The 114,086-nt window shown below is 64.0% G+C and carries 99 protein-coding genes and 1 pseudogene (2 of these 100 running past the window's edge); 65 read left to right on the forward strand and 35 right to left on the reverse strand.

The annotated features are described in order from the left end of the window. Positions 1-148, reverse strand: partial view of a BON domain-containing protein gene (locus tag AB3X99_RS15835; protein WP_069262430.1) — the 5' portion only. 146 nt of this gene lie to the left of the window's left edge; only the first 148 of its 294 coding nucleotides appear in the window; the start codon lies at positions 146-148; its stop codon lies beyond the left edge, outside the window. Between the two features lie 859 nt (positions 149-1,007). On the opposite strand from AB3X99_RS15835, the gene AB3X99_RS15840 reads away from it, so the two are divergent. The 10 genes from AB3X99_RS15840 (at position 1,008) to AB3X99_RS15885 (ending at position 10,747) form a co-directional block, all read left to right on the forward strand. After that, a complete protein-coding gene (locus tag AB3X99_RS15840; RefSeq protein ID WP_368617454.1) occupies positions 1,008-2,162 on the forward strand; it encodes a porin in 1,155 nt (384 codons plus the stop codon). Between the two features lie 207 nt (positions 2,163-2,369). After that, the gene (locus tag AB3X99_RS15845) at positions 2,370-3,461 is read left to right on the forward strand and encodes a LacI family DNA-binding transcriptional regulator (RefSeq protein ID WP_368617455.1); all 1,092 of its coding nucleotides are present in this window, start codon (positions 2,370-2,372) and stop codon (positions 3,459-3,461) included. Positions 3,462-3,635: 174 nt separating this feature from the next. Continuing rightward, positions 3,636-4,883 carry an ABC transporter substrate-binding protein gene (locus tag AB3X99_RS15850; protein ID WP_069262212.1) on the forward strand — a complete coding sequence of 416 codons (1,248 nt, stop codon included), beginning with the start codon at positions 3,636-3,638 and terminating at the stop codon, positions 4,881-4,883. A gap of 106 nt (positions 4,884-4,989) precedes the next feature. Continuing rightward, a complete protein-coding gene (locus tag AB3X99_RS15855; RefSeq protein ID WP_069262211.1) occupies positions 4,990-6,015 on the forward strand; it encodes a carbohydrate ABC transporter permease in 1,026 nt (341 codons plus the stop codon). Next, on the forward strand, positions 6,012-6,842 hold the full coding sequence (locus AB3X99_RS15860) for a carbohydrate ABC transporter permease (protein WP_368617456.1): 831 nt from the start codon (positions 6,012-6,014) through the stop codon (positions 6,840-6,842). Before AB3X99_RS15855 ends, AB3X99_RS15860 begins: the two co-directional genes overlap by 4 nt. Before the next feature lie 67 nt (positions 6,843-6,909). Next, complete coding sequence (locus tag AB3X99_RS15865) at positions 6,910-8,247, forward strand: GH1 family beta-glucosidase (RefSeq protein WP_342948220.1); 1,338 nt, start codon at positions 6,910-6,912, stop codon at positions 8,245-8,247. Between the two features lie 13 nt (positions 8,248-8,260). Then, complete coding sequence (locus tag AB3X99_RS15870; RefSeq protein WP_342948219.1) at positions 8,261-9,391, forward strand: sn-glycerol-3-phosphate ABC transporter ATP-binding protein UgpC; 1,131 nt, start codon at positions 8,261-8,263, stop codon at positions 9,389-9,391. Between the two features lie 28 nt (positions 9,392-9,419). Continuing rightward, positions 9,420-9,632, forward strand: a complete 213-nt coding sequence (locus AB3X99_RS15875) for a hypothetical protein (protein ID WP_368617457.1) — start codon at positions 9,420-9,422, stop codon at positions 9,630-9,632. A 495-nt stretch (positions 9,633-10,127) separates the two neighbouring features. After that, positions 10,128-10,358 (forward strand): type II toxin-antitoxin system Phd/YefM family antitoxin, encoded by a 231-nt coding sequence (locus tag AB3X99_RS15880; RefSeq protein WP_069262207.1) that lies wholly within the window; start codon positions 10,128-10,130, stop codon positions 10,356-10,358. After that, positions 10,358-10,747 carry a type II toxin-antitoxin system VapC family toxin gene (locus AB3X99_RS15885; protein ID WP_133183964.1) on the forward strand — a complete coding sequence of 130 codons (390 nt, stop codon included), beginning with the start codon at positions 10,358-10,360 and terminating at the stop codon, positions 10,745-10,747. The genes AB3X99_RS15880 and AB3X99_RS15885 overlap by 1 nt, the downstream gene beginning before the upstream one ends. Here AB3X99_RS15885 and AB3X99_RS15890 read toward each other — a convergent pair. After that, the gene (locus tag AB3X99_RS15890; RefSeq protein WP_368603224.1) at positions 10,726-11,802 is read right to left on the reverse strand and encodes a LacI family DNA-binding transcriptional regulator; all 1,077 of its coding nucleotides are present in this window, start codon (positions 11,800-11,802) and stop codon (positions 10,726-10,728) included. The genes AB3X99_RS15885 and AB3X99_RS15890 overlap by 22 nt on opposite strands. A gap of 285 nt (positions 11,803-12,087) precedes the next feature. Between AB3X99_RS15890 and AB3X99_RS15895 the strand changes: the two genes are divergently transcribed. From AB3X99_RS15895 to AB3X99_RS15935, 9 genes are all read left to right on the forward strand, one after another. Beyond that, positions 12,088-13,383 carry an extracellular solute-binding protein gene (locus tag AB3X99_RS15895; RefSeq protein ID WP_368617458.1) on the forward strand — a complete coding sequence of 432 codons (1,296 nt, stop codon included), beginning with the start codon at positions 12,088-12,090 and terminating at the stop codon, positions 13,381-13,383. 60 nt (positions 13,384-13,443) lie between these two features. After that, complete coding sequence (locus AB3X99_RS15900) at positions 13,444-14,361, forward strand: carbohydrate ABC transporter permease (protein ID WP_256094494.1); 918 nt, start codon at positions 13,444-13,446, stop codon at positions 14,359-14,361. 3 nt (positions 14,362-14,364) lie between these two features. Then, positions 14,365-15,195 (forward strand): carbohydrate ABC transporter permease, encoded by an 831-nt coding sequence (locus AB3X99_RS15905; RefSeq protein ID WP_069262203.1) that lies wholly within the window; start codon positions 14,365-14,367, stop codon positions 15,193-15,195. Positions 15,196-15,240: 45 nt separating this feature from the next. After that, positions 15,241-16,371 carry a sn-glycerol-3-phosphate ABC transporter ATP-binding protein UgpC gene (locus tag AB3X99_RS15910; protein WP_342948217.1) on the forward strand — a complete coding sequence of 377 codons (1,131 nt, stop codon included), beginning with the start codon at positions 15,241-15,243 and terminating at the stop codon, positions 16,369-16,371. A 108-nt stretch (positions 16,372-16,479) separates the two neighbouring features. Further along, entirely contained in the window at positions 16,480-18,888 is a 2,409-nt protein-coding gene (locus AB3X99_RS15915) for a glycoside hydrolase family 3 N-terminal domain-containing protein (RefSeq protein WP_368617459.1), read from the forward strand. An 88-nt stretch (positions 18,889-18,976) separates the two neighbouring features. Continuing rightward, entirely contained in the window at positions 18,977-19,744 is a 768-nt protein-coding gene (locus tag AB3X99_RS15920) for an SDR family NAD(P)-dependent oxidoreductase (RefSeq protein WP_368603222.1), read from the forward strand. Next, positions 19,741-20,625, forward strand: a complete 885-nt coding sequence (locus AB3X99_RS15925) for an SMP-30/gluconolactonase/LRE family protein (protein ID WP_368617460.1) — start codon at positions 19,741-19,743, stop codon at positions 20,623-20,625. The genes AB3X99_RS15920 and AB3X99_RS15925 overlap by 4 nt, the downstream gene beginning before the upstream one ends. Before the next feature lie 153 nt (positions 20,626-20,778). Further along, positions 20,779-21,405 carry a hypothetical protein gene (locus tag AB3X99_RS15930; protein ID WP_368617461.1) on the forward strand — a complete coding sequence of 209 codons (627 nt, stop codon included), beginning with the start codon at positions 20,779-20,781 and terminating at the stop codon, positions 21,403-21,405. A 180-nt stretch (positions 21,406-21,585) separates the two neighbouring features. After that, complete coding sequence (locus AB3X99_RS15935) at positions 21,586-21,924, forward strand: type II toxin-antitoxin system RelE/ParE family toxin (RefSeq protein ID WP_368617462.1); 339 nt, start codon at positions 21,586-21,588, stop codon at positions 21,922-21,924. Positions 21,925-21,984: 60 nt separating this feature from the next. On the opposite strand, the gene AB3X99_RS15940 is transcribed toward AB3X99_RS15935, so the two are convergent. Beyond that, positions 21,985-22,869, reverse strand: coding sequence for an amidohydrolase family protein (locus AB3X99_RS15940; protein WP_069262197.1), 885 nt, complete (start codon positions 22,867-22,869; stop codon positions 21,985-21,987). Positions 22,870-22,907: 38 nt separating this feature from the next. Further along, entirely contained in the window at positions 22,908-23,405 is a 498-nt protein-coding gene (locus AB3X99_RS15945; RefSeq protein WP_069262196.1) for a MarR family winged helix-turn-helix transcriptional regulator, read from the reverse strand. A 111-nt stretch (positions 23,406-23,516) separates the two neighbouring features. Between AB3X99_RS15945 and AB3X99_RS15950 the strand changes: the two genes are divergently transcribed. The 5 genes from AB3X99_RS15950 to mhpT all read left to right on the forward strand — a co-directional run bounded on the left by AB3X99_RS15950 (position 23,517) and on the right by mhpT (position 30,938). After that, a complete protein-coding gene (locus AB3X99_RS15950; RefSeq protein WP_368617463.1) occupies positions 23,517-24,344 on the forward strand; it encodes a p-hydroxycinnamoyl CoA hydratase/lyase in 828 nt (275 codons plus the stop codon). A gap of 35 nt (positions 24,345-24,379) precedes the next feature. After that, on the forward strand, positions 24,380-25,831 hold the full coding sequence (locus tag AB3X99_RS15955; protein WP_368617464.1) for an aldehyde dehydrogenase: 1,452 nt from the start codon (positions 24,380-24,382) through the stop codon (positions 25,829-25,831). 85 nt (positions 25,832-25,916) lie between these two features. Continuing rightward, positions 25,917-27,821: a feruloyl-CoA synthase gene (locus AB3X99_RS15960; RefSeq protein ID WP_368617465.1), complete on the forward strand. Its 1,905-nt coding sequence runs from the start codon at positions 25,917-25,919 to the stop codon at positions 27,819-27,821. Between the two features lie 12 nt (positions 27,822-27,833). After that, positions 27,834-29,621 (forward strand): acyl-CoA dehydrogenase family protein, encoded by a 1,788-nt coding sequence (locus AB3X99_RS15965; protein ID WP_368617466.1) that lies wholly within the window; start codon positions 27,834-27,836, stop codon positions 29,619-29,621. 87 nt (positions 29,622-29,708) lie between these two features. Continuing rightward, positions 29,709-30,938 (forward strand): 3-(3-hydroxy-phenyl)propionate transporter MhpT, encoded by a 1,230-nt coding sequence (mhpT, locus tag AB3X99_RS15970; RefSeq protein WP_368617467.1) that lies wholly within the window; start codon positions 29,709-29,711, stop codon positions 30,936-30,938. A gap of 19 nt (positions 30,939-30,957) precedes the next feature. Here the strand turns inward: mhpT and AB3X99_RS15975 are convergent, their stop codons facing one another. The 3 genes from AB3X99_RS15975 to AB3X99_RS15985 form a co-directional block, all read right to left on the reverse strand. Beyond that, positions 30,958-31,920, reverse strand: coding sequence for a 2Fe-2S iron-sulfur cluster-binding protein (locus AB3X99_RS15975; RefSeq protein ID WP_368617468.1), 963 nt, complete (start codon positions 31,918-31,920; stop codon positions 30,958-30,960). A gap of 64 nt (positions 31,921-31,984) precedes the next feature. Continuing rightward, complete coding sequence (locus tag AB3X99_RS15980; RefSeq protein WP_368617469.1) at positions 31,985-33,037, reverse strand: Rieske 2Fe-2S domain-containing protein; 1,053 nt, start codon at positions 33,035-33,037, stop codon at positions 31,985-31,987. A 105-nt stretch (positions 33,038-33,142) separates the two neighbouring features. Further along, positions 33,143-33,913, reverse strand: coding sequence for a GntR family transcriptional regulator (locus AB3X99_RS15985; protein WP_368617470.1), 771 nt, complete (start codon positions 33,911-33,913; stop codon positions 33,143-33,145). A gap of 274 nt (positions 33,914-34,187) precedes the next feature. Here AB3X99_RS15985 and AB3X99_RS15990 point away from each other — a divergent pair, with 274 nt between their 5' ends. The 5 genes and pseudogenes from AB3X99_RS15990 (at position 34,188) to AB3X99_RS16010 (ending at position 42,872) form a co-directional block, all read left to right on the forward strand. Beyond that, positions 34,188-35,465 (forward strand): MFS transporter, encoded by a 1,278-nt coding sequence (locus AB3X99_RS15990; RefSeq protein ID WP_342948205.1) that lies wholly within the window; start codon positions 34,188-34,190, stop codon positions 35,463-35,465. Positions 35,466-35,624: 159 nt separating this feature from the next. Next, positions 35,625-36,697 (forward strand): annotated as a pseudogene (locus AB3X99_RS15995) (porin). A 398-nt stretch (positions 36,698-37,095) separates the two neighbouring features. Further along, complete coding sequence (locus tag AB3X99_RS16000) at positions 37,096-38,331, forward strand: MFS transporter (protein WP_368617471.1); 1,236 nt, start codon at positions 37,096-37,098, stop codon at positions 38,329-38,331. A gap of 336 nt (positions 38,332-38,667) precedes the next feature. Continuing rightward, complete coding sequence (locus AB3X99_RS16005; RefSeq protein WP_368603263.1) at positions 38,668-39,912, forward strand: ABC transporter substrate-binding protein; 1,245 nt, start codon at positions 38,668-38,670, stop codon at positions 39,910-39,912. Continuing rightward, on the forward strand, positions 39,909-42,872 hold the full coding sequence (locus tag AB3X99_RS16010) for an EAL domain-containing protein (RefSeq protein ID WP_368603208.1): 2,964 nt from the start codon (positions 39,909-39,911) through the stop codon (positions 42,870-42,872). The genes AB3X99_RS16005 and AB3X99_RS16010 overlap by 4 nt, the downstream gene beginning before the upstream one ends. 177 nt (positions 42,873-43,049) lie before the next feature. On the opposite strand, the gene AB3X99_RS16015 is transcribed toward AB3X99_RS16010, so the two are convergent. Beyond that, the gene (locus AB3X99_RS16015; protein WP_368617472.1) at positions 43,050-43,841 is read right to left on the reverse strand and encodes a 3-hydroxybutyrate dehydrogenase; all 792 of its coding nucleotides are present in this window, start codon (positions 43,839-43,841) and stop codon (positions 43,050-43,052) included. A 24-nt stretch (positions 43,842-43,865) separates the two neighbouring features. Further along, positions 43,866-45,266, reverse strand: a complete 1,401-nt coding sequence (locus AB3X99_RS16020; RefSeq protein WP_368617473.1) for a GntP family permease — start codon at positions 45,264-45,266, stop codon at positions 43,866-43,868. Between the two features lie 358 nt (positions 45,267-45,624). Between AB3X99_RS16020 and AB3X99_RS16025 the strand changes: the two genes are divergently transcribed. The 10 genes from AB3X99_RS16025 (at position 45,625) to AB3X99_RS16070 (ending at position 59,864) form a co-directional block, all read left to right on the forward strand. Next, positions 45,625-47,082, forward strand: coding sequence for a sigma-54 interaction domain-containing protein (locus tag AB3X99_RS16025; protein WP_368617474.1), 1,458 nt, complete (start codon positions 45,625-45,627; stop codon positions 47,080-47,082). A gap of 227 nt (positions 47,083-47,309) precedes the next feature. Then, complete coding sequence (gene rbsK / locus AB3X99_RS16030) at positions 47,310-48,212, forward strand: ribokinase (protein WP_368617475.1); 903 nt, start codon at positions 47,310-47,312, stop codon at positions 48,210-48,212. Beyond that, on the forward strand, positions 48,209-48,607 hold the full coding sequence (rbsD, locus tag AB3X99_RS16035; protein ID WP_368617476.1) for a D-ribose pyranase: 399 nt from the start codon (positions 48,209-48,211) through the stop codon (positions 48,605-48,607). The genes rbsK and rbsD overlap by 4 nt, the downstream gene beginning before the upstream one ends. Positions 48,608-48,626: 19 nt before the next feature. After that, positions 48,627-50,126: a sugar ABC transporter ATP-binding protein gene (locus AB3X99_RS16040; protein ID WP_368617477.1), complete on the forward strand. Its 1,500-nt coding sequence runs from the start codon at positions 48,627-48,629 to the stop codon at positions 50,124-50,126. Positions 50,127-50,171: 45 nt separating this feature from the next. Then, on the forward strand, positions 50,172-51,131 hold the full coding sequence (locus AB3X99_RS16045) for an ABC transporter permease (protein WP_368617478.1): 960 nt from the start codon (positions 50,172-50,174) through the stop codon (positions 51,129-51,131). Positions 51,132-51,237: 106 nt separating this feature from the next. Continuing rightward, complete coding sequence (gene rbsB / locus AB3X99_RS16050) at positions 51,238-52,200, forward strand: ribose ABC transporter substrate-binding protein RbsB (protein WP_368617479.1); 963 nt, start codon at positions 51,238-51,240, stop codon at positions 52,198-52,200. A 196-nt stretch (positions 52,201-52,396) separates the two neighbouring features. Continuing rightward, entirely contained in the window at positions 52,397-53,428 is a 1,032-nt protein-coding gene (locus AB3X99_RS16055) for a substrate-binding domain-containing protein (protein WP_368617480.1), read from the forward strand. Positions 53,429-53,551: 123 nt separating this feature from the next. Beyond that, positions 53,552-55,513: an amylo-alpha-1,6-glucosidase gene (locus AB3X99_RS16060; RefSeq protein WP_368617481.1), complete on the forward strand. Its 1,962-nt coding sequence runs from the start codon at positions 53,552-53,554 to the stop codon at positions 55,511-55,513. A 100-nt stretch (positions 55,514-55,613) separates the two neighbouring features. Beyond that, positions 55,614-58,343 (forward strand): glucosidase, encoded by a 2,730-nt coding sequence (locus AB3X99_RS16065; RefSeq protein WP_069262172.1) that lies wholly within the window; start codon positions 55,614-55,616, stop codon positions 58,341-58,343. Positions 58,344-58,544: 201 nt separating this feature from the next. Then, positions 58,545-59,864, forward strand: coding sequence for a tetratricopeptide repeat protein (locus AB3X99_RS16070; RefSeq protein WP_368617482.1), 1,320 nt, complete (start codon positions 58,545-58,547; stop codon positions 59,862-59,864). Here AB3X99_RS16070 and AB3X99_RS16075 read toward each other — a convergent pair. Further along, positions 59,855-60,013, reverse strand: a complete 159-nt coding sequence (locus AB3X99_RS16075; protein WP_368617483.1) for a hypothetical protein — start codon at positions 60,011-60,013, stop codon at positions 59,855-59,857. The genes AB3X99_RS16070 and AB3X99_RS16075 overlap by 10 nt on opposite strands. Here AB3X99_RS16075 and AB3X99_RS16080 point away from each other — a divergent pair. Together AB3X99_RS16080 and AB3X99_RS16085 are read left to right on the forward strand one after the other, a co-directional pair. Continuing rightward, the gene (locus AB3X99_RS16080) at positions 60,012-61,196 is read left to right on the forward strand and encodes a TIGR03118 family protein (protein WP_368617484.1); all 1,185 of its coding nucleotides are present in this window, start codon (positions 60,012-60,014) and stop codon (positions 61,194-61,196) included. The genes AB3X99_RS16075 and AB3X99_RS16080 overlap by 2 nt on opposite strands. A gap of 158 nt (positions 61,197-61,354) precedes the next feature. Next, complete coding sequence (locus AB3X99_RS16085; RefSeq protein ID WP_368617485.1) at positions 61,355-62,560, forward strand: NAD(P)/FAD-dependent oxidoreductase; 1,206 nt, start codon at positions 61,355-61,357, stop codon at positions 62,558-62,560. Between the two features lie 96 nt (positions 62,561-62,656). On the opposite strand, the gene AB3X99_RS16090 is transcribed toward AB3X99_RS16085, so the two are convergent. Next, the gene (locus tag AB3X99_RS16090) at positions 62,657-63,172 is read right to left on the reverse strand and encodes an Rrf2 family transcriptional regulator (RefSeq protein WP_069262168.1); all 516 of its coding nucleotides are present in this window, start codon (positions 63,170-63,172) and stop codon (positions 62,657-62,659) included. A 234-nt stretch (positions 63,173-63,406) separates the two neighbouring features. Here AB3X99_RS16090 and AB3X99_RS16095 point away from each other — a divergent pair, with 234 nt between their 5' ends. Continuing rightward, entirely contained in the window at positions 63,407-63,859 is a 453-nt protein-coding gene (locus AB3X99_RS16095) for a BON domain-containing protein (RefSeq protein WP_368617587.1), read from the forward strand. Between the two features lie 63 nt (positions 63,860-63,922). Here the strand turns inward: AB3X99_RS16095 and AB3X99_RS16100 are convergent, their stop codons facing one another. Continuing rightward, a complete protein-coding gene (locus AB3X99_RS16100; protein ID WP_368603195.1) occupies positions 63,923-64,195 on the reverse strand; it encodes a hypothetical protein in 273 nt (90 codons plus the stop codon). A gap of 423 nt (positions 64,196-64,618) precedes the next feature. Between AB3X99_RS16100 and AB3X99_RS16105 the strand changes: the two genes are divergently transcribed. Then, a complete protein-coding gene (locus tag AB3X99_RS16105; protein ID WP_368603194.1) occupies positions 64,619-64,912 on the forward strand; it encodes a phasin family protein in 294 nt (97 codons plus the stop codon). A 54-nt stretch (positions 64,913-64,966) separates the two neighbouring features. Further along, positions 64,967-65,164 carry a hypothetical protein gene (locus AB3X99_RS16110; protein WP_028204658.1) on the forward strand — a complete coding sequence of 66 codons (198 nt, stop codon included), beginning with the start codon at positions 64,967-64,969 and terminating at the stop codon, positions 65,162-65,164. A gap of 58 nt (positions 65,165-65,222) precedes the next feature. Here AB3X99_RS16110 and AB3X99_RS16115 read toward each other — a convergent pair whose 3' ends face one another. After that, on the reverse strand, positions 65,223-65,390 hold the full coding sequence (locus AB3X99_RS16115) for a hypothetical protein (protein ID WP_176732827.1): 168 nt from the start codon (positions 65,388-65,390) through the stop codon (positions 65,223-65,225). Between the two features lie 198 nt (positions 65,391-65,588). Here AB3X99_RS16115 and AB3X99_RS16120 point away from each other — a divergent pair, with 198 nt between their 5' ends. The 3 genes from AB3X99_RS16120 (at position 65,589) to AB3X99_RS16130 (ending at position 67,010) form a co-directional block, all read left to right on the forward strand. Beyond that, positions 65,589-66,182: a DnaJ domain-containing protein gene (locus AB3X99_RS16120; RefSeq protein WP_368617486.1), complete on the forward strand. Its 594-nt coding sequence runs from the start codon at positions 65,589-65,591 to the stop codon at positions 66,180-66,182. Positions 66,183-66,265: 83 nt separating this feature from the next. After that, positions 66,266-66,595 (forward strand): hypothetical protein, encoded by a 330-nt coding sequence (locus AB3X99_RS16125; protein ID WP_069262163.1) that lies wholly within the window; start codon positions 66,266-66,268, stop codon positions 66,593-66,595. A gap of 118 nt (positions 66,596-66,713) precedes the next feature. Next, positions 66,714-67,010 carry an H-NS histone family protein gene (locus tag AB3X99_RS16130; protein ID WP_069262162.1) on the forward strand — a complete coding sequence of 99 codons (297 nt, stop codon included), beginning with the start codon at positions 66,714-66,716 and terminating at the stop codon, positions 67,008-67,010. Positions 67,011-67,047: 37 nt separating this feature from the next. Here AB3X99_RS16130 and AB3X99_RS16135 read toward each other — a convergent pair whose 3' ends face one another. The 3 genes from AB3X99_RS16135 to AB3X99_RS16145 all read right to left on the reverse strand — a co-directional run bounded on the left by AB3X99_RS16135 (position 67,048) and on the right by AB3X99_RS16145 (position 72,833). Then, positions 67,048-67,809, reverse strand: a complete 762-nt coding sequence (locus tag AB3X99_RS16135) for a YoaK family protein (protein WP_069262161.1) — start codon at positions 67,807-67,809, stop codon at positions 67,048-67,050. Positions 67,810-70,024: 2,215 nt separating this feature from the next. After that, positions 70,025-71,941 carry an SMP-30/gluconolactonase/LRE family protein gene (locus tag AB3X99_RS16140; protein ID WP_368617487.1) on the reverse strand — a complete coding sequence of 639 codons (1,917 nt, stop codon included), beginning with the start codon at positions 71,939-71,941 and terminating at the stop codon, positions 70,025-70,027. Positions 71,942-72,155: 214 nt separating this feature from the next. Continuing rightward, positions 72,156-72,833, reverse strand: coding sequence for a TetR/AcrR family transcriptional regulator (locus AB3X99_RS16145; protein WP_256094511.1), 678 nt, complete (start codon positions 72,831-72,833; stop codon positions 72,156-72,158). 389 nt (positions 72,834-73,222) lie between these two features. On the opposite strand from AB3X99_RS16145, the gene AB3X99_RS16150 reads away from it, so the two are divergent. From AB3X99_RS16150 to hydA, 5 genes are all read left to right on the forward strand, one after another. Continuing rightward, a complete protein-coding gene (locus AB3X99_RS16150) occupies positions 73,223-74,488 on the forward strand; it encodes a Zn-dependent hydrolase (RefSeq protein WP_069262157.1) in 1,266 nt (421 codons plus the stop codon). A 121-nt stretch (positions 74,489-74,609) separates the two neighbouring features. Next, entirely contained in the window at positions 74,610-76,004 is a 1,395-nt protein-coding gene (locus AB3X99_RS16155) for an NAD(P)-dependent oxidoreductase (RefSeq protein ID WP_368617488.1), read from the forward strand. Positions 76,005-76,066: 62 nt separating this feature from the next. Continuing rightward, positions 76,067-77,344 carry an NAD-dependent dihydropyrimidine dehydrogenase subunit PreA gene (gene preA, locus AB3X99_RS16160; protein ID WP_368603189.1) on the forward strand — a complete coding sequence of 426 codons (1,278 nt, stop codon included), beginning with the start codon at positions 76,067-76,069 and terminating at the stop codon, positions 77,342-77,344. Between the two features lie 59 nt (positions 77,345-77,403). Then, a complete protein-coding gene (locus AB3X99_RS16165; RefSeq protein WP_069262154.1) occupies positions 77,404-78,906 on the forward strand; it encodes an NCS1 family nucleobase:cation symporter-1 in 1,503 nt (500 codons plus the stop codon). Positions 78,907-78,950: 44 nt separating this feature from the next. Next, positions 78,951-80,408, forward strand: a complete 1,458-nt coding sequence (gene hydA, locus AB3X99_RS16170) for a dihydropyrimidinase (protein ID WP_368617489.1) — start codon at positions 78,951-78,953, stop codon at positions 80,406-80,408. A 42-nt stretch (positions 80,409-80,450) separates the two neighbouring features. On the opposite strand, the gene AB3X99_RS16175 is transcribed toward hydA, so the two are convergent. The 4 genes from AB3X99_RS16175 to AB3X99_RS16190 all read right to left on the reverse strand — a co-directional run bounded on the left by AB3X99_RS16175 (position 80,451) and on the right by AB3X99_RS16190 (position 83,905). Beyond that, positions 80,451-81,305 carry a lipase family protein gene (locus AB3X99_RS16175; protein WP_368617490.1) on the reverse strand — a complete coding sequence of 285 codons (855 nt, stop codon included), beginning with the start codon at positions 81,303-81,305 and terminating at the stop codon, positions 80,451-80,453. A 21-nt stretch (positions 81,306-81,326) separates the two neighbouring features. Beyond that, the gene (locus tag AB3X99_RS16180) at positions 81,327-82,106 is read right to left on the reverse strand and encodes a phosphoribosyltransferase (RefSeq protein WP_368617491.1); all 780 of its coding nucleotides are present in this window, start codon (positions 82,104-82,106) and stop codon (positions 81,327-81,329) included. Positions 82,107-82,147: 41 nt separating this feature from the next. Next, entirely contained in the window at positions 82,148-83,266 is a 1,119-nt protein-coding gene (locus tag AB3X99_RS16185) for a patatin-like phospholipase family protein (protein ID WP_368617492.1), read from the reverse strand. A 75-nt stretch (positions 83,267-83,341) separates the two neighbouring features. Beyond that, positions 83,342-83,905 (reverse strand): TetR/AcrR family transcriptional regulator, encoded by a 564-nt coding sequence (locus tag AB3X99_RS16190; protein ID WP_368617493.1) that lies wholly within the window; start codon positions 83,903-83,905, stop codon positions 83,342-83,344. 61 nt (positions 83,906-83,966) lie between these two features. Between AB3X99_RS16190 and AB3X99_RS16195 the strand changes: the two genes are divergently transcribed. Continuing rightward, complete coding sequence (locus AB3X99_RS16195; RefSeq protein WP_069262148.1) at positions 83,967-84,419, forward strand: DUF4188 domain-containing protein; 453 nt, start codon at positions 83,967-83,969, stop codon at positions 84,417-84,419. A gap of 13 nt (positions 84,420-84,432) precedes the next feature. Here AB3X99_RS16195 and AB3X99_RS16200 read toward each other — a convergent pair whose 3' ends face one another. Beyond that, positions 84,433-86,511, reverse strand: a complete 2,079-nt coding sequence (locus tag AB3X99_RS16200) for an esterase/lipase family protein (protein WP_368617494.1) — start codon at positions 86,509-86,511, stop codon at positions 84,433-84,435. Positions 86,512-86,722: 211 nt separating this feature from the next. On the opposite strand from AB3X99_RS16200, the gene AB3X99_RS16205 reads away from it, so the two are divergent. Further along, positions 86,723-88,339, forward strand: coding sequence for an MFS transporter (locus AB3X99_RS16205; RefSeq protein ID WP_368617495.1), 1,617 nt, complete (start codon positions 86,723-86,725; stop codon positions 88,337-88,339). A 93-nt stretch (positions 88,340-88,432) separates the two neighbouring features. Next, on the forward strand, positions 88,433-88,561 hold the full coding sequence (locus AB3X99_RS16210; RefSeq protein WP_368617496.1) for a hypothetical protein: 129 nt from the start codon (positions 88,433-88,435) through the stop codon (positions 88,559-88,561). 40 nt (positions 88,562-88,601) lie between these two features. On the opposite strand, the gene AB3X99_RS16215 is transcribed toward AB3X99_RS16210, so the two are convergent. The 4 genes from AB3X99_RS16215 to AB3X99_RS16230 form a co-directional block, all read right to left on the reverse strand. Continuing rightward, positions 88,602-88,979: a hypothetical protein gene (locus AB3X99_RS16215; RefSeq protein ID WP_368617497.1), complete on the reverse strand. Its 378-nt coding sequence runs from the start codon at positions 88,977-88,979 to the stop codon at positions 88,602-88,604. A gap of 132 nt (positions 88,980-89,111) precedes the next feature. Continuing rightward, entirely contained in the window at positions 89,112-90,374 is a 1,263-nt protein-coding gene (locus AB3X99_RS16220; RefSeq protein WP_368617498.1) for a DUF3734 domain-containing protein, read from the reverse strand. 27 nt (positions 90,375-90,401) lie between these two features. After that, the gene (locus AB3X99_RS16225; protein WP_028204627.1) at positions 90,402-91,184 is read right to left on the reverse strand and encodes a 3-hydroxybutyrate dehydrogenase; all 783 of its coding nucleotides are present in this window, start codon (positions 91,182-91,184) and stop codon (positions 90,402-90,404) included. Positions 91,185-91,219: 35 nt separating this feature from the next. Beyond that, positions 91,220-92,017, reverse strand: a complete 798-nt coding sequence (locus tag AB3X99_RS16230; RefSeq protein ID WP_069262144.1) for an acetoacetate decarboxylase — start codon at positions 92,015-92,017, stop codon at positions 91,220-91,222. A gap of 575 nt (positions 92,018-92,592) precedes the next feature. On the opposite strand from AB3X99_RS16230, the gene AB3X99_RS16235 reads away from it, so the two are divergent. After that, on the forward strand, positions 92,593-94,605 hold the full coding sequence (locus AB3X99_RS16235) for a hybrid sensor histidine kinase/response regulator (RefSeq protein WP_368617499.1): 2,013 nt from the start codon (positions 92,593-92,595) through the stop codon (positions 94,603-94,605). On the opposite strand, the gene AB3X99_RS16240 is transcribed toward AB3X99_RS16235, so the two are convergent. Next, the gene (locus AB3X99_RS16240) at positions 94,602-95,297 is read right to left on the reverse strand and encodes a response regulator transcription factor (protein ID WP_028204625.1); all 696 of its coding nucleotides are present in this window, start codon (positions 95,295-95,297) and stop codon (positions 94,602-94,604) included. The genes AB3X99_RS16235 and AB3X99_RS16240 overlap by 4 nt on opposite strands. Before the next feature lie 182 nt (positions 95,298-95,479). Between AB3X99_RS16240 and AB3X99_RS16245 the strand changes: the two genes are divergently transcribed. After that, positions 95,480-95,911, forward strand: a complete 432-nt coding sequence (locus AB3X99_RS16245) for a hypothetical protein (protein WP_368603180.1) — start codon at positions 95,480-95,482, stop codon at positions 95,909-95,911. Between the two features lie 26 nt (positions 95,912-95,937). Further along, positions 95,938-96,303 carry a hypothetical protein gene (locus AB3X99_RS16250; RefSeq protein ID WP_368617500.1) on the forward strand — a complete coding sequence of 122 codons (366 nt, stop codon included), beginning with the start codon at positions 95,938-95,940 and terminating at the stop codon, positions 96,301-96,303. A gap of 143 nt (positions 96,304-96,446) precedes the next feature. On the opposite strand, the gene AB3X99_RS16255 is transcribed toward AB3X99_RS16250, so the two are convergent. Further along, complete coding sequence (locus AB3X99_RS16255) at positions 96,447-97,928, reverse strand: HD domain-containing phosphohydrolase (RefSeq protein WP_368617501.1); 1,482 nt, start codon at positions 97,926-97,928, stop codon at positions 96,447-96,449. A 151-nt stretch (positions 97,929-98,079) separates the two neighbouring features. Between AB3X99_RS16255 and AB3X99_RS16260 the strand changes: the two genes are divergently transcribed. Next, positions 98,080-98,664, forward strand: coding sequence for a DUF308 domain-containing protein (locus AB3X99_RS16260; RefSeq protein WP_368617502.1), 585 nt, complete (start codon positions 98,080-98,082; stop codon positions 98,662-98,664). 29 nt (positions 98,665-98,693) lie between these two features. On the opposite strand, the gene AB3X99_RS16265 is transcribed toward AB3X99_RS16260, so the two are convergent. After that, positions 98,694-99,587, reverse strand: coding sequence for a LysR family transcriptional regulator (locus tag AB3X99_RS16265; protein WP_368617503.1), 894 nt, complete (start codon positions 99,585-99,587; stop codon positions 98,694-98,696). A gap of 144 nt (positions 99,588-99,731) precedes the next feature. Between AB3X99_RS16265 and AB3X99_RS16270 the strand changes: the two genes are divergently transcribed. Beyond that, on the forward strand, positions 99,732-100,532 hold the full coding sequence (locus AB3X99_RS16270) for an alpha/beta fold hydrolase (protein ID WP_342948166.1): 801 nt from the start codon (positions 99,732-99,734) through the stop codon (positions 100,530-100,532). A 30-nt stretch (positions 100,533-100,562) separates the two neighbouring features. Here AB3X99_RS16270 and AB3X99_RS16275 read toward each other — a convergent pair whose 3' ends face one another. Both AB3X99_RS16275 and AB3X99_RS16280 read right to left on the reverse strand, forming a co-directional pair. Further along, entirely contained in the window at positions 100,563-102,602 is a 2,040-nt protein-coding gene (locus tag AB3X99_RS16275; RefSeq protein ID WP_342948165.1) for a pyridoxamine 5'-phosphate oxidase family protein, read from the reverse strand. Between the two features lie 33 nt (positions 102,603-102,635). Beyond that, positions 102,636-103,277: a glutathione S-transferase family protein gene (locus tag AB3X99_RS16280; RefSeq protein WP_069262425.1), complete on the reverse strand. Its 642-nt coding sequence runs from the start codon at positions 103,275-103,277 to the stop codon at positions 102,636-102,638. Positions 103,278-103,403: 126 nt separating this feature from the next. Between AB3X99_RS16280 and AB3X99_RS16285 the strand changes: the two genes are divergently transcribed. Continuing rightward, positions 103,404-104,348, forward strand: coding sequence for a LysR family transcriptional regulator (locus AB3X99_RS16285; RefSeq protein WP_368617504.1), 945 nt, complete (start codon positions 103,404-103,406; stop codon positions 104,346-104,348). Positions 104,349-104,395: 47 nt separating this feature from the next. Here AB3X99_RS16285 and AB3X99_RS16290 read toward each other — a convergent pair whose 3' ends face one another. The 5 genes from AB3X99_RS16290 to AB3X99_RS16310 all read right to left on the reverse strand — a co-directional run bounded on the left by AB3X99_RS16290 (position 104,396) and on the right by AB3X99_RS16310 (position 109,602). Beyond that, entirely contained in the window at positions 104,396-105,634 is a 1,239-nt protein-coding gene (locus AB3X99_RS16290; protein WP_069262136.1) for an NAD(P)/FAD-dependent oxidoreductase, read from the reverse strand. 199 nt (positions 105,635-105,833) lie between these two features. Continuing rightward, positions 105,834-107,108, reverse strand: coding sequence for a DUF2252 family protein (locus AB3X99_RS16295; protein ID WP_368617505.1), 1,275 nt, complete (start codon positions 107,106-107,108; stop codon positions 105,834-105,836). A gap of 122 nt (positions 107,109-107,230) precedes the next feature. After that, entirely contained in the window at positions 107,231-107,599 is a 369-nt protein-coding gene (locus tag AB3X99_RS16300; RefSeq protein WP_368603170.1) for a DUF2784 domain-containing protein, read from the reverse strand. Positions 107,600-107,651: 52 nt separating this feature from the next. Next, positions 107,652-108,707 carry a hypothetical protein gene (locus AB3X99_RS16305; RefSeq protein ID WP_368617506.1) on the reverse strand — a complete coding sequence of 352 codons (1,056 nt, stop codon included), beginning with the start codon at positions 108,705-108,707 and terminating at the stop codon, positions 107,652-107,654. A 298-nt stretch (positions 108,708-109,005) separates the two neighbouring features. Further along, positions 109,006-109,602: a hypothetical protein gene (locus AB3X99_RS16310; RefSeq protein WP_069262133.1), complete on the reverse strand. Its 597-nt coding sequence runs from the start codon at positions 109,600-109,602 to the stop codon at positions 109,006-109,008. Between the two features lie 104 nt (positions 109,603-109,706). Here AB3X99_RS16310 and AB3X99_RS16315 point away from each other — a divergent pair, with 104 nt between their 5' ends. From AB3X99_RS16315 to AB3X99_RS16330, 4 genes are all read left to right on the forward strand, one after another. Further along, the gene (locus tag AB3X99_RS16315) at positions 109,707-110,198 is read left to right on the forward strand and encodes an SRPBCC family protein (protein WP_069262132.1); all 492 of its coding nucleotides are present in this window, start codon (positions 109,707-109,709) and stop codon (positions 110,196-110,198) included. A 112-nt stretch (positions 110,199-110,310) separates the two neighbouring features. Then, a complete protein-coding gene (locus tag AB3X99_RS16320; protein ID WP_069262423.1) occupies positions 110,311-110,784 on the forward strand; it encodes a bacterioferritin in 474 nt (157 codons plus the stop codon). Positions 110,785-110,809: 25 nt separating this feature from the next. After that, positions 110,810-111,496 carry an ABC transporter ATP-binding protein gene (locus AB3X99_RS16325; protein ID WP_069262422.1) on the forward strand — a complete coding sequence of 229 codons (687 nt, stop codon included), beginning with the start codon at positions 110,810-110,812 and terminating at the stop codon, positions 111,494-111,496. Between the two features lie 3 nt (positions 111,497-111,499). Continuing rightward, on the forward strand, positions 111,500-114,086 hold the 5' portion of the coding sequence (locus AB3X99_RS16330) for an FtsX-like permease family protein (RefSeq protein WP_368617507.1). 56 nt of this gene lie beyond the right edge of the window; the window shows 2,587 of its 2,643 coding nt (coding positions 1-2,587); it begins with the start codon at positions 111,500-111,502; its stop codon lies off the right edge, out of view.

Consider the following 114,086-nt stretch of genomic DNA (forward strand, 5'->3'; position numbering starts at 1 on the left):
AAGTGTTGACGCCATTACGCGCAAAAGCGACCCGCACGTTGTGCGCGAGTTGCGGGTTGCTCGCGCCTGAGTCGGTTTGAGCCTGTGCGGCCGGCACCATGGCGCTGGAAATCAGCAATGCGAGCGTGGAAGTGATGATGGCTTTCACGATACCTCCTTGCAGTGTGGCAAAAATGCCGGTCACATCCGGCAGCAAGTCTTCCGGTCCTTCTTCAACGCAGGGCCGCGGAAGTCAGAGGGCAAATCAGCCCGCGCAGTGCGCGGTGCAATGGTCACCGCAAGGACGCGTCAGGGGTTCCGCCAGCCGGGCATGGAACGGCAGCGCCGTCGCCCGGCGAAAGTTGCGCTGGTGCGTGCTGGTGCATTGCGTTCGGACGGGACGTCGCGCGCGACGTGGCGGGGAACAGCGGGAGTCGAGGCGCGGGGAATTGCGTGGCGCGATGGTCTAAAGCCGGAAAGCCCGCGGGATTGATTCAACGCCCGCGCTGAATGTGCTTACCGGAGAATCTCGACTCGTTGCCCGGCAGGGTATACCTTGATCATAGTCGCTATTGCCCAGGCCTGCTGGTGACAGCGCTATCAGCAGATTTGCAACGCTGCGGACGCAACAGGCAAGAAACTCTCGTGTCGCCGTTGCAACTTCACAACGTCAGAGCGTCGCTTTTGAAAGCGCTGTCAAGCGCGATTTGGCCGAAGTAGCACGGCTGTTCGGTACATTTCCCTCGCTGCGCATATTTTCCCTCACGACCGCAAACGGAGTTGCGAGCTTTATGACCATAACGGAATGGTCACAAAGCAGGGGCCTACTCCGGGGCCGCGCGTCGCGCAACTGTTATCGGTAACAGCGTTTTCCCTAGCCCGCCGGTTCGATACACGGGGCAGGGGCGTCCCTATAATCGCCTCGAAATGTGATTCGGAACATTTCAGTGAGGCAGCCTGGTAGGGAACGTGTAGAGCGCACGCGACCTGCGCGGTTTGGAGACGCCAAAATATATATAGGATAGCTAATGAAAAAGAAGCTTATTGCATTGTCGGTGATGGCAGCTGCGACGACGATGGCGCACGCGCAAAGCAGCGTCACACTGTATGGCCGTATCGACAACGGCGTGCAGTACGAAACCGGCCTGCCGGGCGGTAACAGGTTCTCGGCACAGAGCGGCGACTGGGGTTGCTCCTGGTTCGGCTTGCTGGGTTCGGAAGATCTCGGCGGCGGCACGAAGGCGGTGTTCCAGTTGGAAGGCCAGCTCAATACGATGACGGGCGCCTCGGCAGGCAACCTGTTCGGTCGTCACGCCACGGTGGGCTTCAGCAACGACCGCTTCGGTCTGTTCAAGATGGGTAATCTCGGCGCCGGCGAACTTTCGCAGGACAGCTGGGGCGCGGACCCGCAGTTGATGCAGCGTTACGCCATCTCGACGCTGGTGCGCGGCCGCAACTGGGCGAGCACGAGCAACGGCGCCGAATATGATTCGCCCACGCTGTTCGGCGGTCTCGTGTTCAAGGGCCAGTATTCGCTGACCAACAACACGAGCTGGAACTCGGCGCCGGTCAACGCGAAGGGCGTCCCGACGGGCCAGGGCCGTACGAACGCGATCGAAGGCATCTATACCTGGGGCAGTGGCGATTTCCGTGTGATCTATGACGAAGTCCGCGGCGCGGACGGTTCGTTCAACAACGTGTATTCGGCTTCGCGCTCGATTCTCGCTGGCGGCACGTACGTGATCGGTCCGGTGAAGATCTACGCTGGCTACCAGCATTTGAGCGCACCGAGCGCCACCAACGCAAGCATGGGCGTGACCGACGCGTCGCAGCCGGCTGGCGTGCGCGCACCGACGGCGGTGGACCACGAGTGGATCGGCGCTGGCTGGCAGGTGAACGACGCTTCGGCGATCACGGCTGCGGTGTTCCACGCGAACGCGAACAACGGCAACGGCAACGCCACGCTGTTCACGCTCGGTACGACCTACAACCTGTCGAAGCGTACGTTCCTGTACGCGGAAGCCGGCTACGTGCACAACAGCTCGACGTCGAACATCAACCTTGGCAACGGTTCGTACGGCAACAACAACTTCGACGCGACGACGGGCACGTCTTCGAACGACAACCCGAACTACGGCCACAGCCAGACCGGCGTGTTCGCGGGCATCATGCACATGTTCTGATTTGACTTCGTTTGACCTGTAGTTGTTGTGATCTCTTTGTGTTAGGTACTGCTTAATTCTCTACATAGAGAGGCCGGTGCGATCTCTCCTCCACCCTGGTCGCACCGGCTGCTTTTTCTGCGTTCTTTTAGCCCCTTCGAATTCGTATCCGGGAGCGCTTTTTTTAGTGTTTGAAAGCGCTTTCATGCAAATGTTCAGGCGGAACTCATGACCGACGGCACCAACGAAGCACCCGGCGCGCCCAGTGTCCAGAGCGGACCCACTCCGGGTCCCAACGTGACGCTGGAAGAAATTGCGCGCGCAGCCGGCGTGTCTCCGAGCACGGTGTCGCGCATCCTGAACGGCACCGCGCGTGTTCTCCCCGAAAAGCAGCGCGCGGTGGAAGAGGCGATCGCGCGGTTTAACTATCGTCCGAATGTGCTGGCGCGCAGTCTTGCGAGCGGCCGCACCGAAACTATCGGTGTCCTGACACAAGCCGTGTCGAGCCCGTTTTACGCCGAGTGGCTGCGCGGTATCGAAGAGGCGCTTTCCGAGCCGGGCTTCACGCCGATTTTCGTGAGCAGCCGCTGGAATGTCGTCGACGAAAAGGCGCGCCTCGAAGAATTCATCGCGCGCCGCGTGGACGGCATCATTCTGTTGCATGCACAACTCGACGAATCGACGCTCACCGAATACTCGCGCTACGCGCCCATGCTCGTACTTGGGCGCTCGGTGCAAAACGGCACGGCGCTCGCTGGCCTGCCGATCGACAACCTGCAGGGCGCACGCGACGCGACCCGTCATCTGATCGAGCAGGGCCACCGCGAGATCGCGTTCATTGCCGGCCCGAGCAGTCACGAGGACGCGATCGAACGTCTCGACGGTTACCGCATCGCCCTGGAAGAAGCGGGTATCGGCTTCGACGCCGATCTGGTCGAGCAGGGCGATTACCTCGAAACGGGCGGGCTCGCCGCCATGGAGCGGCTGCTGATGCGCCGGCAGTCGTTGAGCGCGGTGTTCTGCGCGAACGACCAGACCGCGTACGGCGCGCGTCTCGCGATGTTCCGCCGCGGCGTACGCGTGCCCGAAGATGTGTCGCTGGTCGGCTTCGACGATCTGCCGACTTCTTCGTACATGACGCCGCCTCTGACGACAGTGCGCCAGCCGACCTATGAAATCGGCCGTCTCGCCGCGCAAGGCATCGTGCAGATGATCCGCAAGCAGCCCATCACACTGAGCCCCATTCCGCTCACGCTGGTGACGCGCGAGACGACGCGTCGCATCGGGCCGTCGCCGAGCCCGGGAGAGACGGGTGCATAAGGTTCGAATCCAGATCGGGCCGTTTTTTTAGTTTTGCGGTGAAAGCGCTTTCAAACAGATGAGCGCGGCAAGCAGGGCGTCAGGCACTGCGAATGAATACAACAGGGGAAGTAGTTCGTAGCAGCAGGGGAGCAATTGAACGTCACTCACAAACGTTTCACCAGGAGACATGTAATGAATTTCCGTTTTTCAGGCACTGCCGCTGCAGTTTTGCTCAGCCTGGCTACCGTGGCTGCGCATGCCAGCACCACGCTGACCGTCGCGGTGTTTCCGAAGCTCGACCAGGAAATCAAGGACGCGATTCCCGCGTGGAAGAAGCTGCATCCGGACGTCGACATCAAGGTGTCGTCGCTGGCGATCGCCGATCACCACAACGCCATGACCACCGCGCTCGCAACGAGCTCGGACCTGCCCGACGTGATGGCCGTCGAAGTCGGCTTCATTGGCCGTTTCGCAGCGGGCGGCGGTCTCGAGAACCTGGCGAAGCCGCCCTATAACGCAGGCCAGTACAAGAGCCAGTTCATCAACTACACGTTCGCGCAGGCTACGACGCAGGACGGACAGATTGTCGGCATGCCGGGCGATATCGGCCCGGGCACGCTGTTCTACCGCAAGGACATTCTCGACAAGGCAGGCGTGACCGAAGCCGACTTGACCAAGTCGTGGGAGTCGTATCTGGCGGCCGGGCAGAAGATCAAGAAGGCGACCGGCGCGTACCTGATGGCGTCGTCGCGCGATATCGAAGACATCTATATTCGCGCCGACCTGAAGGAAGGCGATGGCGTGTACTTCGACAAGGCCGGTAATCCGGTCGTGACCTCGCCGCGTTTCGTGAAGGCATTCGAGCTGGCGAAGAAGGCGCGTGATCTCGGCCTCGACGCGAAGATCACGCCGTGGTCGAACGAATGGGCCGAAAGCTTCAAGCGCGGCACGGTCGCCACGCAAATGATGGGCGCATGGCTCGGCGGCCACCTCTCCTCGTGGATCGCGCCGGATACGAAGGGCCTGTGGCGCGCAACGAATCTGCCCGACGGCGCTTATGCATCGTTCGGCGGCACGTTCTGGTCGATTCCGGTGAAGGCCACGCAAAAGCAGCTGTCGTGGGAATTCATCAAGTTCCTGACGACGCGCCCGGACGAGCAGCTCGCTTCGTTCCGCTCGATCGACGCCTTCCCGGCGCTGCTGTCGGCGCAGCACGACGACTTCTTCGCGCAGCCGGTGGCGTTCCTCGGCAACGAGAAGGCACGCCTGATCTGGCGCGATGCGGCCGCGCATATCCCGGCGATCCAGCGCAGCAAGTATGACCAGGTTGCCGAAGAGGCGGTCCACTCGGCGCTCGACAAGGTGGTCGACAGCAACGAGGACATCCACCAGGCGCTGCAGGAAGCACAGGCTGAAATCACGCATCGTGTCCGCCGTTAAGCGGCTCTGATGAAACGGCGCGGCACGCATCGCCGCGCTTTGAAGCCCGCTGCAACAGCGTGGCCGGTCGCCCCGGCCGGCCACGCCCGAATGGACGGAATTATTGATGAACTCTCCTCTGCCCACAACTGAACAGGTTTCCCGGGAAGGGCTCGTGCCCGATACGCACGCGCCGCTCGCCCACGCTCGTGGCAAGCCGCGGTTCAATCCGGTCAAGATTGCGCCGTACCTCTTTCTCGCGCCGTTTTTTCTGCTGTTCGCCGTGTTTCTGGCCTTTCCGCTGCTGTTTTCGCTGTATCTCTCGTTCCAGAGTTGGGACGCGACAGCGGGGCTGGCGAGCATGAAGTGGGTGGGCCTGTCGAACTTCACCTTCACGCTGACGGACCCGTGGTACTGGAAATCGCTCTACAACACGGCTTCGATGGCGGTCATGTCCGGCGTGCCGCAGCACCTCATTGCGCTGCCGCTGGCGTTCTTTCTGCAAACCGCATTTCGCCGCTGGCGCAATTTCGTGGTCGGGCTGTATTTCCTGCCTTTCATCACGTCGAGCGTGGCGATCGCGCTGATCTTCTCGTCGCTGTATTCGACCGACTTCGGCATGATCAATCTCGCGATCGCCGAGATCGGCAAGATTCCGGGGCTGCACTGGATCGTGCCTTCGAAACCGATCGAGTGGCTGTATAACCCCGCGAACGTGAAGCCGGCGGTTTCCGTCGTCGTCTTCTGGCGCTACGTGGGCTGGAATACGGTGCTTTATCTGTCCGCGCTGCAAACCATTCCGAAGGATCTCTACGAAGCGGCGCGCATCGACGGCGCCAATGGCTGGCAACAGTTCACGCGCATCACGATTCCGCTTCTCAAGCCGATGATCTTCTTCGCGGTCACGCTTTCGATCATCGGTGGGCTGCAACTGTTCGAAGAGCCGTTCATCCTGCTCCCGAACGAAGGCATGGGCACAAGCCAGTCCGGCCTGACGACGGCGGTCTACATGTATCGCACGGCATTCCACGACGGCGACTTCGGCACGGCCAGTTCGATTGCCTGGCTGCTCTTTATCACGATCTCCGCGCTGATGTGGCTCAACACGCGCATTTTCCACCGCAGCGGCATGAAAGAAGAGGCACAGCGATGAAACTGTCGAAAAACAAGGCGCGTCATACGGGCTACGCAGTCGTGCTGGCGGGCGCGGTGCTGATGTTCTCGCCGTTCTGGTTCATGTTCGTCTTCGCTACACATACGAGTTCCGAAATTTTCTCGATGCCGCCGCCGCTGTGGTTCGGCAACGCGTTTCTCGACAACATGGCGTCGCTCATGCGTCACATTCCGTTCTGGCGCAATCTGGGCTGGAGTTTTTATACGGCCACGATCCAGACCGTGCTGACCCTGCTCGTCACCTCGATGGCCGGTTACGCGTTTGCGATGTATGAGTTCCGCTTCAAGAAGACGCTCTTTGCCGTCGCGCTCACGGCCATGCTGGTGCCGCCGTTCCTCAGCATGATTCCGACCTTTATGACGATGAATCTGCTCGGCTGGATCAATCAGCCGCGCGCGCTCTACGTGCCCGGCGCGGCTGCCGCGCTCGGCGTGTTCCTCATGCGCCAGTACATCGCGTCGGCCATTCCGTCCGACCTGATCGAGGCGGCGCGCATCGACGGCTGCGGCGAGTTCCGCATCTACTGGAGCATCGTGCTGCCGCTGCTTGGGCCGGCACTGGGCACGCTCGGGCTCATCAGTTTCATTCAGGCCTGGAATAACTTCCTCTCGGCGCTCGTGGTGCTGCGTTCGCCCTCGATGTACACGCTGCCCCTCGCGCTGCGCATTTTGCAAAGCCCGACCAATTCGGACTGGGGCGCGGTAATGGCAGGCTCGGCGGTCGCCGTGGTGCCGTTGCTGGTGCTGTTCGCTTTCACCTCGCGGCGCTTGATCGACGGTTTGACGACCGGCGCGGTCAAGGCTTGAGTTTCGCTTCGTTCATTTCATGCCGCTCGAGCAAGAGCGGACACGACTATTCAGGATACCTACCGTTATGTCGACGTTTCAATTCAAGGAAAATTTCGTCTGGGGTGTGGCCACCAGCTCGTATCAGATAGAAGGCGCAGCCCGTGAGGACGGCCGTGGCGAATCGATCTGGGACACGTTCTGCCGCGTGCCCGGCAAGGTCGTGAAAGGCGAAAGCGGCGACGTGGCCTGCGATCACTACCATCGCCTCGAGGAAGATCTCGATCTGATGGCGCAAATGGGCGTCAACGCCTATCGCTTTTCGATTGCATGGCCGCGCGTGCAGCCGGATGGCCGCGGCGCGTACAACGAAAAGGGCCTCGCGTTCTACGAGCGTCTGGTCGACGGCTTGCTCGAGCGCGGCATCCAGCCGTTCGCGACGCTGTATCACTGGGACTTGCCGCAAGCATTGCAGACGGAGCAAAACGGCTGGGAAAGCCGCGATACGGCTTATCGTTTCGCCGACTACGCCCGCAAGATCGGCAGTGTGCTGGGCGACCGCGTGGCGTCGATCGCCACGCACAACGAGCCCTGGTGTACCGCATGGCTCGGCAACGCAACGGGCTACTTCGCGCCGGGCAATGCCGACCTGAAGAAGGCTGCGCACGTGGCGCATCATCTGCTGCTTTCGCACGGCCTGGCCGTTCAGGCCATGCGCGCCGATGGTGTGAAGGCGCCGCTCGGCATCGTGCTCAACCAGTCGCCGGCACACGGCGCGACCGACGCGCCTGAAGACCTCGCAGCCGCATCGCTCGAATACGCGAAGTTCGTCCGCTGGTACATGGACCCGATCTTCAAGGGCGAATATCCGGCCGAAGCGCTGCAATGGTATGGCGCGAACGGCCCGCAAGAGGTGATCCGCGAAGGCGACTTCGACATCATCGGCACGCCGCTCGACTTCCTCGGCATCAACTACTACACGCGTATCTTCGCGAGCGCTTCGGGCAACAAGCGTCCACCGGGCGTGCACGGCTTCACGGACATGGACTGGGAAGTCTATCCGGAAGGTCTGACCGAACTGCTCACGAAGCTCAATGCCGAGTACAAGCTGCCGCCGATCTTCATCACCGAGAACGGCTGCGCGTCGAAAGACGTGCTCGAAAACGGCCGCGTGCAGGACACCGACCGCATCCGTTTCCTCGATCTGCACCTCGCCGCATTGTCCGAAGCCGCACGACAAGGCGTGGACGTGGCCGGCTATTTTGCATGGAGCATGCTGGACAACTTCGAATGGGCGTCCGGTTACGACAAGCGCTTCGGCATGGTGTACGTCGACTACGAGACCCAGAAGCGGACGCTGAAGGACAGCGCGCACTGGTATGGCAAGGTCATCGCGGAACATGCCGCCGCCGATCAAGCGTACTAAGGAGGACATAACAATGGGCGAACTCGTATTGCGCAACGTCGTGAAGACGTATGGCGAAGGTCCGCAGATCATTCAGGGCATCGATCTTCATATTCCTGATGGACAGTTCACGGTATTCGTCGGGCCGTCGGGTTGCGGGAAGTCGACCATGCTGCGCATGATCGCCGGGCTCGAGGAAGTGAGCGGCGGCGACATTCTGATCGACGGCCTACGCGTGAACGATCTGCAGCCTGTGGACCGCGGCGTGTCGATGGTGTTCCAGAGCTACGCGCTCTACCCGCATATGACGGTTGCGGAGAACATGGGCTTTTCGCTGAAGCTCTCGGGCAAATCGAAGCGCGAAGTACGCGAGGTCGTGGGCCGCGCTGCCGAAATCCTGCAGATCACGCACCTGCTCGAGCGCAAGCCGAAGGCGCTCTCGGGCGGCCAGCGGCAGCGCGTCGCGATTGGCCGCGCGATCGTGCGCAAGCCGCGCGTCTTTCTGTTCGACGAGCCGCTGTCGAATCTCGACGCGGCGCTGCGCGTGCAGATGCGCATCGAACTCGCGAAGCTGCACCGCGAACTCGGCACGACGATGATTTACGTCACGCACGATCAGGTCGAGGCGATGACGCTCGGCGAGCAGATCGTGGTGTTCAACAAGGGGAACATCGAGCAGACGGGCGCGCCGCTCGATCTGTACGACCGGCCCGCGAACCGTTTTGTCGGCGGCTTCATCGGTTCGCCGCAGATGAACATGCTCGGCGCGACGGTCGTGTCGCAAAACGGCGTGCAGACCGTCCTCGCGCTTGCGGGAGCGAGCCACCGTATCGCGTTGTCGGGCCGCCCGGATCGCGCACTCAATGGCGAATTGACCCTGGGCGTGCGCGCCGAACACTTGAGCATCGGCTTCGCGGACGAAGGCATCGCCGCTCGCGTGGAGCTGGTCGAACATCTGGGCGATGTCTCGATCCTGCACGCGCGTCTCGACGGCATGGCGCACGCCGTCGCGCTCAAGCTCGACAAGAAGGACGCGCAATACGAGGCGGGCGCGCGCGTGGCCATCAAGGTGGCCTCGTCCGCGGTCACGCTGTTCGATGCGAAAGGCGACGCGGTGGCGTTCGAGCGTCCCCAGGTGGGAGAGCACGTTCAAGCCGTCGTTTGACGTGCCGGTTTGGTCGGGGAAGAGTGCCATGACGAACAAAGGGTCGAAGGACGATTTCGCGTCCGCTGTCAATGCGCGCAGCGGGCAGGCCGCGACGTCCGATGAAACGCGCGATGTGACGGAGAGGGAGCGCGAGTCGCAACGCGACCGCCAGGAGAAACGGCGCGAGCCGCTTTCCTTACTGGGCCGGGATCCGGCGCGGTTTACGCGGACTCCGCGTCGATTCGCCAAGCCCAGGTAAAACACGCATGGCGGCGCCGGAAGCGGGCATTTAACATGAATTAACGTTAAGGGTAACGTTATTATGTTTCTGCTTAATCGATGGTCTGCAGCAAAGGTAATCACCTCCCCCAACGCTCCGCTTTCCTGCGGCAGCGTCCGTATCGGCAAGCGAAGCGTACACCGCTACTCGCGCATATCCGCCGGCAAGCAACACACCCTGTTGTCGTGCCTCGCGGGTCGCTCGATCACAACTCGGGCTGCTTGACGGGCATCCATCAGACAGACCGATTATATGAAAGCGCAAGGGCCGCGGGGCGGATTCGGGCGAAACATGTTACCGGTAAAAACCCGCAGTTCGTTGGTGCGAGATATACCGGTGCAGGGCGTAGTTCAGGCAGGAAACGGTTGGGCAACGCCGATAAAGAGCCATTGGGGTGCGAAGCGCAATTTCGTTGCGTGCGCAACGACCCGATGCAATAAAAATCCGATAGAATTTTGATGGGTGGAGAGCGTCATGGAAAAGCGAGTATCCAAAGCCATTTTCAAGTCCCGCGCCTGCGAGCTGTTCCGCCAGGTCGAAACGCTGGGCGAAACCGTCGTCGTGACGGACCGGGGACAACCCACCATTGAAATCCGGCCGTATCGCAGCAAGACGGAGAATCCGCTCGAGCTGCTGCGCGCGTCGATCACGCATTTCAATCTCAAGCACGCGCTTGCACCGGTTCCCGCCGAGCAGGAAGAGTAATGATCACGCTCGACACGCTTGCGCTCGTGTGCTGGCTCGGCAAACAGAAAGCGCTGAGTCAGGCCGCGCACGATGCGATCGACCGTGAACTCGACGGCGGCGAGATCCTCATTTCAGCCATCAGCGCGCTGGAAATCGCGGAGTTCGTGAAGGCGGGCAGCCTGGGGCTTTCCATGGATGCCCGTAGCTGGCTCTCGACGTTTCTGAAGCTGGATGGCGTGCGCCTGATTCCGGTCGATTCGGAAATTGCGTTCCGGGCGGCGACGCTGCCGCCCGCGCTCACTTCGCATCAGAGGCTGATCGTTGCGACCGCCCGCACGCATGGCGGCGCGCTCGTGACCTCCGATGCGAAGGTGCGCGCCTCGACTTACGTCGAAACGATCTGGTGACGCGAGCGGCGGTGGCGCGCTCGCACCGGTCCGGTCGAGTCGCGCACCACCAGCTCGGCAGGCAGCGTGATGCGCTGCGAAGCGGCGTCGATGCCGGCGATCTGCGCGAGCAGCGTATTGACCGCCGAACGCGCCATTTGCTGAAACGGCTGGCGAATCGTAGTGAGGGCAGGATGAAACTGCTCGGACATGGGAATGTCGTCGAACCCGATCACGGAAATGTCGTCGGGCACGCGCAGGCCGGCTTCCCTGACTGCGGCGATCACGCCGAACGCGCTCTGGTCGTTGGCCGTGAAGATCGCGGTGGGTGGATCGGGGAGATTGAGCAGGTCGAACGTGACGTCGAACGCCATCATTTGCGAGAGGTCGCCCGCGGCGACCAGCGCGTCTTCACGTGGCAGGCCGAGCTTGGCGAGGGTGTCGCGATAGCCGCGCTGGCGGTCGCGCACGCCTTCGATGGTTTCGTCGCCGGCGAGAAACGCAATGCGCTTGTGGCCGAGTTCCGCGAGATGCTCGACCGCGAGACAGGCGCCGCCGTAATTGTCGACGGACACCGAAGGAAAGCCCGTGAGCGTGCCGCGCTGATCGACGACCACTACGGGCACTTTGGCCGTGGCGAGTGCTTCGAGGCAGAGCGATTCGCGCGGCAGGATGGCGAGAATGCCGTCGGAAAATTGCTGGATCAACCCGAGCAGGTCGTGATGCGTATGGCGGTCTTCGTCGAACACGGTGTACACGAGCATTTCCATGCCCGCGCCGCGTGCCGCGCGGCCCGCGCCGAGCACCAGTTCGCTCGAGAACTGCGTGTCGAGCGTGGGCGTAATGATGCCGATGATGCCGTTGCGGCCGCCGGAGAGTTTCTGGGCGGTGCGGTTCACGACATAGCCGATGTCCGAAGCGATTCTCAGTACTTCGTCGCGCGTTTCGCGCGACACGCCCGGGCGTCCATTGAGCGCGCGCGACGCGGTCATCTGCGACACCCCGGCAAGCTTGGCGACGTGCTCAAGCGTTGGAGTTTGCCTTGCCATGCGTGGTGTGGGCTTACGAGAGGTCATGTCTGCGAAGACTCGCTCGTGACTCGCTGGTTACTCCGCGGATGGGCCGCTCGTCACGTTAGCGATACCGTTTGTGTGCTGGTTATTCTATCAGATGCGCGCTTGTGCAACCGTCCCCGTGCGTACCACCCTTGCGCAGGGCGCAAGCTCCCACGGGGGCTCACCAGGAAAATCCCGCATAGCCGTAGTTTGAGTCTCGGCTTAACATCCACTAACGTTAAGGCTAACGTTAAACCCGCAGATAACTCAGGTAGCTCTCAAAATTCCTAAAGAGGGGACACAAACATGGCGTACCCAGGTTTCTCCACGGCGCGGGCCATTGCCGGCGCCACGGCACTGCTGTTTTCACTGTCTGCAGTCGTTTCGAACGCCGTTGCGGCGGAATCCAAAACCATCACGGTGTGGGATCAGCAGACCAATGCGTCGTCGAGCAAGATCATCCGTGACGCGTCGGACCGCTTCGAAAGGGCCGATCCGGGCTACAAGGTCGAGAATTCGCACGTCCTGAACGAGGCGTACAAGACGAAGCTGAAGGTGGCGTTCGGTGCGAACCAGCCGCCGTGCGTGTTCGAGAACTGGGGCGGCGGCGGCCTGCAGGAATATGTGAAATCCGGTCAGATCGTCGACCTCACGCCGTACCTGAACAAGGACCCGGCGTATCGCAACCGCTTCATGCAGTCGTCGTGGAGCGTCACGACGTTCGGCGGCAAGACCTACGGTGTCGCTGCCGAAAACGCCGCGGCCGCCGTGATCTTCTACAACAAGGAAGTCTTCAAGAAGTACGGCATTACGCCGCCCAAGACGTGGGATGAACTGATGCACGTCGTGGATGTGCTGAAGCAGCACAACGTGGCAGCGTTCTCGCTTGCGAACAAGAACAAGTGGACGGGCTCGATGTACTACATGTACCTCGTCGACCGTATCGGCGGTCCGCAAGTCGTGAGCGACGCGATCGCAGGAAAGGGTAAGGGCTTCGAAGATCCGGCGTTCATCGAAGCCGGCAAGCGCATTCAGGAGCTCGTGAAGGCGGGCGCGTTCGCGCCGGGCATCAACGGCCTCGACTATGACTCGGGTGCATCGCGCCGTCTGCTGTATACGGGCAAGGCCGCGATGGAGCTGATGGGCGCCTGGGAAGCTTCGACGATCGCCAACGAAAATCCGACGTTCTCGAAGGATCTCGACTTCTTCCCGTTCCCGAGCGTGCCGGGCGGCAAGGGCGACCCGCGCGACCTGATCGGCACGGTGGGCGATGGCTTCCTGAGCATCTCGACCGAGTGCAAGACGCCGGAAGCCGCATTCAAGCTGATCCAGTCGCTGACCGACGACCAGGCGATGCAGGCGCGCGCGTCGGATGACCACAAGCTTCCGCCGGTCAACAACGTCAAGATCGACGATCCGTTCACGCAGCGTCTGCAGCAACTGCTTGCCGCGGCGCCGAGCGTGCAGCTCTGGTACGACCAGGCTCTGCCGCCGGCGTTGGGCGAACTGCACAAGGACACGACGCAGGCGCTGTTCGGTCTGTCGGTGACGCCTGAGGCGGCCGCGCAGCAAATGGAAGCCGCTTCGAAGAAGGGCGGTTGATCTCCAGCACTCAGGAAAAGTCCGGCTGGCGCCGCAAGGCGCCGGCCGGCAGAAAAGCTCGTGAATATTGCACTTTCCGCTACACCCGAACGCCGGCTGAAGCTCTCCTCGCAAACGCTCGTCACGGTCGTGTTTCTCGCGCCGGCGCTGCTGCTGCTGGCCGTGTTCCTGCTTTATCCGCTCGTTTCCAGCTTGCGGCTGTCGCTGCTCGACTGGAATGGTCTCGGCAATACGGCCCGCTATACGGGGCTCGCGAACTGGGCGCGGCTCGCCCATGACACGGTGTTCTGGCAATCGCTCAAGAACAACGTGATTCTCGCGCTCGCCTCGATTGTCATTCAGCTTCCTGTCGCGCTGGCGCTCGCCGTGCTGCTGGAAAAGGCCGGCCGTGGCTCGCGCGTACTCAAGGTTCTCTATTTTTTGCCGCTGCTCATGTCGAGCGTGGCGATCGGCGTGCTGTTCAAGCAGATCTACGATCCGAATTTCGGACCCCTGAATGTCGCGCTGCAGGCATTCGGGCTCGATGGTCTCGCGAAGGACTGGCTGGGCGACCCGCACTTCTCGCTGGGCGCGACCATCGCCGTGATCATCTGGCAGAACGCGCCTTTCTACATGATTCTGTTCCTCGCCGGCCTCTCGTCGATGCCGGCCGAGGTTAACGAGGCAGCGCTGCTCGACGGGGCTTCCGAGTGGACCATCTTCTGGCGCATCAAGCTGCCGCACCTGCAGGGCACGGTGCGCACGGCCGTGATCCTTTCCGTGCTCGGCTCGCTGCGTTACTTCGATCTCGTCTTCGTCATGACCGGCGGCGGCCCCGAGGGCTCGTCCGAGGTGATGGCCACCTACATGTATCGCACGGTGTTCAGTTCGTTCCAGCTCGGCTACGGCAGCACCATCGGCTCGGCGATGTTCCTGATCGTCATCGCAGTGGCGGCGGTGTCGATGTACTTCACGCGCCGCTATGCAACCGAGGTCTGAAGCATGATCAAGAAATTCCGCTTTCCCCGTGTGACGATTCCGATCCTCGCGCTGATCTGGCTGGCCGTCACCACGGTGCCGTTCATCTTCATGGTGGTGTCGAGCGTCAAGAGCCAGGAAGAGACCTTCACGACTTCCGTGTGGGCGCCGCCGAGCCACCTTTACTGGGGCAATTACGCGGCCGTGCTGAAGGGGCCGTTCTTCACATATTTCCGCAACAGCCTGTTCACGGTGGGCGTGTCGGTCGCGCTGATCGTCGTCATCAGCGCGATGGCGGCCTATGTGTTTGCGCGCATGCGCTTCAGGCTGAACAAGCTTCTCTTCGGTCTCGTGGTGGCGGGCATGATCGTGCCGCTGCATGCGACGCTGGTGCCGATCTACCTGCTTACGCGCAACCTCGGTCTTTACGATACGCAGTTCGCGCTGCTCGGCCCCTATGTGGCGCTCAGCCTGCCGGTGTCGATCTTCATCCTGACCGAGTTCATGCGGCAGATTCCGCGCGAGCTCGAAGAAGCCGCGCAGCTCGACGGCTGTAGCCCGTTCCGCATTTTCTGGCGCATTTTCTTCCCGCTTTCGGGACCGGGGCTCGCCACGGTGGCGATCTTCAACGGCATTGGTCTCTGGAACGAGTTCATCTTCGCATACATGCTCACGTCGACGTCCGAGCACCGTACGCTGCCCCTCGCGATCTGGGACTTCATGGGGCAATACGCGTCGAACATACCCTCGATGCTTTCCGTTCTCGTGCTCACGTCGTTGCCGTTGATCGTCGCTTACGCGTTCGGTCAGGAGCGCGTGATCAAGGGGATGATGGCCGGCTCGCTGAAGGGCTGATTCAGGTCTGATTCGCACCGCTAACCGAACTTCGCATAAAACGATATGGCAAGCATTTCCCTCAACAACGTACAGAAGGCCTACGCGAGCGGCAACGCGGTGATCCGCGACGCCAACCTCGAAGTCGGCAAGAACGAATTCTGCGTGTTCCTCGGCCCGTCGGGCTGCGGCAAGTCCACGCTGCTGCGCATGATCGCCGGACTCGAATCGATCACCGACGGCGAACTGCGCATCGACGGTGAACGCATGAACGAGGTCGAACCCGCGAAGCGCAAGGTCGCGATGGTGTTCCAGAACTACGCGCTTTATCCGCATATGAGCGTGTACGAGAACATGGCATTCGGTCTGCGTCAGGCGAAAATCGACAAGGCCGTCATCGACAAGAAGGTGCGCAGCGCGGCTGCCGCACTGCAGCTCGATAGCTATCTCGAACGCCGCCCCGCAGCGCTTTCGGGCGGCCAGCGCCAGCGCGTGGCGATCGGGCGCGCAATCGTGCGCGAGCCGGGCGTGTTCCTGTTCGACGAGCCGCTTTCGAACCTCGATGCGGCGCTGCGCGTGCAGACGCGTACCGAAATCGCGCGTCTGCATCGCGAGTTCAGCGAGGCGAGCGCCGTGTATGTGACGCACGATCAGGTGGAAGCCATGGCGCTGGCCGATCGCATCGTGCTCCTGCAGGCCGGCGATCACATGGAGCGCCACGGCAGCGTCGCGCAGGTGGGGGCGCCCCTCGATCTGTATCACCATCCGAAGAGCCGGTTCGTCGCGGGCTTCATCGGCTCGCCGAAGATGAACTTCTTCGCAGGCACGGTGGTGGGTGGCGACGATGGCGGCGTGGACATCGACCTGCAAAGCGGCGAGCGCGTGCGTGCGCGCGTGGACGGCTCGCGTGCGCGCGCCGGCATGAAGGTGACGCTCGGTGTGCGTCCGGAGCATCTGCGTGTGGCCGGCGATGCACGCAACGAACAGACGCTGGCGTGCCGCGTGAAGCTCGTCGAGCACATGGGCGAGCACAGCTACATCCACGCAACGCAGACCGGCTCGGGCGCGGCGACACTGATCGCCAAGGTGCCCGGCGACAGCGCGTTGACGCACGATGAAGTGGTCAAGCTTGCGCTGCCCGCCGAAGCATGCCACGTGTTCGACGATCACGATATGGCGCTGCGTCGTCTCATCTAAGCCGGGCACCGCTTTCGCCGCGCGCCCGCGCAACGCCATTTTCAAAAGCACAACTAAACGGACGGCGAAACATCAGCGCCGTCTCGTGCAATACCAGGGAGTGAAGCAATGTCGCTTGAACACACCACAGAGATTCCGCTTTACCGCCGCTCCGACGCACCGACCGCGCAGCGCGTGGCGGATCTGCTCGCGCGCATGACGCTCGATGAAAAAATTGCCCAGCTTCACGCCGCGTGGCTGGTGCTTTCGGCCGACGGCGAGCACAAGGCGCGCAGTATCGACTTCGCGCAAAGCGCCAACAGCCTCACGGTGAACCAGATTCTCGAACACGGTCTTGGACAGATCACGCGTCCGCTCGGCACCCACACGGTCGATCCCAAAGAGGGCGTGCGCGCGCTCAACGAACTGCAGCGCAAGATGGTCGAAGATACGCGCCTGGGTATTCCCGTCATGTCGCACGAGGAATGTCTCGTGGGCCTGATGATCAAGGACGCCACGCTGTTTCCCTCGCCGCTGAACTACGCGGCGACGTGGAACCCGGATCTCGTGGGCGAAGTGGGGCGCATCATCGGCGAGCAGGCGCGCTCGATCGGCTGCCACCAGGGCCTGGCGCCCGTACTCGACGTGTCGCGCGATCCGCGCTGGGGCCGCACCGAGGAAACGCTCGGCGAAGATCCGTATCTGGTGGGCGTGCTCGCGTGTCACTACGTGAACGGTCTGCAAGGCGAGCGCCGCGACGTGCTCGCCACGCTCAAGCATTTCGTCGGCCACTCCGCGAGCGAAGGCGCTCGCAATCATGCGCCCGTGCACGTCGGACCGCGCGAGTTGAACGACGTCTTTCTGCTGCCGTTCGAAATGGCGGTCAAACTCGCGCACGCGGGCTCGATCATGCCGGCGTACCACGATATCGACGGCGTGCCCTGCCATGCGGACCGCACGCTGCTGCACGATACGCTGCGCGAAAAGTGGGGCTTCGAGGGGCTCGTCGTTGCGGACTATGCTGCCGTCGACCTGCTCTACAGCCATCACGCGGTGGCGCACGACAGCGCGTCGGCGGCGGCGCTCGCGTTCAATTCGGGACTCGACGTCGAGTTGCCGGGGCACGAGTGTGCGGTCCATCTGAAAGAAGCGCTCGATCGCGGCGAGATCACCGAAGCGACGATCGACACCGCGGTGTCGCGCGTGCTGAGCACCAAGTTCCGCCTTGGCCTGTTCGAGAATCCGTATGTGGATGCCGAGCGCGTGGATGTGAAGGGCACGGCGGCGGCCGATACGGCGTATCAGGTCGCGCTCGAATCGGCGGTGCTGCTGCGTAATGAAGGCGGCGTGCTGCCGTTGAACGCCAATGGCGCGCAAACAATCGCGGTGATCGGCCCGACCGCCGACGACCCGCTCGCGCTGCTCGCCGGCTACAGCTTTCCGGTGCACCTCATCAACTCGGGCGAGCAGTCTGTCGCGTCGATCGCCACGCCGCTGGGCGCACTGCGCGCGCTGCTGGGCGATTCGCGCGTGCTGCATGCCAAGGGTTGCGACATCATCAAGACCCGCCGTGCGGGTGCGCCGGTTTTCCCGGGCGACGTGTCGCTCGACCTGAGCGCCGCCGCCAACCGCGACGAACTGATCAGCAAGGACACCGATGCGATTCCCGCTGCGGTCGAAGCCGCGCGCAAAGCGGAGGTGGCCGTCGTGTTCGTTGGCGATCTGGCGGGCTTGTTCCAGTCGGGTACGGTGGGCGAAGGCTCCGATACGGACAGCCTGGAACTCCCGGGCGTGCAGTTGCAATTGCTCAAGGCCGTGGTCGAGAGCGGCACGCCGACGGTCGTCGTGATGACGGGCGGCCGCCCGTACAACCTCGGCGGCCTCGAAGATCGCATTGCCGCGCAGATCATGGCATTTGCGCCGGGCGAGCGCGGCGCCGAGGCGCTTGCCGATCTGCTGGTGGGTCGCGCCGGGTTCAGCGGCCGTCTGCCGCTCTCCGTGCCGAAGAGCGCAGGGGCGGTGCCGTATGTGTACAACCATCGCCTCAAGAGCGCGGGCACGCCGATCGCCTACCACTTCGGCAGCCGCTATCCGTTTGGTTTCGGACTCGGCTACACGCAGTTCCGTTACGGCAGTCTCGCGGTGGCGCAACACGAAGTCCCGCTCGAAGACGGCACCGTCGAACTGAGCTTCACGGTCGAGAACACCGGCTCGCGCGACGGCACGGAGATCGTGCAGATCTACGTGCGCGACCAGCATGCTTCGACGGCGCGACCGGTACGCGAACTCAAGGCGTTCGCTCGTGTGCCGCTCGCGGCAGGCGCGCTCACTCGCGTGAACGTGAAGCTGCCCGTCGATATGTTCAATTTCACCGACGCACGCGGCGAGCGCATCGTCGAGCCGGGCAAATTCGATCTGATGGTGGGCAGTTCGAGCCGCGATATCCATCTGAGCGGCACGGTCACGGTGGTGGGCAATGCCACGCGCACGCTCCCGCGCGACTGGCGCATGCTGAGCGCCGTCGAAGTCGTCTCGTAAGCGAAAGGGAAGCGGCAGGTCAGGGCGGCGAGCCATTTGCGGCTCGCCGCCCTGTTTGGGTTCTGACAAGTCAACACTGGAATATTTGATGTCGTACGCAATCTATCCGAGCCTGGCGGACAAAACCGTCGTTATCACCGGCGGCGGCAGCGGGATCGGCGCCGCGGTCGTGGAGGCATTCGCGCAGCAGGGCGCGCGCGTGTTTTTCCTCGATGTGGCCGAAGACGATTCGCTCGCGCTTCAGGAAAAGCTTCGCGGTGCGAAGCATCCGCCGCTATTCAAGCGCTGCGATCTGTGCAGCGTGGACGCGATCGAAAGCGTGTTCGCGTCGATCGTCGATGCCGCGGGCCCGATCGACGTGCTCGTGAACAACGCGGGCAACGACGACCGCCATGATGTTGGCGAGCTGACCGCGAGTTACTGGGACGGGCGCATCGCCGTCAACCTGCGCCATCAGTTCTTCTGCGCGCAGGCCGCCGCGCGGGGAATGCGCCAGGCGGGGCGCGGCGTGATCCTGAACTTCGGTTCGGTGTCGTGGCACGTCGCGTTGCCGAACCTGCCGATCTACCTGACCGCCAAGGCCGGCATCGAAGGTTTGACGCGCGGCCTCGCGCGCGACCTGGGCGGCGCGGGTATTCGCGTGAACTGCATCATCCCGGGCGCCGTGAAAACGCCGCGGCAGATGAACCTGTGGCAAACGCCGGAGAGCGAGGCGAAAGTCGTCGCGGGGCAGTGTCTGCAGCTGCGCATCGAGCCCGAGCACGTGGCCCGCATGGCCTTGTTCCTCGCATCCGACGACGCCTCGCGCTGCTCCGGGCGCGATTACTTCGTCGACGCGGGATGGTACGGAGAATGACGATGCCGGCTCCCGTATGCGTATGGCCGATCGGCGCGGAGCTGGCCGAGGGACCGCTCTGGCAGGCCGCGGAAAACGCGGTCTATTTCGTCGATATCAAGGGCCGCCGGATTCATCGCTTCGTGGTCACGACCGGGGAGCGCACGACGTGGTACGCGCCCGACCAGGTCGGCTTCATCGCGCCGCTGGGCGACCGGGCTTTCGTGTGCGGCCTGCCTGACGGCCTGTATCGTTTCGACGCCGTGAGCGGGGAATTCGACAAGCTGGTCGATGTCGAGCCGCATCTGCCGGGCAATCGCCTCAACGACGGTTTCGCCGATGCGCGCGGGCGCCTGTGGTTCGGCTCGATGGACGACGCCGAGCAAGCGCCGAGCGGCACGCTGTATCGCGTGGACGCAGGCGCGGTGATGAGCACGCAGGACAGCGGCTACGTGATCACCAACGGCCCGGCCATGAGTCCGGACGGCCGCACGCTCTATCACAACGACACGATGCGCCGCGTCGTGTATGCGTTCGATGTTGCCATTGACGGCACGCTGTCGGGCAAGCGCGTCTTCACCGCCATTGCCGGCGACGGGTACCCGGACGGCATGGCCGTGGACGCAGAGGGCTACGTGTGGGTCGCACTATTCGGCGGCTGGCGCATCGACCGTTATTCGCCCGAAGGCGAACTGGCCGGCCAGATCGCGTTTCCGTGCGCAAATATCACGAAACTCGCGTTCGGCGGGGACGATCTGCAGACCGTATACGTTTCCACCGCGTGGAAGGGGCTCACGGCAGCCGAGCGCGAGAAGCAGCCGCTGGCGGGCGGCCTGTTCACGTTCCGCTCGCCGGTGCCGGGGCAGGCGCCGGGAAGCTGTGCGGCGGCCTTCGCACGGTAGGGAGCCTCGACCCCAGCCTCTACCCCAGCCTCGACCCTATAGGACCAAAGTCCGATGGTCGAGGCGTCCTGCAGTGTTAGGCTCCGAGAACACACGCCATGGTCCCGGACCGGCGCAGCAAGCGTGGCACCTGATCGTCTCAAGGGGACTACCATGCTCTACCGATCGAATACGCGCATTGCGTTCGCGCGCTGCCTGGCGCTCTCAGTCGTAGCATGCGGCTTCTTTGCGGCCTCGGTACCCCTGTGCCGCGCGGCTGACGAGGACGCCTCTGCCGCCTCGGAGGCCATGCCAGCCGGGGCCTCCGTCGACACGGAAAGCGGCACCATCAGTTTGATCGATCAGAAGAATGCACTCATCGTCGTGACCGTGCCGGGTCACGACGACCTGAGCTTCAATGTGAAAGATCACCCCGATGTGCTTAAGGTGATCCGGGTCGGCGACAAGCTGACGACCCACTACATGGAGCCGTACGTCACCGGATTGACGCCGGCCGAGGGTGCGGCGGTGACGCGCCTGACCCACACGGCAAAGGTGACCCAGCACTCCTCCGGCGCGGACCAGGAAAACTTCCAGGTACTCCGGGTCTTCAGCGGCGTGGCGCAAGTCACCGGCGTCGACCGCAAGCTCAACCTCCTGACCGTCGTCGACAAGTCCGGCACGGCCCGTTCCATTCGGGTCAGCCGCCCGGATCTGATCGAAGTGATGCAGTCCCTCAAGCACCATAGCCACGTGCGGATCAAGTACCAATCCGAGATGACGATCATCGTCGCCCGTTAGCGGCTACGCTGTGGGACGCCCGTTTGTTCCGGACCTAAAAGGTGGTGCGTGCAATCGGACCGATAATTCTCGCCGATCACGTGAAGCCAATCAGCTACCTCAAGAGTGAAGCCGCGCAAATCGTCAAGGATCTGACCGATTCAGGGGAGCCGCTCATCATCACGCGGAAACGCTTCGCTAATGCAGGCCCTGCTGCTGAAGTACCGCGTCCTGCCGACCGCGCGGATCGGTATCGATGAGCTGAGAAGCTACATCGTCCGCGCATCCGGATGGGAGACCTGGCGTCAGACGTCGGCTCAACTCCAGGACACCATTGCGCAGACCCGCGAGTTCCCGGAGAGCGGCCATGTGCCTGCCGAACTCGATGGCTTTGTCGACGACACTTTTCGACAGATGTTTTCGGGCAAGAACCGGATCATCTATCAGGTCCGCGACGACACCGTTTTTATTCACCTCGTGATCGACACGCGACGCGGCCTGCAAGCGCTTCTCCATAGAGTCGTGCTCCGCTTGATGTAAATTGCATGGGCGCAGCGTATCGAATACCGTGGCCGTGTCTCGCCGGGCGCGCCGCTGTCTTCAGGTTTTCGCGCCGAGATCCAGCAGCCGTACCGCATTCTCCTTGAGGATCAACGGGCGCACTTCCGGCTTGATGTCGAGCGTATCGAAATCCGCGAGCCAGCGATCCGGACGGATCAAGGGAAAGTCGGAAGCGAACAGCACTCGCTCGCGCAACAGCGTATTCGCGTACTTCACTAGTTCCGGCGAGAAGTATTTCGGCGACCAGCCCGACAGGTCGATATACACGTTGGGCTTGTGCAGCGCGATGGAAAGCGCCTGCTCCTGCCACGGCCAGGAGGGATGCGCGATGACGATCTTCATGTCGGGGAAATCGGCGGCCACGTCGTCGAGATAGATCGGCTCCGAGTACTTCAGACGCAACCCGCCGCCGCCGCGCATGCCCGAACCCATGCCCGAGTGGCCGCTATGAAACACCGCGGGCAGGCCATATTCGGCAATCACTTCGTATAGCGGGTAAGCCAGCCGGTCGTTGGCGAAAAAGCCCTGCATGGTAGGGTGAAACTTGAAGCCGCGCACGCCATGCGCCTCGATCAGCCGCCGCGCCTCGCGCGCGCCGAACTTGCCCTTGTGCGGGTCGATGCTGGCGAACGCGATCATGATGTCGGCGTTCCGCTGCGCGAAGTCGGCGATCTCTTCGTTGTCGATGCGGCGCCGCCCGATATTCGCCTCGCAATCCACCGTGAACATCACGAAACCGATGTTGCGCTCGCGGTAGTGCTCGATCGTTTCCGGAATCGTCGGGCGGCGGCCTTGCTTCAACACGGTGCCGAAATACTTGTCGGCGGCGTCGTCGAACTCCTTCGCGAAGAGGTCGGGCGGCTGGCAGCACGACACTTCGGCGTGGACGTGCGTGTCGATCGCAACGAGCTGGTCGATGTTCAAAGGCGTCTCCTCCTTATTGTCACTCGCCGCACGAGCGCTTAAGCAGCGCGCAGATTGCGCACGCAGGCATGCAGCAGCGCGTGGAGTTTTTCCGCTGTTTCGGTATCCATATCGTCGAGCATTGCGCCTTCGACGTGGTCGGCGGCGGCGTCGCATTCGCCCAGCAGCGCGTTGCCGGCTTCCGTGAGCGAAAGCAGCACCACGCGGCGGTTCATCGGGTCGGCTTCACGCATGACCCAGCCGTTCGCCTCCATCGTCTTTACGACTTCGTTGGCGGCCTGCGGCGTGATGAACGAGCGCTCGGCGAGTTGCGCATTGGACGAGCGGCCGCGCGCACGCAGCACGGAAAGCGCGGTGTACTGCGGCAGCGTGAGCCCGTGGCGCGCGAGCGCTTCGGTCAGGCGGCGCGACACGACGCGGTCGAGCTGGCCGATCAGGTAGCTCAGGCGCATGGGCGGCACGGCGTGCGGGCTGCCCTCGGCGGCTGGCTGCGCGATTCGGGCGCGCGGCGCAGTGGGTGAGGTTTTCTGGTTCATCGCGTTTTACGGGTTTGTACCGACGAGATCATATTCTACTTTACATATCAGGTAGCCTGATAGTAAATTGATTTCAAGCCGCGAGTGCGGCAGTGCCTACGGAGAGAGAGAATGAGTTACGAAGGTCGCTGGAAAACGGTCAAGGTTGCGGTCGAGGGCGGCATCGGCTGGGTGACGTTCAACCGGCCGGACAAGCGCAACGCCATGAGCCCGACGCTCAACAAGGAGATGATCGACGTGCTCGAAACGCTCGAGCTCGACGCCGAGGCCCAAGTGCTCGTGCTGACCGGCGAAGGCTCGGCGTGGACGGCCGGCATGGACCTGAAGGAATACTTCCGCGAGGTCGATGCGGGCCCCGACGTGCTGCAGGAGCGCATTCGCCGCGACGCGAGCCGCTGGCAATGGCAGCTGCTGCGCATGTATTCGAAGCCGACCATCGCGATGGTGAACGGCTGGTGTTTCGGTGGCGGCTTCTCGCCGCTCGTGGCGTGCGACCTCGCGATTGCCGCGGACGAAGCCACGTTCGGTCTTTCGGAAATCAACTGGGGCATTCCACCGGGCAACCTCGTGAGCAAGGCGATGGCGGATACGGTGGGCCACCGCGAGGCGCTTTACTACATCATGACGGGCGATACGTTCACGGGCCAGCAGGCCGCGAAAATGGGCCTCGTCAACAAGAGCGTGCCGCTCGCGCAGCTGCGCGAGGAAGTGCTCGCGCTTGCCGCGAAACTGCTCGACAAGAACCCGGTCGTGCTGCGCAACGCGAAGCACGGCTTCAAGCGTTCGCGTGAACTGACGTGGGAGCAGAACGAGGACTATCTCTACGCGAAGCTGGACCAGGCCAACCATCGCGACAAGGAAGGCGGCCGCGAGCAGGGCCTCAAGCAGTTCCTCGACGACAAGAGCATCAAGCCGGGCCTGCAGGCATACAAGCGCTAATCGATAGCGGCGCACCAGACAGAGGAGACAACGACATGCATGAAACCCGGCTTCTGATCGGCGGCGAGAAGCGCGCCGCGTCGAACGGCAAGACCTTCGAGCGCATCGATCCGGCCACGCGCGCAGTGGCCACGCGCGCCGCCGCCGCCACGGTGGAAGATGCGGACGCGGCCGTTGCCGCGGCCGCGCGCGCCTTCCCGGCGTGGGCCGCGCTCACGCCCACGGAGCGCCGCAAGCGCCTGCTGGCCGCCGCCGAGCGCATGGATGCGCGCACTGCGGACTTCATCGCCATCGGCGCGGCGGAAACGGGCGCAATGGCGAACTGGTACGGTTTCAATGTGATGCTCGCCGCCAACATGCTGCGCGAAGCGGCCGCCATGACCACGCAGATCGACGGCGCGGTGATCCCATCCGACGTGCCCGGCAGCCTCGCGATGGCCGTGCGCCAGCCGTGCGGCGTGGTGCTCGGCATGGCGCCCTGGAACGCACCGGTGATTCTCGCCACGCGTGCGCTCGCCATGCCGCTCGCGTGCGGCAATACAGTGGTCCTGAAGGCTTCCGAAGGGTGTCCCGGCGTACATGCGCTGATCGGCGAAGTGCTTAACGAGGCGGGGCTGGGCGAGGGCGTCGTCAACGTGCTCACGCATGCACCGGAAGATGCACCGGCCATTGTCGAGCGCCTGATCGCCAATCCCGCCGTCAAACGCGTGAACTTCACGGGTTCGACGCGCGTGGGGCGCATCGTCGCCGAACTTTCTGCTCGGCATTTGAAGCCCGCGCTGCTCGAACTGGGCGGCAAGGCGCCCGTGCTCGTGCTCGACGATGCCGATCTCGACGCGGCAGTGGAAGGCATAGCGTTCGGCGCGTTCTTCAATCAAGGGCAGATCTGCATGTCGACCGAACGCGTGATCGTCGACCGCAAGATTGCCGATGCGTTCGTCGACAAGCTCGTTGCGAAGGCACGCACGCTGAAGGCCGGCGACCCCACGCAGCCGGGCTCGGTGCTGGGGACTCTGGAGAGCGAAGCATCGGCGCGACGCATACTCGCGCTCGTGGAAGACGCGCGCGAGAAGGGTGCGAAACTGCCGCTGGGCTGCGAAGTGAACGGCGCGATCATGCAGCCTGTGATCGTCGAAAACGTCACGCGCGAGATGAAGCTCTACGCCGACGAATCGTTCGGCCCCGTGGTGACGGTACAGCGTGTGGACAGCGACGAAGAAGCGGTGAAGGTCGCCAACGACAGCGAGTACGGGCTTTCGGCGGCGGTGTTCAGCCGCGATATCGCGCGCGCCATGAACGTGGCGAAGCGCATCGAATCGGGCATCTGCCACATCAACGGGCCGACGGTGCACGACGAAGCGCAAATGCCGTTCGGCGGCGTGAAGGCGAGCGGCTATGGCCGCTTCGGCAGCAAGGCTTCGATCGCCGAATTCACGGACCTGCGCTGGATTACCGTGCAGACCGGCCCGCGCCACTATCCGATCTGAACGCGCGCATCACGACATGAACCACCGGGCCGTTTGCGCCGATCCACCGCGCAGCGCGGCACCGGTCAAGCAAAGGAGACAGGCTTTGGATTCGGAGCCGACCCAAACGCATGCTCGCGCCGTCGTGCAACCGGACTTCGCCGGTTATCGCGCCGTCGCGATCGGCTCGGCCGCGCCGCAGATCGAACGGCGCGGCGACTGCTGGTATTTGCGCTCGAGCGAGGCGCTCGACGACTTCCCCGAACGCGTGACCGACCGGCTCGTGAGCGGCGCGCGCGAGCATCCGGAGCGCTGGCTCGTGGCGCGCCGCGGCGCCGACGGCCAATGGCAGGGCATCAGCTACGCGCAGATGCTCGAACGCGCCCGTGCGATCGGGCAAGCCTTGATCGAGCGAGGCTTGTCGGCGGAGCGCCCGGTCGCGCTGCTTTCGGGCAACGATCTCGAACATCTGCAGATGGCGTTCGGCGCGCTATGGGCCGGCGTGCCCTATGCGCCCATTTCTCCCGCTTATTCGCTCGTCTCCAGCGATTACAACAAGCTGCGGCACACGCTGGGTCTGCTCAATCCCGGCCTCGTATTCGCGGCGGACGGCCCCGCTTTTGCCGCGGCGCTCGACGCCGCGGTGCCCGCCGATATCGAGCGCGTGGTCGTGACGCCGGCTGGCGGCGGCCGCCGCGAGACGCCGTTTTCGACGTTGCTCGAGACGCAGGCGGGCAGCTTCGAAGCCGCGCAGGCGCGCGTGAGCGGCGACACGATCGCGAAGTTCCTCTTCACCTCCGGCTCGACGCGCCTGCCGAAGGCCGTGCCCACCACGCATCGCATGCTGTGCAGCAATCAGCAGATGCTGCTGCAGACGTTCCCGCAGTTCGGCATCGAGCCGCCGGTGCTGGTGGACTGGCTGCCGTGGAATCACACCTTCGGCGGCAGCCACAACGTGGGTATCGCGCTCTACAACGGCGGCACGCTCTATATCGACGACGGCAAGCCCGTGGCCGGCCGCTTCGAAGAGACGCTGCGCAATTTGCGCGAAATCGCCCCCACGCTCTACTTCAACGTCCCGAAGGGTTGGGAAGAACTGACTGCCGCGCTCGAAACCGACGCGCAGCTGCGCGAGACGTTTTTCTCGCGCGTGAAGATGTATTTCTTCGCGGGCGCGGGGCTCTCGCAGGCGGCGTGGGACCGGCTCGAACGCGTGACGCAGGCCCATTGCGGCGAGCGCATCCGCATCATGGCGGGCCTCGGCATGACCGAGACCGCGCCGTCGTGCCTCTTCACGACCGGCCCGGTGATGGGCGCGGGCTATATCGGCCTGCCCGCGCCGGGCTGCGAGACGCGTCTCGTACCCGTGGACGGCAAGCTCGAAGCGCGCTTTCGCGGCCCGAACGTGATGGGCGGCTACTGGCGCGCGAACGAGGCGGACCGTCACGACGTGTTCGACGAAGAGGGCTACTACCGCACCGGCGACGCCGTGCGCTTCGTCGATGCCGGGCGGCCCGAACTCGGCCTGCTGTTCGACGGACGCATTGCTGAGGATTTCAAGCTCAGCTCCGGCACGTTCGTGAGCGTGGGGCCCATGCGCGCGCGCATCGTCTCGGGCGGCGCACCTTACGTGCAGGACGCGGTGATCGCGGGCATGGACCGCGACGACATCGGCGTGCTGATCTTTCCGCGCCTCGACGAATGCCGCCGGCTCGCGGGGCTCGATGCGAGTGCGCCCGCGCGCGACGTTCTCGACGCGAGCGCCGTGCGCGACTTCTTTGCTGACCTGATGGAGCGGCTGAACCGCGAGGCGACGGGCAGCGCGACCCTCGTCACGCGACTGCACCTGATGGACGCGCCGCCGTCGCTCGATCTGGGCGAGATCACGGATAAAGGGTCGATCAATCAGCGCGTCGTGCTGAGCCAGCGCGCGGCGCTCGTAGACGCGTTGTACGCCGCGCGGGGCACAGAAACGCGCGTGATTTTCGCTCGTCATCTGCAGCACGTTTGAGGAACGGTCACGATGAGTCTCGACTATCAGGTCCCGCTGTGCGACATGCGCTTCGTGATCGACGAATGGATCGAAGCACCCGCATGGTGGCGCAGCGTTCCCGCATGGGCGGACCTCGACAGCGCGACGGCGCAGCAGGTGCTCGAAGAAGCCGCACGTTTCGTGATGGAACGCGTCGCGCCGCTGAATCCGGCGGGCGACCTCGAAGGGTGCCGCTTCGAGGGCGGCGAGGTCTCGATGCCCACGGGCTTTCGCGAGGCGTATGCGGATTTCGTCGCGGCAGGCTGGCCGACGCTCGCGCTCGACGCCGACGCGGGCGGCCAGGGCCTGCCGCAACTGCTCGAAGTCGCACTGCAGGAAATGCTCGCGGCGGCCAACCACGCATGGCTGATGTCGCCCGGCCTCACGCATGGCGCGACGGCGTGTCTGATGGCGCACGGCAGTGATGCGTTGAAGCGCGACTGGCTGCCGAAGATCGCGAGCGGCGAGTGGCTTGCCACGATGTGTCTGACCGAGCCGCAGGCGGGCAGCGATCTCGCGCTGCTGCGCGCGCGAGCGACGCCCGACGCGGCGCACGGCGCCTGGCGCATCGACGGCAGCAAGATCTTCATCACGGGCGGCGAGCACGATCTGACCGACAACATCGTGCACCTCGTGCTCGCGCGTCTGCCCGATGCGCCGGCGGGCACGAAGGGCCTCTCGCTCTTCGTGGTGCCGAAATGGACCTTTGGCGAGACCGGCGAGCACGTGCGCAACGGCGTGCATTGCGAAGGCATCGAAAAGAAGATGGGCCTCAAGGCCAGCCCGACCTGTTCGATGCGTTTCGAGCACGCGCTGGGCTGGCTGGTGGGCGAGCCGCATCGCGGCCTCGCTTCGATGTTCGTCATGATGAACGCGGCGCGCCTGCAGGTGGCGATGCAGGGTGTGGGCCACGCGCAGCTTGCCTGCCAGCGCGCGCACGCCTACGCGCACGAACGCGTGCAAATGCGCGCCGTGAGTGCGCCTGCGCAATACGAGGGCGAGCCGGCGCAGGCCGCGCCGATCGCGTTTCATCCGGCCATGCGGCGCATCCTGCTCGACTTGCGCGCGACGGTGGAGGGCCAGCGGGCCATCGGCTACTGGATCGGTTACTGGCTCGACGTGGCCGCGCGCCACCCCGATGCGAACGAGCGCCAGGCGGCGGGGCAGCTCGCCTCGCTGCTCACGCCTGTCGCCAAGGCGTTCTTCACCGCCAATGGCTTTGCGGCGGCATCGAGTGCGCTGCAGGTGTTCGGCGGCTACGGCTATATCCACGAATACGGCGTGGAGCAGACGGTGCGCGACAGCCGCGTCGCCATGCTTTACGAAGGCACGAACGAAATCCAGGCGATCGATCTGCTCGTGCGCAAGGTGCTCGGCGATGGCGGCGAGGCGTTGCGCGCGTTGCTTGCGCATGTCACAGCGGACGCCACACGCTGTGTCGCTTCCCACGATCCTGCGCTTCACCGTGCAGGCGCACGGCTCGATGCGTTGGTGGCGGACGTGCAGCGCATCACGGGCGAAATCAGGCGGGGCAGTGCAGACGATCGCGAGTTGCCCTACCGCGTGGCCGACGACTATCTCGCGCTTATCGGCTGGCTGCTGCTTGCATTCGCCTGGGCGCGCACGCTGCGCATCGCGATGGATGCCTCGGCCGACGATCCGTTCTATGCCGAAAAGCGCGTCACGGCGCACTACTTCTTCGCTTACCCGCTCATGGCGTTCGATCACCGGCTGCGGCTCATCGAAGCGGGCTGCCGCACTCCGCTGCCCCATGCATGAAATTTTTTTAGCACGTAGGTTAGGTTAACTAACTAGTGACGGTGCGGTGAAAGGCCGCGACATTCCATTACAAAACGAGGAGGCAACGTGTCGTCATCGACTACGCAAGTGAGCGCGCGCACGGCGGCGGGCACCGCATGGGTGTTGGGTTTGTGTCTGATCGTGGCGGTGCTGGAGGGCGTCGATCTTCAGTCGACGGGCGTGGCCGCGCCGCGCATGGCGCGCGAGTTCGGTCTTTCGGTGAGCCAGATGGGGCTCGCGTTCAGTGCGGGCATGCTCGGGCTCCTGCCCGGGGCGATGATCGGCGGACGCCTCGCCGACCGCATCGGGCGCAAGCGCGTGCTGCTGCTCTCGATGGTCGCGTTCGGCGTGTTCTCGATCTTCACCGCCCATGTGTGGAGCTTTGCCACGCTGCTGGTGGCGCGCGTCTTGACCGGCGTCGGCCTTGGCGGCGCCATGCCGAACCTGATCGCGCTTTCGGCCGAAGCCGTGGCGCCGCGGCTGCGCAATACGGCGGTCAGCATCATGTATTGCGGCATGCCGCTCGGCGGCGCGCTCGCGGCGCTGATCGGCGTGCTCAGTGCGGGCGACACCGAATGGCGGCATATCTTCTATGCGGGCGGCGTCGGACCGCTCGTGGTCGCGCCGCTGATCCTCGCCTGCCTGCCCGAATCCGCGGCCTATGAAGCGGCCTCGAGCCGCGCGCAGTCCACGCAGAGCGGCCCGCCGCCCACGTGGCGCGTGCTGTTCGGCGACGGCCGCGCCGCGGTGACCGCACAGATCTGGATCAGCTTTTTCTGCACGCTGATCGTGCTGTACTTCCTGCTCAACTGGCTGCCCTCGCTGATCGTGAGCCGGGGCCTCTCGCGCAGCCAGGCCGGCGTCACGCAGATCTTCTTCAACGTGGGCAGCGTGATCGGCGTGCTCGGCATCGGCATGCTGATGGACCGCGTCAGGCCCGGGCGAGTCGTCGCGGCTGTCTATGCCGGCATCGCGATTTCGCTTTTCATGCTCGCGGGCGCGGGCAACCTGTTCTGGATCTCGGTGTCGGTGCTGCTCGCGGGCATGGGCGTGGTGGGCGCGCAGTCGATGCTCTATGCGATTTCCGCGGCGAGCTACGCGACCGTCATGCGCGGCACCGGCGTGGGCGCGGCAGTGGCGGTGGGCCGCGTAGGGTCGATCGTCGGTCCGCTCGCGGCAGGGCAGTTGCTGGCGGGCGGCGCGAGCGCCACGACGGTGATAGGCGCAAGCGTCCCGGTTACGGTGGTGGCGGCGCTCGCCGCGCTGCTCGCGGTGAAGCGAGCGCGCGAATCCTGATGGGCGCCGCCGCGCCGTATCAGAGGTCGAGCACGAGCATGGGCGAGCGCGAGCGCGAGCAGCACGGCAGCAGCTGGTCGTTGGCGGCGCGCTCCTCGTCGGTCAGGTAGAGATCGCGATGGTCCGGCTCGCCGGATAGCACGCGCGTGATGCAGGTGCCGCATACGCCTTGCTCGCATGAGACCGGCACCTCGACGCCGCCCGCGCGCAACGCTTCGACGATGGTCGTGCCGGCCGGGATGTCGATCACGCGCTGGCAGCTCGCGAGGGTGACCTGGAAGGCGCCGTTCGTGTCCGCGTTCGCGCTCGCGCTCGCGCCTGCTTGGGCCGCGCCGAAGTACTCGCGGTGCACGTTCTGCGCGGGCCACCCCGCGCTGGTTGCGGCTGCGAGCACGGCGTCGATGAAGCCCGCAGGGCCACATACGTAGGCGTGTTTACCGTCGTGCGGAGCGCCAAGCACGCGCGCGAGGTCGATGCGTGCATCGGCGCCTTCGCTGTCGAAATAGAAGTGCGTGTGCTCGGCAAAACCCGCTTCGGCAAGACGCTCGCGAAAGGCGGCGCGCTGTGGGTCGCGCGTGCAGTAGTGCAGTTCGAACGGGCGGCCTTCCTCACGCAACTGCTCGGCCATGGCGATGAGCGGCGTGATGCCGATCCCGCCCGCGAGCAGGATGGTATGCGTGGCTTGTTCGTCCAGCGGGAAATGATTCTTCGGGCTGCTGATTTCCAGGTTCGTACCGGCGTCGAGCGCGTGCATCGCAACGGAGCCGCCGCGCGAAGCCGGGTCGCGCAACACGCCGATGTGGTAGGCGCCATGAACGGAGGGACGGTTGCAAAGCGAGTACTGGCGCACGAATCCATCCACATGGACGTCGATGTGCGCGCCCGCCGCGAATGCCGGAAGCGGTGCGCCGTCGGCGCTCGCCAGTTCGAACTCGCAGATGTCGGTGGCGACGGGAATCTTGCGCAGAAGGGTGACTTTCATGATGCGTTGGGGCAAGGGAAGGAGAGCGGCCGCGCGTGTCCGCGCGACCGTGGCTTTGGTCGAATCAGTCCGCTGCGGCAGTGGCCGTTGCGTTGCGTTCTGCCGCGATCAGCCGGTCGAGCACGCGGCGCGACTGCACGCCGCCGGCATCGATGTTGAGGCTCAGAATGCGGCGTTCGGGCCACGTGAGCAGATTGCGCTGCTGCGATTCGAGCATCTCGAGATCCTCCGAGAAGATCTTGCCCTGGCCCGTGCGGATCGTTTCGGTGAGCGCGTGATCGTGCACGGCGAAGCTGCGCGCCATGCCCCAGAAGTACCAGATCGACGTTTCGGTTTCCGGCGTAATGAAGTCGACGACGATGCTCGACGCCTTGTCGCGCGCATCGGCGTCATATCCGCCTTTGCCTGCGTGCGCCACGCCCACTTCGATCATCACGTGGCTGGGCGGCGAGAAGTGGCAGATTTGCCAGCGGTCGCAGGGCACGTTGTCGGCGAGGCCGTTGCCGCGCAGCGCTGCGGCCCAGAAAGGCGGCGGCATGATGTTGTGCATGAAGCGGCTGGTGGTGACCACGTCGCCGTTGACCGTGGTCTTGGGCGGTGCTTCCTCGATCTCGGGCTGGCCGATGCTCGAGGCGTGCACGTAGGTCTCGTGCGTGAGGTCCATGAGGTTGTCGACCATCAGGCGATAGTCGCACTGGATGTGATAAAGGCCGCCGCCATACGCCCACGCGGGATTGTCGGCCCAGTCGAGGTGATGGATCTTCGCCGGGTCGGCTTGCGCCGCATCGCCGGGCCATACCCAAATGAAACCGTAGCGCTCGACCGCGGGATAGCTGCGCACGGACGGAATGCCGCCCACACGCTGGCACGGCATGCTCACGCATTTGCCGCTGGCGCCCACGGTGAGGCCGTGATAGCCGCACACCAGATGCCCTTCGCGTACGCTGCCGAGCGAGAGCGGCGCGCCGCGATGCGGGCAGAAGTCTTCGAGCGCGGCGACGCCGCCTTCGGCCGTGCGCCAGAACACCATGCGCTCGCCGCAGATTTGCCGCCCAAGCGGCTTGCCGTCGATTTCATCGGGGGTGCATGCGACATACCATGCGTTTTTCAGGAACATATGTCTCCTCCAGGGCGCCTGGCTGCGCCTTCGTTCAGGGTGAGGGGCGGCACGCATGCCGCCGTTCGAATCAAGCCGTTTAACGAGCGCGTATACCGCGCGCCACTAGCGCGGATTGCGGCGAATGAGATTGCCGCCAATCAGCCTCGTCATGGCGCGCTGGTTGTCGAGCACGCGCTTGAGGTTTTGATGGGCGATATGCGAATGCTCGCGCATCAGCGCTTCGGCGCGCGCGCCTTCACGGCTTTCGATCGCTTCGAGCACGGCGCGATGCTGGGCTTGCGCGACGATCAGCGTTTCGCGCGCACGCGGGTCGAGCGACTGCACGACGACGAACGCGCTGGCGGATGCAAACGGCAAGGTGGCGACTTTCTCGATCTGCCGCGCCACCACTTCGCTGTCGGAAGCCGCGGCCAGCAGCCGGTGAAAGCGGCCATTCGCTTCGACATAGCGGGAGAAGGTTTCTTCGCTCAGCTCGCCCACGAGCAGTTCGTCGATCTCGTCGATGCAGTCGTGCAGGTCGCGGAACATCGAATGGGTGATGCCGCGCTCGGCGGCAAGGCGCGCAGCCAGCCCTTCGAGCGTGCCGCGCAGTTCGATCGAGTCGCGTATTTCATTTTCCGAAAACGAGCGTACGGCATAGCCGCCGCTCGGAATCGGCTCGAGCAGCCCTTCCTCCTGCAGGCGCATGAGCGCCGCGCGCACCGGCGTGCGCGAGACGCCAAGGCGCTCGACCACGCCCAGTTCGGAAATGCGCTCGCCCGGCGCGAGTTCGCCGCCGAGTATCAGTTCTCGCAGCCCGAGCTGGGCCTTGACGGTTTGCGAAGCGGCGGAGCCGGCGCGCGTGCTGGCGGAGGTGTCGTCGATGCCGTTCATGCGTAAGGAAGTGGTGAAAAGCGAATGGAGAAGCGGCCAGAGACTGCACCACGATGTGTACAGATTGTATACAGCGAATCGATCTATTCAATACAACTGTCGCGAAATACAGGGTAAACGTGGAAAAGTAAGCGGAAAGTAAAGAGAAATTGTGTACAACGAGGGTCTTTTTTGATTGACATCACTAGGTCAGGTTTCCTACGATCTCGCTCGAAGTTCGATAAACGAAGCGGAGTTCGTAATACGAACACGCAAGACAACCAAGGAGACAAACGTGACGAGGCAGGCCCAATCACATCATCCGCACGAACCACACGATCTGAAAAACGAACGCAGGACGCTGGTCCTGCTCGCCATCGGCTTCGGTCTGGTCGGGCTCGATCGCTGGATGATCGCGCCGCTCTTTCCCCACATGATGAAAGACCTCAACCTGAGCTACCAGCAGCTCGGCCAGTTGATCGGCATTCTCAGCATTGCGTGGGGCGTGTTCTCGATCCTCATGGGCCGCCTGTCCGACCGCATCGGCCGGCGCAAGATCATGATCGCGGCGATGGTGATGTTCTCGCTGCTCTCCAGCTTCTCGGGTTTCGCGACCGGCTTCGCAAGCCTGCTGCTCATTCGCGCGCTGATGGGCGTCGCGGAGGGCGCATTCACGCCCACCAGCGTGGCCTCCGTGGGCGAGGCCTCGCATCCGTCGCGCCGCGGGCGCAACCAGGGGCTGCAGCTCAGCATGTTCGCGCTGATGGGCCTGGGCCTCGCGCCGATCATCGCGACGCAGTTGCTGCGCGTCGTGCCGTCGTGGCACTGGGTGTTCGCGGTTTCCGCGGTGCCGGGCCTCATCGTGGCCGTGCTGATCGCGACGATGTTGCGTGACGCGCCGCAAATCAAGCCGGTGCACGCGGCGGTTGCGCACGCAACGGGCGGCCCGCGCTGGAGCGCGCTCTTCGCCAGCCGCAATGTCGTGCTCGCCATGCTGGCCACGCTGTGCGCGATGGCGGGCATCTTCGTGATCGGCGCGATGGTGCCCAACTATCTCGTGGACTATCTGCATCTCGACACCGCGCAGATGGGCTTTGTCGTGTCGGCGATCGGCTTCGGCGGCTTTCTCGGTGAGTTCGGCCTTGCCAGTCTCTCCGACGTTGCAGGGCGGCGGCTGACTTCGGTCGTCTCGTTCGCGGGCGCGGCGATTTCGCTCTATGTATTCGCCCGCGTCGGCGCGAACCCGTGGATGCTCTTTGCCGTCCTGTTCGTCGTGTCGTTCTTCGCGCTTGGCATGCTGGGCGTCCTCACCGGGCCGATCGCGACTGAAGCTGCGCCGGCGGGGCTAGTCGCCTCGGCCATCGGCATTACTTCGGGTGCCGGCGAGATTTTTGGCGGCGGCATCGCGCCGGCGATTGCCGGTTATGTCGCGCAGCACGACGGCATTCAGTTCACGCTGCAGTTCGCGCTCGGCGGGCTCATTTGCGGCATCTTCGTTTCGATGTTCCTGATCGAAACCGCACCGCGCGCGCTGGCACGCCGGTCGGCTCCGGTCGCACTGCAATCCGACTGATGTCGCGGTGACGGCGCCCCGGCGCCGTTACGGTTTCCCGAAGTTCGACGATTATTTCAATTAATAAGGCATCCGTAATAAAAGGATGCCGACAAAGAGATCAAGGTAAAGGAGACGTCAATGAAGAGCCTCGCACTGTGGTGCACGGCGGTATCGGTCATGGCTTGCGCCCAGGCACATGCGGAAGGCGGCCCGGCGGGCGACAGCGTGTTGCTGTACGGCATGGTGGACGCGGGCGTGTCGTGGGTCAGCAACCAGGGCGGCCACTCGGTGGTGAAGTTCGACGACGGCATTTTCACGCCGAACCTGCTTGGATACGCGGGCGCGAAGATCTGGGCGGCGGCTTGCACGCGGTGTTCGATCTCGTCGATCAATTTTCGATGGGGACGGGTTCGATCATCTCGGGTCAAGGGATCTTCGGGCGCAACGCCTACGTTGGCCTCGACAGCGACTAGTACGGCAGGCTCACGATGGGCAATCAATACGACTTCATGACCGATTCGCTGTTTTTCGGCCACGACGACGCGGCGATGGAAGTCGGGGGCCTCTACAACTTCCGCGCGGGCCCGTTTGCGAAGATCGCGATTCCGGGCAACCCACCCTTCGCGCAGCAGTTCGACTGGGACCGCATGGCCGGCGCCACGGTCGAGAACTCGGTCAAGTATCAATCGCCGAAGTTTGCCGGATTCAGCTTCGGCGGCCTGTACGGCTTTGGTGGCATTCCGGGTGCATTCGGACGCGGCAATACGGTCAGTGCCGGCGCGAATTACACCAACGGCGCGTTCGGCATGGCGGCCGCGTACACCGAAGCCAAATATGTGGAGACCGGCGAACCCGATGTCGGCATTCGCAACTGGGGCGTGGGCGCGCACTACGACTTCGGCAAGGTCATGGCGACGCTGCTGGTGACGACCGTGCGCAACACCTTCAACGGCGGCGCCATTGCCCAGGCCGAGGCCGGCGCGAACTGGCTGCTCGCGCCAGACTGGGCGATTGCCGCCGACTACATGTACATGAAGGGCAACGCGTATCTCGACAACAATCACGCGCACCAGATCACGGCCATCGTCGATCACTTCCTGTCCAAGCGGACGGTCGTGTATGTGGAGACCGTGTATCAGCGCACGAACGCCGGGGCTCAGGCGCTGATCAGCGGCGTGCTCGACCCCAACGGTACGTCGAGCGGTCCCAATCAGTTCATCGCCCGCGTTGGCGTGCAGACGCGGTTTTGAACCCAGGCGCCTGCGAGCGCCTCGCTTGACTTGATGGGCCGGTTTTCCGGCAATTCCTCACGGGGCGCTTTCCCGGCGCCCTTAGTCTCCTGTCCAGTGACCAGCAAAGCATCTATTCGATGCCTATATTGTCCCCAGAAAAATATCGTTTATTTTTCCGGCTCTGAAATGACATAATCACCGCCCCGCCGGCCCGCGCGGGGCAGGCCGCGTCACATTCCATTCATAACCCTTTTGTCGACCCCGCTAATCGCAGGGCCGCACGCGATGCTTTATTTGATGTTAATTTAAACGTCATTCCCGATTGACCATTTAAGCGGCGATTTTCCCCATTTTTGGTGCGAAATTGCCGAACAATGGCTTTTATTATTCGCCACACACAAAACAGTCATCGAAACATGAACGACCGTTCTCCCAATCTCGCGCCCGCGCCGCTCGAAGAGACGACACTGCGCCAGTGGCTGTCAGTCTTGGCCGTGGCGATCAGCGCATTTGCGTTCGTGACGTCCGAATTTTTGCCGGTCGGTTTGCTCACCGAGATCGCCCGCGACCTCGGCGTGACGCCGGGTACTGCCGGACTCATGGTGACCACGCCGGGCGTGATGGCGGCGATCTTCGCGCCGGGCCTGATGATGTTTGCCGGCCGCATGGACCGGCGGCAAGTCTTTCTCCTGCTCACGGCCATGCTGCTTGCGTCGAATATCGTCTCCGCGCTTGCGACGAATTTCACGTTCATGCTGGTTGGCCGCGCGATGCTCGGCGCGGCGCTCGGCGGATTCTGGACGCTTGCGACTGCAGCGGCGGGCCGCCTCGTGCATACGAGCGACGCCCCGCGCGCAACGGCCATCATCCTGACCGGCGTGACCTTCGCGACGGTGATCGGCGTGCCGCTCGGCACCTTTATCGCGGGTTTCGCGTCGTGGCGCATGTCGTTCTTCGTGACGGGCGGCCTCGTCGCGCTTGCGCTCGTTGCGCAGGCGCTGCTGGTGCCAACGCTTCCTTCCGCCGCCGCATTGCGTCTTGCCGATTTCGCCACGCTGCTGCGTCGCCCGCATGTGCGTCTGAGCATGCTGATGGTGGCGCTCGTATTCGGCGCGCATTTCTCGACGTACACGTTCATCGCGCCGCTGCTCCAGCAGGACTTCTCGATGAGCGCCATCACGCTGCTGCTGCTCGCGTTCGGCGTGATCGGCTTTTTCTCGAACGCGCTGACTTCGGCGGTCGTTGCCACGCGCCTGAAGCTCGCCGTGGCGACGATGACGGCGCTGCTGTTGTGCGCGCTCGCAGCGATGATTCTGCTCGACCACGTGCGAATTGGCGAGATCGCGGCGATGCTGATGTGGGGCGTGGCGTTCGGCGCGATTCCGCTGTGCTTCTCCGTGTGGATTCAGCGCGGCTCGGCCGATCTTGCCGAAGCGGGCTCGGCGATGTTCGTGAGCGTGATCCAGGTGGCGATTGCGCTTGGCTCGTCAGTGGGCGGCACGATCGTGGACCGCGCGGGCATACGTGCCGATCTGGTGCTCGGCTGCGCGCTCGCCGTGTTCGGACTCGTCACGCTGCATCGGCTTGCGGCAATGGAGCGGCCGGCGCGGGTCGCGGCGCTCGAATGCGAATGCAGCCCGTCGCTCGATTGAAACGATCGCAACGATTGATTCGAAAGCGACGCAAGGCGGCGACCCATCGACCTCGCCGCGCCGCGCTCCGGGTCTGCGCAAAGAGACCCGCTGCCATTGCACCACGTTAGCGCATCGCGCCGCGCTAACGTTTGCGAACGGGCATGATCGTTCGTCCGCAAGGCTCGCCAATTGTCGCGTGCCACGCTCACGCGCAACCCCCTCAAGTGACGCCCGGTTTCGGCCGATATGCAATGTGGTTCCCCTGCGTTCCGCGGGGTCCGCCATTCCCGAACTGAAAGCGAGCGTTACGTGCACGGAATCAAGTTTGCCTGGCTGTGGTCCGGTCTGATCGGCATGCTTTTGCTCCTGGGTTGCGATCAGCAGAACGGCGCCCAGAGCAGCAAGGCCGCGCCGGCACGGACCACCATCACCGCGCTGATCTGGGCGCCGGACTGGCCGGAGGAGATGCTCCAGATCGCCGCCGGGTTCGACAAGCTCAATCCCGATCTGCACGTGAACGTGCAGTTCATGGTCGGCAACTCGATCGAGGAGAACATCAAGCCGCGCGTGGCGGCGGGCACGCTGCCCGACCTCGTCAGCATCAATCCGAACGCCTATGCCGCCGAGCTGGCCGACCAGGGCGTCCTGACCGATGTCCGCCAGAGCGCCGCATGGAAGAACATGCTCGATCCACTCAAGGCTGACTGGACCAGTCGCGAAGGCAAGGGGTTCGGCATATCGGGCGGCGTGGCGACGACGATGATCTATTACAACCGCGCCATGTTCGCCAAGGCCGGCATCGACACGCTGCCGACGAATTTCGATGAGTTCCTGGCGGTGTGCGCGAGGCTCAAGCAGGCGGGCATGATTCCGGTGATGTGGAGCGGCGGCTTTCCGAACATGCTCGGCAACGGGCCGTTCGCTTCAGGCTTTGCCAATGATGTGGTCGCGCGCGAGCCCAACTGGAAAGAGAAAATGGCGGACGGCACGCTGAACCTCGATACGCCGGAGGCGGCCGATATCTTCGCCAAAATCGCATTGATCCCGGAGCGCGGTTACGCGCAGCCGTCGTTCATGACGACGGGGTACGACGAGGGCATTCGCCTTTTCAAGGAAGGCAAGGTGGCGATGGCGTTCCAGGGCAGCTGGTCAGCAGGACTCATGCTGCATGGAAACGATTTCTCGGTGGGCGTGTTCGTGCCGCCCTGGAACGCGCGCGGCGAACGCGTCGTGCCGGTGCTCGGCAGCGAAACGGGCTTTGCCGTTTGCGAAACGCCCAACAAGGCCGCGGCCATGCGTTTTCTGGAATTCATCGCCGGCAAGGGGTTTCCGATTCTTCAGCGGAAACGCCACAACATTTCGCCGTTCCAGAAAGGCATGGGGACCGTGGTGAGCGACGTGGAGATCGTCGACTACACGAACGCGCTCAGCCGTTATCCCGTCACGGCAAGCCCCTATTATTCGTCGCTTCCTTCCAATACGATTGAGCTGGTGCATGAATTGATGCAGGATGTGCTGCTCAGGAAAATTACACCCAGGCAGGCTGCGCAGCGCCTGGATAACTCGGTCAAGACTGAAGCGAAGATGCACTACAAATGAATGCAATCTCCGCACTGCTGCGACGCGCTTTCGACTACCTCTGCCAGGATTTGCTTCGACGCGTCGAGATTCGCTATCGACTGATTGCCGCTTTCATTCTGTTGGCGCTGTTGCCCATTATCATTTCGGGCTGCATTTCCTATGTGAAGTCGATCGCGGCGATCAAGGAAAATGCGGAGATATTTTCGAAAGAGGTGGTGAGGCAGGTTTCGAGAAATGTCGAGCTGCGCATGCACGAGATCGAAACGGAAAGCAATCTTCTCGTGCTTTCGGACCGGGTCCAGGGCGCACTGGCGAGAGCGGCGAGCGGCAGTGCGATGGAGCAGAGCGAGGCGCGCGAGGACATGACGCGTTTGCTGCTCGAGCATTATGGGTCGGTCGATTTCATCAACCAGAAATATTTGCTCGACCAGAAAGACCGGATTCTGGATACGCAGGCATTTGCGCAGTTGACTTCGGGTGTGACGGCGCTCGTCGGCATTGCGGAAGAATCGCATGAACGCACCTACTGGGGCAGCTACGACGATGGCGTGGGCCAGCAGAACCTGGGAATGGTGCGCGCCATCTACAACAAGAGCGACAACGCGAAGATCGGCAGTCTGGTTCTGGTCGTCCGCCCCGAATACTTCTCGACGATTTTCAACGACGTCGCCACGGGCAGCGGAACAGAGATTTACGTATTCGATGCGAGCGACAACAAGATCATCGTGGTTCCGAATCACGCCTCGTCGCCCAACCCGGGCGCCGCGCCCGAGCCCGGCCTGATCGAAGATATCGCGCGCCACCGCGTATCGGGCGAGTCGAGCCGGTTCGTCAATTTCGCGGCAAAGCGCGGCGGGCATTATCTTGCCGCCTACGCGCGCATTCCCGGCACGAGCTGGTTCGTGGTCAGCACGATCGCCGAACGGAATCTCACCGCGGAGGCGCAGGCCGTACGCAACCAGATCGTGGTGGTCGGCATTTCCGGGTTTCTGCTTTCCATTTTCCTTGCCTACTTTATTTCGTACAGCATTTCGGCGCCGCTCCAGGATCTGGTGCGCCGCATGCACGACACTGGCGAGGATGCCGGCGCCGTCGAGGACGATGGCAAGGACGGGGAAGGCCCGCCTGGCGGACCGGACGAACTGGCCCGGCTGGCGCAGCGCTTCGAGCGGATGCGCACGGCGATCAGGCAGAAGATTCACAAGATCAACGAAATCAATGCGTCGCTCGAACAGACTGTCGTCGACCGGACGGCGGAACTCGTCGCCCGCGAACGGGAGTCGCGCACGCTGATCGAGAATTCGCCCGATACGATCACGCGATATGACCGCGAGCTGCGCCGCATCTTCGCCAATCCGGCCTTTTGCACGTCGGCGGGATGCGATCTCGCCAGCGTGCTCGGCAAGCGGCCTTCGGAGCTTCCCGGCGGCGCCAATGCGCTGGTCTACGAAAGGAAGATCGGCGAAGTCATCGCGACGGGAAAAAGCGCGCAGTTCGAACTGCGGTGGGCAGGAAAGGACGGGCAGGAGCAATGCACTCACATTCGCATCACGCCTGAGATCGATCGTTCCGGCCATGTCACTTCGGTGCTGGCAGTCGGTCGCGACCTCTCCGACCGGATGGCGTTCGAGGCGACCATCTGGAAGCAGGCCAATTTCGATGCGCTGACGGGTCTGCCTAACCGGCAGCTCTTTCACGATCGTCTTACCGAGGAGGCCGCGCTCGCGCGCCGTTCGCAAAGGCGCGTGGCCCTGATGTTGATTGACCTCGACCGCTTCAAGGAGGTCAACGACTCGCTGGGGCACGACCGCGGCGACGTGCTGTTGATCGAGGCTGGTCGCCGTATCAGCGCGTGCGTGCGCAATCTGGATACCGTCGCGCGACTGGGCGGCGACGAGTTCACGGTGATCTTGCCCGATCTCGAAGACATGGACGCGGTCGAGCAGACCGTGCGCAATATCAATCGCAAACTGACTGAACCGTTCAAACTCGGCGCGGACGAGGTCTACATTTCGGCGAGCATTGGCGTCACCGTTTTCCCCGACGACACGGTTGAACTCGACGCCTTGTTCAAGAACGCAGACCAGGCCATGTACGCGGCCAAGAATGCCGGACGCAACCGCTTCAGCTACTTCACGCCCGACATGCAGCTGGAGGCGGAAACGCGCTTGCGCCTGACCAGCGACCTGCGTTCAGCGTTGCCTCGCAATCAGCTTCGGCTGGTTTATCAGCCGGTCGTCGACCTGGCAACGGGCCGGGTCTGCAAGGCGGAAGCCCTGTTACGCTGGCTGCATCCGGAGCGCGGCATGATCAGTCCGCTGGAATTCATTCCGCTGGCCGAAGATACCGGCCTGATCATTCCCATCGGCGACTGGGTGTTCAGGCAAGCCGTGCAGCAAGCGCGCATCTGGCGTGAGCAATACGATCCGTCGTTCCAGATCAGCGTGAACATGTCGCCGGTGCAGGTCCGCCAGGACAGCACGGTCGGCGTGCGGTGGCACGACTATCTCGATCGCGAGGGCATGCCGGGGCAAAGCGTGGTGGTGGAAATCACCGAGGGGCTGCTGCTGCAGGCCGAATCGAATATCGACGAGCGGTTGCTCGATTTCCGTCTGGCGGGCATCGGTATTTCAATCGACGACTTCGGTACCGGCTATTCCTCGCTGGCCTATCTCAAGCGCTTCGACATCGATTACCTGAAAATCGATCGCTCGTTTGTTCAGAACCTCAGCGTGGACGAAAACAATCAGGTGCTCTGCGAGGCGATGGTGGTGCTCGCACACAAGCTGGGAATCCAGGTCATCGCCGAAGGCGTGGAAACCGTCGAGCAACGGGATTTTCTCAAGTCGATGGGCTGTGATTTCGCGCAGGGCTATTTGTACTCGAAGCCGATCGAACCCGAGCAGTTCGAACAGGTGGTCTGGCCATTGATCGCGGAAGGCGCGGCGGCCGGGCAGGAGCGAAGCAATCGCAAATGAATCGATACGGCAGCATCGTATCGACTCACTGCGGAACGATACGAAATAATCAGCCAGCACATAAATCGGCGCGCTCAGGTGTTCTGTACGAAGACGTACGGAATACGCACGCCATGAAACTGCGGCGCATGGCGCGCGATTGACGCGTCGTACGTCGTTCGCGCGCCGCTGCCGTTTTTACTGCGCGAGCCAGCCGCCATCCACCTTGAGTTCGGCGCCGCGCATCTCGTTCGCCGCTTCCGAGCACAGGAAGGCCGCTACGCCACCGATTTGCTCGACCGTCGCAAAGCTTGCCGACGGTTGCTTTTCGCCGAGCAGTTTCAGCGTGGCGTCTTCGACGGACATGGCCTCGCGGTGAGCCAGGTCATCGATCTGCTTCTGTACGAGCGGCGTGAGCACCCAGCCCGGACAAATCGCGTTGACGGTCACGCCGCTGCGCGCGGTTTCCAGTGCGGCGACCTTGGTGAGCCCGATCACGCCATGCTTGGCCGCGACATAGGCCGACTTGCCGACCGAGCCGACGAGCCCATGTACCGACGCGATATTGATCACGCGTCCCCAACCCGTTGCGCGCATGATGGGAAGCACTGCGCGCGTCGCGTGAAACGTCGCGCTCAGATTGATCGCGATGATCTGGTCCCAGCGCTCCACCGGGAAGTTCTCGATCGTTTCGACGTACTGAATGCCCGCGTTGTTGACGAGAATATCGAGCCCGCCGAACGTGCTTGCCGCGAAAGTCACGAGGGCTTCGATCTCGGCAGGACGGCTCATGTCCGCGTTGTGATGCACGGCGCGCACGCCGGTCGCTTCGATTTGCGCGAGCGCGGCCGCCGGATCGCCGAAACCGTTCAGGACGATATTGGCGCCAGCGCGAGCCAGCGCCGTCGCAATGCCGAGACCGATGCCGCTGGTCGAACCGGTGACGACGGCGGTCTTTCCGGCGAGGGAGAGCGTGTTGGGGAGATGCATGGGTGGGCCTGGTGTAGTTGCCGGTTAGACGATGCCGGTCAGGTAGAACACGGCGATGACGAAGAAGACCGCGAGCGTTTTGATGATCGTCACCGCGAAAATGTCGCGATACGACTCGCGGTGCGTGAGGCCCGTAACCGCGAGCAGCGTGATGACCGCGCCGTTGTGCGGCAGCGTATCCATGCCGCCGCTCGCCATTGCCACCACGCGGTGCAGCACTTCCATCGGGATGTGCATGGCCTGCGCGGTCTTGATGAAGGTGTCCGACATGGCGGCGAGCGCGATGCTCATGCCGCCCGATGCGGAACCCGTGATACCCGCGAGCGCCGAAACCGACACGGCCGCATTCACGAGCGGATTCGGAATGGCCTTGAGCGCATTGCCGACCACGAGGAAGCCGGGCAGCGCCGAGATCACGCCGCCGAAGCCATACTCGGATGCCGTATTGAGCGTGGCGAGCAGCGCGCCGCTCACTGCGGCCTTCGTGCCGATCGCGAAGCGTTCCTTCACGCGGCCGAACGCCGTCACGATGACGAGCAGAATGCCGAGCAGCAGTGCGCCCTGCACGGCCCAGATGGCGACGACGCTCTTCACGGCCACCGTCACGGGCGCGTGCATGCCGGGCAGCACGTCGGGCGCGACGGTGAAGCTTTCGCCGTACCACTGCGGAATCCACTTCGTCAGCAGGAAGTTGGCGACGCCAACGAGCACGAGCGGCGCGATGGCCAGCGCCGGATGCGGCAGATTGCCGGTCTCGACGCGCTCCGGTTCGTTCACGAGCGACGTGCCATAGCCTTCGCCCTTCGCCATGGCGCTGCGGCGGCGCCATTCGAGGTACGTGAGACCGACCACGATGATGAAGATCGAGCCGATCACGCCGAGCCAGGGCGCGGCCCACGCGGTGGTCTTGAAGAACGTGGTGGGAATGATGTTCTGGATCTGCGGCGTACCGGGCAGCGAATCCATCGTGAACGTGAACGCGCCGAGCGCGATCGCACCGGGCATGAGGCGCTTCGGAATGTTGCTCTGGCGATAGAGTTCGGCGGCGAACGGATATACCGCGAACACCACGACGAAGAGCGAGACGCCGCCATACGTGAGCAGCGCGCAGACCGCGACGATCACGGCATTGGCGCGCGAGCGGCCAATGTAGCGGATCGCGGCGGCCACGATCGCCTCGGAAAAGCCGGATAGTTCGATAACCTTACCGAACACGGCGCCGAGCAGGAAGACGGGGAAGTAGAGCTTGACGAAGCCGACCATCTTTTCCATAAAGATGCCGGAAAACACGGGGGCGACGGCGGAGGGATCGATCAGCAGCACGGCGCCCAGTGCGGCGATGGGCGCAAAGAGAATGACGCTGTAGCCGCGGTAGGCCACGAACATCAGGAACGCCAAAGCGGCGATCACAATCACAAAGGACATCTTGTCTCCAGTTGGTTTATTCGTGCAGGTCTGTTTGTTGTTCGCGCGCGCCGAAGCCGGCGCGACCGCGCAATAGAGCACGATGTGTGCCAGCGGGCGGAGAGCCTTGCGCGAAGCGGAGGGCGAACCCGCTGCGCGGGGCGCAGGGGTGCGCCGGGATGCTTGCGGCGGCTGCGAGTCGCAAAACTGAGACGAGTTAGGCGAAGAAAGCGCGGCGCCGCTTGCCACCCCCGCGCGCCAAGCCGGGAGATTTCAGGGGACGTGGCGCAATCTCACTTCTGAGATAATGCGTCCCGCAAATGAGAATCCACTGGTCGTGACGGGCTACGTCAGGGCCGCGATCCAGGAAAAGCACCGAATGGAAATTGAAACGACCGCGCTGCTGGCCGACTACGACCACGTGCGCAAGCTGGCGATGCAATCGCTCTTTCGATCACTCGACAAGTTCAGCGAAGGCACCGTGATCGTCGATCGCAACGCGCGCGTGGTGTGGATCAACCGGGACTACGCGGCGCGCTTCGGCTTTGACGACCCCACAGCCGTGATCGGTCTCGATTGCGAAGCCGTCATTCCCAACAGCATGATGCGCGACGTCGTGAAGGGGGGCGAGCCCATTCTGCTCGACATTCTCGAGACCGATCGCGATCCGATCGTCGTCACGCGTTTGCCGATCAAGGACGACAACGGCGAGACGATCGGTGCTGTCGGCTTCGTGCTGTTCAACGAACTCAAGGGACTGTCGCCGCTCTTTAGCCAGTACGCACGGCTGCGAGCCGAACTGATCAGCACGCGTCAGTCGCTCGCGCAGGTGCGTCGCGCGAAGTACAGCTTTTCGAGCTTGATCGGCACGAGCGCCGCAAGCCTCGAAGTGAAGCGCCAGGCGCGCCGGGCCGCGCGTCTCGCCTCGCCGGTGCTGTTGCTTGGCGAAACCGGCACGGGGAAGGAGTTGCTCGCGCACGCCATCCACGGCGCGTCCGGACGCGCGGACAGTCCGCTCGTGACGGTGAACGTCGCGGCGATTCCCGACACGCTGCTGGAACTGGAATTCTTCGGCGCGGAGGCGGGCGCGTACACGGGCGCGGAGCGCAAGGGGCGCATCGGCAAGTTCGAGCTGGCTCAGGGCGGCACACTCTTTCTCGACGAGATCGGCGACATGCCGCTCGCGCTGCAGGGCAAATTGCTGCGGGTCTTGCAGGAGCAGGAGTTCGAGCCGCTCGGCTCGAATCGCATCGTGCGCACCGACGTGCGCATTATCGCGGCGACCTCGGCGGATCTGCCCGCACTCGTGGCGCAGGGCCGGTTTCGTGCGGACCTCTACTATCGCCTCAACGTACTAATGATTCGTGTGCCGCCGCTGCGCGAGCGCCTGGCGGACATCGAGGCGATGGCGTATTCGATTCTCGACAAGCTCGCGGTGGAGAGCGGCGCGGGGCATCTCGAACTCGACAAGGACGCGCTCGCGGTGCTGTGTGCGTATGGCTGGCCAGGCAACGTGCGTGAGCTGCGCAATACGCTCGAGCGCGCGGTGTTGCTATCGGACAGCGAGCGCATCGATGCGCGCTCGCTCGCGCGCTTCATCGGCGATGGGCGTGGGCAGCGCCGCGACGAAGAGACGGGCACTCAGCACGATACGCAGGACGACACCGGCGTGCCGCAGTATCAGCAGTACGACGAAGCAATGCGCGATTGCGAACGCCGCTTCCTGACCGAAGCGTTGCGCGCGGCCGGCGGCCAGGTGACGAAAGCCGCCGCGCAGATCGGCATGGCGCGCGCGACGCTGTACCGGCGGATCGTCGCGCTAGGTATCGAGGTGTGATGCGCAAGAATCGCGTCGCGGGCCACCACCGCGCCGGATTCGTATAGAGCCGGTGCCCCACTACGGCCGGCCCACCAGTAATCGGGGACATATTGTCCTGCGCATCCGGTTATACCCTGGGTCTATTTCACACGCGTGAGCACTCTGGTATAACTGCGCTCCCAAGCTGATTACGTTTTAGCACGGCAAAAAACCGCAGGCGCGGCAAGCCGTCGAAAGGGAGTGCAATGGCGCGCGTAGTGGTGGTGGGCAGCATCAACATGGACATGGTCGTCACGACCGACACGTTTCCCCGGCTCGGCGAGACGCTGTTCGGCACGCATTTTTCGACCCATCCGGGCGGCAAGGGCGCGAACCAGGCAGTCGCGGCGGCGCGCCTTGGCGCCGAGGTGACGATGATCGGCTGCGTCGGCGCCGATGCGTTCGGCGGCGAGATGAAAGCGACGCTGGCGCGCGAAGGCGTCGATATCGCCCACGTGAGCACGGGCCGCGAGGCGACCGGCATCGCGTCGATCACGCTCTCGGGCGGCGATAACGCGATCCTCGTCGTGCCCGGCGCAAACCACGAGCTTTCGCCCGAGGACATCGACCGTGCAAGCACCGCGATCGCGCAGGCCGACGTCGTGCTCGCCCAACTCGAAGTGCCCTACGCAACGGTGCTGCATGCCGCGCGGCGCGCTCGCGAACACGGCAAGCCGTTCTTTCTCAATCCCGCGCCCGCAGTCGAACTGAGCGGCGAACTGCTCGAACTGACTACGCTGCTCACGCCCAACGAGCATGAACTCGCCACCGCGCTGCAAACGCCGGAAGGCGCGTGGGCCGAGGTCATCGCGCGCTCGCCCATGCGCATCGCCATGACCCACGGCAAAGACGGCGCGTACTACGCCGATGCCAATGGCGCGCTCGTGCATCAGCCGGGATTCACCGTCGAAGCCGTCGATACGACCGGCGCCGGCGACACCTTCAACGGCGCACTCGCGGCGTTCTGGCATCTCGGCATTGGCGAGGCCGTGCGGCGCGCGAACGCGGCAGGCGCGCTCTCGGTGACGCGCGCCGGTGCGCAGGGCGGCATGCCCACGCTCGCCGAACTCGAAGCCTTTCTGAACACGCAAGCCCGAGATTCGCAGTGAAAAAACACGGACATCTGAATCGCGACATCGCACGCGTGCTCGCCCGCATGGGCCACACCGATAGCCTCGTGATCGCCGACTGCGGCCTGCCCATTCCCGACGGTGTGGAATGCATCGACGTTTCGCTCGCGGTGGGCGTGCCCGACTTCTTCGCCGTGCTCGACAGCGTGCTCGCCGACTTCAAGGCCGAGCGCGCGGTGTTCGCGAGCGAGGCGCAGACGCATAACGCGGCCGTGGTGGCGCGCAGCCGCGAGATGGCCGCCACGCACATCGCCGTGGAAACCGTGCCGCACGAAGCATTCAAGCGCCGCTGCCGCGAGGCGAAGGCGGTGATCCGCACCGGCGAGTGCAGCCCCTACGCGAATGTGATTTTGCATTCGGGCGTGATCTTCTGAGAGGTCCAGGATGCAAGTGATGATGCAGGGGATCGGCAAGGCGTTCGGTCCGGTTCGGGTGCTCGAAGGCGTCGATTTCCGCATCGAGGCGGGTGAGATCCATGCGCTGATGGGCGAGAACGGCGCCGGCAAATCGACGCTCATGAAGATCCTGAGCGGCGTGTATCAAGCCGATGCAGGCGAGATCCTCGTCGATGGGCGCGCGGTGCAGATCCGCAGCACCGTCGAGGCCGAACGCGCGGGCATTGCCATCATTCACCAGGAATTGAACCTCATCGCGCAGTTGACGGTGATGGAGAATTTGTTCCTTGGCCGCGAGCCGAGCCGCTTCGGCATGGTCGATGTCGCGACGATGCGTAAAGAGGCGCGCAAGTGGCTCGACAGGGTCGGCGCGCAGCGTATCGATCCGCAGACCGAAGCAGGGCTGCTCTCCATCGGTCAGCAGCAACTCGTGGAAATCGCCAAGGCGCTGTCGCTGAACGCGCAAGTCCTCGTGATGGACGAGCCGACCGCCGCGCTCACGAACCGCGAAATCGAAACGCTCTTCGAGATCATGCAGTCGCTCAAGGCGAGCGGCGTGGCGATCGTCTACGTTTCGCACCGCATGGAAGAGATATTCCGCGTGTGCGACAAGATCAGCGTGCTCCGTGACGGCCATTTCGTCGGCGAACGCGCGATTCGCGACACCGGTTTCGACGAGATCGTGCGCCTGATGGTGGGCCGCGAGATCGGCGAGCGTTTTCCGAAACGCAGCCATGCACCGGGCGACGTGCGCATGCGCGTGGCCGGTCTGGCGGATGAAGGCCATATCGAAGGCATTACGTTCGACGTGCGCGCGGGCGAGGTGCTCGGTATCGCCGGACTCATGGGCGCCGGGCGCAGCGAGATCCTGCGCACGCTGTTCGGCGCGAACCGCAAGAGCGCGGGCACGGTCACGCTCGACGGCAAGCTGCTCGAGGTGCGCGACGCGTCCAGCGCGATTGCGGCGGGCATTGGCTTCGTCACGGAAGACCGCAAGCGTCAGGGGCTCGTGCTCGGCATGTCGGTGCGCGAAAACGCGACGCTCGTGCATCTGGATCAGTACGCCACCCTCGGCTTCGTCAACGAGCGCGCGGAGCGCAGCGCCGTCGACGGTCTCATCGAGCAGTTGCGTGTGCGCACGCGCGACGCCGAACTCGACGTCAAGGCGCTTTCGGGCGGCAATCAGCAGAAGGTCGTGTTCGCGAAGTGGCTGGCGCAGCCGCCGAAGGTGCTGCTGCTCGACGAGCCCACGCGCGGGGTGGACGTGGGCGGCAAAGCCGAGATCTATACGATCATCAATCAGCTCGCGGCGCAGGGCGTCGCCATCGTGATGGTGTCGTCCGAGTTGCCCGAAGTGCTGGCCATGAGCGACCGCATTCTCGTCATGCATCAGGGACGCCAGAACGGCATCTTCGAGGCGGCCACGGCCACTCAGGAACTGATCATGACGGCGGCAGCCGGCGGCCAGGCGAGCGCTGCGCAAGCCGTGGCAGCCTGAGCGAAGGCGCTTACTCACATACACTGCAAACCAGCGAGACATGACATGTCGCAAGTGACCCTTACCCCCGGCAGCCGGGCGACGCTGCAAAAGCTCGGACCCTTCGTAGCACTGCTGATCATCTCCGTGGCGCTTTCGATCGTGAGCCGCGATTTCCTCACGCTCGACAACCTGCTCAACGTGATGCGCCAGGCGTCGATCAATGCGCTGATCGCGTTCGGCATGACGCTCGTGATTCTGCTCGGCGGCATCGATCTCTCGGCGGGCTCCGTGCTCGCGCTTTCCTCGGTGATCATCGCGACGCTGCTGAGCACGGGCACGCCCGCTATCGTCGCGACGCTCGCCGGCCTCGTGGCTGGCGGCCTGATGGGCTTCGCCAACGGACTCGTCATCAGCAAGGGCAAGGTCGCGCCGTTCATCGCCACGCTCGGTTCGATGACGGTGCTGCGCGGCCTCGCGCTCGTCGTGTCGAACGGCAGCCCGATCAGCAGCTTCAACAGCGACTTCTTCTCGCTGCTGGGCGGCGGCTATGTCGCGCGCCTCGTGCCGATTCCCGTCGTACTGATGCTCGCGATGTTCGGCGTGTTCTGGGTCCTGCTGCGCAAGACCGTGTTCGGCCGCCATATCTACGCGACGGGCGGCAATGCCGAATCGGCGAAGCTTTCGGGCGTGAAGGTCGATCGCATCCAGCTGTGGGTGTACACGATCGCGGGCGTCATGTCGGCGCTCGCGGGCGTGGTGCTGACTTCGCGCCTGAACTCCGCGCAGCCGACCGCGGGCACGGGCTACGAGCTCGACGCCATCGCAGCGGTCGTGCTGGGCGGCACGAGCCTCACGGGCGGTCGCGGCTGGATCTTCGGCACGCTCGTGGGCGCGCTGCTGATCGGCGTGCTCAACAACGGCCTGAACCTGCTCGACGTGTCGTCGTTCTATCAGCAGGTCATCAAGGGCATCGTGATCCTGCTCGCCGTGCTGATCGATCGCGGCAACAGGAAGTCGTCGTAATCCCCAGGCTGCGCCACGCTTCATTCGCCCGGCGCGGCAGTTTGGCATCAATAGGTATCCTGAGATTTTATCTCCACACACTCCACATATAACGAGGAGGAAGACTATGCATAAGCACAATTCGCCGTCGATTTCGAAACTCTTTGCGGCGCTCGCCGCCGGTTCGCTGGTGCTGGGCCTCGCGGCCTGCTCGAAGGAAGGTCCGGGCAGCACGGCCGATGCGGGCGCGTCGGCGGCGCCGGCTTCGGGCGGCGCGGTCACAGTCGGCCTGTCGATCTCGACGCTCAACAATCCGTTCTTCGTCTCGCTCAAGAAGGGCGCCGAAGACGAAGCGAAGAAGGATGGCGTGACGCTCATCACCGTCGACGCGCAGAACGATCCGGCGAAGCAGCAGGCGAGCGTGGAGGACCTGATCGAGAAGAAGGTCAACGTCATCCTCATCAACCCGACCGATTCTTCGGCCGTGGCCAACGTCGTGAAGGAAGCGACGAGCAAGGGCATCAAGGTGATTTCGCTCGACCGCAGCGTGAACGGCGCGGAAGTCAGCTCGCATATCGCTTCGGACAACAAGGCGGGCGGCAAGATGGCTGCCGGTTTTCTCGCCGACAAGTTGGGCGGCAAGGGCAACATCGTCGAGCTGCAGGGCATTCCGGGTTCGTCGGCGGCCAACGAGCGCGGCGCCGGTTTCGACGATGAAATCGCGGCAAAGGGCGGCGTGAAGATCGTCACGAAGCAGCCCGCCGACTTCGATCGCGCCAAGGGCCTTTCGGTGATGGAAAACATCATCCAGAGCAACAAGGACATTCAGGGCGTGTTCGCGCAGAACGACGAAATGGCGCTGGGCGCGGTCAAGGCGCTGCAGGCTGCGGGCCTGAAGAACGTGGCCGTGGTCGGCTTCGACGCCACCGACGACGCGATCGCCGCGGTCAAGTCCGGCCAGATGGCCGCGACCGTGCAGCAGCAGCCCGAACTGATCGGCCAGTATGGCGTGCAGGCCGCGAAGAAGGTGGTCGACGGTCAGCCGGTCGACAAGTTCATCCCGGTGCCGCTGAACCTGTACAAGCAGTAAGCACGTTTTCAGGCGCGCGCGAGCGTAGTACCATCGGACGCGAAGACTTCGCGACCGCGCGCACTTGAGAGTGACTGCGCGCCCCGTGCCACACGGGGCGCTTCGTTTTGGGCCTTGCCCTGGCTTGCAGCCGCAGCGCCGGCGCTTCGCTCCCGCGTTCACCCGATCCCCAACCCACATCCAGCAGGAACGCCGCGTGTCCCAGTTCGAGCGTCTGACTATCGACGACATTGCCCGCCTCGCGGAGGTTTCGCGGACCACGGCCAGCATGGTGCTCAACGGCAACGCCGAGCGCTACCGCATCTCGGCGGCCACAGTCGAGCGTGTGCTGCAGGTGGCGAGGGACCATCATTTCACGCCGTCGCAATCGGCGCGCGCGCTGCGCTCGCGGCGCAGCAACACGATCGGCCTCGTGATTCCGGATCTGACCAACTCGGCGCACGCCGCGCTCGCCCAGGCCATGGAATGGCAATGCCGCGAGCGCTACCGTTATCAGCTCGTGATCGTGACGAGCGACGAAGATCCGGTGCGCGAGACCCACGGTCTTGCGCATCTGGTCGCGCAGCAGGTGGATGGCGTGGTGGTCGTGCCGTGTACGGCCGAAGCGCCGCGCTACGACAAGTGGGTCAAGCGTCTGCCGATCGTGTTCGCCGACCGCCGCGTGGCGACGAGCGCGATTCCCTATGTAATTACCGACGCCGCTGAAACGGTGGCGGCTCTGGTGGGCGAGACGATCGAACAGGGCGCACGGGAAGTAGTGTTCTTCGGTGGCCAGCCGGAACTTTCCCCGAGCCGCGACCGCCTTGCGGGCTATCGGCTCGCGCTAGAGCGGCACGGCATTGCGGAGCAGGCCGACTGGGTGTATCAGCGCGATTACCAGCGAGAGTCGGGCTATGCGCTGATGAAGGCCTGGTTCGAAGCCCATGGGCGCTACCCCGAGGCGCTGTTCGCCGGTTCGATCACGCTGCTCGAAGGCTTGCTGGCGTTCGTGAACGAAGCGCATCAACTGGCCCAGGCGCCGGGCCGCCTGATGACCTTCGACGATCATCAACTGCTCGACTGCCTGCCGCTTCGCATCGACGCCATCGTGCAGGACAGCGCGCAACTCGCGGAACATAGCCTGCGTTGCGTGTTTTCACTGCTCGAAGGCGAAGGCGCGCCCGAGTCCATTCAGGTGCCCGCGCAGATCCATTACCGGCAGCGGCGCGGGCGGCCCGAGCCCCGCTAACCCTGCACGCACGTAAACAATTTCGCGATGTTCACGTCGCCCGCGTCTTTCGACTCGCTTTCTGGCTGCTCCGCGCCGACGGGAGTATCGTTGCGCAGATGATCCACGAGGGTAGGACAACCGATGACGCGTCTTCACAGCCCCATCGATGCGCAGCGCGTCGACGACGAATGGCTCGAAGCGGACGGCGCCGGCGGATTTGCATCCGGCACAGTCGGCACCGCGCGTACGCGCCGCTACCACGCGCTGCTGCTCACAGCTATGCAGCCGCCCACGAACCGCGTGGTGCTCGTCAACGGCATCGAAGCCTGGCTCGAGGACGGGGAGCGCAAGACCGCGCTGACGATGCAGCGCTACGCCCCCGATCTGCTCTATCCCGATACCTCGGGGCGCATCGCGAGCTTCGACACCTCGCCGTGGCCCACGTGGCGCTACCGGCTGGACGGCGGCGCCGTGCTCACGGCAGAAGTTTTCGTGGCGAAGGCGAGCCGCGAAACCGTGCTGCGCTGGCGGCTCGATGCACCCTCCGGGGCTGGCGTTGCCGTGCTGAAAGTCCGCCTGCTGATCTCGGGCCGCGACTATCACGGGCTGCACCACGAGAACCCCGCGTTCGACTTCAACGCCCAGATCGACGGCGAGCACGTGCGCTGGCAACCGTACGGCGATCTGCCCGCCATCGTCGCGCGCTCCAACGGCTGCTATACGCATGCGCCGGACTGGTACCGCAACTTTTGCTACCCGCGCGAACGCGAGCGAGGGCTCGACTACATCGAGGATCTCGCGACGCCAGGCGTATTCACGTTTGATCTGGGCATAGGCGATGCGGTGATACTGTTGCACGCGCAACCATCTTCGGGTGCGCCGGATGCCTCGCTCGACAGCAACGATAGGGCCGCGAGCCGCGCGCAGCTGCTCGCCGGCATCGAAGAAGCGCGCCGGGCGTCGCTCGGCTCGCGTCTGCAGCGTTCGGCCAATGCCTATGCCGTTGCACGAGGCGAGGGCCGTACGATCGTCGCGGGCTATCCGTGGTTCACCGACTGGGGCCGCGACACGTTCATCGCCATGCGTGGCCTGCTGCTCGCGAACGAGCGCTGCGAGGAGGCGGGCGCGATCCTGCTCGAATGGGCGGCGACCGTTTCAGAGGGCATGCTGCCAAACCGTTTTCCCGACGCAGGCGGCGCGCCCGAATACAACTCCGTCGACGCATCGCTGTGGTTCGTCGTGGCGGTGCACGACTACTTTGCGGCCGGGAACGTGCCGCACGAAGCGCGGCATGCGCTCCAGGGCGCCGTCGACGCCATCCTCGAAGGCTATGCGCGCGGCACGCGCTACGGGATCGCAGCCGATCCGCGCGACGGCCTGCTGCGAGCGGGCGTGCCGGGCGTGCAGCTCACCTGGATGGATGCGAAGGCGGGCGACTGGGTGGTCACGCCGCGCATCGGCAAGCCGGTGGAAATACAGGCGCTGTGGATCAATGCGCTGCGCATCGGCGCGGCGTGGGATACGCGCTGGCGCGAATTGGAAGCGCGCGCAAGCGCCTCGTTTGCCGGGCGCTTTGTCGATCCGTCGACGGGCGCGCTGTTCGACGTGGTCGATCTCGATCACGTGGACGGTACGGTCGATTGCTCGATTCGGCCGAACCAGATCTTCGCGGCAGGCGGTCTGCCGTTCGCGCTGCTCGAAGGCGATGCGGCGCGCGCGGTCGTGGCGCAGGTCGAAGCCAACCTGCTCACGCCCATGGGGCTGCGCACGCTCGCGCCGTCTGACCGCGCGTATCGCGGGCAGTACCGTGGCGAGGTGCTGCAGCGCGACGGCGCCTATCATCAGGGCACCGTCTGGCCCTGGTTGCTCGGCCCCTTCGTGGATGCCTGGCTGCGCGTGAACGGCGATACCGCGGCGCAGTGCGCGCTCGCTCGCGAGCGGTTCGTCACGCCACTGCTCGCGCATCTCGACCGCGCCGGGCTCGACCATGTTTCCGAGGTCGCCGATGGCGATGCGCCGCACCGGCCTGGCGGCACACCGTTCCAGGCATGGTCCCTCGGCGAATTGCTGCGCATCCTCAAACGGCTCGGCGATGGCGGCTAGCGCCTACCCGTAGCGCGGCGCATGCGCCCGGCGGCCAAACCGCGCTAGCATGGGAGATTCGCCGCGCCACGCTCCACCGTGGCGGCCCCAATTCAAGGAGATGCCCATGCTGCAGCGCGCCGCCGGCCTCATCCACACGGTTGAAGGTCAACGCCTGTACTCGGCCGATTACGCCCGCTGGCAGCGCTGGGGACCGTACCTCAGCGAGCGCCAGTGGGGCACCGTGCGCGAGGATTACAGCGAGCACGGCACCGCGTGGGATTATTTCCCGCATGACCACGCGCGCATGCGCGCCTATCGCTGGGGCGAAGACGGCCTGGCCGGATTCGGGGACGAGCGGCTGGACTGGTGTTGTTCGCTCGCGCTGTGGAACGGCCTCGACCCGATTTTGAAGGAGCGTCTGTTCGGTCTGACGAATCAGGAAGGCAATCATGGCGAGGACGTGAAGGAGCTGTACTTCTACCTCGACAGCACGCCGACGCATTCGTACATGCGCATGCTCTACAAGTACCCGCAGGCGGCGTTTCCCTACCAGGACCTGGTCGACGAAAACGCGCGGCGCGGCGCCGGCTTGCCCGAATATGAAATCCTCGACACGGGCGCATTCGATGATCAGCGTTATTTCGATGTGCAGATCGAATATGCCAAGCACACGCCGGAAGACATCGTTATGCGCGTGACAGTCGAGAACCGCGCCGGGCAGCACGCATCGATCGACGTGTTGCCGCAGTTCTGGGCGCGCAACACGTGGTCGTGGAAGGCCACAGGCAGCAAGCCGTCGCTCGCGCTCGTTTCGTCCGCCGAGGGCGAGCATGTCGTCGCGCACTGCGGCACGCACGAGCCGCTCGTCGTGACGGCTGCCGCACAAAGAGGCGAGCGCGTCGAGTGGCTGTTTTGCGAGAACGAGACCAACGTGAAGCGCCTGTTCGGCATGGACGGCGCCGGTCCATTCAAGGACGGCTTCGACGACTATGTCGTGCACGGCAATAACGACGCGATCCGGCGCGACGCGGGCACGAAGGCGGCCGCGCGCGTGCATCTCGAGATCGCGGCGCACGGGCGCGCGGTCGTCACGTTCCGCTGGCGTCCGCTATCCGCGCCGAAGGAGGACGTGGCGCTCGACATCGACGGCCTGTTCGCGCAGCGCATTGCCGAGGCGGATGCGTTTTACGACGCGCTGCAGCGCGACATCGAAAGTGCCGACGCGCGGCTGGTGCAGCGCCAGGCGCTGGCGGGCATGCTGTGGTCGAAGCAGTACTACCAGTACGACGTGAACCGCTGGATGACAGGCGACCCGCTGCAGCCGACACCGCCCGCCGCGCGCCAGCGCGGGCGCAACGCGGACTGGCGGCATCTATGCAACGCGGACATCCTCTCGATGCCGGACAAATGGGAGTATCCGTGGTACGCATCGTGGGACCTCGCGTTTCAGGCGGTCGCGTTCGCGCTGGTCGATCCGATGTTTGCAAAGAAGCAGATGCTGCTGCTCGTGAAAGACCGCTACCAGCATCCCAACGGCCAGTTGCCGGCCTACGAATGGGCATTCGGCGACGCGAATCCGCCCGTGCATGCGTGGGCGGCATGGCGCGTGTACGAGATCGATCGCGCGATCACCGGCAAGGCTGACCGGGATTTCCTCGAACTTGTCTTCCACAAGCTGCTGCTGAATTTTTCCTGGTGGGTGAACCGCAAGGATGCGGACGGCCACAACATCTTCCAGGGCGGCTTCCTGGGACTCGACAACGTCGGCATCTTCGACCGTTCGTCGCCGCTGCCGACAGGCGGACATCTCGATCAGGCGGACGGCACCGCATGGATGGCGGCCTACGCCCTGGACCTGATGCGCATCGCGCTCGAACTCGCGTTCGCGAACCATGTGTTCGTCGATATCGGCGTGAAGTTCTTCGAGCACTTCCTGTATATCGCGGGCGCGGTGAGTTGCGACGACGGCTGCGAGACGGGCCTGTGGGACAGCGTGGACGAGTTCTTCTACGACAAGCTGAGGCTGCCCGACGGCACCAGCGTGCCGCTGCGGATGCGCTCGATCGTCGGGCTGATTCCCTTCTTCGCGGTGCGCGTGCTGGAGGAGCGGGTACACGGCGGCCTGCCGGGGCTGCGCGAGCGGCTAGTCTTTTTCCTCCAGCACCGGCCGGATCTTGCCCGCCTCGTGTCGCGCTGGAACGAACCCGGCAAGGGCAATTCCTTGCTGCTCTCGCTATTGCGAGGGCACCGGATGAAAGCGCTGCTTCGGCGTATGCTCGACGAAGCCGAATTTCTCTCGGATCACGGCGTGCGTGCGCTCTCTCGCGCCCATCTCGACGAGCCTTTTGTTTACCGGCACAACAGCTGCGACTTCCGCGTCAGATACCTCCCCGCCGAATCGGACTCGCGCGTGTTCGGCGGCAATTCGAACTGGCGCGGCCCGGTGTGGATGCCGGTCAACTATCTGCTGATCGAGTCGCTGTATGAATTTCACCGCTACTACGGCGACGATTTTCGCGTCGAGTATCCGACCGGCTCGGGCAAGAAGCTTTCGCTCGCGCAGATCGCCGACGAGCTGGCGCGTCGCGTCACGACGCTCTTTCTGCTCGACCGCAACAACGAGCGCCCGGTGATGGGCGCTTACCCGCTGCTGCAGGCCGATCCGCGCTGCCGCGATCTCGTGCTGTTTCACGAGTACTTCCACGGCGACAACGGGCGCGGCGTCGGCGCATCGCACCAGACCGGCTGGACAGGCCTCGTCGCGCTGATGCTGCAGCCGCGCATGATGAGCCCCTCGGGCAACGTGCCCGTGGCGGGCGAGGTCGAAGACGCGGAGGCGGTGAAGTAAGCGCGCGTTCCCAGGTGTCCGGTGCGAACCGGCACTCCCCCTGTCGGAGCGTTGGCCCGGCGATAACACCTGCGACGCGCGAAATTCGCAAACATCGCCAAAACGCCCGGCAGTAAAGCGTTTGCGAGCGCTGGCATAGTCGATGCGTTCACGCCGATCGCCAGTTGGGCCCAGCCAACTGCAGCCGAATCGAGGTGCAACATGTCGAGCCTTCCGGATCGCAGACCCGCGGGTCTATCGCATGTGTTGTTTCTGATCGGGTTGATCAGCCGCTTGCCAGGAGTGGCGTGGCCTTTTGTGCTCCCCTGGATCATCCTGGTCCTGGCCGGTCCCTTTTGCTGGCTCGTCATCTCCGGCGCGCTCACCCAACATGTGCTGGTGCCTCCGGTGGAAACACCGAAAGCGCTGGCCGACACCGGCTATACCCCGGAATTCCTGGCAGAACGAATTCTTGCGGCGATGCGCGGAATCAGCAGCGACAGCGACGCGGTTCCGCACGATGTATCGCTGGCCGATAACGACAGCCCCGATATCAAGCTGCCCGGTGAGGACATGTCCTATGCTTCGATCGTCGGCTTTCTGAAATCGACGCTGTTCAGGAACAAGCAGGACGTGGTCGTCCATATCGGCATTACACATGTGAACGGCAGCGCAGATGCCTATGTCGCGCATATTCAGATCGAAAACGGGCCATTCAACGCCATGCACGACGACGTTGCGTTCACCGGTACTGATTTCAACCAGTCGATGCGGGACATCGCGATCGAGGTCATGCGGCTCGTCGAACCGAATACGCTCGCGAGCCATGTCTTCGCAGCGGTGCAAAAGACACGGTGTTCGCCGGGCCAATGTGACTACAGCGAGGTCGAAGCCATCTATGACGATGTCCTCGGCCGGCCGGGCTCCATGCAACACCAGTGGGCGCTCGCTGGAAAAGGCTGGCTGCTGCTGCGGCAAAACCGCTCCGAGGAGGCGGAGCAGCAGTCGCGCGACGCGCTGTTGCTGTATCCGCACTCGGCCGTCTTGCGGGCGAATCTCGGCATTGCGCTCGAGCAGGAGCGGAGAATCGACGCCGCGATCGAGGAGCTTCGTGCAGGCGCTCACGAGCGGTGGAGTACCGCAGAGAACCAGCGCTTGCTCGGCGACGTCCTGTTGCACGCGCACCGGTATGCCGAAGCCCTCAGCGCGTTCCATCGCGCAGATGAAATGCACCGCGACGATGTGAACATCCTGCACGACTGGGGCGAGGCGCTCATCGACAACGGACAATACGATGCGGCGATCGTCAAACTGGCGCACGCGGTGGAACTTCGTCCCGATTTCGCGCCCTCGTATGAACTGTGGGGGCAGGCGCTGGAAGGCGAAGGCGATTTCTCTCATGCCGCGCAAAAGTATGCCGAAGCGGACAAGCGCGACAGCGGCGCGCTGACGCCGCACGAGAAGCAACTTGCCATGCTCGGTACGCCGCGCAGATTGCCGCCGGTATCGGCAAGTTTGCAGGCACCGGATCGTCACGCATAGCGCTCGTTGCCCGCCGCGGATTTTTCGCTAGCTAGTTCAGTCATTACGATCGCCCGCGGAACAAGCCCCGTTTCTTCGCTGGAATAAACGCCGCGTCCTCCTCGTTCTTTGTCCGTTAGCCCTTTGGACTGAACGAGGAGTGCGGTCATGAAGTCTCTACTCGCCGTATTCGGCGTCGTAGCATGTGGCGCGGCCATCGCGACGCTCGTGTCGTGTGGCGGCAGTTCCGGTTCCAGCTCGGGCTCCAGCAGTGCGAGCGTGCCCGTCCCGTCGACGTTCACGGCGACGGCGCTCGTTTCCGATGGTGCGGTGGCGGCCGCGCACATCGACGGGAATCTGAAGAATCCGTGGGGTGTCGCCTTCAATCCGAATGGCTTTGCCTGGGTCGCGGACAACGGCACCAATGTCGCAACGCTCTATGACGGCAACGGCGTGCCGCAATCGCTGATCGTCGCGATACCCAACGGCAAGAACGGCACGGCATCACCCACGGGCATCGTCTTCAACGGCACACAAAGCTTTACCGTGACGGAAAACGGCAAGTCAGGCCTCGCGGCGTTCATCTTCGCGGGCGAGGGCGGCACCATCACCGCGTGGGCGCCGGCGGTCGGGCCAACCAACGCATTCGTCATGTACGACGACGGCACGGGCGGCGCAGTGTACAAGGGGCTCGCGCTCGCGACGATGAACAACGCGAACTTCCTCTACGCGACCGACTTCCATAACAACAAGATCGACGTCTTCAATACCTCATTCAACAAGGTGACGATGCCGGGCGGCTTCACGGACCCGGCGATGCCGGCCGGCTTCGCGCCGTTCGGCATCCAGGCGATCGGCTCGAATCTGTTCGTCACCTATGCGATGCAGGACGCGGCGAAGCACGACGATGTCGCAGGCGCGGGGCTCGGCATGGTCGACATGTACGACACGGCCGGTAACCTGAAGCAGCGCTTCGCGACGGGCAGTCCGCTCGACGCGCCATGGGGCATTGCACAAGCGCCCGCGAACTTCGGCTCGATGAGCGGCGCGATTCTGATCGGCAATTTCGGTAATGGCGCGATCAACGCGTTCAATGCATCGAACGGCCAGTCGATGGGGCCGCTCAACGGTTCGAACGGCAATGCACTTGTTGAGCCAGGCGTGTGGGGCATTGCGTTCGGCAACGACCTCGGCAATCAGCCTTCCAATACGCTGTTTTTCGCGGCGGGGCCGAATGACGAAGCCGATGGCGTGTATGGAAGAATCGATCTGAATGCGACTTCGAACCCAGCCACGACCACGGGCACGGGTACCGGCACAAGCACGGGAGCAGGGACGGGCATGGGCATGTAGCGCCCGGCCACACGGCATCGTTGTCTGATTCGTCAATAGTGCGTCCCCAAAAGGGGGCTTGCGCGATTAAACTACGACTCATAGAATCCGAGTTATGCGTAGCGCGGGCGCGACGCGAGTCCACCGATATCACGTATCCCTGCATTGGAGAGCCACACATGTCGAAGCGTATTCTTGTTATTGGGGCCGGCTTCGCCGGCATGTGGAGCGCGCTGAGCGCGGCGCGGCTGCTCGATCAGCAGGGGCGTACGGACGTGGAGATCACGCTGGTCGCTCCAGACCCGCATCTGCATGTCCGTCCGCGCCTGTACGAAGAAGGCCCCGCGAACTTCCGGGCGCCGCTCACAGAGATCTTCGATGCGACTGGCGTCAAGTTCATCCAGGGCACGGTGGAGCGCGTTTACGTGGAGCGCCGCGCCGTGGATCTGACCGATGTCGATGGCCGGTCCTCTACGCTCGGCTACGACCGCCTCGTGCTGGCTACTGGCAGCCGGCTGTTCCGCCCGTCGATCCCGGGCCTGGCCGATCACACCTTCAGCGTGGATCAGACCGACGAGGCGGTCGAACTGCAAGCGCACATCCGCAGTCTGGCCAGCCAGCCGGACACGCCCGCGCGCAATACCGTGGTGGTGGCGGGCGGCGGATTCACCGGCATCGAGACGGCCGCGGAAATGCCGGCACGCCTGCGCGCGGCGCTGGGCGAGCAGGTGAACGTGAAGGTGATCATCGTCGAGCGTAACGATGCGATCGGCCCCGACCTGGGCGCGGGCCCGCGTCCCGTTATCGAAGAGGCGCTGGGTTCGCTCGGCGTGACCTCGAAGCTAGGTTCGGGTGTGGCTTCAGTAGATGCCGCCGGCGTCACGACAACGGACGGCCAGCGTATCGAATCGCACACGGTGATCTGGACGGCCGGGCTGCGCGCGAGCGCGTTGACCGCGCAGATTCCGGGCCGCCTCGACGCCTTGGGGCGTCTGCATGTCGATCGCAATCTAGCGGTGGAGGGCGTGCCCGGTGTCTACGCGACGGGCGACGTCGCCCGCGCAGCCACCGACCACGAAGGCAATCACACGATGATGTCGTGCCAGCATGCGATGAACCTGGGGCGCTCGGCAGGCCACAACGTGGCCGCCGATCTGCTCGGCCTCGCTCTGATTCCGTATAGCCAGCCGAAGTACGTGACCTGTCTGGATCTGGGCCCGTGGGGCGCGGTCTACACGGAAGGTTGGGAGCGCGAAGTGAAGTTGCAGGGCGCCGAGGCGAAGAAGCTCAAGCACCAGATCAACTCCGAATGGATCTATCCGCCTCGCGCGGACCGCGAGCAAGCGCTCGCCGCCGCAGATCCGCTGCGCATCGTGGTTGCCTGACCCTTCAGGATAACGACGGATCTGATTGGACGCGGAAGCCTCGATGGAGGCTCCGCGTTTTTTTGCATGCTGGAAGGGCTCGCAACGCGACGGTCGTTACCCGCGCCGATTGGCAGCGCGCTCGGTGAACCAGTCGACCACGTGATGGTGGTAGCTGGCAGGCGCCTTGGAATACGCGCGGGTGGCGAGATCGGCAAGCGAGTGTTGCTTGAGCTCCGCGCGCATGGCGCGCTCGGCGCCCTGCATCACGGCATGGATCGAGCAGGTGCCGCGTGTGGCCCATGCGGGCGGCTCGTCGTCGAAAACGGCACATTGCCGGCGTACTTCGCGACAGTCGAAGAGCGCTTTGTCGCCGTCGATGGCGTCGACGACATCCAGCACCGAAATATTGCGCGCGGGTTTCGCGAGTCTGAAGCCGCCGCGTATGCCTTCGGTCGACTCGACGATGCCGGCTTTGGCGAGGCGCGTGAAGAGCTTGGCCGCGTAATCGACGGGCACGCCCTGCATTTCCGCCAGGTCGCGTACGCTCGCCTCGCGCACGCCGGCGGACGTGCCGGCAAGATAGAGCAGGCAATGCAGCCCGTATTCGACGCCGGTGCTGATGTGTGACATGGTTATACGACGACTTTTCATATCGGAGTTGTTAGGGTAGCGCAGTGCGGCGCCGAAGTCATCCGCTGCATCAGCGTGTGCGCTCGGGCAGGCATCGCGGCGGGCCAGGCCATCGTGAACGCGACGCATGACTTCCTGTGCGAACATACGCTCAGAGGTGGCGCTTTTCCTCGGTTGACTCGACCCGATGGAGGCAGCATGAACAGAAACGGTGCGAATGGAACGATCGGCGCGATGGTGTTCGTGGCTATCGCGAGCTGCGCTGCCAATGCGAACGCGCAAACCGGCGTGAGCGAGCCGGCCGGTGCGGCCGTGCAAAGAGTCTCGGCATCGACGCCCGGAAGCCGGCCGGATACCTCAGTGGTGCGTGACGTTCGCCGTGCCATCAGGCGCGTGCCGGATCTCGACGATTCAGACATTCACATTCGGGTCAGCCATGGCGTCGTCACGCTCTCGGGCACAGTCCCGGAGACCTGGCAGATCTCGCGCGCGGGCAATGCGGCGAGGCCGGTGCTGGGCGTGACGGCCGTGAGGAACCGGTTGACGGCCCAGAAGGGGACGCCGCGGCCAGCGAGTAGTGCCCCGCCCGCGCTTCCACCCGAGGCCACGCCCTTGGAAGGCGACTCCCGATCTGTCCTTCCCCATGCGAACGCTCCCCGGAGCCAGTTCAAACTTGCCTTGCGCTGACGCAAAATACTGTATAAATTCACAGTATGTGTTTACGTCCAGTAGGAGCGTCGCATGGAATCGCTAATTCGCATTGTGAATGACGAAGACCGTCAGGCGTTTGAATGGCTGGTGGCAAATGTAGGGGCGGATCGGGTCGCCGCTGCGACGCGGCGACTTGCTGGCGGGGGGAAGCGGCCGTTCGTTTCCGCGCTGTGCCGATACCTCGGTGCATGGCCACCTGCTGCGCGTCGTGCCCGCAAGGTCGAGCCGGTTCATACGGCCGTTGGCGATCTGCATCTGGCGCGCATACGCGAACTGCTTGCGCAACGCAATGCGGTGAAAGTCGCCGCGCATTGATATTCCCGCTCCCGTTGTTTGAGGGCGCAACAGCGCCGCACTCACAATCGCGCTTGCGATGAATCCTCATCGCAAGCCGTATCTTGTTTGACGTCTTTCGTCATCTGACTGCTCGAAACCTGTGGTTCGTCTGTTCTTGTCTGACCGGCCGAGATCCAGGCTGACAAGTCAACGGTTTGCAAGCCTGTTCGACCCTTGCCGCCGCCGTACTGCGGTTCAGCGCATCTGCGTAATGAATTGGGGAAACTCCTGACTCAACTAGCATTCATGAGACGGATTTAACAAAGTTAGAATCAAGGCTCTAGTTCGACTCCGGCATTCACTTCCGCATGGGCAATGCCAATTGCGTTGAAAAGCCATACATCAATCGCGGTCGATGCAGACATAACGATTAATGAAATGCGCAGAGGTTAAATTAGTATGTCTAATCAAAAATTCGCGGCGGCGGGAAGCGAATCGTGGGCCGTAAAGTTGACTACGTTGACCGGTCATCTATTCGATGGTGTTTGTGAACTCTCACGCCTGAATCTCGCGACTTGCAGGTCGATATTCGCTGGTTCGCAACAGCACTTCGAAGGCATGTTGTCCGTCCAGACGCCCGAGCAATTCGTCCGCAACCAGGTCGAGCTATTGCCGTGGGTTGCTTCACAGGCGGCCGGGTACACGCGCGCATGCATGGACATCGCTTCGGAGACTGCGGCGAAACTGCGGTAGCTCGCAGTCGCGAAGAAGCGTGATCAAAACAGGATCAAGCGGGAGGGAAATAACATGTTGAGCCCCCACGAACTTGCCACGTTGATGCTGATAAAGAATGCACCAGGGCGGATCGAGCCCGACCGGGAGGAACTCGGTGCGCTTCGCGATCTGCACCTCGTCATCGTCGATACGCCCGAATCCGGCTTCCCTACGCCCCGCGTGACGCCTCAAGGCGATGCGCTCCTGAGAGCGGTCGCCCGAGTGCGCTGATTGGCGGTCGAGACCGCATAGTCTGTCACACGGACGGGCTATATTCAGAGTGCGTTGCTCACAATTGGGTTGCGATCCGCATGGATCCGAGGAGGCTGACGTGGACCAGTCCTGGCTGGGTATGGCTGCCGGCACGATCGTGCTCGTAATAGCCGCAGTTGGTGTCGCCGCTCACTATCGGCGCGAACGGCGCAGGGCCGATTTGCTGCGCAATCTCGATCACCACGAGTGGTGTCGCTGGACCCGGGTTCGACGCTGAGAACCCGGGTGCTGCGCGCTGGCGGCGCGGGCGGATTTCGATATCCGCGGCTCGTTTGCTTAGGACAATTGATCGGTTGCCGGCTGGCGATCGTCATCGCACACGCGGTGCGTCCGCGGACGACATGCTACGATCGACCGCATCTCACTTCCATTTGTGCGAGCCATGGCGACGTTGTATGACTTGCTGGGCGTAAGCGACGACGCGAGCGACGCGGACATCAAGCGGGCCTACCGCAGGGCCGCGATGAAAGCGCATCCCGACCGTAATATGGGACGCGAAGCCGCTGCGCATGCGCAGTTCCAGGAGATCAAGGAGGCTTACGCGATTCTTTCCGATCCGGCGCAGCGCAGCGTCTATGACGCAGTCTATGCCAAGGAGATGGGGCGTATGGCCCGCGAGCGGGAAGAAGAGGCGCGCTTGCAGGAGGCGGCGCGTCAGGAGGCCTATGCGCGGCACGTGAGCGTGGCCATGCGCTTCGCGGAGCAGGGCTACAACCGCGACGTCGTATTCGGCGCACTGCTCGCCAGTGATTGCGATTCCCAACTCGCCGGGCGCATTGCCGACGGCGCTATCGCACTGCACCTGTCGCGTCAGGCGGGCAGCGCCGCGCCGCGCAATGCCGGCGCGCCGGAAGAAGCCGTGCCACCGTCTTCATCGCACGGCGCAGGCGACGAGGAATCGCAAAAGTCCGACGATCGTCGTCACGCGAACCTCTTTAGTGCGATCTGGCACGGTATGTTCGGGTTACATCCCTGAACGTGTGCCGCTGTTAAAATGCGCCGAACAGGCAGGAGCGGGGGTACGATAGTGATCGACATACTACTCAGCGTGGCCACCCTATGACTTCGAATTCACATGCCGCCCGCGATGTCGACACAGAGGCATTGGCAACCTTGTCCGAGTACCTGGAAATTGCACTCGACAAGGGAGGAAGCCTGATTCTCGTTCGAACGCCTGGCGGGAAAAGCGAGGTCTATCTGGGCGATCCCGCGCTGCTGCCGGAAGACTGGGCGCACCTCGGCGCGATTCCGGAGCCGGTGGCTCGCGCGATACTGGAAGGCACGCGCTCCGGGCTCAACGAACTGACTATCCAGGCGCAAAGCTATCGTTTCGTGCGGTTGTTCGCCCAGGTTGCCGATGCGGGGGCAATTGTCTTCGTCACGGCCTGAGCGATCTGCTGCGTGAGTTTGCTGTCGCTGCCGCGAATGCCTTGCGATCACGTTGGAAGGCGGTGTGAGCGAAAGCCACTATGATTAGCGAATGGTGTCCACGCGCAGGAGACGATTCGTGGCAACGTACAAGGAACTGAAGGCGCAACTCGCGGAACTCGAGCGTCAGGCGACCGTCGCCCGTCAGCAGGAGTTCGAGACGGTTCTCGCCGATATCCGCGCAAAGGTGGCCGAATTCGGGTACACGCAGCAGGACATATTTGGGAGTCGTCGCGGCAGGTCGGGGCTTTCGCATAGCGCGGCGCCCCCGAAATATCGCGATCCCGCAAGCGGTGCGACCTGGTCCGGCAGAGGACGCGCGCCGAACTGGATCAAGGACGCGAAGAATCGCGACAGGTTTCTGATAAGCGAATGAATTGCCCGGTATCTGCCGCCGGCGACCGACGTATTCCTCAAAAAAGGTCGCGCAGTGGCAGGCGGCGCAAATCGTCGGTAACCGGGACGCTCGCGAGAATCACCAGCACCATCGACAAGGGAACGCCCGCAGCAAATCCAAAATACCGGAAAGCCACTGCGCCCAGCGTTCCGCCAAGCAAAAACATGCCGAGCAGGGAGCCGAGTACGCGTACCCGCTGCATGTCCGCCGCCACGTGATGCGACGCCGAGGACGGCACGCCCCAGTTCCAGTAGAGCGCCTTCCCAAGTTCGATTCCCAGATCTGTCACGATGCCGGTCACATGCGTCGTGCGGATTTCGGCGTGCGAGATTTTCGTGATCATGGCGTTCTGCACGCCCATGATGTAACAGAGCACGGCCACCGTCAGCGGCACGAAGAGAACGCGATGGATGCCGAGATTCGCGCCGAGCGCGGCGAAGCAAAGGAGCAGGGCGGCTTCGAGCAGGAGCGGCAGCGCGTAGACGCTGCGCGCGCAACGGCGGCGCCCCCAGTTGATCAGAATGGCGGACGTCGCGGCGCCACTCGCAAAGGCAAGGATGGAACTGATGGCGGACAACGCGATGCCGCTATCGCCAAGCGCGGTGCTGTCGGCAAGCGACGAGACGATGCCCGACATATGCGACGTGTATTGCCCAACGGCGAGGAAACCGCCGGCATTGATGGCGCCTGCGACCCAGGCCAGTGCACGGCCAAGCCGCAGGTTGGCCTGCTCGGTGCGTTCGACAGAGGTGAAACTGCGCAGATAGTGAATGGGCACGACGGCGTTCCGGGCTACGAGCGTCGAAACGCACAGTGTACGACGCGGACCGATTGCACGGCCCAACGCCATCTGGCGTTTGGGGTGCGGTCGTTTGCCGCAGGGCTCGCCACGTTGTCATGAATTCGTGTAATCCGCTTGCATAGGCCTTTTTTGCGCGAGCCCCGGGTCTCGATCGAGCGTCGGCAAGGTCGAACGGGCGGCAATCCACGGTGCGCAGGCCGGTGAGGTCGTTCAGGTTTGCGCTTTGGGCATCGTCTGGACGATCAATCTGTAAAGATCGTTGAAATTGTCCTCGGTCTCCAGACTCTCGAACCGGATCGCGGTTCGCGCCGAACGCCTCGTCGATCTCCACCCCGTCCCATACGGTCAAATAACGTTGCGCGCCGGGCAGGATGACGGACGCTTCCAGGTGCCGGTGATCGGCGTAGAAGTCGGCGTAGCCGTACCGGCTCGGGGAATTCGTTGATGTAGTAGGGCATCGCCCGCAGCAGCATCGCGCTGCTTGGGCCGAAGCCGGACGCCATGCCGTCGACCACGGCACGGCGATTCGTCACCGTGCCGATACCCATGCGAACTGTCCCGGGAGAGCATGAATACGATCAAGGCGTGCTCGTCGGCGTCAGGATCGGTGGTTCGTACCCGCCTGTGTCTACCGCGAAGCCCGCTTTGGTCGTGCCGCCTACGCCCGGCGAGCCAGAGTGGTTCGCAGCCCCAGCAGGACCGGCGCCGTGGCGCGCGCCGCTGCCCGTGCCGGACACGCCTGGCGGACCGTAATCGTTCGCAACCGGCTCGGCAGCCGGCCTTGCGACGGAAACCGGAGGTGGACGCGGTACGCTCTGCGGCGGCGCGTAGTTCGCAACCGGCGCATTGGGTGCCGGGGAGGTTGTGCCTCGGATCGACGTAGTCACACTCGGTGGCGGGGCATTGTCGGTCCTGGCTGGAGTGGGTATCACCAACGCATTCGGACGATAATCCGAATAGGGCGCGTGCGGCGGTGGGTTATATGCATTGGTAACCGGCGCGTTGACGATCGGCGCCGGCGGAGGAGGCGGCACGATTTCGACCATGGCCGTCGCCGCACTCATGCGTGGTGAGCCGCGGCCCAAAGGTCCACCCGGGCCGCCTGCGCTTGCGCTACCTGAAGAGCTACCCGCACTCGAGCTACCGCCGCCTGCGCCGGCGCTACTTCCGCCGGCGCTACTGCCACCGGAACTACTGCCACCGGAACTACTGCCACCGGAACTACTGCCACCGGAACTACTGCCACCGGAACTGCCTGCGCCGGAACTGCCTGCGCCGGAACTGCCTGCACCGGAGCTCCCTGCACCGGAACTGCCTGCACCGGAACTACTACCTGCACCGGAACTACCTGCACCGGAACTGCCTGCACCGGAACTGCCTGCACCGGAACCACCTGCACCGGAACCACCTGCACCGGAACCACCTGCACCGGAACCACCTGCACCGGAGCTGCCTGAGCCCGAACTCGAACCAGAGCCTGAACTTGACCCAGAGCCCGAGCCCGAACCCGAACCTGACCCGGACCCAGAGCCGTGGCCACCGCCCGCACCAGCACCGGCTCCTGCGCCACCGCCGTTGCCGCCGCCGTTGCCTCCACCATTACCGCCGCCGTTTCCCCCGCCATTACCGCCGGCCGCACCATAAGCCGCACCCGACAGGGCCAAAGCGAGCACCCATACCACGGTCTGCTTCGTTGATCGGTTCATCGTTCCCCCTATTTCTCGTGCAAGCCACTTAAAACGCCCGACTTGCCCGCGCAAAACCGCTCCGCGCGTTGTTCAACAGGCGCGCAAGCGATGTACCTCGACGCGCTCCCCCGGTGCGTGTCGTCGGCATGGTTCAGAAGAACTATCTTCGTTGCGACTTCGCTTCTCATTAGCGGAACGCAATGATGTATCGCTGCAGAATACGGCGATTAGAAAGCTGCGCCTTCGCTGACTTGATTCGCATGACGAATCAATACCATTCATAGGCCTTGAAGACTCGGTAAACGACGTCGCCTGTAGGTGGATTGTCCGGGCTGGCAGCTGGGATGGGCCAGGTTGGCGAAGAAATGCTAGCGAATGGCGTTGGTTCGGCCAAACAAAGCGCTTTCAATAAACGCTTTCAATGAAGCGAGAAGTCGGCTGCGCGCGGACCAGAGCGGGTCGTAAGACCGTGCAACCACGCTAATTGCGTTCCAGAACAGGCGTTACGGGTGCCAGCGATAGACCACGACGCTCGATCCGTTGTAGTTGTCTTTCGTGACGACGTACTCGCCGGTCGAGCGCAGGTACGCGCGAATGCCATACATCGAATCCACGTCGTTGCCGACATCCATCGCCGTCGGGTTCGAGTTCGTCAATGTCGTGACGAGACTGCCGCTGTTCAGGTCGAACACGTCGATATTCGGCACCGTATGCACGTAGCCGACGAACAGGTAGTGGCCCGCTGCCGCGATCGATTTCGGATTCGCGCTCGTGAGATCGATCACCGGGCTCGGCGCGCTCGTGTTGCCCGCTTTCCAGCCGTGATAGATCTCGATGTGCCCGTTCATGGCTGTCCAGTCCCAGCTTCCCGCAACGCCCTGCGCGAGGATCATCGTGTCGCTGTCCGACTGATAAATGATGCGCGTGAGCGGGCGCACGGTTCGCGGGATCTGGATCGTGCTGGCGGCGCCCCATGATGGCTTGCCGTTCGCGTCGAAGCCGGTCAGCGGGTAATGGTAGATCTGGTTGGTTCGGTCGAGCCCGGCCCAGACGTCGCCATTGCCGTCGATCGCGAAGCCGCCCGTCACCTTCGTATTCGTATTGAACGCCTTGCCGGGAATGGACCCGTCGGGAATGGCAATGTACCCGCTCGACGGCTGGAAATGAAAGAAGTTGAAGGTGTCGGGATTCTGCCCGGAGGCGACGAGAATGCGGTTGCCGCCCACCACCACGAGTTGCCCGAACAACTGGCCGCGCTGATAGTCGTTCATGTTCAGGCGCGGGTCGGCCGGCCAGCTGAACGGATCGATCGTATTCGCTACGAACGCGCCGCCTGCTGTACCCGTGTAGATGGTGTTCCCGCTGTAGAAGTCCGCGCCATCGGTTGCCGGGTCGGGCGCCGCGATCGCCTCGAAATTGAGCGCTTGCAAAGTCCACTGCAGCGTACCCGATGAGTTGTACGAATGAATGTCGGTGCTGCCGTTGCGACCGAGATCCCAGTCGCCGCCCCATGCGTTATTGAGCACATACAGATTGCCCGCTGCATCCTTGCCGATACCGACGACGCGCGTGAAGCGCTTGTCGCCGACCTGCCCCTTGATGCCCGTCGTGGTGTCCAGATAGCCGCCCTGCACGCCGAGCGTGCCGACCAGCGCCGGCATGCCGGTCAGGGCATAACACTTGATGTTCATGTCGGGCCCCTCGTCGCCAACCAGTAGCCGGTTCGTCGGTGCGTCGAAATAGAGTGCAGAGGGCCGGGCGCCAGCGGCCATCTGGATCGTGCTCATCGGCGTGCCGGCTGGGCTGAACTGTGCGACTACACCTGCGTTTTCGCGCGCGACCCAGACGTTGCCTGCACCGTCGATTGCGAGTGCGCCGGGTTGCTGGACGCCGATGTCGCGCTGCCAGACGCCGTCGGTCGTGTAGACCCGCACGCGGTTGCCGTAGTAGTCGCTGGCGTAGAGGAGTGTGCCCGCTGTCGCAAGACCGGTAATCACATCCGCGTTCTGGATGCCGGTCCAGGTGCTCACGGCAATGCGAAGCTCGCGCGTGTTCGAGCTTCGGTTGTAGCGGCCTACCGATCCGCTGCCGTACGCCCGGCTATAACCGAGCGCGACGAAGATCGACGTCGCGTTGCCCGTGATCGCACTGCCCTGGAACTCGTCGTGCGCGCCGATGGTGCCGAGCGTTGCGCCGTTCTGATAGCGCGCGACCCCGCCCGCGTTTTCGTCCCAGCGCGATGACGTATAGATGACACCCTCGGGCGCGACCCACATCGAGCGCGCGCCGTTACCGACGTGTGCGACGAGCGTGCCAAAGCTGTTGGCGAGCCAGTCGGTCGTGTATTGCGCATGACTGGCGGGCGCAATGGCGGCGACGAAAAGACCCAGCCATGCTGCGCGAATCCGGTTGTTGAACATGCGCTGGGCTTCCCATAAACATCGCGCCGCGATGGCGTGAATCGCGGCGCATAAAGTGACCGATGTAGAAGCTACGCCGCAATCGGGAGGTCGTGCTGTGTGAGCGCGTGTACCTGTTGATGCAAGGCGGCACGATCAGCAAAGGACGCGTTGCGTCATGTCGTGATTCCATGCTCCATCGGAGCCACGCAACGGCACACCGTTGCCGCTTCGCTCAATGCCCAGGCGAGCGCGCGCCGCTCGCGCGCAAAATCAACCGCACCACTTCCTCGGTACTCGCTTCGAACCCCGCCGATGACAGCGCGCGCTTGCCCGAGAGCGCGCGAATTTGCGCCTCGAAATCGGCATAGTGCTGCGTGGTCGCCCAGATCATGAAAAGCAGCGTCTTCGGATCGACGGGGGCGAGCAAGCCTTCGGCAATCCAGCGATCGATCAGCTTCACGCGCGTTTCCATCCACGGCTTCACACGTTTGAGCAGGATGTCCTGCATATGCGTCGCGCCGCTGATGATCTCGTTCGCCCACACTTTCGACCCGAGCGGTCTGCGCCGCGAGAGTTCCATCTTCGCGCGTACATAGCCGCCAATGGCCTCCACCGGATCGTCGCTCGCATCGAACGTGTTGGCGGCCGCGTTCCATTCCTCGAACAGATCATCGAGCACGCGCCAGTAGAGCGCGAGCTTGGTGGGGAAGTAGTAGTGCAGATTCGCCTTCGGCAGGCCCGCGCGCTCCGCGATCAGCGCCGTGCTTGCGCCTTCGAAGCCTCGCTCGGCGAACACGGCCTCCGCGCAGGCGAGCAGATGCGCTTCGTTCGACTCGCGAATGGCGGCTTTGCGTCGGCGCGGCTTGTGCGTTGCGTCAGCGGCTTCCCGTTCGTGAGCCGTGCCGCGCATCGCGTGAGTCGCGGCTTGCGTGGTGGGTTCGTCGTCGCGCATGATGGTCAGTCCGTTCAGTAGGGAAGAGGCGGCGCACGGCTGCCGCGCCCATGTCGGCTTCATTGTAGTCACGATGTAAGCGCCTCGTGCATTCACCGCTCTCGGGGAAAACGCGCGGAGTGCTGGCGCGTTTTTCGCGCACTGCAGCATCGATGGCACGCTTCTCGCTGGTAACACCGCATTGAATTCGCGAAGTTTATCGTCTACAACCTGTCCAATCGGACAGGATTCGCGGGGCGAGGTTTTGGGAGTCGCGATGCGCCAATCGAGCGTGCACCGCCATGGCGCTTCTCGCCCCAGAAGGTGGCAAGAATGCACGTTTGACGAACACGGACAGGAGGACACGCATGAACGCAGTAAGCGAAGCCGCGCTGACGACCGCGATTCACGTGAACGGCCAGCGTTTGTGGGACAGCCTGATGGAGATGGCGAAAATCGGTGCCACGCCCAAGGGCGGCGTGTGCCGTCTCGCGCTCACCGATCTCGACAAGACAGGGCGCGATCTCATCGTCCAATGGGCGAAAGAGGCCGGCTGCACGGTGAGCGTCGACCAGATGGGCAACGTGTTCATGCGCCGGGCGGGGCGCAACAACGACCTGCCGCCGGTGATGACCGGTTCGCACGCCGACTCCCAGCCCACGGGCGGGCGCTTCGACGGCATCTACGGCGTGCTGGGCGGCCTCGAGGTAATCCGCTCGCTCAACGATCACGGCATTCAAACCGAGCGCCCCGTCGAAACCGTGATCTGGACCAACGAGGAAGGCTCGCGTTTCGCGCCGGCCATGGTCGCCTCCGGCGTGTTCGCGGGCGTCTTTACGCTCGACTACGGCCTCTCACGCAAGGATATCGATGGCAAGACCATCGGCGAGGAGCTGCAGCGCATCGGCTATGCAGGTGAACTGCCGTGCGGCGGCCGCAAGATACACGCGGCGTTCGAACTGCATATCGAACAGGGGCCGATACTCGAAGCCGAAAATAAAACGATCGGCGTCGTCACGGACGCGCAGGGCCAGCGCTGGTACGAGGTCGTGCTCACGGGGCAGGAGGCGCACGCGGGTCCGACGCCCATGCCGCGCCGCCGCGACGCACTGCTGGGCGCCTCGCGTGTCGTGCAACTCGTGAACGAAATTGGCCTGCGCCACGCGCCGCTGGCCTGCGCGACGGTCGGCATGATGCAGGTGCATCCGAATTCGCGCAACGTAATTCCGGGCCGCGTGTTCTTTACCATCGATTTCCGCCATCCCCAGGACGACGTGCTCGCGCAGATGGACGCCGAGCTGCGCGAAGGAATCGAAAGGATTGCAGAACAAGGCAAGCTCGAAACGCAGCTCGAGCAGATTTTCTATTACGCGCCGGTGCCGTTCGACAAGGCCTGCGTGAACTCCGTGCGCGCGGCGGCGGAGCGCTTTGGGTACTCGAACCGCGAGATCGTTTCGGGCGCGGGCCACGACGCGTGCTATCTCGCGACGGTCGCGCCGACTTCGATGGTGTTCGTGCCATGCATCGACGGCATCAGTCACAACGAGGTCGAGGACGCGACGATCGAATGGATCGAGGCGGGCGCGAACGTGCTGTTGCACGCCATGCTCGAACGCGCGAGCGAACCCGGCTGACGCCGTTGACGCCGACGCAAGCGGCCTGAGAGCCGCGCTCTTTCACGCTTTCCCCACGTACCGGCTGCGCGAGCCATGCACAGCCGGCGGACCCGTGTTTTGCCGCGCAAGGAGCATCCGGATGTCCCAGCCCAACTCGAATGCCGCCGACGGCATCGCGCCTGGCCGCCTCACGGCCGAACAACTCGGCTGCAACTTTGCCGACGTCGCGCCGCCGCTCTCGCCCAACGCAGCCGTCATTGCCGCCGACCGCTGCCACTATTGTTACGACGCGCCCTGCGTTGCGGCTTGTCCGACCGGCATCGACATTCCGGGCTTTATCCGCAAGATCGGCAACGGCAATCTCAAGGGCGCGGCGCGCGACATATTGAGCGCGAATCCTCTGGGTGGCACGTGCGCGCGCGTGTGCCCGACCGAAATTCTCTGCGAAGGCGCGTGCGTCCGGAATCATCAGGATGGCGAACCGGTTAGGATCGGCGCTCTTCAGCGCCATGCCACCGACTTTCAGATGGCGCGCGAAGCCGCTGGTGCGCCGCCGCTCTTCAAACGCGCGAGTGAGACGGGACGGCGCGTTGCCGTGGTCGGGGCCGGACCGGCGGGGCTCGCCTGCGCGCATACGCTTGCGCTCGCGGGGCATCGCGTGAGCGTGTTCGACGCGGGCGAGAAGCCGGGCGGCCTCAACGAATACGGCATCGCGGCGTACAAGGTCGTCGACGATTTCGCGCAGCGCGAGGTGCAATGGCTGCTTTCCATCGGTGGGATCGAAATACGTCAGGGCCAGCGGCTTGGCCGCGACATCACGCTTACGGAATTGCGAGCCGCGTATGACGCCGTGTTCATCGGCGTGGGACTCGGCGGCACGCAAGCGCTTGCCAGTGAAGGCGAAGCGCTCGACGGCGTGCGCGACGCTGTGGAATTTATCGCACGCCTGCGCGAAGCCGACGATCTTTCCACGCTTGCGGTGGGCCGCAAGGTGGTGGTGATCGGCGGCGGTAATACGGCCATCGACGCCGCTGTGCAAAGCCGCAAGCTGGGCGCGGAGCAAGTGATGCTTGCGTATCGCCGCGGCGCGGCGCAGATGAGCGCCACCTGGGCCGAGCAGGAATTCGCACGCGCACAGGGTGTGGTGCTGGTCGAATGGATGAAGCCGCTGCGCATCACTGGCGACACCCGCGTGCAGGCTGTGGAGTTCGAGCGCACGGCGCTCGATGCGGGCGGCGCGTTGCGCGGCACCGGCGAAATCGTGCGTGTGGAAGCCGACATGGTCCTGAAAGCCATTGGCCAAAAGCTCTTGCCCGAAGGCCTGGTTGGCCTCGACGCCCTGCAACTTACTGCAGGCGGCGCGCGTATTGCCGTGGATGCAGACGGTGCGACCTCCATCGAAGGCGTCTTCGCGGGCGGCGACTGTGCGGGCCATGGCGCAACCGATCTCACCGTGCAGGCCGTGCAGGACGGCAAGCTCGCCGCGCGTGCAATCGACCGCTATCTCGCGAATCAGTCCGCCAGAGCCGCTTGAACTACGCAGTTCGATCCAGCCGAACGACACACCGAATCCAGACAATACGAAGGAGTCGCATCATGGCCGACCTGGGCTGCACGATTGCCGGCATTGAATCGCCGAACCCATTCTGGCTCGCCTCCGCGCCGCCGACCGACAAGGCCTATAACGTCAACCGCGCCTTCGAGGCGGGTTGGGGCGGCGTGGTCTGGAAGACACTCGGGCTCGACCCGCACGTGGTGAACGTGAGCTCGCGCTATGGCGCCACCACGTGGCGCGGCCAGCGCATTGCGGGGTTGAACAACATCGAGCTCATTACCGACCGCCCGCTCGACGTGAACCTTAAGGAAATCGCGCAGGTGAAACGCGACTGGCCAGACCGGGCGCTCATCGTCTCGCTGATGGTGCCGTGCACCGAGCAGGACTGGAAGTGGATCTTGCCGCAGGTGGAAGATACCGGCGCCGATGCGGTGGAGCTCAATTTCGGCTGCCCGCATGGCATGAGCGAGCGCGGCATGGGCGCGGCCGTGGGGCAGGTGCCCGAATACATCGAAATGGTCACGCGCTGGGTGAAGGAGGGCACGCGCCTGCCTTGCCTCGTGAAACTCACGCCCAACGTGACCGACATACGCCACGGCGCGCGCGCGGCGATGAAGGGCGGCGCGGACGGCGTCTCGCTCATCAATACGATCAACTCGATCGTGGGTGTCGATCTCGACGTGATGGCGCCGCTGCCGACTGTGGATGGAAAAGGCACGCACGGCGGCTACTGCGGCCCCGCGGCGAAGCCCATTGCGCTGCACATGGTCGCGGAAATCGCGCGCGACCCGCAAACGCACGGCTTGCCCATCTCCGGCATCGGCGGCATTTCCGACTGGCGCGACGCCGCCGAATTCATCGTTCTGGGCGCGGGGAGCGTGCAGGTTTGCACCGCCGCGATGCACTACGGATTCCGAATCGTCAGCGATATGATCGACGGCCTCTCCAACTGGATGGACGACAAGGGCTACGCGAATCTCGACGCCATTCGCGGCCGCGCCGTGCCCAACGTCACCGACTGGCAGTACCTGAACCTGAACTACGACATCAAGGCGCGCATCGATCAGGACCGCTGCATCCAGTGCGGTCTCTGCCATATCGCCTGCGAGGACACCTCGCATCAGGCCATCACCGCAATGCGCGACGGCAAGCGTCACTTCGAGGTGGTCGACGCCAACTGCGTCGGGTGCAATTTATGCATGCACGTCTGCCCGGTCGACCAATGCATCACGATGGAGCGCGTCGACTCGGGCCGCTACGCGAACTGGACCACGCATCCCAACAACCCGGCGCGCGTGGCCGATCCGAAAGCCGCCTGACCCATTGAAACAGAACTGAACCGAACCAGACCAACGACAAGTCACGGAGAACTGCAACCATGAGTCAGCCATTGACAGGCGACGCCAGCGCGCGCCGCGCCGAAAGCGAGTTATACAACGACGATCTCGCGCCAACCGGCGCAGCGCAGCGCACGTGGCGCTGGTATCACTTCGGGGCGCTCTGGGTGGGCATGGTGATGAACATCGCCTCGTACATGCTCGCGGCCGGACTCACCGAGCAGGGCATGTCGCCATGGCAGTCCGTGCTCACGGTGCTGCTCGGCAATCTCATCGTGCTCGTGCCGATGCTGCTGATCGGCCACGCAGGCACGAAATACGGCATCCCCTACGCGGTGCTGGTGCGTTCCTCGTTCGGCACGCAAGGCGCGAAGCTGCCCGCCATGCTGCGCGCCATCGTGGCGTGCGGCTGGTACGGTATCCAGTCGTGGCTCGGTGGCAGTGCCATCTATACGCTCGCCAATATCCTCACGCACAACGCACTGGTGGGCGACGCGCTGCCGTTTCTCGGCATCTCGATCGGCCAGGGCGCGTGCTTCCTCGTGTTCTGGGTGCTGCAACTCTATTTCATCCTGCACGGCACCGACTCGATCCGCTGGCTCGAAAGCTGGTCCGCGCCCATCAAGGTCGTGATGTGCGTGGTGCTCGTGTGGTGGGCCTGCTCGAAGGCGGGCGGCGTGGGTTCGATGCTCTCGCAGCCTTCCCAGTTTGCCGCTGGCGGCAAGAAGGCAGGTCTCTTCTGGGCGACGTTCTGGCCGAGCCTCACGGCCATGGTGGGCTTCTGGGCCACGCTCGCGCTCAACATTCCCGACTTCACGCGCTTCGCGAAAACGCAAAAGGACCAGTTCGTCGGGCAGGCCATCGGTCTGCCCATTCCGATGGCGCTGCTTTCGGTGGTCTCGGTCGTCGTGACTTCGGCCACGGTGGTGATCTACGGTAAGGCGATCTGGGACCCCATCGATCTCACGAGCCGCATGGAAGGCGTGGGCGTGGGCATCGCGCTCGTCATCCTCACGCTCGACACGATGTGCTGCAATCTCGCCGCGAATCTCGTCGGTCCTGCTTATGATTTTTCGAGCCTCTGGCCGAAGGCCATCTCGTACAAGGCGGGTGGGCTCATCACCGCGGGTATTGCCATCGTGATGATGCCGTGGAAGATTCTCGCCACCACTCAGGGCTACATTTTCACCTGGCTCGTTGGCTATTCGGCGCTGCTCGGACCCGTGGCGGGCATTCTCATCGTCGATTACTTCCTCGTTCGCGGCACGCGCCTGAATACGGCTGAGCTATTCGAAGAGAACGGCGAATACGCCTACTCGAACGGCTGGAATATGGCGGCCGTCATCGCGCTGGTCCTGGGTGTGCTGCCCAATCTGCCGGGCTTTCTCAACACCGCATTTCCGAGTGTGTTTCCGTCCGTGCCCGACGCGTTCAAAAGCATTTACACCTATGCGTGGTTCGTGGGGCTCGCGATTGCGGCGCTCGTCTACGGCGTGATGATGAAGCTCGGCAAGAGCCGGCGACCGAGCGTGGCGAGCGCGTGAGTCGTGGCAGCGTGAATTCGTTCAACTGAAGGAGACTGGGCATCATGGCGATCCTGATTCGAGGCGGCACCGTCGTCAATGCGGACAAGAGCTGGCGGGCGGACGTGCTCTGCGAAAACGGCGTGATCCAGACCGTGGGCGAAAACCTCGACGCGCCCACGGGCGCGACCGTGGTCGACGCAGGCGGCCAGTATGTGATGCCGGGCGGCATCGACCCGCATACGCACATGGAGCTGCCGTTCATGGGCACGACGGCGAGCGACGACTTCTACACGGGCACGGCGGCGGGCCTCGCGGGCGGCACGACGTCGATCATCGATTTCGTGATTCCCAACCCGAAGCAGCCGCTCATGGATGCGTTTCGCGAGTGGCGCGGCTGGGCCGAAAAAGCCGCCGCCGACTATGGCTTCCACGTGGCGGTCACGTGGTGGGACGACAGCGTGCATCGCGACATGGGCCTGCTCGTGAACGAACACGGCGTGTCGAGCTTCAAGCACTTCATGGCGTACAAGAACGCCATCATGGCCGACGATGAGATCCTCGTGAACAGCTTTGCGCGTTCGCTCGAACTGGGCGCGCTGCCTACTGTGCATGCCGAGAATGGCGAGCTCGTCTTTCAGTTGCAGCGGCAACTGCTCGCGCGTGGCTTCACGGGACCCGAGGCGCATCCGCTCTCAAGGCCGCCCGAAGTCGAAGGCGAGGCGGCGAACCGCGCAATTCGCATTGCGCAGGTGCTGGGCGTACCGGTGTACATCGTGCATGTCTCGGCGAAAGACGCGCTCGAAGCCATTGCCCGCGCGCGCAGCGAAGGGCAACGCGTGTTCGGCGAGGTGCTCGCCGGCCATCTGGTGATCGACGAGTCCGTGTATCGCGACCCGGACTGGACGCGCGCCGCCGCCCATGTGATGAGCCCGCCGTTCCGCACGAAAGAACATCGCGACGCGCTCTGGCGCGGGCTGCAAGGCGGGCTGCTGCACACCACGGCGACCGACCACTGCGTGTTCTGTGCTTCGCAGAAGGCAATGGGCCGCAACGATTTCACGAGGATTCCGAACGGATGCGGCGGCGTGGAGGATCGCATGGCCGTGCTGTGGGATCAGGGCGTGAACACGGGCCGGCTCACGCCGAACGAGTTCGTGCGGGTGACCTCCACGAACGCCGCGCAGATCTTCAATCTGTATCCGCGCAAGGGCACGGTGGCTGTCGGCGCCGATGCCGACCTCGTCGTGTGGGACCCGCAGGCCACGCGCACGATCTCGGTGAAGACCCATCATCAGAACGTCGACTTCAACGTCTTCGAAGGCATGACGGTGCGGGGCGTCCCCACGCATACGGTCTCGCAGGGCGAACTCGTGTGGGCCAACGGCGATCTGCGGGCGCGGCGCGGTGCCGGGCGTTACCTGAAGCGGCCTGCGAATCCCGGCTATCTGCAGGCGTCGCGGCTTGCGAAGAGCTTGAAGGAGACGCAGCCGGTGCATCGGGAGGGGGATGCGGCCAGTTAGGCGAGAGGGCTCGGTTAGTCTGATCGACGGCAGCGTGCCGTTTCAGGGGACCAGACTTCTCACGTAGTTGATCGGGGCGTGATCCGCGAGGTCACGCACCATGACGTCACCGATGCGCCACGCGTATTGGAGCAGATAGTCCTCCCGGGCGGCGGCGCGGTCCGCTTGCACGAAAGCATCGTCGGCGTGCGGAGCCACTTTGCCTTCGTGCGTGATGTAGTTCGACACTCCCGCGTGAACGTATCCTCCAATGGGCGGTGGCAAGTCGGTGACGAGATCGCAGCAGTCGACATAGCGCCTGATGCCGACCGGGCCAAGGGTGGCGACAAACGTCGCGTCGCCTACGCGTGGCGAACCGAATGTCACGAGGGCGTTGGGCGTGCAAAGGCTGGCAAAGAGCGTCGCGATGGCCGCACCGAGGCTATGACCTGTCAAGATGAGCTGTCTTCTCGTCGGCGCGGTCTCGTTCAACCAGTTGCCGACTGCTTCGCGCAAGCCGCGGGCGGCGCCTGCAAATCCAGCATGAACCTGACCGGCGCTTTCCGTCCACTTTGTCATGCTGATTTCCAGGTCTGTTGCGATATCGGTGAGTGACTGCGGTTCCGTTCCCCGGAACGCGAGCACGGCGAGGCCATCGGAGCGCCTCACGGCGCCGAAGCCATGCGTGTCGTCATCGGCATTGTTGAAGGGAACAGCGCTTTCGAAACCCACGAGGGCGAGCGCTTGTTCGAGCCGCTGAAGTTCAGCGCCGCCTTGTTCGTAGCGTATATAGGCAAGCCGCGCGAACTCCGCGCACAGCCCGTCGATTTCGTAGTTGCTACCGGCAGTGAACACTGTAGGCCTGAGCTGCGGTGAGTTGAGCGCGTCGCGTGATGGGTCGTAGGGGATAGAGCACATGTGCACCTCCGTGTGCAACCGCTAATCAAAAGCGCTGATTCTGTATCGCTTGTTGTTAATTGTTTTATACACAATGGAAAACGGAAATTTACTCAGAATGAGGCCTATCAGAAATTCGTTGTTGCAGTAGATCTCCTCTGGCCCGACGGCCTGGATGGTATCCAATAGCGAGTGTTGATCGCCCTTGAATTCCACGTGGCAATCCACCTTCCATTCCTGTTTCAGGTTCAACGGGTAGGCGAGATCGTCGATGGCCAACGTCTTCTTGTAGCGTTGATCTTCCAGTAGCGCCGCTTCTTCCTTCACGAAATCATCGAGGCATTGGCGGCTGGTGACATACCGCTCCCATGGCAATACTGCGCGCACCGAAGAGCAATCTTTGTAGTGGTCCGCATCCGTTCGACTATCGACGTGGTGCACCAGCGTCAGCACTTTGATCAAAGACTCGTCTTTAACAAACGAAAGCAAATACTCGTAGCAGTTGGCCAGCGTATATCCAACGCCGGCAACATCGTCCACCAGCAGGATTCTCTTGCCTTCCTTGACGCAGGCATCGACAAGATCAAACACTTTCTTGTTGTTGATTTCAGCTTTCGCTTCCCCACGATCGTAGTGTACGAAGTCGACGGGCAGGCCCAACATCTGCGAAAGCATCAGGGCCGGTATGGCGCCTCCGCGCAAGATGCCGAGTATCAAACCGATGTTTTCCCGAACCAGTTGCTGTCTTTTGGACAGGCAAAAGGTCTCTATGTCGTCGTAGCCATAGAAGTAGACGGGAAGTCGGGCAAATTCCGTGTTCACCTGATTTCGTTCCTTTCACCTACAGTGTTACGCCAGGCGCTTTACTGCGTGTGCGATCCGCTGACCTGCTTGAGCGTCGGATCGAGCAGCGCAGCCTTGACGTCGAGCGAAGACGTTTGCCCGAGATTCGCGTAGTTTTTTTTGAGCCACACGTCCGCCACCTCGCGTCCACGATCGAACAGCGTTTTGAACAGCGACCAGGACGTGCTGCTCTTGGAGACGAAGCCGAACTGCGCGAGAAAGTCGTCGTCGCGAATCAGGTGAAACCGGACGGTCTTGAAGCGGCTTTGGCTAGCGGCTTCCTCGCCAACCGAGTCGAGCACGCGGTTGACGGCTTCGATCGCGTTGATCTCCAGCACCACGGAAGCATTGAAACCGATTTCGTTGAGCCGGTTCAGAATGCCGCGCGCATTTTTCGGCGGCATGTCGTGGCGCCTGAACGGCTTCACGAGGATCAGGATCAGGTCCTGGGCATGGGCGATCAACGGCGCCAAAGGCGGATTGCCCAGATAGCCGCCGTCCCAGTACGGTACGCCGTGGAGGTTCACGGTGCGGAATTCGCTTGGCAGGCATGCGGAAGCGCGCAGCACGTCGACGGAAATTTCGGGTTGCGTAAAGAGGGTGCGCTCGTTGGTTCGCACGTTCGTCGCGCAGATGAAAACCTGCGGGCTCCCGTTCTTCGCGTTGAGCGTGGAGAGATCCGTTTCCGTGAGCGAGGAGCGGATCACCGGGCCGAGCGGATCACGATAGAAGGGATTGTTGTAAGGCGAAGCGACGAGTCCCACGATCTCCGAGAAGATGGCGCCAGGACTCCAGTCGATATTCCAGCCGCCAAACGGCCCCGGCTCGGAAAAGCCGAAGAGCGCATTGCCGGCCCGCTCCCCGGCGCGCGACACCGCTTCCCAGAAAGTGCGCAGTTTCTCGCGCGCTTGCGTGACTCCCCCGCTGGCCAGGCCCGCCGCGCAGAGCGTCGCGTTGATTCCGCCCGCGCTCGCGCCGCTGATCGCCTCGACACTGAACGGCGTGCCTTGCGATGTCGATTCCAGCAATCGATCGAGCACGCCCCACGTGAAGGCGCCATGCGAGCCGCCGCCTTGCAGGGCAAGCGCGACTTTGGGGCCGGACTGCTGCACGCCGCTCGTGGATTCCGCTGTCGCCATGGCTCCTCTCTCGTCGTCATCGCGTTGCCGGCAATCGTACGCGCGAGAGGGAATGCGCGTGCTGCAAATGCCGCCTCAGGAACCGGCGAGGGCGGGCGGCGCGGCCTTGAGCGCGTGGGTTATCAGCGCGATCGCCGCACGCTCACCGGCCGGATCGGCCGGAATTCTTCCGTCGAGCGCAAGCGTCGCCAGACCGTGAACCAGCCCCCAGCAGGCGAGCACCCCCGCCTCGACGCAATGCGGCGCGAGCTCCGCCACGTTGCGTGCCATCAGCGTATAGGCGCCCCGGCAATCCTCATGGGGCAAGGCGAGTCCTGCCCCGTCCGCGAACATCAGCCGGAACAGTGCAGGATGCGCGCGGGCGAAGCCAACGTAGGCCACGCCCTGCGCCTCGAGCGCTTCGCGCGCGTCGTGGGCCTCGTTGGCGCGCGCGGCGCCTGCCTCGAGCATGGCAAAGCCCTTGAGCGCGACGGCGCCCATCAGCGCCGCCTTGTCCTCGAAATGGCGATAGGGCGCCATCGCCGAGACGCCTGCGGCCCGCGCCACGGCACGCAGGCTGACGTCGCTTTCGCCCTTTTCGAGCAAGGCCAGCGCGCAATCGACCAGACGGTCGCGGAGGGACAAATTCGAATCGCTCATTTGTTGTTTACACTGTAATCAATCGGGACTATGCTTACAGCGTAAACAAACGGGAGCCGCCATGCAAGCCTCTGTTACCCGCAGGTCCGTCGACCTCAGCACGTACCCGAATCTCGTTGTCATCATCCTGGGCTTTCGCGTGCGCCGGATGCGGGGGATCGCGACGTTGTTCGGCATCGGCAAAGGCTTGCGGCAAATCGATTTGAATCCGCCAGACGGATTGCTCTCCAGCGAGCAGTTCCTGTTCGCCCTCAACCATGTCGGTATCCGCCAGTATTGGCGCGACCTCGAAAGCCTCGAAGCGTTTACCCGCAGCGCGCCGCATTCGCGCTGGTGGGGCGAGTTTCTGCGCGACAGCGGCGGCGCGGGCTTCTGGCATGAAAGCTATAGCCGTCAGGGAATGGAGGCGGTTTATATCGACATGCCCGGCCCCGTGGGCTTCGATCGCTTTGCGCCGGCACGCCAGCCGACCGGCCCTTTTATGAGCGCGCGAAAGCGCATGGCGGCGGACTAGATCAGGGCGCCATTCACTGCGTCGTCTCATGTACCGCGACGGGCCTGCCGCAAGCGCCTTCATGTGCGCCCTGGTTATCGAACACCTCGATATCCTCGTGCAGAATGCGCCGGATTTCAAAAATCGCCTCGGGGGTTTCCTGAACGCTGTGCCCCGAAACGATCACTTTTTCGGAGAGAGCGCCGTCGAGATGCGCGCTGCGATAGGGGACGACCCCGTCATCGGAATCTTCGAGCGGGCCCGTCTCGCGGCGTCGCGCAATGATCGAGTGAAAGCACACATCGGGGCTGATCGGCAGGCGTGAAATCGACTGGATGATCGGATCGGTCTCGCGCAGCTGCTCGATGCTGTTGGGAACCATAATGGTCTTTCCCGCGCGCTGGGTGCTATCCGCATTAGTGGCGCTCTGCAGCATCTCGTCGATCTCCTTCAGCAGCGCAATCGGCAAGCGCACGAGGTTTGCAACCCAGCGAGACAGGCGATTGCTTGCGAACGGCGTACCGCGGTGTGGCGTGGCGATGAAGATCGCGCGCTCGACCTGCGGCATCGGCGTAAAGCGCAGCAGGCGATTGAGTCGCTCATCCTCGCGGATGATGTCGACCCCTTCGGGCAGGTACTTGTTCTGGACGGTTACCCACAGAACGTCGTCGGAGGAAGAGACGAGCAATCGCGCGAGGACGCCGCCCATGCTGTGCCCGATCAGCACCATGCCGTTCGAAGCCGGCAGCTTGCCTGCGGGATCGAAATGCGCGAGCGTCAGTTGCACCGCCTGCCTTATCCTCGCAAGGTTCACGAGAATGGGCACGTTGGTCGGGTAATAGACCTGCCAGACCTGAAAATGCTGGCGCAGCATGTCGTCGCCCTGAATGTCGTTGGCGACGTTGACCCATGCCTCGGGGCTGCTGGCCAGGCCGTGCAGCATCAGGACGATGCGCCGGTCCGGATCGAACGGTTGCATCATGTAAATGCGCGGACGATCGATGCCCCTCGTGCGGCCGAGCAGCGAACGCAAGGACTGCCTGGCAAAGCCGGAGCGGGCGAGCCAGATGCCATAGCCCGCGCTGAAGTTGGCCGCGAGCGGCACGGTCTCGCCATTGATCTCTACGCTTTTTACGCGAAACGGATCGTAGGCGGAGAACACCACCTCGTGCGAAGCGAGCAGCTGCTCGAGCGTGCCATTGCCAAACAGCAGCAGTGCGGTGACGTTCGGTGAAGGCATTTCATTGAACGGACGCGAGCCGGGCGCGAACCAGAAGGTTGAGCCTGCGTTCGCATTCGCATCGTCCTCAGCCGTTGTCGCTGCGCTGTTGGTCGTGGCGCTATCCGGGTCGGGCTGGGCGGGCTGTGTGACCGCAACCAGATCCGCGCCGAGGCCGTCACGGCGATAGGTATTGTGGAGTCCCGCGAACGACAGGCCCGTGGCGGGAATGACTTCGCTGAGTTCGCGTACGCCCTCGGGCAGCCGGACCTCTCTCAGGTCGATATGAATGGTCCAGCCTGCGATGAATTGATTTGCCGGATCGCGATGGCCGTTGGTCGTTTCAGCGGTGCCGCGCAGAAACAGCGCGCCGGCAAGCTCCTGGACCGCATAGTTATAGTAGTCGCGAACCTGCGTCTGGCGGTCCTCGAAGGCCCGTTCGCCAGCCGTGCGCTGGCCGAGGAACAGAAACGCGTACGCGTATCGCGCTGTCTTGAGCCACGAATCGAATTGAGTGTCGGTCCAGGGGGTGCCGGCAGGCGGCGTCTGCTCGAGCGCCATCTGCAGCGATAACTCGGCGAGGCAGGCGAGGCGCTGTCCGATACTGAGTCCGCCGACAGTTGCGATCGTATCGATACACGCTTGCGGCGCGCTCTGGCACGAACTTTCGTCGAGGGCCGCGACCCGCAACGTGGCCTGTGTCGCCGCGCTCAGCTGGCCGGTCGAGAGAATGTCTCCGCGACGCATGGCAAAGTACTGCTGCGGGCCGAGCGAGTTCACGCGCACCATCGCGCAGCCGCAGAGCAGCGCGGCAGCGAGGAGGGCCGACAGATTGGCCAACACATGGGCTAACGGCGGGCAACGCGGCATGCGGGATGGGTAATTGCGCGTCATGAAGGATCCAGGCCATTCGCGCGGTCCCGCACGTGCGTGTGGCGAAATGAGGGACGGCGCAGCGCGGTGGCCGGCAGACCGATGTATACCAGCCTGAACTGGATCGCGTTCGCACGGTGATCCGCGGCCGACGCCCATGCGCTCGCCCGGGTTGACTCGCGCCGCTGGCATCAACAGACTCTAGTCATCAACGATCCTGACGGGAGCGAACTTGGCCAACCCGGATCTTGTTGCAAGCGAGCCGCAGGGCGCGCATGTCGTCGCCGCGCAGGCGAGCCCGTGCGACGCGCTCGTGATCTGCGCGCAGCCCACCTCAGTCGACCGTCCGTGCCGGCGCAAGCGTCTCGCGCTCGCGGCGACGATCCTGGGGTCGAGCATGGCGTTCATCGACGGCTCGGTCGTCAACGTCGCACTGCCGTCCATTCAGAGCGAACTCGGTGCGAGCGTCGCGGCGATCCAATGGGTCGTCAACGCGTATCTGCTGTTTCTCGGCTCCCTCGTGCTGGTCGGCGGGTCGATGGGGGACAAGCTTGGCCGCCGCACGGTGTTCATCGCGGGCATTGCGCTGTTTACGCTGGCGTCGGCGGCCTGTGGCCTCGCGCCGAATGCGGCTGCGCTGATCGCCGCACGCGCGGTTCAGGGCATCGGCGCGGCGCTGCTCGTACCCGGCAGCCTCGCGATCATCGGCGCGGTGTTCGACGGCGAAGCGCGTGGCCGGGCGATCGGCACCTGGGCGGGCGTCGGCGCGATCACGTCGGCGGTGGGGCCCGTGGCGGGCGGCTGGCTCGTCGATGCATTTTCCTGGCGCGCGATCTTCTTCCTGAATGTCCCGCTCGCCGCGCTCACGATCGCGCTCGCCATGTCATCGGTGCCCAACAGCCAAAGGCTCGATGCGCCCGGGCAACTCGACTGGCCGGGCGCGCTGGCCGCGGCGGCAGGCCTCGCCAGTCTGACTTTCGGGCTGACCCAGGCGTCGGCGCGAGGCTTCCAGCATCCGTTCGTGCTGGTTGCAATCGGCGCCGGTGTGCTCGTGCTCGCCGCGTTCGTGATGATCGAAGCGCGCAGCGCCAATCCCATGATGCCGCTCGATGTGTTCCGTTCGCGCGACTTCACGGGCGCGAATCTCGTCACACTGCTGGTTTACTTCGGGCTCGGCGGCGCGTTCTTCTTCCTGCCGTTCACGTTGATCCGCGCGCATGGTTTTACCGCGACCGAAGCCGGCGCGGCGCTGTTGCCGGTGCCCGTCATCATCGGTTTGCTGTCGCGCTTCACCGGTGGACTGACGAGCCGCTTTGGCTCGCGCGCGCTGTTGACCGTTGGCCCGGGCGTCGCCGGGCTCGGGTTCACGCTATTGGCGCTGCCGCTCGTGCACGACAGCTACTGGACCGGATTCTTCCCTGCGCTCGCGGTGCTCGGCCTCGGCATGACGGTCACCGTCGCGCCGCTCACCACGACCGTGATGGGCGCGGTGTCGAGCGAGCGCACCGGCGTCGCCTCCGGCATCAACAACGCCGTTGCGCGCGTGGCGAGCCTGCTGGCGGTAGCGGTGCTCGGCATCGTGTTCGTGTGGTCGCATCACGCCGCGCTAACCGCGCGCCTCGACGCATCGCACGTGACGGTGGACGCACGCCAGATCGGACAACTGCTGGAGCCGGACGGACAAGATAGGCCCGCATCGGACGGCGCTGGCACGCCGCACGCAACGTTGGTGGCGCGTGCGCAAGCGGAGGCCATGCTAGACGCGCTGCGTGCCGTCGCCGTTGTGTCCGCCGCGTGCGCGTTCGCTGGAGCGGCTATTGCGGCGGCAGCCATACAGCCGCGGAAGTGAATTGCGAACGTTTGCAATCGAGCTAATGCGCGGAGATGACGCTTCAGCCCTCTTTCCGGCTCGAAATCGGACGTCGTCGAATACGAGGTGCCGATGACCGCGAAACTCGGCAGAGCGGCATCGGGGGAACTGGACGAACGGGATTTGCAGGCGCCGCTCGAAGCGGAAGACGACGTGGTCGTGCCGAAAGCCCATCCGGTCGGCACGATGGCTTCGCGTTGAGGCTTTCGGTCCGGGTAATCGATCCTGCGGGTGCCTGCGATCAGGCCTTCAGCAGTTCGGACGCGAAGGTATTCGCATGCGCTACGGCCTCGTGCGCGTTCGGGAACACGCCGAGTTGCTCCCAGCGTTCCTCGACCGCGTAGGTGCCTTTTATCGCGAGCGCCCTCTGCACGCGCAATTGCGCTGCGTACCCGCCGTCCTCGAGGGGGCGAGCCGTCGCGATGATCCTGTGCGGGGGGCCGGATCGTTCCGGTTGAACCAACTGGACGGGACCGCCGGGTATGCCGACATCCTTCAACTCGTTCCGGGCGTTGCAGTCCGGGCAGTAGAAGCACCACCCGTCGTCCTCGTGACTGGCTCTGACCTGACCGCGAGCCAGCACGGCACGGCATTCAACGTTTTCGCAGATGAACGGCATCGCAGTCTCCGAAGTTGTTTGAAGGGAGCCTAGCACGTCCTCCGTCGGTCAACCATTGGCGATGTTGCCGGCCCGGCGTCAAGGAAAACCCTCAAGCACGGGCCCGACGCCGGGTCGGCTCTTGCGCTGCGTCTACGCGACCTTGCGAGTCAGATCTACCTGTCCCGAGGCGCCCGCGCTCAGCTCGGCGCGATCCGATTCGGGCACTTCGCCCGCGCGCCGGTGGATATCGTGCGTGACGAAGCCTTGCTCCCGGCTCGGGATCGCGAACCAGTCGGGATGCGCAAACGACGCGCGAATGTCTTCGACGCCACTCGACCAGTGCTCTTGCATGGTGTCGGCACTGAATTCGTAGTCCTTGTAATGCCCTTCGTAAGGCTTGTTCTTGTAGATCAGATGGACCACGTTGATCGACGACCCATCGGCCACCTGGTCGGCGAGCCGAAAGAGGGGATCGTTGCGCCGCGCCTCGGCGGGTACGTGCTCGAGGAGTTCCTTGATAAAGCGCGCGTGCTTTTGCCGATCGGCAAGCATGTTGGTGATGGCGCGCGTGCGGCTCGAATATTGAATGTCCTTGGCGCGTTCGGCCACGTCCAGGAAATCGGCGGGTACGTTGCCGCTCGCGCTCCATAGATCGACCTGGAATACGAGCGTGTCCTTGTGGTCGGCGTCACGCAGCACCTCCGTGAGCGGTGTGTTCGACACGAGGCCGCCGTCCCAGTAATACTCGCCGTCGATTTCCACGGCCGGAAAACCCGGCGGCAGCGCGCCCGATGCCATGAAGTGCTCCGGCTCGAGCCGCATTTTGGCGTTGTCGAAATAGACGAGATTACCGCTGCGCACGTTCACTGCGCCCACGGACACGCGGATCGGGCCGTCGTTGATACGGTCGAAATCGGCGAAGCGTTGCAGCGTCGACTTCAGTGCGGCCGTGTCGTAGTAGCTCACCGCATTCGGTGTCGCCTTCTGCCAGCCCGCGACGGGCAGCGGGCGGCGCGGCGCGAAAAAGCCGGGCTGGCCTTCAGTGAGCGCGCGACCCGCGGCCCACATGCTGGCCCAGCGGCGCGAAAAATCCTGCTGGCTGAACATCGGCATGGCGAGCGCGCCGAGGTTGCCGAACCAGTCGAGCGGATGGCAGATCGACTCCCAGAACCCACGCAGCGCTTCGACGCGCCGCGCGGGTTCGTTGCCCGCAATAATCGCCGTGTTGAGCGCGCCGATCGACACGCCCGCAATGCGATGCGGTTCGACGCCGGCCTGCGCGAGCCCTTCGAACACGCCGGCCTGATAGGACCCGAGCGCGCCGCCGCCCTGCAAAACAAGGGCGATTTCGTCGTAGCGCGGCAGCTCAAACGGCTTGCGCTCCCTGCGGGCGGTTAGATTGCTGCTGCGCATACGTTCTCCCTTTTTTTCGTTGGTTGTTCAGTGCATCGACCAGCCGTGCGTGACGAGCACCGACTGGCCCGTCAGCGCCTGCGACCCGAAGCCCGCGAGGAACGCGACCGTGTTGGCCACGTCGTCGAGCGAGGTGAACTCGCCGTCCACGGTATCCTTGAGCATCACGTTCTTGACGACGTCGGCTTCCGAAATGCCGAGCGCCCTGGCCTGCTCGGGAATTTGCTTGTCGACGAGCGGCGTACGCACGAAACCCGGGCACACCACGTTGGCGCGCACGCCGCGCGGACCGCCTTCCTTCGCCACGACGCGGGCAAGGCCGAGCAAACCATGCTTCGCCGTGACATAGGCCGCCTTGAGCTTCGACGCCTCGTGCGAATGCACCGAACCCATGTAGACGATCGAGCCGCCTTTGCCGCTGCCGTACATATGCTTGAGCGCGGCCTTGGTGGTGAGAAACGCGCCGTCGAGATGGATCGCGAGCATCTTCTTCCAGTCGGCAAACGGGAACTCGTCTACCGGGCTGATGATCTGGATGCCCGCGTTCGACACGAGCACGTCGATCCCGCCGAAGGCTTTCGCTGCTTCGTCGATCCCGGCATTCACGGCTTCTTCGTTGGTGACATCCATCGCCACGGCGAGGGCCTTGCCGCCCGCTGCCACGATGCTGTCCGCCACCTTGCCGGCGTTCGCGAGATTGAGGTCGGCGATCACGACCGCCGCACCCTGGCTCGCGAACGTGCGCGCGCAATGTTCGCCAATACCGCTTGCGGCGCCCGTGATGACTGCAACCTTGTCTTTCAACGACATATGTATTCCTTACTAAAAAGCGATAGATAAACAGATCAGGCGAGCTCGACTTCGGGTTCGCCCAGGGCGGCGTCCTGGCTCGACGTCGCGGCGAGATAGTCGAAGGCGACCTCGCCGATATCGAGCGTGAGATCCGCAATGACGTGGCGTGCACCCACCACGCGGCGCACCGGCAGATCGGCAACGGGAGCGAGCGCGTGCGGATGCAGCTCGATCGCGGCCGGGCCGCTCCATGCGCCGCGCACCGTCACGTCGCGCAGATAGAAGCGCACGAGTTCGCAGATGCGCGCCGTGCCGTCCACATGCGGAATGATCTTGAGGAGATAGTTGGGCGTGTCGGCGAGCTTGCGGCGCTCGTCTTCGCTGTTGAGCACGTGGTGCTTGTAGCCCATCGTGCCGGTCGCGATGCGCTGCGTGCCGTAATCGAGCGTGCCGAGCAGCGTGTCGTTGCCATCGACGGCGAGCACGGGGCGCGCGAGTTTCTTCGGGAAGCCCCAGATTTCACGACCGCCGGCAATCGGGCCTTCGTCGTCGAGATACATCGAATGCGTGTAATTCGCGAGGCGGCCTTGCGGATCGCGTACGGAAATCACCTGGCCGCTTTCCGTGTAATCGCCAAATCCCGACGAGTCGGGCATGCGGATGAATTCGTAATGAACGAGATTGTTTTCCGGCTTCAGCGGCTCCGGCACGATGGCGCGCAGCGCATCGGGATCGGTCTCGTACGTGATGATGAAATATTCGCGGTTGACGAAGCGAAACGGCGGCCGCGGGTACGCGGGGTTGTGCATGGGCATCGCGAATGCATCGCGGCGGATTCTTGCCAGATCCATACTGTTCTCCAGGCTAGGCTGCGTGAAAACGTCGCGACAGATGTTAGATGGAAAACATGACACGATCGCATTGATGGCGATAAAACACCGTTTCAGTTTCGTTAAATAAAAAGGAAATTGAAAGTTTATTGGTCATTCCGGCGTCATTTTCGTGTGATTGATTCGACCTCGCGTATGCCGATTTATTCAGCTTAATCATGGTATTAGGTTCGTTGCGAAGGAAACATATGACGAATGCTGATCGAAACAGGAAATAGATTAGTGCGTGGATTGGGGGAGAAGGCCGGCCACTTCGCACCGTGAAGGAACGCCTCGGTCCGGCACCGAGTGTTTCGGAGAAATTCGGAAGGAATGCGAAGTATCTGGGCAGCCTGAAGTGATCCGCCACGATACCGGATCGTTGCGCGCCGAACACCATGTTATATGACATCTCTTGTGGTCCGCTGGCGTAAGATATCCTCGCTTCCAGCGGGGAAGCGGCAGGGCAGTCTGTGACCGACTAGAATGGATTGGCACGCCTAAGCACGAGACGTGCTTCCTGCTTCGTCAGCCAGCGAGCATACCGGCGAGATGCGATGAGCATATTCAGGTTTCAATCGGCGACCGAATCGGCATTCCTCAAACGCTCGCATGCGCCCAGCGCGGTTCGCGCATGGCTGGTCGATATGCTGTGCTGGCCCGGCCGGTTCGAGGATCCACAGGTCGAACGCGAATTTACGGAGGAGTATGGCCGGCGCTTCGCCGACTTTCGCCGTGCGGCGCTGGTGCTCGGAACGCTGATCTGGGTGTGCTTCGGCTTTTGGGAAATCAGCCTTGCGCAGACCAGTCCGGTGTTCCGGCCGTACTTCCCGGAGGTTTTCGCGTTCCGTTGCGCCGGTGCGATTGGCGCGACCATCGGCATCGTGCTGGCTTTCAGGCTCGAATTTCATCGAGACAAGGTTGCGCACTGGATCCTGCTTTCGGGCCTGGCGTTCATGTGCTTTTGCCTGTTGATGCAAACCGTCCTTGCTCCACGCCCATTCAATTTCACCCATTTTTTTGTCGGCTTCTATTTAATTCTCTTTTATCTGTTCGGCTTTCTGCGCCTGCGGGCCAAGGCGACGCTCATGCTGACCGCATGCGTGATCGCCGTGATCGTGATGGCGCAACTGGTCACTCAGGCGGTCGAGCCGGACAACTTCGCCGCGGGCATGTTCTATCTGTTGAACGTCGCCGTGCTCGGGCACAGCGTCAACGTGAATGCCGAGCGGCACGTGCGCGACCGGTATGTTGCCGTCCAGGCACTTGCGCAGAGCAACGCTGCGCTGCAGAGCGCCAACGCCGAACTCGCGCAAAAGCATCATGACCTCGAGCGCGCACGGCGCGACCAGCAGACCAAGTCGGAAGCCCTGATCGCCTTGCGCGAGCAGCAGCGCGAAGCGGCAGAGCAGGCGAGCCGGGCGAAGTCGCGCTTTCTGGCCGCGGCCGCGCACGACCTGCGCCAGCCCATGCATGCGCTGAACCTGTTTCTTGCGGCGGCAGACGAAGCGCTGGAAGCGCGCGACATCGAGGCATCGGGCAAGCTGATCGGCGAAGCGCGCAAGGCGTCGGTATTGACGGCGCGTCTTTTCAATGCTGTGCTCGACTTGTCGAAGCTCGAATCGGGGCACGTCAACCCGACCTATACGAGCGTCGACCTCAGCCGCGTGACCGAGGAGACGGTCGAGCAGCTCGCGTCGTTCGCGGCGAGCCGCGGCGTCGTGCTGCGCTATGCCAAGGCGCTGCAAAAGCCCGCATGGGTACGCACCGACGCCGACTGGATTCCCCGCGTGCTGAGCAACCTCATTGCGAACGGCATCAAATATTCGGATCCCGCGAAAGCGGGGCGCTCCACGGTGCTCGTGGGTTTGGTCCGTATGCCTAATTATGTTCGCCTCGATGTGCTGGATAACGGCATCGGTATCGCGTCGGAGCATTGGGACGCGATTTTCCAGCCGTTCGTCCAGCTCGGCAATCCGGAGCGGGACCGCGAGAAAGGGCTCGGGCTCGGTTTGTCGATCGTGAATGCAGTGGTGTCCCTGCTCGAGGGACATCGTCTCGAACTCAAGTCGATCGAGGGTCACGGGTCGCGCTTCTCGGTGCGCATGCCGGTGGCGGATCCATTCGCGCATGAGGATGCCGCGAAATCGCCCGCCGATGCGGCCTCGTCGCTGTCACCGTCGTCGCTTCGTGGTCTCTACGTGTTGCTGGTCGAGGACGACAGCCTCGTGCGCGCGTCGATGGAGGCGCTGTTCGCGCGATGGGGGGTGTTGTCCGATTCGGTGCGTTCCGTAGCCGAACTCGACGAACTGTTGCAGTCGATCGAGCGCGTGCCCGACCTGGTGATCAGCGACTACCGGTTGCCGGAGAATTCGACCGCACACGACGTCATCCGGCTCCTCGGCGAGCACGTTGCGCGGCCCGTGCCGTGTCTCGTGGTGACGGGGGAAGCCGTGGCAAGCACGCAGGGCGTGTTGCCGGAGCGCTGCGTGCTCAGCAAGCCATTGGCTCCCGACCTGCTGATTGCGCGCATGCTCGAATTGACGGAGGCATCGGCCCGGGCGACCTAGACCGCCGGGGCGTGCGCAACGGTGGGAATCTCGATGCCGCGGCGTGCCATTTCGACGATCAGGAAAGTGCGCCGCGACACGTTGAACCGGCTCAGCAAGTCGCTGATGTACTCCTTCGCGGTGTTCTCCGAGATATTCATCTTTCGCGCGATGGCCTTGTTCGACATGCCCTGCAGCAGAAAACCGAGGGTTTGCGCGAGACGCGGCGGCAGGTTCAGCGAATCGATCGGAATGGCCTTGCTCGGCCCCGGGGACTGCGGGGTATGGCCGCCCTTGCCGAGCACACTGTTGGGCAGATAGACCCGTCCGTTCAGGATGGTCTGCAGGGCTTCCCGGAACACCGCGCCGCCTTCCTCGCTGGCCTTCGAGATGAAGCCGCCGGCGCCATTCTTGATGCAGTCCAGCACGGTTTCGCGGTCGTCCTGCGCGGACAGCATGACTACATGCGCCGCGCGCTCGTTCTCCTGCAGCCAGCGCAGCAAATCAAGTCCGGTGTGATTGTCGCCGATCTGGTAGTCGAGAAAGACCAGGTCGTAAGCCTTGTTCTGCAGCCGTTCGACAGCAGCGTCGTACGAGCCGGCCTCGTCGATGTCGAGCGTCGGTTCCGAAGTCAGGATCAGGCTCTTCATCGCGATACGCGTCAAGCCCTCGTCTTCGACGAGCAGTACGTGCCGGAAATACAGGTTGTCCATCGAGCGCCTCTCTAGTCGTCCCCACTGTACCCGCAATCCTGCAGGCTGCGATCCCCCCAAAGCGGGGGACGCTCGTGGGGCCGCCTTCTGGAGGCGCTTTTCCCCCGCCATGGCCGGTTTTGCCAGAATCCCGGCACGCGCACGATGGAGTCGCTGCAGTTCGGACGATGAGGGACACCATCATGCATACGCCGCATCCCGACTTCAAAAGCCTGTTGAATATCTTCCGCTTTGCGTCGGACGACGAAACCCGCGTACGCCCTTGCAAGCCGGAGCCTGAACCGGCGACCCAGCCGGACGCGACGATCCTGGCCGAGCTGCTTCGGGCAAGGGCGCTCATGGTCCGCATCGAGTCGAGCGGTGTGACTTTTCCCGACCAGATCTACGACGTCTTCGTGCAGGCCCTGGCCGCCTATGACCAGAAGTGCTGGACGGAGCAGATCGACCGCAGTTTCTGCATCACGTTGAGCCTGCTGGAGTCGGTCGCACGCCACCGCCGTGGCGCCAAAGCGGCCCGCACCGTTTGCACCGATGCAACCCTGGTTAATCACGACAATCCGGGCCCGACGGTCATCGTCAGCGAGCGTCGGAACAGGCTCGACGGTAATTGGTGAGCGATCGTCGACGAGGAGACGGTGCGATGCGAGACAACTCCATCCGGTATGACGCGCTCGATGAGCAGCGCCTGCAGTCCCTGCTTGCGCAGGAGTGCGATAGCCAGGCGGGAGGCAAGCGGGCCGGGCGCGAGAAAACGATTCAGATAAAGCCAGAGACAGAAAGGCGGCCGCAGAGTCCCTACACAGTCCACACGCTCGACACGGCGATTGCACACCTCGAAAGCGCGATCAGCGCGGACAAGGCGATGGCGATTTTCGGTGCGAGTTATTGGCACTCCCGCGTGCTCGAGCTCCGTTCCACACCGGGGATCCTGCATATCCAGGAGCGTCGGCTGCAGTGTTTGCTGGATCGGTTCGCGGCCAGAGCCGGGGGACAAGAAATAGACTGAGTCATGCCTGATTCGGGGGAGCAGAGGAGATCAAACAAGTTGGGTAGCGTGAGAGACCACCAAACAATCAGTGACAAAGAAGCTGTTAATTTGCACTAGCCGCAACGCGTGGCTGAAACCGGACCCGGCAACGCGCGGCGTTCCTAAAGCAGGCCCATTGCCGATGCCTTGAGTGTCGCCGCCGCGCGGGTGGAGCACGCGAACTTGCGAAACACGCTTTCGACATGCGTGCGCACAGTGCTCGGACTCAGCGCCAGTTCTCGCGCGGCTTCCTTGTTGCTCGCGCCGCGCGAGATGGCACGCAGCACGTCGATTTCGCGCGGCGTGAGAGGCGCGCGCTGCGCCGTGGGGCTCGCGGGGCGCCTGACCGCAACCGCACCTTCGGCCAGCAGCGCATCGACCGCTTCGCCGCTCAGGCGGCCGCTCATGACCTCGTCGCGCAGCTGTTGCGCGGCGGCGGCGTCGGAGAGCGCGGCTCGCCACGGACGCGCCGAGCGCAACGCGACCCACGCGACCGACGCAGCCAGTACGCGCGCCTCCAGCGTCATGGCCTCGCCGCGTGCGCCGCGAAAATAACCCGAGCCGTCCAGCCGCTCATAGGCATACGATGCGAGTTCGGCCGCGTCGCCGAGCGCGCCGGCTTGCCTGCCTGCGCGCGACGTCCAGTAAGGCACGAGGCGCACTTTCTCCCAGGCGCTTTCGGGCAAACGTGCGCTCAGATTCCAGATGCCGTTGGGCACCGCCGCCCGACCAATTCCGTGAATCAATCCTGCGCGATAGACGCGTTCGTGCGCGGCCTTGTCCGTCGTGAGACGTTCGCAACAGCGGGCGGCCGTCGCCGCGACCGCGCGCGAGAAGCCGGTCATCCAGGGCAGTTTGAGGTCGATGACGTCGGCGATCAGTTCCGCCGACGTTGCCTGCTGCATACGCGATGTCGTCAACGCGGCGTCGAGATCGGCGGCCGACGCACGTTCCAGTTCCGCGAGCCAAACGGGCGCACCGCGCTGCGCGGTCTCGACCAGCTGCAATGGATAGCGCGTGTCGGCGCGTTGCGCAATGAGACCGAGCGCCTGCTCGACACCATACGTGCGACTGAAAATCTCCAGATCTCCGGCAAGCGCGACGACGAACACGGGCACCGGCACGGCGTCGCGTGCAAGATGCGCAGGCACACCGCTGCCGTCCCACATTTCGAAGATATGACGCAACGCCGTTTCGGTTGCGAGGGGGAGGCCCAGCATGCGCGCCACTTCGCCCGCCACTTCGCAGTGCGTCTGCGCGAGCGGCGTGAGCACCGCGGCGGCACCGCCACGCGATTCAAGTGGCGCGAACCAGTCTGTGCGGCCGTCGAGCATCAAGACGCGGCTTTGGATGTCATCGCCGAAAACGTCGGCGAAGCCCGCCGCGTTTGCCGTGCATCCCGACCAGCGCAACAGCGACGTCTCCCGCACGGTATCGATCGTCGACGCGTCGAGCCGGGCGGCTTGCGCGAGGCGAGCCGCGAGCCATGCGGTGCGCGGCGAATGATCGGTGGGCTGGCCCATGCTCAGATCGCCGATGAAGGCGAGGGCTTTCACGGCATCGAACACGCGCAGCGGGAAAAGGCCAGCTTTGTCGTCGGTCATCGGCATGGGAGGCAGAGCGCACGTCAGGCGTTCGATCACTATACGTCACAACGCCATTCGACCCCGCGAGGGTCGGTCATTCGACCGATGCCGCGGAAGTGAGGCGAGTGCGATCCTTTGCACCGTTGTCACGAACTGTTCAGGAGTTGCCATGGCTGATCGACACTCAGATATCACGCTCACTCGCGAAGAGAGCTGGCTCAGGCAGTATTACTTTGTGCGGACCGCGTTTTCCGCGGCCTGGGTCGCACTGGCTTTCTCACTCGCGCAGCATTCGCCGGCCAGAATCGCTGCACTGCTCGTCGTCTATCCGGCATGGGATGCCCTGGCCAACTACCTCGACATGTCGCGCAGCGGCGGGGCGGATGAAAACCGTACGCAAGTCGTCAACGTCGGCATCAGTATCTTGACGACGGTCGCCGTGATCGTGGCGTTGAAGCTGGGCGCGCATGGCGTGCTGGGCGTGTTTGGCGTGTGGGCCATCCTGTCCGGGCTGCTTCAGCTCGGCACCGCCGTGCGTCGCTGGAAGCGCTTCGGTGCGCAATGGGCGATGATACTTAGCGGTGCTCAATCGGCTTTGGCTGGGGTGTTTTTCATCGTGCAGGGCGGTGCGCCGATGGCCTCTGCGATCGAGAAGGTGGCGGGCTATGCAGCGGTCGGCGCCGTCTACTTTCTGATCTCTGCCCTGTGGCTTTCGGCTGGCCAACTGCGAAGCAAGATGGCCAGAACGTCTTGATGCACCGGCGCAGGTGGCGTGTCGCCTGACTAGATCATCGGCGCGTTCCCCTGCAGGCAGGCCCACAATCGCTGTGCAACCGGGCCATGCGAGACGTCGCGGCGCCTCGCTGCAACCAGCGTTTCCGTATGTCCCGGGAGCGACCGGCTCGCAAGGGATTTCAAGGCGCCACTACGCAGCTCCGCTTCGATCAGGAAGTCCGGCAGATGCCCCCACGCGAGGGCCTGCATGATGACGTCCTTTTTCATGCCCTGGTCGGGCACCGTGATCTGCCTCGCACCCTCGACGACCAGAAAGTTCGAGTCGCCGGGCTGCTGGGCGGAATCGCGCATCACGCATTGCGCGTAGTCGCGCAAGTGCTTCGCACGTAGCGTCCCGGTTTGATGCGCCGGTAGCAGGCCAGGCGCCGCCACCGGAACCAGGCGCACTTTGCCGAGCACGAGCCACTCCAGTGACAGGTCGGTCGTATCGACTCGATGCAGGATCAGATCGGCTTGGCCGGCCTTTAGCCGCTCTACGGGCCCGCCGACCGATTCGAAATGCAGATTCAGCCGTGTGCGCGGACACGTGACGAAAAAGCGCGCGAGCAGATTCAGCGCAACCGGGCGCGGACACAGATCGCCAAGAACCACGTTCAGTTCGCTTTCTTCACCGCCGGCCAGTTGCGCTGCGTGCTGACGCAAGCCTTCCGCTTCGCTCAGGAGTGGCTGCATGCGCTCGTAAAACGAACGGCCCATGGCGCTCAGTTTCACGCGATAGCCACTGCGGTCGAGCAAGGCGAGCCCCGTTTGGCTTTCGAGCCGAGCCACCGCGGCAAAGACGGCAGGATGGGATCGATGGAGTGCGCTCGCGGCAGCCTGGAAGCTCCCGGTCCGGATGACGGCGTCGAAGCATTGCACGTCGTGAAGCGTGAAATCTGCCATGTCGATTTATATGACAATTTTTGTCCAATCTTTGTAATTTTATTTGAATTCTGAGCGACCCATACTCGGCCTGCCAACTGGCGTTGCACAAGGTGTTCGGCGAACGGCGCCGCGCCCGACAGCGCCTTCTTTGCAGGAGATGTCATGGCGCGCTTTTCCTTCCTCACGACGACCGACGGCGCGCGTATCGCGTATCGGCTCGACGGTCGCGACGACAATCCCACAATCGTGCTGTCGAACTCGATCGGCACCACGCTGCGCATGTGGGACGGGCAGATCTCCGCATTGACGCAGCACTTTCGCGTGCTGCGCTACGATGCGCGCGGGCACGGCGCGTCGAGCGTCCCTGCGGGGCCGTATCCGCTCGCGCGTCTGGGGCAGGACGTCCTCGAACTGATGGACGCGCTCGACCTGGCGCGCGCGCATTTTCTTGGACTCTCGCTGGGCGGAATTGTCGGCCAATGGCTGGGCGTGCATGCGCCGGACCGGATCGACAGGCTGGTGCTCAGCAATACTGCGCCATGGCTCGGGCCGGCGGCCAGGTGGGATGCACCGATTGCGGCGGTCCTGCAGGCCGATGACATGATCGACACCGCCGAAACCTTCCTGCGCAACTGGTTCCCGGCGCACATGCTCGAGGCAGCAGATCCGGTGGTCGACGCGTTCCGTGCGATGTTGACCACGACGAACCGGCATGGGCTCGCCGGTTCGTGGGGCGCCGTGCAGGAGGCGGATATGCGGGAGTCGCTTGCGGGCATCGCACGGCCGACACTGGTGATTGCGGGAGAGCACGATACGGTGACGGCAGCGAGTTACAGCGTGCAAATGGCGAAGACGATTGCGGGCGCGAGGCTGCTGATGCTCCCGGCGGTGCACCTCTCCAACATCGAGTTTCCCGAGAGATTCAACGACGAAGTCGTGCGATTTCTGCGCGCGCCGAGCTGACGCTGGACACGCATGCAGCAAGCAAGGCGGCTAGAGATCGAGCGTCACGCCGCCCGCCGCCGGATGCCCGACGCAGATCAGCGCGAACTCCGGCTCGGTGTCGAACTCCGGCGGTTCGTCGTATTCCACGCTGCCATCGAGCACGCGCGTGGCGCAGGTCCCGCACATGCCCGAGCGGCAACTTGACATCGCGTGGGCGCCGCAGCGCTCGGCGGTTTCGAGCAGCGAGCCGTGCTGCGGCTGCCATTGCACTGTTTGCCCCTTGCGGGCAAATGTCACCGGTCTGACTGTCGTTGCCTCGCTCGCAACGGGAGCGTGCTTGGGCACACGCTTCAGGCTGGACGGGCCGAACGCCTCGAAACGAATCCGCTCGTCCGCAATATTCAGCGCGCGCAGGCCGTCGTACAGATCGCGCATGAACGCTTCGGGGCCGCACAGATAGAAGTCGTAGTCGTCGAACGGCAGGAAGCGACGCAGCGCATCGATGTTCACGCGGCCCGCGAGCCGGTCGCCGTCGGGCGAGTCGTGTTGCGCGGCGCTGTCGTACAGATGCACCAAGACGTTCGGATGCGCGCGCTCGATCTCCCGCAGCACCGCGGCGAACGGCTTTTCGTGCTCGCCGCGCGTCCCGTGGAACACATGAATGCGACGTTGAGGCTCGATCGTGAGTGCCGCGTCGAGCATCGCGAGCATCGGCGTAATGCCAATGCCTGCCGCCGCCAGCACGATCGCGCGCGGGCTGCGTGCATCGAGCGTGAACGAGCCGCGCGGCGCCAGCGTGTCGATCAGCGAGCCCATGCGTGCGTGTTCATGCAGCCAGCGTGACACCGCGCCTTCGCGTTTCACGCTGATCCGGTAGCGCGCCGGACGTGCGGCGTCGTGCGCCGCGGAGAGCGTATAGGTGCGCATGAGCGGCTTGTCCGCTCCGGGCATGGCGACGCGCAGCGGAAGGTACTGCCCAGCTTCGAAAGGCGCGAGTGGCTCGCCGTCGATTGCTTCGAAGTGGAACGAGCGGATCGTCGGGGATTCGTCGCGTACCTCGGCCACGCGCAGCGTGCGCCACGCGCGCGCGTCGGTTTTCTTCGGCGCAGCCGCTGGCGAGGCTTCCGTTGCAGCCTGCGCGAACTGCGGCGCATAGTCGACCGCGGACCATCGCAACGGCAAGGCTTCCCGCACGCGGCGCACTTCTACCACATGAAACCGCACCAGCCGCTGTGCCAGCGGGAATAGCGCGATCTCGGGGCCGTCCCAGATCACCTCGGCGCGTACGGCCAGATACAACAGATCGCCGCGCGCAAAGTCGACGAACAGAAGCCCCGCGCGCGGATCGCGCAGCAGGTTGCCGATCGTGTTGAAAAACTTGTTGCCGCTGAAGTCGGGCGCGGTCAGCGTGCTGGCGTCGTCGATCCGCACGAAGCCCGGCATGCCGCCGCGATGCGACACGTCGGCGCCGCCCGCCGCTCCCGCTGCATCATCGAGGTTGGCGGTGGCGATGAAAAATACGTCCGCGCGCGCGATCAGTGCACGGTCTTCTTCCGAGAGTGCCTGCGCATGTTCGACTGTGGCGCGCGCCGGCGTATCGCCGACGAAAGCCGGTTCCCGTCCATTGATGTACTTCGCGCAGTTGCCGAAACTCTGCTCGACGGCGAGCGTCACCACGCCGCCATCGACCGCTTCGATCACGCCATTCACGCGGTTGCGCCGCCGTGTGTGCGGCTGGATGCCGAGCCCGCCGATACGCGCGCCCGGCACCCAGCTCCCTTCGAGCGGATCGCCCGGCAGCGCGCCGCCGTCGATGCGCAGCGTGCGGCTGTCCGGCGTCGACACGAAGCCCGCCGTGTTCGCACGCAGCGTCGCCCACGGCTGACCGGCTGCATCGACGCCGCCGAACACCATGAACGGCAGCATCGCGAAGAACGCGCGATGCTGGTCCGGCATGTAATCGCGGATGCCGCGCGAGCCGTTTTCGAGCGCAACGTCGGCTACGCCCGCGCGCAATTGCGCCTCGCGCTCGCCGTCGTGAAACGGCCCCGCAGCGCGGTACGGATTCAGGTCGGGGAGAGCGGTCATGACGGCCTCGAGTTGGCGGCGTGCGAGTTTCGTTCAGGCGGCGAGCAGGCCCGCTTTCGTCGATGGCATCGGCACGAAGCCCGGCAACGCGGCGACGCGCTCGAGCCATGCGCGCAGATGCGGATACGGCTCCAGCGACACGCCGCCTTCAGGTGCATGCGCAATGTAGGTATGCGCGGCAATATCGGCGATCGTCACGTGATCGCCCGCGGCGAACGGCTTGTGTGCGAGTTCGGCATCGAGCAACGGCAGCAGCGTCTGCGCGATTTGCTGGGCGTGCGCCAGATCGAGATCGCGCTTGAATACGTTGACGAGACGCGCGGCGCACGGGCCGAACGCGATCGGACCGGCTGCGAGCGACAACCAGCGTTGCACGGCTGCCGCGCCAGGCGGATCGTCCGGCAGCCACGACGGCTCGCCGTAGCGCTTCGCCAGATAGACGAGGATCGCGTTCGAATCGAACAACACCGTGTCGCCATCGACGATGGTCGGCACCTGGCCGAAGGGGTTCAGCTTCAAATACTCGGGCTGGCGGTGCTCGCCCGCGGCGAGATCCACCGGCACGATCTCGAACGGCAGATCCAGCATCGAAAGGAACAGCCGGACGCGGTGTCCGTGGCCGGAAAGCAAGGCCGTATACAGGCGAATCGGCGTGGCGGGACGGGCGGTTGGCATCTTGTTCTCCACAACGAAAGCGCTTCGGGATGAAGCGACAGGGAGTGTTCACATTAGACAATGGCTGCGCGCGCGAGAAGACTGCTAAGCTTGCATTCATTTTCTATCGAAAGTGGACAATCGCCGATGACGGATGTACGCGACGTGAATCTGAACCGGCTGGCGGTGTTCGTCGCCGTGGTCGAAGCGGGATCGCTTACGGCGGCGGCCGAGCGGCTCGGCATCGCCAAGACGATGGTCAGTGCGCATACGCAGCGCCTCGAACGCGAGATCGGCGCGAGCCTGATCACGCGCACCACGCGGCAGCTATCCGTGACCGATACAGGCCGTGCGTTTTACGACGCCAGTTGCCGCATCCTGCAGATGACGGAAGAGGCACTAGCGGCCGTCTCGGAGGAAGCCGCGCCCCCTCGCGGCACGCTGCGAGTGAGCGCGCCTGTCGACTACGGCGCGCAGATCGTCGCGCCCGCGCTCGTCGATCTGCGTGACGTGTATCCGGAACTCGACATCGAACTGGTTTGCGCCGATCACTATGTCGACCTGATCGGCGAGGGGATCGATCTGGCTGTGCGGCTGGGCAATCTGCCCGACTCGAACTACCGCTCGGTGAAGCTAGGAAGCTACGTGCGTTGGCTGGTCGCGAGCCCCGCGTTCGTTGAGCGCCACGGCATACCGAAGTCGCTGAACGCATTGGCGTCTTTGCCACACATTGCGATGAGCGTGCTGCGGCATCCGTCGACGCTCGAGTTGACGCGCGATGCCCGGCGGCCCGCGGTGGGCCGCGCCAGCCAGGACAAAGCCGTGCGCCGGGTGCGCTGCGCGAATGCGCTGAGCGTGAATACGGCGACGTCGGCGCGCGCGGCGGTCCTCGCGGGTGGCGGGTTTGCCGCGCTGACCGACTTCTCGACGCGCGCGGATCTTGCGTCCGGCGCGCTCGTGCGCTTGCTGCCCGAATGGTCCGGCGTACCTTTGAATGTGCAGGCCGTGTTTGCACCGACGAGCTATCCGTCGGGCAAGGTGCGGGCGGTCATCGAAGCACTGAAGGCGACGATCGCGAAGAGTGCCGCGTAGGCGTGCCAGGCCGCTCACGTCCGTGGCGTTGAACATGCGCCGCGCGATCAGCCCGGAGGCAGAAAACGATCCTCGACGAAGAACCGTCGGCGAGCCTCTTCATCCGATGGCGTCTCCGGGCCGAGCCCTGGCAGATCGGGCGCGCGATCGGGCTCCATGGCGAAACACGGCAGGATGCGGGCGCGGCGCTCGTCAGCGCTCGCGCCGCGTTCGTACAGCAGCTGGGTGAGCCAGTCCAGTACGCGGTGCAGAGCGCCGTAATAGCGGTCGTGCTCGAAGGCATACGCATGCGCGGCGGCTTCCCAGTCGTCGTTTGCGAGCAGACGGTCGAGCAGCACCCTCACGTCGCGCAGCGTCAACGACAACCCGCATCCCCATGACGGGTCGCTGGCCGCCGCCGCGTCGCCGATCAGCACCACGCTGCCGTTGCAGGGATGCTCGACCCAGATGTCCGCGCCGGGATAAGCCGCGAGCGGGCCAACCACACTCGCGCGTTCGAACCAGTCGCGCGGCACGCCCGTGTCGACACAGGCGTCGAGGAACTCGCGGATATGCCCGCTGCCGCTGATGGGGTGCGCGCGCTGCCCGACCCATGAGACGAAGTACGTCCTGAACCGCTGATGCCCGATGGGAAAAACCAATGCGGCCTGTCCCAGCGCTGGGCACTGGAAGTGGTGTACCGAATCTTCCGGCGTGTCGAGCCCTTCGTAGAGCACACCCGCCACGATCAGCCGCCCGGGATCCTGGTTGAGCGTGAAGCCGGCGATTCTGCGCACCGTCGACCTGCGTCCGTCCGCGCCCACCACGAGCCGGGCTTTTACCCGATGTGTGCCGCCATCCGTGCGAATCTCGGCCACAGGCGGCTTGCCTGGCGCATCACCCTGATCGACGCGCACGACCTCGGCGCCGCGCAGCACGATGGCCCCCGATGACTCGGCCGCGTCGAGCAGCGTGCGCTGCATCGACGGATGATAAAAGTCCAGACACGGGGTGTGCCCGGGAGTGGTATCCGCGAGGTTGCGCGATTCGGCTGGCACCAGTCCGCTGTATCGCCTCCAGAACGGAACCACGTGCGCCCCGTCATCACGGAGCAGCCGATCGATGCCGAGCGCGCGGGCTTCGACGACACCCCAGGGCATCATGCCCTCGCCGCGCACGCGGTCCCTGAACGACGTCTCGCGTTCGACGATGAGCGTGCGCACGCCGGCGCCTGCGAGTGCACGGCCAAGCGTTGCGCCGCCAAGACCGCCGCCCGCGATCACGATGTCGTAGCTGCCCTGAGTCATTTGAAAACCTCCATGCCATGGCGGCGAGGCGAGGCGAACCCGGACGTCAGCAAACCGACGGCGCATGAGGCGCGTGAGCGTGCGTGTCGAGAGGCGTGCGGATAGCGCTATTATGCGACTCGCATACGCTGTGGAGGCAAGATTCGATGGTCGGGATGCGAAGCATCTGGACGACGAGGTCGAGCGTCGGGAGGCTGCCTCAATTCACGCCGGTGGCATAGCGGCGGCAATGTTCGAGATAGCCGGCTTCGTGGCTGCTCGCCAGTTGCACGATGCTCGTCCAGAGCCACAGGGGCGCATCGATCGTCTTCGAGCGAGCGCGCCGGAGTTCGGCGAGCCAGCTGCGCCGTGTCGGCGGGTCCATCTGGCGTGCGTGCGCGTTGCCGACCACCGCCGCGAGATAGAACGCGACCTTGCGCGCCTCGCTTTCCTCTAGCTCATCGATTTCGAGCTTGAGATCCTGCGGCAGCAATTCGCGAATCACCACGGCGCGATCGAGCAGGCGGGACGCCCGCATGCGCTCGCCGAGAAAGGGCGAGAGATGGCGCGCGCCTTCCACCACGCGCTCGGCGTTGTCGCGCGGCATCGATGCGTCTTCGTAACGCGGTGCAGCGGCTTTCACACCCTCCTTGATGTCCATGAGACACAGATCGTCGCCATCGATCATGCCGCCGTCGACATCGAGCAGGACTGCATAGCGAAGCCTGCCGAGCGAACTGCAGCCCTTGACCCAATACGCCGCGTCGATCACCTCGACCTTGCCGGCATCGTTGCGGCCGCGCAGGCCCGTGGGCAGACTCGCGATGGCATCGTCGCGAAAGAGCGTGTCGATTGCCCTGCGCTCGGCGCGCGTGAGCGGCCAGAAACGCTTGCCAAGTGGAATGGTGGGTTCGAGATCCTCAATGCGCTCCTCGGCCAGATGCTGCCATGAGCGGCGTACGGCCGCTTTCATCGCCAGATGCACGGGCTCGGGGCGCCCGGACATCTGGACCTTCGCGCGCTTTGGCCCGAACGCCGATTCGTAGCCCGCTGCGAGCGCCTCCATCATGTGCACGATGGTGAGACCGGAAAGCGAGGAGCCGCGTGCCGCGGTCGCCAGCGAGAGGCCGAGGCGGATGAGGTCGTGCGCGGGGTTGCCGATCACGGTCTGATCGAGGTCGCGGATATGGACTTCGACCTTGCCTTCCTGATTCGCGACGGGGCCGAGGTTGCCGGTATGGCAATCGCCGCAAATCCAGATCGCCGGGCCGCGAGGCAGCGAGTCGCCGTTCGTCTCGACGATCCATTCGTAGAAGCGGGCCGTATTGCCGCGCACGTAGGCATGAGGCGAGCGCGCCATTTTCAGGCGGCGCTGTCCGGTCAGGATGGCCGCTCGCTCGCGGGGCTTGGGCAGCGCCTTTGACGGCCCTGCGCCTTTCGAAACTTTCGGCTTTGTCCCTTTCGGCAGTTTGTCGCGGCTCTTTTTGCTGGACATGTTCGTCATCCCCATTTTGCAGGCGTTGATTTGCGTCGACGCCGAAATTAGCGTTTGGGGGGCGAGAGCAAGCGGTGTGCCGCCACTGTCGTTACGGGCTGGAGATCGATGCGCGATTGCCGTCACGAACGCGGCGGGACACGAAACCAGGTGGCTGCCACGACCAGCAGGAATCCTGCATAGGCCGTCGCGAACACCCAGCCGGGCAAGTCGTAGTACAGCAAGTCGCTGACCCAGTACTGGATGAAGCCCTGCGGTCCGGCGTGCCCGGTACGCAGCCAGTCCTCGAGCACCGTGAGCGGACACGGGAGGTCGAGGACCGCAAGAAGGGCGACGACACCGATCGCAAGCAGATGCGTGAGACGGAACACGCGGTTGCGTACCCAGGCGCGCCCGAGCCAGGCGCCCACCCAGATCGCGAGCAAGCCGCCGACGATGAAGAGTACGACCAGTGCATGTAGCACGAGAACGATATTGGCCAGCCAGTTCATGACGATGCTCGCAATTGCCCTCGCCCTGCGTTCTGGCTTCGATGATACGTCTTCAAAGATCGATGGGTCGGCGGAGGGCTCCCGCGTTTGGCGTCGTCGCGGTTGCCGTGAACGGCGAGTCGAAAGGCGCGTCTTCGATTTCAGGCATCACCAGGTCGTGGTCGCGCCTGGCCTGTTCGGTCCAGATCTGGCTATCGGGAAACCAGAATGCGTTGTTGCGGGGAGGCACGACGAGCCTCACCCGCAGCGACGGATTGAAGATCTTCGACCATCCCGAGAGATAGGAGGGCGTCTTGATCAAATGGCCGCAGTTTGCGAGTAGCAGGCTCGCGACCAGTGCTTCGCGGCCAATTGCGAGTCCGGAATGTCCGCTGAAGTGCACAGGCTTCTCGCCGCTCGCGAGCAGCGTCGCAGGCGCGACGTTGACGGGCACAGTGAAGCCCCACTTCCGGAAGAAGTCGAGGAACGCCTGCTCGTCGCTGGAGACGAAGATGTTCGTGAGCCGGTGATCGTCTGCAAGGGTTTTCTCGACCATGCGGCAAAACGCACTCCGGTCGATCGTATGGGCTTCGAACTTTTTATCTGTGCCACGAAAATGGACGCCCAGCGTCGAGGCGCCGATATCGAGCCGCTCGCTGATGCGCGCGACTTCCTGCCGGATCGATTCGCGTGGCCGATAGTTCGACAGGAATAGCGCACTCGCCCGTTCCAGCCGGAGGCCGGCTTCGTAACGGCGAAAGCCCAGATCGCCGAGATCGCGTACGATCGACGTTCGCAAACCAGCCCTCGCGGCATCCGGCAAGGCGGACGGTGCGAGGTCTTCGAAGTATTCGGCTAGCCAGTCGATTTTGCCTTGCGCGTCGCCATAGCTTCCACCGCGCGCCGAGATAACGGGCGTCAGACGCTTCTCGTCGCAATACAGGAGGATGCAAAGGACGATCTGCATAACGGAAAAGAAGCCGGAATTTGCGCGAATCTCTATGACGAAGTGGCCGCGGTTGAGGCGTTGCTTCGCATGCAGGGACAGGCGGGCCGGCGTATTGAGCGCATTCTTGAAGTCTTCGCTGCGCCGCACCTGTCTTGCGAACTCGATAAGGTTTCTGAACATGCCATGTCCCTTCGATCCAGCGAACGGGAATACCTTTCGGGCAGAGCGACACCGCTTCCTGTTCGCAGGCGAGCGGGCCGCTCACGGTAGGTTCCGTCGAGGGAATCGCGATTAACTGCGTTAGCAACGATTGGGGGATCAGACGTATATTTCCGACGGTAGCTGGCTCGTCGCGCACGCTTGGGCTGGCTGGTTATTTGGCATCCTAAGCGGTTGAGGCATTTTAGGATGTCATGTTTACGCCTTGATTAACCTGAGGATTCAGTGACATCCCCAATGCCAGTGATCGCTTGCGCGACTAGCCGAACGGCCTGAGCTGCGAATCCGGCACGTCGATGCGCAGGTTTTCCATCAGCACCGTTTCGATCGGCTCGCATGACTCGCCCTCGCTCACGACCTTGATGGGCAAACCATGGCTCGAGTCGAACCATAACTCATAGCGGAACACGCCGCTCACGAAGTGTCCGGGCAGGCACGTCACGATCACGTGCGCCGCCTCGTGCGTGCCGATCGCTTCGGTGCCGACGACCTGGGTGTCGCCATGCTCCTGCAGCGCACGGACATTGACTAGCAGTGCGCCGAGATCGGACTCGTCGACGCGATGACCCTGCGGGCTCTGAATCATGTGATTGTCGGGAGCCAGCGTGAGCTGCGGAAATGTGTCGATACCGAACGGCCAGAGCTTGACCTTGCCCGATTCCGGGTTGAAGGTGAGCGTCGCGCCGCCATGCGGCCGGATGAAGTCCATCCGCACGAAGCCGGGCTTTCGGTAGCCATAGAGGACCTCGACCGTTTCCGCTCGCGCCGATGTCGATTTCAACGTGACCTCGTAGTTTGCGAGCGCATCGAAGCGCGCCTGTGCGACGGCCACGAAATCCCGGTCTGTGAGCGTCATTGGCCCCTCCTATACTCGAAGGTGGAAGATGGGTCATTCTGGAGCACGGCTTCGCATCGCGCAACGCACACCTGGCCCTGGCGCAGACAAGGAGGAAACGAACGATGGCGGAATTCCGTCTGACGACCTCGTGGTGCATCGAGGCGCCGGTGCAGCCGGTATGGGACGCGATCCACGATTCGATGAACTGGCCGAGCTGGTGGAAGAACGTCGAAGCGGTACGCGAGTTGCGGGCGGGCGAGACCGACGGGCTGGGGGCGGTGCATCGTTACACGTGGAAAGGCGTGCTGCCTTATCGCGTGATCATCGACGTTCGCGTCACGCGCGTCGCGCCGCTCCTCGCGCTCGAGGGAGAGGCCAGCGGCGCGCTGGAGGGCGTGGGGCGCTGGCATTTCGCGGCCGACGGCAGCCGCACGATGGTGCGCTACGATTGGCATGTCAGGACGGCCAGTGCGTGGATGAGCGCGCTCGCATTCGCGCCCCTCGTGCGGTTGATATTCCGCTGGAATCACGATTCGATCATGCGCGAAGGCGGCCTGGCGCTTGCGCGCCTGCTCGAGGCTCGTTTGATCGATTGCAGCGGCGAACCGCGATAAGTGCAACAATCGAATTCGTCAGTGCGCTTGCACACGCTTTCTGCGAGATTTCCGCGAGACGGAGGTGTTATGAACGTTGCACACCGCTTACTTGCCGTGCATGGGAGGCAACATGACTGAGATCGAGAAGGAGCCCGTCGTCGCCGTGCTGAACAAGATCCTCGAATCCGAGCTGGCGGGCGTTGTGCGGTACACGCACTATTCGTTCCTGGTCTTCGGCTTCGGCCGCATTCCGATCGTCTCGTGGCTGCGGCAGCAGGCGGACGAGTCGCTCCTGCATGCGCAGCAGGCCGGCGAATGGATCACGACGCTCGGCGCGTATCCGTCGCTCGCCATCGGTCCGCTGCTCGATTCCCATACCTTCGATATCGGGGCCATCCTGCGCGAATCGCTCGAGGCCGAACAGATCGCGCTCGGTCTTTACCGCGAGCTGCTTTCGCTCGTGGCAGACCGCTCGGTTGCGCTCGAAGAGTACGCGCGCCAGATGATCCAGGTCGAGGAGCTGCACGCGGGCGAGGTCGACAAGATGCTGCGCCGGCCGGGCACGACCGCGACGTCGCCGCGGCAGGACATGGGGCCCGCCTGACAGGCGCTGCGTTAGGTTCGACATGATGCTGACGCTCGCCAACGTATCGAAGCACTATGACGGCACCACGCCGCGCAACGTGCTGCGCGGCGTGAATCTCGAATTGCGCTCGGGTGAATGCGTCGCCATCATGGGCGAATCGGGCGCCGGAAAATCGACGCTGCTCAATCTCGCGGCCGGTCTCGACCGGCCGGACGCGGGACAGATCGTCTTCGACGGACACGACCTCGGCGCACTCGACGACGACGCGGCCACCCTGCAGCGCCGACAGAAGATGGGCTTCGTGTTCCAGGCCTTCCATGTGCTGCCGAACCTCTCGGCGGCGCAGAACATCGCGCTGCCGCTGCTCCTGAACGGCATGCGGGCGAAAGACGTGCCGGTGCGCGTCTCGTCCGTGCTGCATGCAGTCGGGCTCGGCGGGCGCGAGCGCGCGCTGCCGCGTGAATTGTCGGGCGGCGAGTTGCAGCGGGTAGCGATCGCGCGCGCGCTCGTGCATCAGCCGCGTCTCGTGCTGGCCGACGAGCCCACCGGCAATCTCGATCACGACACGGCGATGCGCATCCTCGCGCTGCTGCGCGAACTGGCGCAAAAGAACGGCGCGGGCGTGCTGCTCGCGACGCATTCGGTCGCCGTGGCGGCTGCCGCCGACCGCGTGCTGCGGCTCACGCCCGCCGGGCTCGAGCCGTACTCGCCCGGCCCAGGCGGCGCGTAGGCGATGCGCTGGTTCGGTGCCGTGGGTTCATCGCGCGACGCTGCCGCATCGCGTTGCCGGGGCGATCGCACGCCTGCTGGCGGCGTCGGCGCGGCGCTCATCGCCGGGGAAATGCGCGCGCATCCGCTGCGCACGCTGATCGGCATTCTCGCGATTGCCGCGGGCGTCGCGATGGGCTACGCGGTGCAGCTGATCAATCGCGCGGCGCTCAACGAGCTGTCGGCCACTGTCAACTCGCTGATGGGCAATGCGGATATCGAGCTGCGCGGGCCGCGCGCGGGCTTCGATGAAGCGCTGTACCCGCGCATTGCCAGCTTGCCCGAGGTCGCCGCGGTCAGCCCGGTGGTGGAGGTCGATGCGCGCGTGGCGGGACGCGACGAGTCGCTGAAACTTCTCGGCGTCGATGTGTTTCGCGCAGGGTATGTCACGCCGAATCTCGTCGGACGCGTGGAACTGGCCGATCGTACGAATGGCACGCATGGCACGCATGGCACGAACGGTACGAAGGCCAGCACGCTCGATCTGCTCGACCCGGACACCGTATTTCTTTCGCCAGCCGCGCTGAGCTGGCTCGCGCTCAAGCCTGGCGATTCGCTCACGGTGCAGGTCGGGCTCGCTTCGGTCGCCCTGCGCGTCGCGGGTGTGTTGCCGGCCTCGGGCGATGCGGTGCGTGTCGGCGTGATGGACATCGGCGCCGCGCAATGGCGCCTGCAGCGGCTCGGCACACTCGAGCGCATCGACATCAAGCTCAAGCCGGGTGTCGATGCCGAAGTGTTCGCGCATTCGCTCGCGCCGCACTTGCCCGCGGGTGTCGCCGCCTTCACACCGGGTGACAACGCCCGGCGCACCTCGATGCTCTCGCGTGCGTATCGCGCGAATCTCAACGTGCTCGCGCTCGTTGCGCTGTTCACCGGGGCGTTCCTCGTCTTCACGATGCAGGCCCTGGCCGTACTGCGGCGTCGCGCGCAGTTTGCGCTGTTGCGCGCGATCGGCGTGACGCAGCGTGGCGTGCTGTGGCTCGTCGTCACCGAGGGCGCGATCCTCGGCGTGCTCGGCGCGGCGGCGGGGCTCGCCATCGGCTTCGCGCTCGCGGCGGCCGTGCTCCGCTATGCGGGCGGCGATCTGGGCGGCGGCTATTTCGAAGGCGTGCAGCCGCGCGTGCATTTCGATGCCATGCCGGCGGCAATATTCTTTGCGCTGGGGATGGCCGCGTCGGTGCTCGGCAGTCTCGCGCCGGCGCTCGAAGCCGCGAGGGCGCGACCCGCGCGGGCGCTGAAGGCGGGCGACGAGGAAGCGCCGGCCGCCCGGCTGCGTACCAAGCGCACCGTCACGGCGGCGCTGCTCGCGATCGCCGCCGGGCTCGTCACCGCGTTATTGCCGCCCGTGGCGGGCTTGCCGGTGTTCGGCTATCTGTCCATCGCGCTGTTGTTGCTGGGCGGCGTGCTGGCGATGCCGGCGCTCGCTCGCGCCGCGTTCGCCGTGCTGCCGCGCTCGAATCATGTCTTGCCGCAGCTCGTGCTGGCGCAGCTCGCCAATGCCCCCGGCCGCGCGACGATCGGGCTCGCGGGCATCGTCACGAGCTTCAGCCTGATGACGGCGATGGCGATCATGGTGTCGAGCTTTCGCGTCGCCGTCGACGACTGGCTGCAGTTGCTGCTGCCCGCGCCGCTCTATCTGCGCGCTTCGCCGGGCGGCGACAGCGCATTCCTTTCGCCGGGCGATCAGGCAGTCATCGCAGCGACACCCGGTATCGCGCGCGCCGAGTTTCTGCGCGCGACGCAAATCTCGCTAGATGCTCGCCTGCCGCCCGTGAGCCTGCTCGCGCGACCCATCGATGCGCACAACCCCGCCGCGCGCCTGCCGCTGACGACTGCGCCTCGCGTACCGCAAGCGGGCGAGCCGCCGCCGGTGTGGATCAGCGAGGCGGCCGCCGATCTGTACGGGATGCACACAGGCCAACGCATCACGCTGCCGCTGGCGGGCCAGCGCTTGCCGTTTACGGTGGCCGGCATCTGGCGCGACTATGCACGCCAGTTCGGGGCCATCGTGATCGACGCGAGCGACTATCGACGGCTGACCCGCGACACGCGCGTAACCGATGCCGCCTTGTGGCTCGACGCGGGCGTGGCGCCGGCGCAAGCGATCGCACGCTTGCGCGAGAGCGTGCATGGCGGGCAGCGTCTCGAGTTCGCGCAGCCGGGCGAGATCCGCGCGGCGAGCCTGCGGATCTTCGACCGCAGCTTCGCCGTGACGTATCTGCTGGAAGCGGTGGCGGTGATCATCGGCTTGTTCGGCGTCGGCGCGAGCTTCGGGTCGCAAGCGCTCGCCCGCACGCGCGAGTTCGGCATGCTGCGGCATATCGGCGTGACGCGTCGCCAGATCGGGCTCATGCTCGCGATGGAGGGTGCGCTCGTTGCGCTGCTCGGCGTGCTTGCCGGCTTGACGCTGGGCCTGAGTCTCGCGATGGTGCTCGTGCATGTCGTCAACCCGCAATCGTTTCACTGGACGATGAGTGTGCATATGCCATGGGGATTGCTGGCGGCGCTGGCCTCGGCGGTCGTCGTGGCCGCCGCGCTCACGGCGCTCCTGA

The sequence above is a fragment of the Paraburkholderia sp. BR10882 genome (assembly GCF_040948855.1).
In the GTDB taxonomy this organism is placed as follows: domain Bacteria; phylum Pseudomonadota; class Gammaproteobacteria; order Burkholderiales; family Burkholderiaceae; genus Paraburkholderia; species Paraburkholderia nodosa_A.

What these genes read in the sequence shown, in the direction of transcription:
- AB3X99_RS15840 (WP_368617454.1), top strand. Translation starts at nt 1,008, where the DNA reads ATGAAAAAGAAGCTTATTGCATTGTCGGTGATGGCAGCTGCGACGACG.
- AB3X99_RS15845 (WP_368617455.1), top strand. Translation starts at nt 2,370, where the DNA reads ATGACCGACGGCACCAACGAAGCACCCGGCGCGCCCAGTGTCCAGAGC.
- AB3X99_RS15850 (WP_069262212.1), top strand. Translation starts at nt 3,636, where the DNA reads ATGAATTTCCGTTTTTCAGGCACTGCCGCTGCAGTTTTGCTCAGCCTG.
- AB3X99_RS15855 (WP_069262211.1), top strand. Translation starts at nt 4,990, where the DNA reads ATGAACTCTCCTCTGCCCACAACTGAACAGGTTTCCCGGGAAGGGCTC.
- AB3X99_RS15860 (WP_368617456.1), top strand. Translation starts at nt 6,012, where the DNA reads ATGAAACTGTCGAAAAACAAGGCGCGTCATACGGGCTACGCAGTCGTG.
- AB3X99_RS15865 (WP_342948220.1), top strand. Translation starts at nt 6,910, where the DNA reads ATGTCGACGTTTCAATTCAAGGAAAATTTCGTCTGGGGTGTGGCCACC.
- AB3X99_RS15870 (WP_342948219.1), top strand. Translation starts at nt 8,261, where the DNA reads ATGGGCGAACTCGTATTGCGCAACGTCGTGAAGACGTATGGCGAAGGT.
- AB3X99_RS15875 (WP_368617457.1), top strand. Translation starts at nt 9,420, where the DNA reads ATGACGAACAAAGGGTCGAAGGACGATTTCGCGTCCGCTGTCAATGCG.
- AB3X99_RS15880 (WP_069262207.1), top strand. Translation starts at nt 10,128, where the DNA reads ATGGAAAAGCGAGTATCCAAAGCCATTTTCAAGTCCCGCGCCTGCGAG.
- AB3X99_RS15885 (WP_133183964.1), top strand. Translation starts at nt 10,358, where the DNA reads ATGATCACGCTCGACACGCTTGCGCTCGTGTGCTGGCTCGGCAAACAG.
- AB3X99_RS15890 (WP_368603224.1), bottom strand. Translation starts at nt 11,802, where the DNA reads ATGACCTCTCGTAAGCCCACACCACGCATGGCAAGGCAAACTCCAACG.
- AB3X99_RS15895 (WP_368617458.1), top strand. Translation starts at nt 12,088, where the DNA reads ATGGCGTACCCAGGTTTCTCCACGGCGCGGGCCATTGCCGGCGCCACG.
- AB3X99_RS15905 (WP_069262203.1), top strand. Translation starts at nt 14,365, where the DNA reads ATGATCAAGAAATTCCGCTTTCCCCGTGTGACGATTCCGATCCTCGCG.
- AB3X99_RS15910 (WP_342948217.1), top strand. Translation starts at nt 15,241, where the DNA reads ATGGCAAGCATTTCCCTCAACAACGTACAGAAGGCCTACGCGAGCGGC.
- AB3X99_RS15915 (WP_368617459.1), top strand. Translation starts at nt 16,480, where the DNA reads ATGTCGCTTGAACACACCACAGAGATTCCGCTTTACCGCCGCTCCGAC.
- AB3X99_RS15920 (WP_368603222.1), top strand. Translation starts at nt 18,977, where the DNA reads ATGTCGTACGCAATCTATCCGAGCCTGGCGGACAAAACCGTCGTTATC.
- AB3X99_RS15925 (WP_368617460.1), top strand. Translation starts at nt 19,741, where the DNA reads ATGACGATGCCGGCTCCCGTATGCGTATGGCCGATCGGCGCGGAGCTG.
- AB3X99_RS15930 (WP_368617461.1), top strand. Translation starts at nt 20,779, where the DNA reads ATGCTCTACCGATCGAATACGCGCATTGCGTTCGCGCGCTGCCTGGCG.
- AB3X99_RS15935 (WP_368617462.1), top strand. Translation starts at nt 21,586, where the DNA reads ATGCAGGCCCTGCTGCTGAAGTACCGCGTCCTGCCGACCGCGCGGATC.
- AB3X99_RS15945 (WP_069262196.1), bottom strand. Translation starts at nt 23,405, where the DNA reads ATGAACCAGAAAACCTCACCCACTGCGCCGCGCGCCCGAATCGCGCAG.
- AB3X99_RS15950 (WP_368617463.1), top strand. Translation starts at nt 23,517, where the DNA reads ATGAGTTACGAAGGTCGCTGGAAAACGGTCAAGGTTGCGGTCGAGGGC.
- AB3X99_RS15955 (WP_368617464.1), top strand. Translation starts at nt 24,380, where the DNA reads ATGCATGAAACCCGGCTTCTGATCGGCGGCGAGAAGCGCGCCGCGTCG.
- AB3X99_RS15965 (WP_368617466.1), top strand. Translation starts at nt 27,834, where the DNA reads ATGAGTCTCGACTATCAGGTCCCGCTGTGCGACATGCGCTTCGTGATC.
- AB3X99_RS15975 (WP_368617468.1), bottom strand. Translation starts at nt 31,920, where the DNA reads ATGAAAGTCACCCTTCTGCGCAAGATTCCCGTCGCCACCGACATCTGC.
- AB3X99_RS15980 (WP_368617469.1), bottom strand. Translation starts at nt 33,037, where the DNA reads ATGTTCCTGAAAAACGCATGGTATGTCGCATGCACCCCCGATGAAATC.
- AB3X99_RS15985 (WP_368617470.1), bottom strand. Translation starts at nt 33,913, where the DNA reads ATGAACGGCATCGACGACACCTCCGCCAGCACGCGCGCCGGCTCCGCC.
- AB3X99_RS16000 (WP_368617471.1), top strand. Translation starts at nt 37,096, where the DNA reads ATGAACGACCGTTCTCCCAATCTCGCGCCCGCGCCGCTCGAAGAGACG.
- AB3X99_RS16005 (WP_368603263.1), top strand. Translation starts at nt 38,668, where the DNA reads ATGCTTTTGCTCCTGGGTTGCGATCAGCAGAACGGCGCCCAGAGCAGC.
- AB3X99_RS16010 (WP_368603208.1), top strand. Translation starts at nt 39,909, where the DNA reads ATGAATGCAATCTCCGCACTGCTGCGACGCGCTTTCGACTACCTCTGC.
- AB3X99_RS16015 (WP_368617472.1), bottom strand. Translation starts at nt 43,841, where the DNA reads ATGCATCTCCCCAACACGCTCTCCCTCGCCGGAAAGACCGCCGTCGTC.
- AB3X99_RS16020 (WP_368617473.1), bottom strand. Translation starts at nt 45,266, where the DNA reads ATGTCCTTTGTGATTGTGATCGCCGCTTTGGCGTTCCTGATGTTCGTG.
- AB3X99_RS16025 (WP_368617474.1), top strand. Translation starts at nt 45,625, where the DNA reads ATGGAAATTGAAACGACCGCGCTGCTGGCCGACTACGACCACGTGCGC.
- rbsK (WP_368617475.1), top strand. Translation starts at nt 47,310, where the DNA reads ATGGCGCGCGTAGTGGTGGTGGGCAGCATCAACATGGACATGGTCGTC.
- AB3X99_RS16040 (WP_368617477.1), top strand. Translation starts at nt 48,627, where the DNA reads ATGATGCAGGGGATCGGCAAGGCGTTCGGTCCGGTTCGGGTGCTCGAA.
- AB3X99_RS16045 (WP_368617478.1), top strand. Translation starts at nt 50,172, where the DNA reads ATGTCGCAAGTGACCCTTACCCCCGGCAGCCGGGCGACGCTGCAAAAG.
- rbsB (WP_368617479.1), top strand. Translation starts at nt 51,238, where the DNA reads ATGCATAAGCACAATTCGCCGTCGATTTCGAAACTCTTTGCGGCGCTC.
- AB3X99_RS16060 (WP_368617481.1), top strand. Translation starts at nt 53,552, where the DNA reads ATGACGCGTCTTCACAGCCCCATCGATGCGCAGCGCGTCGACGACGAA.
- AB3X99_RS16065 (WP_069262172.1), top strand. Translation starts at nt 55,614, where the DNA reads ATGCCCATGCTGCAGCGCGCCGCCGGCCTCATCCACACGGTTGAAGGT.
- AB3X99_RS16070 (WP_368617482.1), top strand. Translation starts at nt 58,545, where the DNA reads ATGTCGAGCCTTCCGGATCGCAGACCCGCGGGTCTATCGCATGTGTTG.
- AB3X99_RS16080 (WP_368617484.1), top strand. Translation starts at nt 60,012, where the DNA reads ATGAAGTCTCTACTCGCCGTATTCGGCGTCGTAGCATGTGGCGCGGCC.
- AB3X99_RS16075 (WP_368617483.1), bottom strand. Translation starts at nt 60,013, where the DNA reads ATGACCGCACTCCTCGTTCAGTCCAAAGGGCTAACGGACAAAGAACGA.
- AB3X99_RS16085 (WP_368617485.1), top strand. Translation starts at nt 61,355, where the DNA reads ATGTCGAAGCGTATTCTTGTTATTGGGGCCGGCTTCGCCGGCATGTGG.
- AB3X99_RS16090 (WP_069262168.1), bottom strand. Translation starts at nt 63,172, where the DNA reads ATGTCACACATCAGCACCGGCGTCGAATACGGGCTGCATTGCCTGCTC.
- AB3X99_RS16095 (WP_368617587.1), top strand. Translation starts at nt 63,407, where the DNA reads ATGGTGTTCGTGGCTATCGCGAGCTGCGCTGCCAATGCGAACGCGCAA.
- AB3X99_RS16100 (WP_368603195.1), bottom strand. Translation starts at nt 64,195, where the DNA reads ATGCGCGGCGACTTTCACCGCATTGCGTTGCGCAAGCAGTTCGCGTAT.
- AB3X99_RS16105 (WP_368603194.1), top strand. Translation starts at nt 64,619, where the DNA reads ATGTCTAATCAAAAATTCGCGGCGGCGGGAAGCGAATCGTGGGCCGTA.
- AB3X99_RS16110 (WP_028204658.1), top strand. Translation starts at nt 64,967, where the DNA reads ATGTTGAGCCCCCACGAACTTGCCACGTTGATGCTGATAAAGAATGCA.
- AB3X99_RS16120 (WP_368617486.1), top strand. Translation starts at nt 65,589, where the DNA reads ATGGCGACGTTGTATGACTTGCTGGGCGTAAGCGACGACGCGAGCGAC.
- AB3X99_RS16125 (WP_069262163.1), top strand. Translation starts at nt 66,266, where the DNA reads ATGACTTCGAATTCACATGCCGCCCGCGATGTCGACACAGAGGCATTG.
- AB3X99_RS16140 (WP_368617487.1), bottom strand. Translation starts at nt 71,941, where the DNA reads ATGTTCAACAACCGGATTCGCGCAGCATGGCTGGGTCTTTTCGTCGCC.
- AB3X99_RS16145 (WP_256094511.1), bottom strand. Translation starts at nt 72,833, where the DNA reads ATGCGCGGCACGGCTCACGAACGGGAAGCCGCTGACGCAACGCACAAG.
- AB3X99_RS16150 (WP_069262157.1), top strand. Translation starts at nt 73,223, where the DNA reads ATGAACGCAGTAAGCGAAGCCGCGCTGACGACCGCGATTCACGTGAAC.
- AB3X99_RS16155 (WP_368617488.1), top strand. Translation starts at nt 74,610, where the DNA reads ATGTCCCAGCCCAACTCGAATGCCGCCGACGGCATCGCGCCTGGCCGC.
- preA (WP_368603189.1), top strand. Translation starts at nt 76,067, where the DNA reads ATGGCCGACCTGGGCTGCACGATTGCCGGCATTGAATCGCCGAACCCA.
- AB3X99_RS16165 (WP_069262154.1), top strand. Translation starts at nt 77,404, where the DNA reads ATGAGTCAGCCATTGACAGGCGACGCCAGCGCGCGCCGCGCCGAAAGC.
- hydA (WP_368617489.1), top strand. Translation starts at nt 78,951, where the DNA reads ATGGCGATCCTGATTCGAGGCGGCACCGTCGTCAATGCGGACAAGAGC.
- AB3X99_RS16175 (WP_368617490.1), bottom strand. Translation starts at nt 81,305, where the DNA reads ATGTGCTCTATCCCCTACGACCCATCACGCGACGCGCTCAACTCACCG.
- AB3X99_RS16185 (WP_368617492.1), bottom strand. Translation starts at nt 83,266, where the DNA reads ATGGCGACAGCGGAATCCACGAGCGGCGTGCAGCAGTCCGGCCCCAAA.
- AB3X99_RS16190 (WP_368617493.1), bottom strand. Translation starts at nt 83,905, where the DNA reads ATGAGCGATTCGAATTTGTCCCTCCGCGACCGTCTGGTCGATTGCGCG.
- AB3X99_RS16195 (WP_069262148.1), top strand. Translation starts at nt 83,967, where the DNA reads ATGCAAGCCTCTGTTACCCGCAGGTCCGTCGACCTCAGCACGTACCCG.
- AB3X99_RS16200 (WP_368617494.1), bottom strand. Translation starts at nt 86,511, where the DNA reads ATGACGCGCAATTACCCATCCCGCATGCCGCGTTGCCCGCCGTTAGCC.
- AB3X99_RS16210 (WP_368617496.1), top strand. Translation starts at nt 88,433, where the DNA reads ATGACCGCGAAACTCGGCAGAGCGGCATCGGGGGAACTGGACGAACGG.
- AB3X99_RS16215 (WP_368617497.1), bottom strand. Translation starts at nt 88,979, where the DNA reads ATGCCGTTCATCTGCGAAAACGTTGAATGCCGTGCCGTGCTGGCTCGC.
- AB3X99_RS16220 (WP_368617498.1), bottom strand. Translation starts at nt 90,374, where the DNA reads ATGCGCAGCAGCAATCTAACCGCCCGCAGGGAGCGCAAGCCGTTTGAG.
- AB3X99_RS16225 (WP_028204627.1), bottom strand. Translation starts at nt 91,184, where the DNA reads ATGTCGTTGAAAGACAAGGTTGCAGTCATCACGGGCGCCGCAAGCGGT.
- AB3X99_RS16230 (WP_069262144.1), bottom strand. Translation starts at nt 92,017, where the DNA reads ATGGATCTGGCAAGAATCCGCCGCGATGCATTCGCGATGCCCATGCAC.
- AB3X99_RS16235 (WP_368617499.1), top strand. Translation starts at nt 92,593, where the DNA reads ATGAGCATATTCAGGTTTCAATCGGCGACCGAATCGGCATTCCTCAAA.
- AB3X99_RS16240 (WP_028204625.1), bottom strand. Translation starts at nt 95,297, where the DNA reads ATGGACAACCTGTATTTCCGGCACGTACTGCTCGTCGAAGACGAGGGC.
- AB3X99_RS16245 (WP_368603180.1), top strand. Translation starts at nt 95,480, where the DNA reads ATGCATACGCCGCATCCCGACTTCAAAAGCCTGTTGAATATCTTCCGC.
- AB3X99_RS16250 (WP_368617500.1), top strand. Translation starts at nt 95,938, where the DNA reads ATGCGAGACAACTCCATCCGGTATGACGCGCTCGATGAGCAGCGCCTG.
- AB3X99_RS16255 (WP_368617501.1), bottom strand. Translation starts at nt 97,928, where the DNA reads ATGACCGACGACAAAGCTGGCCTTTTCCCGCTGCGCGTGTTCGATGCC.
- AB3X99_RS16260 (WP_368617502.1), top strand. Translation starts at nt 98,080, where the DNA reads ATGGCTGATCGACACTCAGATATCACGCTCACTCGCGAAGAGAGCTGG.
- AB3X99_RS16265 (WP_368617503.1), bottom strand. Translation starts at nt 99,587, where the DNA reads ATGGCAGATTTCACGCTTCACGACGTGCAATGCTTCGACGCCGTCATC.
- AB3X99_RS16270 (WP_342948166.1), top strand. Translation starts at nt 99,732, where the DNA reads ATGGCGCGCTTTTCCTTCCTCACGACGACCGACGGCGCGCGTATCGCG.
- AB3X99_RS16275 (WP_342948165.1), bottom strand. Translation starts at nt 102,602, where the DNA reads ATGACCGCTCTCCCCGACCTGAATCCGTACCGCGCTGCGGGGCCGTTT.
- AB3X99_RS16280 (WP_069262425.1), bottom strand. Translation starts at nt 103,277, where the DNA reads ATGCCAACCGCCCGTCCCGCCACGCCGATTCGCCTGTATACGGCCTTG.
- AB3X99_RS16285 (WP_368617504.1), top strand. Translation starts at nt 103,404, where the DNA reads ATGACGGATGTACGCGACGTGAATCTGAACCGGCTGGCGGTGTTCGTC.
- AB3X99_RS16290 (WP_069262136.1), bottom strand. Translation starts at nt 105,634, where the DNA reads ATGACTCAGGGCAGCTACGACATCGTGATCGCGGGCGGCGGTCTTGGC.
- AB3X99_RS16295 (WP_368617505.1), bottom strand. Translation starts at nt 107,108, where the DNA reads ATGTCCAGCAAAAAGAGCCGCGACAAACTGCCGAAAGGGACAAAGCCG.
- AB3X99_RS16300 (WP_368603170.1), bottom strand. Translation starts at nt 107,599, where the DNA reads ATGAACTGGCTGGCCAATATCGTTCTCGTGCTACATGCACTGGTCGTA.
- AB3X99_RS16305 (WP_368617506.1), bottom strand. Translation starts at nt 108,707, where the DNA reads ATGTTCAGAAACCTTATCGAGTTCGCAAGACAGGTGCGGCGCAGCGAA.
- AB3X99_RS16310 (WP_069262133.1), bottom strand. Translation starts at nt 109,602, where the DNA reads ATGACGCTCACAGACCGGGATTTCGTGGCCGTCGCACAGGCGCGCTTC.
- AB3X99_RS16315 (WP_069262132.1), top strand. Translation starts at nt 109,707, where the DNA reads ATGGCGGAATTCCGTCTGACGACCTCGTGGTGCATCGAGGCGCCGGTG.
- AB3X99_RS16320 (WP_069262423.1), top strand. Translation starts at nt 110,311, where the DNA reads ATGACTGAGATCGAGAAGGAGCCCGTCGTCGCCGTGCTGAACAAGATC.
- AB3X99_RS16325 (WP_069262422.1), top strand. Translation starts at nt 110,810, where the DNA reads ATGCTGACGCTCGCCAACGTATCGAAGCACTATGACGGCACCACGCCG.